The sequence below is a fragment of the Daejeonella sp. JGW-45 genome (assembly GCF_029360805.1).
Taxonomy (GTDB): Bacteria; Bacteroidota; Bacteroidia; order Sphingobacteriales; family Sphingobacteriaceae; genus Daejeonella.
The window spans coordinates 733,681-849,023 of record NZ_JARKNC010000008.1; the positions used below are offsets into that span (position 1 = coordinate 733,681).

Below are 115,343 nucleotides of genomic sequence, written 5' to 3' on the forward strand. Positions count from 1 at the left end.
CAGCAAGTGAGTCTATCTTTTCATAAAAAACCTCATCACTTTCAATGCCACCTGCCATCACATCCATTCGAATCTCGTATTCAGGAACGGAGGTCGCCAGAAGGCTTTTACCATCAGAAGCATAAATATTCCCCCGGGCAGCCTCAACATTGGCAAAGCGGGTAGACAGACTATCGGCCATCGCGGTCCATTTAGCCCCCTCAACGTATTGAACATGAAAAAGCTTAAACAGAACTGCAATAGCTAAAAGCACAATAAGCCCGAAGGCTATATAGACTCTTAGAAGTATGTCAGTCCTGATGTTCATTGTTGTATATTAATGTTACTTGTTAATGGTCGCTTTCTGACTGTACTCTTTTTATTTTATGGTTCCTTATTCAAACTCTCCTTCCGTAATCACTATTTTTTTGGGAGGCTCAACCGGCTCTTTTAACCCAAGGGTATCGACCTCTTTTGCAACTTCCGTCTGAGTACTCTTCATCATAAGGTCGGCCTTTAGCGTTTTGTAATCCCAACTCAGTTCCTTAACCTCCTTCCCCAGTTTGTCTATATCACGAATATTATTCTCGGCAAAATGGCGGTTACCTATATAAATCATTCCCAAAAAGGCGATGAATATGATAAACGGCAGCATACCAGTCGCAGCTTCCTTGGAGATAACTCCTTCAGTAAGCATTACCGTAAAGAAGTTGCGGGGAAGCTCAGCCTTCTCTTTTAGTTCAGGCTGCACTTCCCTTTCAACTTCACCCTCAGTTGTGTCGTTTTTAAATTGGTTACTCATATATCTCAAGCCCTAACAGCTTAAACCTTTACAGCAATTCTAAGCTTTGCACTCCGTGCCCGGTTATTCTCTTTGACTTCTGCGTCTGAAGCGACTATTGCTTTGCGGGTCAGGCTTTCCAATGGCTTAATTGGATTACCGAAAAAATCTTTCTCCAACTCGCCATGAAACTTCCCTTTCGCAATAAAATTCTTGACCAGCCTATCTTCAAGAGAATGATAAGACATCACTACTAAGCGGCCCTGGGTTTTTAAAAGATCGACAGATTGCTCAAGAAATTCCTTTAAAGCTTCCAGCTCCTGGTTGACCTCTATGCGAAGTGCCTGAAACACCTGTGCGAGATATTTATTCTCTTTTCCTTTTGGAATAAGCGATCCAATGGCCGTTTTTAAATCGGCGACTGTCTGAATAGCTTTATTCAAACGAAAGGTAACCAGGTTTCGCGCTAATGATTTCGCGTTCTTTATCTCACCGTAGATCCCGAAAATTCTATGTAATTGCTCTTCAGTATAATTATTTACCACATCCTTAGCTGTAAAGGAGCCTGCCCGATCCATTCTCATGTCCAGATCTGCATCGAAACGAATAGAGAACCCCCGTTCTGGCTGATCAAACTGGTGCGACGAAACACCAAGATCAGCCAGAATGCCATCTGCAGAAATGGCGCCCTGCAAACGGCAATTGTTTTTCAAATAGCGGAAGTTCTGATCAATAAAGGTTAATCGATCATCATTGGGTAAATTCTTCTGGGCATCAGCATCCTGATCAAAGGCAAGCAGCCTTCCATTCGGACCAAGGTGCCTTAATATTTCCCGGGAATGACCGCCGCCGCCGAAAGTAACGTCGACATACACCCCGTCTGGTTTTATGTTTAATCCTTTAATGCATTCCTGCAACATTACCGGTTGGTGATAATCAGTCATTCAGCCCCCTTCCTGCATTACCCATAACCTCTTCAGCGAGGTTCGCAAAATTTTCAGGCTCACTATCCATCTGCGCTTCGTAGGCATCCTTAGACCACACCTCGATTTTATTGAGCTGGCACGACAAAACAACTTCGGCTGTAATGCCCGCATATTCCATCAAGGCCTTCGGAAATAATATACGATTGGCTGAATCAAGAGTAAGTTCTGTAGCACCCCGCGTGAAATAGCGAACAAAATCTCTGCTCTTTTTCTCGTACAGGTTTAATTTACTCAGCTCTCCTGTTATCTGATCCCACTCCTTCTTTGTATAAATAACGAGATGTTTCTCGAAGCCCCTATTGACCACAAGCCCTTCACGCTCAGCTTCAGGAAGCTGCTTCTTCAGGCTGGATGGTATCATCATCCTGCCCTTAGCATCAAGTTTACAATCAAATTCTCCTAAAAAATGGGACATTACTTTACTCTACTCATTATTTCAAGAGTAAAAGTAAATAACTTACCACTTTTTACCACTATCTCCCACAAAAAAAGTTTTCCACAGTTTTGGAGCTTATTATCGTTCTATAATCTCCTTGAAAAAGGAATAATCATAGCGATAAAAACTCATAAAAACGGCAGGCTAGCTCAACGGATTCTCCTAGTTATAGGGTCTAATGAAAAGTACTACTGCGATTGACAAGCATATAAAAACACTATTTAGTCTGATCGGATCGTTTGAAAAATCCACCCAGGAAACAATAATGCTTGAGATAGTCCGGGGCTCAAAGGCTTAAAAGCCACTTCAGAATCATTTCTGCTGTTTTATGAGACTTTCAAGAGCTTGCAGATGCTTTCTAAAAGCATCCCGGCCTTGTTTTGTCGCAGAATATTGGGTATTGGGCTTCCGACCGATAAAAGACTTGGACACATTGATATACTCCTCTTTTTCAAGAGCCTTAAGATGCGATGCCAGATTCCCATCGGTAACTTTTAACAGATCTTTCAGTGCATTAAAATCATAGGAATCATTCACCGACAGAACGCTCATAACCTGAAGCCTTATCCTGTTTTCAAATGCCTTGTCGAATTGCTCCAGAGAAATTTTCACTGATCGTATTTAAAATGCATAATGCTACCATAGAGGATATTGAGAAGACCGAATCCTATCGCCCAGATTACCAAGCCGTAAACCGGGAGAGCCAAGGCAATCAAACCTAAAAGGATCTCGAAAATACCCAGCCATCTGACATCACTGAATGTATAGTGGCTGCCTGAAACCAGAGCCAAACCATAAAAAATAAGACAGGCAGATGCTATTAAAGAGTAGTTTCCTTTCGCCAGCATAATAAGGATAAATAAACCGCCGGTAATAAGGGGAACCGCAATAGAAGAAAGTAATCTTCTGCTCACCGGGTTCCAGACGTTTTCATTTTTCGCCCGTGCATTCTTCATAGTAAACCAGCAAGCAGTAAAAATAGAAAAGGAAAGCACAGCCAATGCAATTATGAATAGCTGCCAGAATAGAAACGGCTCGGTGGAATATGAAATGCCGGCCTCCCCTGCTGAGAATTTACTTATCAGCCAATAGCCAACTGCTGCTCCTATCAATGCATATATACCAGCCAATATACCCGATAGGCCGCTCAATGAAATAAACTTTGAAGATCGCTCCATCAGGTCCCTGATCGAACTCAATTCTGCATAAACATCCTTTTCTTTCATAAAAAAGCACTTTGAGATTCAAAGGAAGAGATAATTATCACCATATGCAAGAATATAACCTATTTTTTGAAATTCTCCGCTATCTTTATTTTGCATAAGTTTCAATCTTAATAAAAAGATTCTGGCATGGCATTCTATGATCTGAATAAAGATGCACGGACAACAGTCCTTGAAACGATAAACAGTGCTTTAAAAGCTGATATCCAGAGTGTCAACCGCTACGACCTCCTGAAATATTTTGGTGACCCTGATACCTATATTAGAAAATCAGCCTATCAATCGACGGGCAGGATCTATTTTTCAGAAAAGCACCTGCAAAATAAAATCATTCAATTGTTTGACGAACTGATCTCTCATGAGGATCACAGCATACGGCAGACGACAGTTAATGCGGCGGGGGAAATTGGTAAAGTGGATTTTGAAATAGTCAGGATTTTTTTTGATACAGGCCTTTTAGATCCCCATCATACCGTTAGAAACGCAGTTATTGGCTCCGTCAAGAAGATGGGTGAAGTGAATCCGAAGCCGGTATTGGCATGGGCACAAGAATATCTGCATCACCCTGATAAAGAAATCCGTCGTGAGATATGCCACGGAATTGAACTACGCGGGAGAAAATATCCGGAAGACGTACTTCCATTGCTGAAAGAGTTAGAAAACGACCAAACTACCCGGGTGAGCAATACGCTCATACATGTATTAGGACAAATCGCTTATAAAAAGGGTTGTCTTAAAACCGTTGTAGAACACCTGGGAACCTGGACAAATAAGAAACTTGTTGCATCGGCCCTGGAAGAGATAATCGATGTCCATCATCGTTATAAAAATTTCGCAGCGTTGACCCAGGATGAAGCCAGAAAGTTCATATCAGATAATTATGCATCAGCTGATTGACTCAGCTGATGCATAGTTCTAGGAATTTATCGCTTTAACTCCCGGAAGCTCTTTCCCCTCCATATATTCAAGTAATGCGCCGCCACCAGTTGAAACATAGCTTACAGCATCGTTAAAGCCAAACTTCGCGACTGCAGCTGCTGAGTCTCCCCCGCCAATTAAGGAAAACGCCCCTTTTCTGGTAGCTTCGACTACCGCTTCGGCAACAGATTTCGTACCCTCCTGGAATTTCTCCATTTCAAAAACGCCCATTGGCCCATTCCATAGAATTGTTTTGGATTCCTTAATAATCTTAACAAAGTTCTTTATCGACTCAGCCCCAATGTCAAGCCCCATCCAGCCATCTTTAATATTATCGTTCTTTGCCGTCCCGGTTTTTGCATCTTCAGAAAACGCATCTGCAATAATGGAATCTACAGGCAGCAGAAGGTTCACTTTTTTCTTTTTTGCCTTTGCAATAAGCTCTATTGCCAGATCGAGTTTATCGTCCTCGACCAATGAACTTCCTATTTTCCCTCCCTGTGCTTTTGCAAAAGTGTATGCCATTCCTCCCCCGATGATCAAATTGTTTACTTTATTTAGCAACTGATCAATCAGCTCAATTTTATCGGATACTTTTGCCCCACCCATGATGGCTGTAAACGGCTTCTGAGCATGGTTGAGAATCTTTTCAGCATTAGCCAGCTCTCCTGCCATCAGATAGCCGAAATATTTTGCCTCTGGAAAGAACTTTGCAATGATAGCTGTTGAGGCGTGTGCGCGGTGCGCTGTTCCGAATGCATCATTGACGTAAACATCCCCAAGTGCTGCAAGTTTTTTTGCAAAGGCCTCGTCTCCTTTTTCTTCTTCCCTGTAAAATCTGAGATTTTCGAGAAGCAATACGTCGCCTGGTTCAAGCTCCTTAGCAAGTTTAACGGCATCTTCACCGATACAGTCACCGGCAAACTTTACATCTCTATTAAGTACAAGCGACAAATATTTCACCAGGTGACTTAACGAGTATTTATTTACCGGCCCATCTTTAGGTCGTCCGAGGTGCGACATCAAGATAACGGAACCGCCATCCCTTATTATCTTTTCAAGAGTAGGCAGCGCGCCCGTTATCCGGTTATCATCAGTAATGTTAAAATGTTCATCCAATGGCACGTTAAAATCAACACGTATCAGTGCCTTCTTGCCGGAAAAATTTAAATAATCGATAGTCTTCATAATACGTTTTGATGTGCTCGTTATTAATTAATCTTAAGATACATTACCCGGTGAGGTCCGATTTTGGGAAGCTCGAATTCATCAGATATAAATTCAAATCCCAAACCCAGATAAAATCGAAATGCAATTTTTCTGGCGTTACACCAGAGATAATCAGCTTTTTGCCCCCTTAGGTAAACAATAGAAAAGTTCAAAAGTTGGTTTCCAATTCCTTTTCTCTGGAAATCGGGATGAGTTACCATTCCGCGCAGTTGAAATCCAAGGCCGGGGAAACCTTCCCGTTGTTGCCGATGGAAGGTAGCGACGCAAACCAAGCGCTCATCAGTAAAATAACCAACGTGAAAGGAGCCCTCCGTATCGTCTCCTTCGAACCGGCAAAGTTCGCGATCGAGCCCTTCTCTCAGCTCTGAGCTACGAAGGTCTAATGTCTGCCCGGCGCTTATAAATTTTATCATATAGTCCTGGTTACCTTTTCAGATCAGCGATTTTAGCAATCAGGTCTGCCAAACGGCTGGAATATCCTGACTCATTATCATACCAGCCAACAACCTTTACGAGATCCCCTACTACGGAAGTGAGCTCAGAATCAAATATGCAAGAGTGCGGGTTGTCTAAAATATCGACCGAAACTATCGGATCCGAGGTATATTCAAGGATATTTTTAAGAAAGCCCTGTGAGGCACTTTTAAAAGCTTCATTTATAGCTTCGGCGGTGGGTGTTTCCTTCAAAATGCATGTAAAGTCTGTTAAAGACCCGTTAAGAACAGGCACGCGAATACCAGCTCCTCCCAATTTCCCTTCCAGATGCGGGAATATATTGGTGATAGCTTTTGCAGCTCCGGTGCTTGTAGGAATTATAGAAGCGGATGCTGCTCTGGCCCTTCTCAAGTCCTTATGTGGTGCATCGTGCAGATTTTGGTCGCCAGTCATAGAATGAACCGTAGTAATATACCCGTTCACAACACCCCAGTTATCATCCAGCACCTTTACCATTGCAGCTACATTATTTGTTGTACAGGATGCGTTTGACAAAATACTCGAAGTTAAGTCTACTGAAACATCGTTCACGCCAAGCACAACCGTTGGCAGATCTTTGTCGGCCGAAGGAGCAGAAATAATTACTTGCCCAGCTCCTGCTGTCAAATGAGCACTCGCTTTCCCGGTGTCGGTAAACTTCCCGGTAGATTCAATAACAAGATCGACCCCCAACTCTTTCCAGGGGAGTTTCAAGGGGTCTTTTTCTGCGAATACTCTGACAAATTTACCGTTGATTACGAGCCCGTCTTTTTCTGCTGTAACGATCCCTTTAAATTGCCGGTGGACTGAATCGTATTTAAACAAATGGGCAAGGGTGGGCGTGTCCGTAAGATCATTTATGGCGACAACTTCAATATCATCTTTTTCAAGTATTGCGCGCAGAGTTATTCTGCCAATACGCCCGAAACCATTTATTGCGACTTTCATATTTACATAACGAGAGCGCAAAGTTATTACATTGCCTGATAAAGATTAAGTAAAAATGCTTTGAGCTAAAACAAACTTGCTATTTATTAGTTGGCTTTAGAACATCTGCATACAATTCATAATATTTCTTTAAGTTTATCCCACGTCCGAAGCCCTTTGTAAAATATGCTGAAAAACAGAGATGATTTTAATTGTTGATGACACCGCCGAGAATTTATATTCTCTAAAGAAAATACTTGAACTTAATGGCTTTGCAGTTGATACCGCACTATCGGGAGAAGAGGCTCTTAAAAAGATCCTTAAACGCTCTTACTTCCTGATCATACTTGATGTTCAGATGCCAGGTATGGATGGTTTTGAAGTAGCTGAAACCATTTCCGGATACAGTAAAACGAAACATATTCCTATAATATTCCTTTCTGCGGTAAACACAGATAAAAAGTTCATTACTAAAGGTTATGCCTCAGGAGGACTGGATTATGTAACTAAACCATTCGACCCTGATATTTTGTTGCTTAAGGTCAAAACCTTCTACAGGCTTTATCAGCAAACACAGGAACTAACCAAGATCCAGGCTGAATTACTAAAGGAGATCGAGTCGCGCAAAGAGGCAGAGAATAAAAAGGACGAGTTTATCAGTATTGCGAGCCATGAATTGAAAACACCCCTTACCAGCGTGATAGGCTATGTACAATTATTACAGCGCTCGCTTAAAAAATACGAAGACGTTTCAGTTGATAAATATCTGCAACGGACCAACCTCCAGCTGGGCAAACTTCAAAACCTGATTGGTGACCTGCTGGATATTTCCAAAATAGAAAACGGTAAAATTGAATTCAACAAAAAAGTTTTTGATTTTAATACCATGTTAAATAGTGCGGTTGATACCGTACAGCAAACACACGAGTGCAACATCATTCATGAAAAATCTGTTGAGGCTGAGGTGTATGGTGACGAAATGCGTATCGAACAGGTTATTATTAATTACCTCACCAATGCCATCAAGTATTCGCCCGACTGTAAAGAGGTTCATATAGAATCGTCTATAACGTCTGATAATGAGATCTACCTTAAGGTCAGGGATTTCGGGATAGGAATTCCTAAAGAAGTGCAATCTCAGCTGTTTGACAAATTCTACCGGGTTGAAGGATCGGCAACACGCTTTCAAGGCCTTGGTATAGGGCTTTACATCAGTTCAGAAATCATTAAACGTCATGAGGGTACATGCGGAGTATTCAGTACGCCTGGGAAAGGATCTGAGTTCTGGTTTAAGATCCCGCTGACACATTCGCAAGATTAGTAATTCAGAGAAAATTTACACAGCTTTATGAGATCTACTTTTAAACGCAATATTCAGATAGGCTTTGGCTTATCGCTCCTTGTGCTCATTATTAGTTCAGCGGCATCATATATAAGTATTAATGCCCTGCTCAACAGTTCCAGGCTTGTAAACCACACTAATCAGGTAATCCAGGAATTAGAGGAAATGATGTATATCATGAAGGATGCGGAGACTGCCCAGCGCGGGTATCTACTTAGCGACCTGGAAGAATTCCTCGAACCTTATAACGGTGTTCAGCAAAGGGCATACGAAACTATCATACGCCTGAGACAACTGACCGCAGACAATCCACTTCAACAAAGAAATGCTGACCGGCTGGATACAATAATCAGGAAACGGATTAGCTATATGCAGAGGCTGGTTGATTTGAAAAAAGCCGGGAAGCAGATCGAAATAGGCTTTCTAAAGGAAGGCAAAGCTTCGATGGACGAATTACGTATGGTTGCAAATGTGATCAAAGCCCATGAAGTAGACCTCTTGAACGAACGCACGTTGAGCATGAACAGGTTTGCTTCGTATACGCCAGTCCTTATCCTGATTGCCGCTGCATTATCCCTGATCATAACTATCTTCTTCTACCTCAAGGTTTCAACTGATTTTGCCGAAAAGACGAAACTTCAACAGGAACTGGAAGCCAAGGATATTGAGATCCGTAAACGGATCGCTGCGATTCAGAACATTGCTGGAAAAATATCTGCCGGAGAATACAATATCCGTATTAACGATGAGGAAAAAGATGATCTGGGAAGCCTGTCCTGGGCATTAAATAAAATGGCCGAATCCCTGGACCTGTCGTTTAGCCAGTTACACCATAAGGAATGGCTGCAGACAGGCATCGCAAAATTGAATGAGATCATGGTCGGAGAAAAAAGCACCGATAAGCTCACTGTAGATATCATTCAATTCGTTGCTGAATTTACAAACAGCCAGGTTGCTGCATTTTACCTGCTTAATGATGAGCGGTTAACGCTGTCGGGAAGCTTTGCACTGGATAATATTTCGAAACGACAATACATACAACTCGGTGAAGGAATCGTGGGACAAAGTGCCCAAAGCGGAACGCCTATAGTTCTCAATGAGATATCAACAGATAACTTCATGATAAGCTTTGCTTCGGGCGATATCAAACCAAAGGGTATCGCAGCTATTCCTGTTTATCACGAATACAGGCTGATAGGAGTAATAGAATTAGGATCACTTACAGAGATCTCCGCCGATGCCCTGGAGTACATGACTGCGATAGTTAACAGCGTGGGAATCGCGATATATACATCACAGATCCGTAAGCAGCAACAGGAGCTCCTGGAAGAAACTCAGGCCCAGGCTGAAGAATTACAAACGCAGCACGGCGAACTTGAAAATCTGAATGCGGAGCTTGAAACCCAAACTCAGAAGATACAAGCCTCAGAGGAGGAGCTCAAAGTACAGCAGGAGGAGTTGCTGCAAAGTAACCAGGAACTCGAAGAAAGAAGCAGGCTGCTTGAGGAGAAGAACCAGATCATTGTTGAGCGGAACCTTGATATTCAGCAGAAAGCCGAACAGCTTGAGCTTAGTACAAAATACAAATCGGAGTTTCTGGCTAATATGTCACATGAACTCCGCACCCCGCTTAACTCTATCCTGCTTCTTTCGAGACTCATGTCAGAAAACGAAGCGCTTGATAAGGAACAGGTGGAATATGCTGAAGTTATTCAAAGCGCCGGACAAGGTTTACTGAGCCTGATCGATGAGATCTTAGACCTGTCGAAGATTGAATCCGGGAAAATGGATCTTGAATTCCGTTCGGTAACAATAAAAGAGATAAATAATGACCTCCGGCCGCTATTCGAACCGCTTGCTAAAGAAAAAGGACTTGATCTTAAAATGATCGTTGAGCCTTCCGCGCCTGAACTTCTGGTAACTGACAAGCTGAGGCTCGAACAGATCCTTAAGAACTTGCTTTCTAATGCACTTAAATTCACCAGCAAGGGTTCCATAAAGCTGACTATATCCCAGCCGGAAACTTCAAGCCTGGTTCAGTTCAGCGTGAAGGACACCGGGATCGGGATACCGAAAGAAAAACAGCAGCAAGTCTTTGAAGCATTCCAGCAGGCAGACGGGTCGACACGCCGGAAATTTGGCGGAACTGGCCTTGGCTTGTCTATAAGCCGGGAACTTGCCAAACTGCTGGGAGGCGAGATCAAACTATCCAGCAAGCCAGGTGAGGGAAGTGAATTTATTTTACAGATCCCCGCATCAAAAACCAGCTTCAGTGCGATCAAGCCTGCAGAGTTCCTGGCCGTTCCCGACGAACCCGCTGTTGAAAGCCCGGAAAGATTCCGGGCAGCAGTGATTCCAACCGAAATCGATGACGATAGAGGCTTCGTCGTTGAAGGCGATAAAGTGATCCTTATTATTGAGGATGATACGATATTTGCAAAAGCACTCCTGGACTATACCAGGAAACAGAACTATAAAGGCATAGTGGCGGTGCGAGGCGACCAGGGCCTGGAAATGGCTGTTCTGTATAAGCCAATAGCTATACTTCTTGATATTCAGCTTCCTGTAAAAGATGGCTGGGAAGTAATGGAGGAGTTAAAATCCAACCCTGCAACACGGCATATACCGGTACACATTATGTCGTCTATGGAGGTTAAGCGGGAAAGCCTGATGAAGGGCGCAGTTGACTTCATCAATAAGCCGATTGCCCTCAATGATATGAACCATATCTTCAAAAAGCTGGAAGATGCCTTAAGCAAGCATCCCAAGAAGGTGATGATCATCGAGGAAAATCCAAAACATGCAAAAGCATTAGGCTACTTCTTAAGCAACTTTAATATAAATTCTGAAATAAGCGGTACGGTGAGCGACGGGATAAACCTCCTGCATAAGAAAGAAGTAGACTGCGTGATCCTGGATATGGGCATTCCGGATCAGAACGCGTATGAAACATTAGAACGGGTTAAATCGAGTCCCGGCCTTGAAAACCTCCCTATCATTATTTTCACGGGTAAGAATCTTTCAAAGGGAGAAGAAAATAAGATTCGCCAATATGCCGATTCGATAGTAGTGAAGACGGCGCATTCCTACCAGAGGATCCTGGATGAAATAGGTTTGTTCCTGCACCTGGTAGAGGATAATACCAAGATTAAAGATCCGGCCAGGACCAAGGCATTAGGAGGTATGGACCAGGTGTTAAATGGAAAAACTGTGCTCATTGCCGACGACGATGTGAGGAATATATTTTCGCTTACCAAAGCGCTGGAGAAACATAATATGCAGGTTGTATCTGCTATTGATGGCAAGGAGGCTCTGAAAATCCTCGAAGAAAATCCGCACATCGATATCGTATTGATGGACATGATGATGCCCGAAATGGATGGATATGAGTCTACCAGCCGTATCAGAAAGAACCCGAAGTACAAACATCTGCCTATACTCGCTGTTACTGCAAAAGCGATGATGGGCGACCGGGAGAAATGCATTAAAGCGGGAGCCTCTGATTATATCTCAAAACCCGTTGATGTGGATCAGCTGATCTCGCTGCTAAGGGTATGGCTTTATGAGAATTAGATAAATGTGTCGTATTAATATATCCGTTTAAGATGAATACCAGGAAAAAGGTTCTGATCATAGATGACGACAGCAGGAATATTTTCGCTTTATCAGCAGTATTACGGGCGAGAGGCTTTAAATGCGTATCAGCCCCAGGAGCTGCCGAGGGGATCAGTTTACTAAGTGATGACCCAGAGATTGGCATCGTACTCATGGATATGATGATGCCTGACATGGACGGTTACGAGGCTATTGATAAGATCCGCAGTAATATAGAGACAGCAGGGATACCTATCATCGCCGTTACTGCGCAGGCAATGGTGGGCGACCGCGAAAAGGCTCTTAGCGCAGGGGCGGATAATTATGCGTCTAAACCTATTGACGTCGACCTGCTAACCAATATATTAAATGAACATCTAACCTAAACTTCAGTGCAGGAGAGTATAGTTAACGACAGCGAGGTTGAGATCCTGCTAAATGATTTGCTGGAAGTTTATGGCTACGACTTTACCAATTATTCAAGAGCGTCGATAAAAAGGAGGATCAACAGACTCTTTAGCCTGGATAAATTTCCAAGCTTCGCAGAGTTCAGGTATCAGCTAAAAAGCGACAGCAATTACCTTAAACGCTTTGTGGAGCAGATCACTGTGAACGTCACCGAGATGTTCCGCGATCCGGTTTTCTATAAAGCTCTGCGTGAGCAGGTATTTCCGCACCTGGGCACCTACCCCTTCATCCGTATATGGCTTGCGGGTTGTTCCACCGGCGAAGAGGCTTATTCCATTGCTATTGTGCTTAAAGAGCTTAATCTTTTTCACAAGTCTTTAATATATGCTACCGACATAAATCCTGATGTCCTGGAAAAAGCCGGTAAAGGAATGTTTCCCTTGAGCCAGATGAAGCAATATTCCGAAAATTATATTCTTTCAGGCGGTAAGAACGACTTCTCAGGCTATTACTCTGCAAATTATAATCTCGCTAAGTTTGATGAAAGCTTAAAATCCAAGATGATCTTTTCAACGCACAACCTGGTATCTGATCATTCATTCAATGAATTCCAACTGATCTTATGCAGGAACGTACTGATCTATTTCGATAAGGATCTCCAGGCGAAAGTATTCAACTTGTTTAACCAAAGCCTTGAAAACCTTGGGTTCCTGGGGTTAGGAAGCAAAGAAACCCTTCGCTTTTCCTCCATCGCAGGGAATTTCAAACAGCTAAACCCGGAAAAAATATGGCGCAAAATCCAGTAAGGCCGGGTTTGGAGCTGCTGATCATCGGAGGGTCAGCCGGTGCCCTGGAAGTAATTCTTAATGCACTCCCACAACTTACCTACGAATTGCCATTTGCTATTATAATAGTACTGCATCGTAAGCAAAGTGCTGACACGACGCTGATCGACCTGCTTTCCGCCAAAACAAGCAGACCCGTTGTTGAAGCAAATGACAAGGACGCCATACTGCCGGGGAATATTTATATAGCTCCGGCCGATTATCACCTGCTTATTGAAAACGATCACACACTTTCCCTCGATTATTCAGAAAAGGTAAACTTTTCAAGGCCCTGCATCGATATTACATTTCAGACTGCAGCTGAAGTATATCGTGAAAAGCTCGCCTGCCTTCTTCTTTCAGGCGCCAGTGCAGACGGCGTAGAAGGTCTGGAGCTGGTGAAAGCCACTAAAGGGCTCACCGCGGTGCAAGATCCCGCCACGGCGGAAGTTGCATATATGCCGCAGAAGGCGCTTGAAAAAATGGAAGTTGATGTAATTGTAGAAAGCAGCAAGGTCATTGATTTTATTAGACAGCTTGGAGGAACCACCTCCGTCTAAGTTCAACCGAAACATTGTTTCTGGTTAGATGTTTATTGATCATGAACAATCAAAGTGAAAAGCCAGAACATTTAAAACCACAGGATTCTAAACAGAAAAAAGTGAAGAGTCCTGAAGACGACAACGAGTCGGTGGTAAAACCGGAAGACCGGACCTACCGGAAAGATGACGCAGAGTTTGTGAACCCTGCAAAACAGAGGGAAAACAGCGAACAGCCTGTACACCCCGTTAAGGATAAACCAAAAGACTAATGTAGGATCTCTAATTCCTCATGTTCATTGCTTCCTTAGCTTTTTGTTTCGCTGGGCTTTCAGGAAGCTTAGCAAGACTTTCTCGTCATGATTCAGCCCCTTTTCACCTGTAAAGTCGGCAGATCGTGACAGCTTTTTCAGATAAGGCTGCAGCGTACCACTTTCATATTCTTCAAGCAATGCCGGGAAGATATATGATTTCTTACAGATGGCGCGCGTATTACCTAGCTTCGCTGCAACCTGATCGATAGCCGTCAGGATAATCTTCTTCTTTAAGGTTTGATTGTCGGGATAGTCAAATTCAGCGAGGTGCTTCAGGGTATGCATGGTTCCGGCCCATGTACGGAAGTCTTTGGCAGTAAAATCACAGCAGCTTATTTCCTTAATGTAATTATTCACCTTACCTGAGTCGATCGATCTTCTCTCGCCATCAGGAGTATAGTACTGGAACAATTCCTGTCCGGGGATGTCACGGCATTTCTTGACCAGCCTGGCCAGGCTTTTATCTGAGATATCAATCTCATGTTGAACCCCTTTCTTGCCTTTGAAACTTAGTTTCAACGAATTGCCGTTGATCTTTACATGCTTATCTCTTAAGGTAGTAAGGCCATAAGAGCCATATAGTTGTTTATAGGATTCATTACCGACACGGATAAGCGTCTTTTGCATCATATTCAGGGATATGGCGAGCACCTTCCGTTCATCAAGTTCCCGCCGCCGCAGGTCCTTTTGTATGTTCTTCCGGAATTCAGGAAGCTTGCTCCCAAACTCCAGTAAGCGGAAATATTTCGTCTCATTCCGATGCTTAGCCCAATCATTGTGATATTTATATTGTTTGCGGCCAGCGATGTCCGTACCGGTTGCCTGAAGGTGTGCATTCTTCTTTTCAGCGATCCAGACGTCGGTCCACGCCGGAGGTAGAACGAGTTTTTTTATCCTGTCAAGGATTTTTTCATCACTGATTTTATTACCCTTTCTGTCTAAATAAATGAAGTTCTTGCCAGATTTTTTCCTGGTGATCCCCGGGTTTGAATCACTGCTGTAAACCAATCCCGTCTCTTCTAACGTTTCCTGCTCTGATGTCATGATGGTAAAAGAGAGAAACGGAAGAAATGTTTGAATTGGCTTTCTCCCCCATTAAAGAATTGTGTCTTACGATAGGATCAGGCGGAGGAAGAATCCGAATCGTTAATAACCTTCCAAAGGAGGTCTTTTAACTCAAGCAATCCCTTTTGTGCTACTGATGAAACAAACAAGGAAGGAATGTCAGGCAGGTCGGCTTTCATTTCTGTGACCAGTTCATCATCCAGCATATCCGATTTACTTATAGCCAAAACGCGCGGTTTATGAATAAGCTCGGGATTATATTGCTCCAGTTCATTCAGCAGTATTGCATACTCCTCTTTAATACTACGGCTTGTATCTGCCGGAACAAGGAACAGAAGTACGGAATTACGCTCAATATGTCTCAGGAAACGGATACCAAGTCCTTTGCCTTTAGACGCGTCTTCGATGATGCCCGGTATATCGGCCATTACAAAGGATTTATTATTTCTATAAGAAACGATGCCCAGATTGGGCGCAAGTGTAGTAAATGCGTAATCTGCAATTTCCGGCTTTGCCGCAGATACAACGGATAGCAGTGTTGATTTACCGGCATTCGGGAAGCCAACAAGGCCGACATCTGCCAGGATCTTCAATTCCAGCACCATCCATTCCTCTTTACCCGGCTCGCCGGGCTGAGAGTATCTGGGAGTTTGTTTGGTTGATGTCTTAAAGTGCCAGTTACCAAGACCACCGCGGCCGCCGGCTGTGAGTATCTTCGTTTCGCCGTCTTTGGTGATCTCAAAAAGGATTTCTCCGGTTTCCGCATTCCGTGCTATCGTACCAAGCGGCACTTCCAGGATTTCATCTTCACCGGTACGGCCAGACCGTTGTCCGCTCGAGCCTGGCAAGCCGCTCTCGGCAATGATGTGCTTGCGATACTTAAGGTGCAGTAATGTCCAGAGCTGACTGTTTCCTTTGAGGATGATATGACCGCCTCTTCCCCCGTCGCCACCATCGGGACCGCCCTTTGATGTAAGAATATCTCTATGCAGGTGAGATGAGCCTGCTCCGCCGTGGCCTGAGCGGCAGCAGATCTTTACGTAATCGACGAAGTTTGAGCTTTGAGACATGTCTGCGTATAGTTTTATATCCTCTATGTAAGCCGCTGCTCTCTCTTTGAAAGCATTAACAGGTTCCATCCTGCAAGTGTTGTGCCTGTATCTGCACTCAACCTGTATCTGGACTATACTTGAGCTATGGTATACTGATAGTATGACCAGTCTCATCCTACGTTTATCCTACGCTTAAGGAGGTGCTGTAGGTTCAGTAAAACGTGCGGAGTCTTGATGCGCTAAGCACCAGGATATTTCTAGTATAATTTACGAAAGATTATCGACAACAGTGCAAATTGATGCGAAAATTTCATCAACCGTGCCGATGCCATTAATACTGGTAAACTTATTCTGGTCCTTATAATAGTTTGCTACCGGGGCAGTCTTAGAGTTATATTCAACGATGCGCTTACGGATCACTTCCGGATTAGCGTCATCCGGCCTTCCTGAATCCTTACCCCTGTTTAAAAGGCGCTTTTCCAGTTCTTCGTCGTTAACTTCAAGTGCGATCATTCCTGAGATTGTCGCCGACTTGCTTTTCAGCAGGTCGTCCAACGCTTCGGCCTGAGCTACTGTACGTGGAAAACCGTCGAAGATGAAGCCATTAGCCTCCTTATTTGAATCAAGCTTATTGCTGATCATACCGATGACAACTTCGTCAGGTACCAATATACCCTGGTCCATTAATTTCTTAGCTTCAAGACCCAATTCGGTGCCCTGGCTTATCTCGCCTCTTAGGATATCTCCGGTGGATAAATGAACCAGGTTGTATTTTTTGATTATTTTTTCGGATTGAGTTCCTTTACCAGCGCCCGGAGGGCCAAACAAGACTAAGTTCAGCATTCGAATGTTCTAAATTTTATTCCTCCTGGTATCACCAGTGTGGAATGGGTGATAAGAATAGGTTTATTTAAAATTTTAAAAGCCTTTCCGTGTGATGGACGAAAAGGCTTTTTAATGTGCACCTGAAGGGAGTCGAACCCCTAACCTCCTGATCCGTAGTCAGGTGCTCTATCCAATTAAGCTACAGGTGCCTTTTTTAACGGACTGCAAAAATATGCTTTCTTTTCAAACTAACATAAGTTTTTTGAAAATAGTGCCTATTTCTGTTTATCGGCCAGGCAAAAAGAGATTAAACGCTTTGCTGATCATTACGATGAGGCCCTCTGCTTCAGTTGTTTGTCCAGGATCCTCATCCCCTCTTCAAACGACCTCGGCTGATAACCAAGATCTTTAATAGTCTTGTCTAAGATAAAACCGGTTCTCTTTGGCCTTCTTGCCCGTTGATTTAAACTGGCGGAGGAAATGGGCCTGATCAACGATTTATCCAGCTGGTAAAAATCTGCAACGCGCTCCACAAGTTCAATTATACTCATCAGATCTTTGCCCGACGCGTTGTAAACGCCCTCAGCTTCTTTTTTAGCGGCCAGCATACAGCACATCGCAAGATCCTCGGCAAGGGTAGGCATACGCCACTGGTCGTTTACCACATTTATAGGCTCGCCTCTTTCAAGTGCTCCCCTCGCCCATAACACGATATTGCTCCTGCTCATGTCACTTACGATACCGTACACGATAATTGTCCGGAGGATAGCCCATCTGCACGAAGATGCCTTAAGGAGGCTTTCAGCTTCAAGCTTCGTCGTACCATAATAGCTCAACGGGTTGGGTTCCGCATCCTCCGTATATGGACCATCTTCGCCGTCAAAAATAAAATCTGTCGAGATGTGAATCAGATGAACGTCGTGTTTATCACATGCTGCCACCAGGTTTTTCACAGCTTCAACGTTCAGCGCATGGCAGAGTTCTTGTTCAATCTCACAGGTATCGACGTTGGTCATTGCAGCGGTATTGATAATAGTATCAGGCCGGTATTTTTCGATCAGTTCATTTAAGCGGTTGGCGTCCCTTATGTCGAACTCCTCGTAGATGTACCCCGCCGGTACGGGATGCCTGTTAGCGCCTACGGACGTGGCGATAAGTTCAATTTCCGGATCCGGGAGGATAATGTCCGTCAGTTTTTGGCCGAGTAAGCCATTGCTACCGGTCACTAGTATTTTTTTCATCGGGAAGTATTTAATCCTAAAAACAGGCAGATTAAAAATACTGCATGCTTTTAATCCCCAAAGAAAAGGATTTTTTAGTTATACGTTTTACGTTATAAGTTTCTAAACATTGCATTATCGATAAACTTAGAAATTACACTTCACGTGTGACTTCTTTACCAGCTGTTTCTTATGCGTCAACACGTGAACATACAACTTATAACGTAAAACGTACAACTCACTATTATGCCTTGCTGTTATTATTACGGGTGATAGCTACGATAATAACAATAAAGACAGCAATCCCAACAACCCACACCCATGGCTGCCCATACCAGACAGCATCGCCGCCGGCATCGACATCTACCTCTACTTTATCGGGAACTGACTGGGCAAAGGATTTGACAGATAATGCAAAAGCGCTTAAGATAGCGACAAGCGACATCAGGGTTTTTCCTAAAATAGAAAGCGGCTTTAATTGATTGATTGTTTTCATGATGTTTTTGTTTAGTTTTCGATACTAATCACTACAATTAACTGCGCCTTTGGTTTTGAATGAGCCGGAGATATGAACCGAAGCATGAGGCAAGGCACCCGGCTGAAGGCTGAACGGATCACAAGGCTTACTTTTCAAATAATCGGGTTTAATTAGAAACCGGCTTTATCATCAAGATTAGTGCGCTTGCAAGGTATGTGTTGTCTTTGAAGTAATCAGTGCTGCGCTCTGTGACCCGGAATTTGTTATCAGTAATCAGTGCTGTGCTCTGTGACCAGTAATCAGTCTGTCCATTAGTCACTACTGATTACTGATCACTGATTACTGATCACCGAATACCGGTTACTGATTACTGATTACCCAACACCGATCCCCCCAACATGGTAACATTGATCGAAAACATTTTGGGCAAGATCGGACGAAAGAGCGCCAAACCCGGTTTCTACACGTCCAAATCCCCGCTCCTGACATCCTAAAAATCCCTCCTCAAATTATTGCATAAAATTTCTCAATTAAGTATTTGATTTACGGGGATAAAGAGTATTTTTGCAGACCAAAAAACACCCTTTAAAACGGGTGTAAATTGTTGATTAAATAAAGTTTTACAAAAATTATATGCCAAACTCTGGAAAAATAGCACAGATCATCGGACCTGTAGTCGACGTTAGCTTCACTGACAATGCACACTTACCTAAAATTTATGATGCTCTTGAGATCGTAAAAGCCAACGGTCAGAAGATCGTTCTTGAAGTTCAGCAACATCTTGGAGAGGATCGCGTTAGGGCGATTGCAATGGATTCAACTGATGGACTTGTTCGTGGAATGGATGTGATCGACACAGGTGCTGCTATTAAAATGCCGGTTGGCGACAAAATAAAAGGACGTTTATTTAACGTGGTTGGTGAAGCTATCGATGGTATCGATACAATTGACAAACAAGATGGGTATCCTATCCACAATACTCCTCCTAAGTTTGATGAATTATCTACCGAAACCGAGGTGCTTTTCACTGGTATCAAAGTAATCGACTTACTAGAGCCTTATGCAAAAGGCGGTAAGATCGGATTATTCGGTGGTGCAGGTGTTGGTAAAACGGTTCTTATCATGGAGCTGGTGAACAATATCGCGAAAGCATATTCCGGTCTATCAGTATTTGCCGGCGTGGGTGAGCGTACACGTGAAGGAAATGACCTTCTTCGTGAGTTCATCGAGTCTGGTGTAATTAACTATGGAGATGCGTTCAAGCACTCTATGGAAGAAGGTGGCTGGGACCTTGCATCAGTGGATAAAGAAGCATTAAAAGATTCTAAAGCTACACTGGTATTCGGACAAATGAACGAGCCTCCGGGTGCACGTGCACGTGTGGCCTTGTCAGGGTTAACTGTAGCTGAATATTTCCGTGATGGTGATGGCGAAGGACAAGGAAAAGATATCCTTTTCTTCGTAGACAATATCTTCCGTTTCACTCAGGCAGGCTCTGAGGTATCCGCTCTTCTTGGACGTATGCCTTCAGCAGTAGGTTACCAGCCAACGCTTGCAACTGAAATGGGATTGATGCAGGAGCGTATCACATCTACTAAACGCGGATCAATCACATCAGTACAGGCAGTTTACGTTCCTGCGGATGACTTGACTGACCCGGCACCGGCTACAACCTTTGCCCACCTGGATGCAACAACGGTACTTTCTCGTAAGATTGCTGAGCTTGGAATATACCCTGCAGTGGATCCACTGGATTCTACTTCAAGGATCCTGAATGCTGCAACTCTTGGCGATGAGCACTACAGTACTGCGCAGCGTGTTAAAGAAATCTTACAGCGTTACAAAGAATTACAGGATATAATCGCCATCTTAGGTATGGACGAATTGTCTGAAGAGGATAAATTAGTAGTTGGACGTGCGCGCCGTGTTCAGCGTTTCCTTTCACAACCGTTCTTTGTGGCTGAGCAATTCACAGGATTAAAAGGAGTATTGGTTGACATTAAAGACACGATCAAAGGCTTCAACATGATCATGGACGGCGAAGTAGACGAGTACCCTGAAGCAGCTTTCAACCTTGTTGGAACAATCGAGGACGCTGTTGAAAAAGGCAAGAAGTTATTAGCTGAAGCGAACGCATAAATAGGTATCAGGTATCAGGTATCAGCTGCTGATACCTGATACCTGATACCTGATACCTGAAACCTCATACCTTATATATGAAACTAGAAATACTAACCCCCGATAAAAAAGTCTTCGAAGGCGAAGTGAGATCTGTAACCGTACCTGGTACTATGGGATCTTTCGAGGTACTTAAGGATCATGCTCCTATAGTTTCGACCCTGGAAGATGGAAAAGTTATCATTCGTACAGGTAGTACTGACGAGACCATCTTGATTAAAGGCGGAGTAATAGAGGTACTTGATAATAACATAATGGTATTAGCCGAAGGAGCTCAAAACTCCTAAGAACTCAACCTTAAAAAAAGCCCTCCCGATCTTATGATCCGGAGGGCTTTTTTATGCTCTGAACTTACAGTTATTTTGCTCCATGAAGCTATTTCAGGCAGAATATCGTTTATATGCTATGCAAGCATAGTTTTTTGAACTGAGAACCCAAAACGGTTTTGGTATACGTACCAAAATTAAAGTTAAAATTATACTTATATTCAAGTATTTAATTTTGGCAATAAGTGGTTGTCGAAATTATATTCGGAATAAAAAAATATCAATTAAAGCTTGTTATAAATAAAGCAAGGTTTTAAATTGAGATATTAATAAAAACGAACAATATAAACGTTTGCGCGATGAACAGTTTAATAAAAAATCCGGCTCAAATCAGGCTTAATTCATTTGAACTATTCGTCATTTATATTCTCTCACTTGTCATTCTCATTCCAACTATAAAGGCGTAAGATTCAGAAGATTTACTTAAAACAATCGGACGCCTTCTCACCCAGAGAGGCTTTTTTTTTAAAAGGCCGGATATGAGAGACCAATAATCAGCGATACACAGAGATAAAAAATATAATGGAACTTAACAAATACAGTAAGACAGTAACACAAGACTCGACGCAGCCGGCTTCCCAGGCTATGCTGCACGGCATCGGATTGACAAAAGCGGATCTGGCGAAAGCTCAGGTGGGTATTGTAAGTATGGGCTATGATGGCAATACCTGCAACATGCACCTTAATGATCTGGCACAGATTGTCAAAAAAGGCGTGTGGAACAATGATCTTGTTGGTTTGATGTTTCATACTATAGGAATAAGTGATGGGATCACAAATGGTACCGAGGGAATGCGTTTCTCTTTGGTGTCCCGTGATCTGATCGCTGACTCCATTGAAACAGTATGCGGCGGCCACTATTACGACGGGCTGATCGCCTTACCTGGCTGCGATAAGAATATGCCCGGTGCTGTCATGGCAATGGGTAGATTAAACCGTCCGGCTATTATGGTTTACGGCGGAAGTATCCACTCGGGAAATTACAAAGGACAATCACTAAATATCGTGTCAGCATTTGAAGCCCTGGGCCAGAAGATTGCCGGCAACCTGGCTGAAGAAGATTTCCAGGGAATTATTGAGCATGCTTGTCCGGGAGCGGGTGCCTGTGGCGGTATGTATACTGCCAATACCATGGCATCAGCTATTGAAGCAATGGGAATGAGCTTGCCTTACAGTTCTTCTTACCCGGCTCTCAGCAAGGAGAAACAGGACGAATGCCTGGAAGCCGGCAAATACATCCGGATCCTGCTTGAAAAGGATATCAAACCGAGAGATATCATGACAACTAAAGCGTTCCACAATGCTATAGTAACAGTAATGGTATTAGGCGGTTCAACAAATGCTGTGCTTCACCTTATTGCCATGGCGAAGTCGGTAGGGGTAAAACTGGAGCTTGCCGATTTCCAGAAAATAAGTGACGAAACTTCGGTTATTGCTGATCTAAAGCCAAGCGGAAAATACATGATGGAAGACGTTCACAACATTGGGGGCCTGCCTGCCGTATTAAAATACCTGTTAAACAAAGGGCTTATACACGGCGATTGCCTTACAGTAACAGGGAAAACATTAGCCGAAAACGTAGCAGATGCTGTAGACCTGAATTTTGAAACGCAGGATGTTATCGTACCATACGAAAAGCCTGTTAAACAAACAGGTCATCTGCAAATGCTCTACGGAAATCTTGCGCCCCAGGGATCTGTTGCTAAGATCAGCGGTAAAGAAGGTGAGAAATTTACAGGTCCGGCCCGCGTATTTGATGGTGAGTTTGAACTGATAGCCGGAATAAACAGCGGCAAGGTGAAAGCAGGAGATGTGGTGGTAATTCGGTATGTGGGGCCTAAAGGCGGCCCTGGCATGTCAGAAATGCTTAAACCAACATCGGCAATATTTGGTGCCGGTCTGGGATCTTCTGTAGCATTAATTACGGACGGCCGTTTTTCGGGCGGAACCCACGGGTTTGTAGTCGGACACATTACACCCGAAGCATTTGAAGGCGGTAACATTGGCTTGGTTAAAGACAATGATATCATAGAGCTTGACGCGACGAAAAATTCGATCAACCTGATGATCCCGGATGAAGAAATGCAAGCCCGGCGACAAGCCTGGAAACAACCGGAGCCGCCGGTGAAGAACGGAGTATTATATAAATATTTCAAACAAGTAAAGAACGCAAGCGAAGGCTGCGTTACAGACGAAGCATAAATGGATGAAGGGACGAACCAGCTCATCAGGTCAGCCCCGGAAATGAAAAAAGAATTTATTATGGAAATTGCGCAACAGGAAATACCCAACTCAGCCGAAACGAAAACCGTTGAAGTTTCGGGCTCTGTAGCCTTGTTAGAAGCTTTGATCGCAGAAGGCACCGAAGTTATTTTCGGATACCCGGGCGGAGCGATCATGCCTATATATGATGCTTTATACGATTATAAAGAAAAGCTTAACCACATCCTTGTAAGGCACGAGCAGGGTGGGATTCATGCCGGACAGGGTTTTGCCCGTACATCCGGTAAAGTAGGTATTGTATTTGCGACCAGCGGCCCTGGTGCAACTAATCTTATTACCGGTCTGGCCGATGCCATGATAGACAGCACGCCGCTTGTTTGTATAACCGGACAGGTATTTGCCCACCTGCTTGGTACAGACGCCTTCCAGGAAACAGACGTAATAAACATCACTACCCCTGTAACCAAATGGAACTACCAGGTAACTGATGCTACAGAAATTCCGGAGGTGATCAGCAAAGCCTTCTATATCGCAAGAAGCGGAAGACCCGGACCAGTGCTTATTGATATAACCAAGAATGCGCAGATCCAGAAGTTCGACTTTGCAGGTTATAAACCGTGTGATCATATCCGCAGCTACAGACCGAAACCGATCATTCGCAAGGAATATATTCAGAAAGCAGCCGACCTGATCAATTCAGCAAAGAAGCCATTTGTTCTTTGGGGCCAGGGTGTAATACTTGGAGAGGCGGAAAAAGAGTTTAAAGCTTTCGTAGAAAAAAGCGGAATACCGTCTGCCTGGACAATTCTTGGAGCAGGTGCTATTCCGACAGATCACCCGCTGAATGTTGGAATGCTGGGAATGCACGGTAACTATGGACCGAATGTACTCACCAACGAGTGTGATGTACTGATTGCTATCGGGATGCGTTTCGACGATCGCGTTACCGGAAGGCTTGATAGGTATGCTAAGCAGGCTAAAGTGGTTCATCTGGATATCGACCCTTCTGAGATCGACAAAAACGTTCAGACGACCGTACCTGTGTGGGGAGATTGCAAGGAAACGCTGCCAGCCTTAACGGAACTTATCCAGGAAAGAACATTCCCGGAATGGATAGCGAAATTCAAGGAATATACAGAAAAAGAAGTTGAAGCTGTTATTAATGCGGAGCTGCACCCCGGATCAGGAGAACTTACCATGGGAGAGGCTATTCATCAGCTGAACGAGCTTACAAAAGGTGATGCTGTAATAGTGACCGATGTGGGCCAGCATCAGATGGTAGCCTGCAGGTATGCGAAACTTAATAAGACTAGGAGCAATGTAACCAGCGGTGGTCTCGGAACAATGGGTTTTGCGCTGCCGGCAGCTATCGGCGCTAAGTTTGGCGCCCCGGAAAGGGATGTTGTTGCAGTGATCGGCGACGGTGGCTTCCAGATGACCCTGCAGGAGCTGGGAACTATTATGCAGAGCGGGATTGACGTAAAGATCCTTATCCTTAACAACCGTTTCCTCGGAATGGTACGCCAATGGCAGGAACTGTTTAATGAAAATCGCTATTCCTTCGTGGACATGACAAGCCCTGATTTTGTGGCCCTTGCCGCAGCTTACGGTATTGCTGGGAAAAGCGTATCAGAACGGTCAGACCTCAATGCTTCACTGGAAGAAATGATGAACCATAAGGGGTCGTTCCTGCTTGAAGTTATGGTTACTAAAGAAAATAACGTGTTTCCAATGGTACCTCAGGGATGCAGTGTGGCAGAAATCAGGTTGAAATAATTCCTGCAGTTTAAAACGAGATCAATATGAGCAATCAGAATCATACAGAAAAGCCGGCAGGTAAACAGGAATTTAACATTACTGTATACACGGAAAACCAGATTGGCCTTCTTAACCGAATAGCCATCATCTTTACCAGGAGGAAAATCAACATTGACAGCCTGAACACCTCTCCTTCAGAAATTGAAAGTATACATCGCTTCAATATCGTGGTGAACGAGACCGAGGATGTGGTCAGAAAACTATCCCGTCAGATCGAGAAGCAGGTCGAGGTACTCAAGGTGTACTACAATACTAACGAAGATGTGATCTGGCAGGAACTTGCCCTTTATAAGGTCCCTACCGATATCATCGCTGAAAAGGCAAGCGTAGAACGTTTACTTCGCGAAAATGGCGCACGTGCTGTGGTGATCCGCAAGGACTATACGGTATTTGAAACTACCGGCCACCGCGAAGAAACAGACGCCCTTATTAAGATCCTTCAGCCCTTCGGCCTGATCGAATTCGTAAGAAGCGCGCGTGTAGCGATCATCAAACATAGTGATGGCTTTAACAGAAAGCTCCGTGAATTTGAACGGCTGGAACCGGGAGAGGAAGTTTCAGAAAATGAATACCTGAACAATGGCCAGAGGATCTTTACGATGTAGGCCTTCAATAGCATATTAAAACAAAATCATAAATAAAGAAACACAACAAAAGTAAAAAAAGAAGAATATGGCAACTATCAATTTCGGTGGAGTTAATGAAGAAGTAGTAACCCGCGAAGAATTTCCGTTAGACAAAGCTCGTGAAATTTTAAAGGATGAAACTGTAGCAATTATTGGTTATGGTGTTCAAGGGCCGGGTCAGGCATTAAATCTGCGTGATAATGGCATCAACGTGATCATTGGTCAGCGTAAAGATTCCAAAACCTGGGATAAAGCAATCGCTGACGGATGGGTACCAGGCGAAACTCTTTTCGAGATCGAAGAAGCTGCTGACAAAGGAACAATCATCCAGTATCTTTTATCTGATGCTGGTCAGATCGCTCTTTGGCCAACAATTAAAAAATATCTGACTCCGGGAAAAGCTCTTTATTTCTCTCACGGCTTTGGTATTACTTACAAAGAGCAAACTGGCATCATTCCTCCGGCTGATGTAGATGTGATTCTTGTTGCTCCTAAAGGATCAGGAACTTCATTACGCCGCTTGTTCTTAGCAGGAAAGGGTTTGAACTCGTCTTTCGCTGTCCACCAGGATGCTACAGGAAAAGGCAGGACCCGTGCTATTGCATTAGGTATAGGTGTTGGTTCAGGTTACTTGTTCGAGACTGATTTCCGTAAAGAAGTATTCTCTGACCTTACAGGCGAGCGTGGTACTTTAATGGGCGCTATCGCTGGTATTTTCGAAGCACAATACAATACGCTTCGTTCCAATGGCCACTCTCCTTCTGAAGCGTTCAACGAAACAGTAGAAGAGCTTACTCAAAGCTTAATGCCATTGGTTGCTGAGAATGGAATGGACTGGATGTATGCTAATTGCTCAACTACAGCACAACGTGGTGCATTAGACTGGAAGGGTAAATTCCGCGATGCAACGCAGCCTGTATTTGATGAGTTATACAAAAGCGTAGCATCAGGTAAAGAAGCTGAACGTACAATTAAATTAAATAGCGAACCGGATTACCGTGTTAAGCTTGAAGCAGAACTTAAAACAGTTCGTGATAGTGAAATATGGCAAGCGGGACAAGCTGTGAGAAGCTTGAGACCTGAAAACCAACCGGAAAAATAAGAAGTTGTAAGTGGTACGTTTTACGTTTTACGTCTAACGTACCACTTTAGACTAAACGTAAAACGTATAACTTAAAACGTACAACTTAACAATGGCGCAAACACTCTTTGATAAGATCTGGGACGAACATGTTGTAAGCAGAAACTCCGGCTTTCCGGATATCTTATACATTGATGCTCATTTTATCAATAAGGAAAGCAGCCCGGTAGCTTTTGAAGCATTACGTAAGCGTAATATACCGGTTTTCAGAGTGAAGCAAACCATTGTAGTACCCGAGCCCGAATATACCGCGCATATCCCGTTAAGTGATCTGGCACGCTTCCAGGTTGATCTGCTAAACCGGAATTGTATTGATTTCGGGATCGATATGCCGCAGTCAACACCAGGATATAATGGCGGACTGGTTGCCTATCCGGGACAAACTGTAGTGTGCGATGCTAACAACATTGAGAACCTGGGCGCTTTTGGGGTCCTGGCAATTAGTATCAACGAGTCTCAGGTAGAACAGGTGCTTGCAACACAATGTCTTTTACGCCAAAAGCCTAAAAGGATGAAGATTGAAGTAAACGGCAGACTGGGAAAGGGATTAAGCGTAAAAGACATTAATCACTACCTGATCTCTGAGATATCTGCGCAGGGAGCCAGGGGGTACTTTGTAGAGTTTGCAGGCGACACTATTTTGAACCTTGATATGGGTGGACGGATATCAGTTTGCAACATGAGCAGGGAGATCGGTGCCGTTGGCGGAATTATAGCTCCGGATGAATTAACGTTCGACTATTTAAAAGAACTGGGTTTCACGACCGACGGTAGTTTGATAGAATATCCTGAGTCCTGGAAAAACCTGTTCTCCGACGAAGCCTCTGTATTTGACGAGGTATTGGAGTTTGATGCCGAGGATATCACACCCGGGAACTATGGTATAGGGATCTCCAAACTTATTCCTGGTCAAAGACCCGAAACTGATCTTCCGGTATCCTACGAAACTGCCGGTATCCTCGAAGGGTATAATGATACCGATTATATTTTAAGCCAAGGGGAATCTGTTGAAGAATTCGAACTATCCCTTGCTTGTAAGACATTTAATGGAGAAATCCATTACAAATAGGTTATGGCTGGTTAAGCTAAACCTTAAAATAAAATAAATATGTTACACGATCCGAACCGAATTTACATTTTTGACACTACTCTCCGCGATGGTGAGCAGGTCCCGGGGTGCCAGTTATCTACCGTAGAAAAGATAGAGATTGGAAAGGCCCTGGAAAGCCTGGGTGTTGATGTTATTGAAGCCGGTTTCCCAATTTCAAGTCCGGGCGACTTCCAAAGTGTGGTGGAGCTGTCGAAAGCTGTTCGTGAGCCAACCATTTGTGCTTTGACGCGTGCGAACAAGGGCGACATCGACAGCGCAGCAGCTGCATTGAAGTTCGCCAAACATCCCCGCATCCATACCGGCATCGGTTCTTCGGATATGCATATCAAGTATAAATTTAACAGCACGCGGGAAGCAATACTCGAACGGGCTGTGGAGGCTGTAAAATATGCGAAGAGCTTTGTAGAAGATATTGAGTTCTACGCAGAAGATGCTGGTCGCGCTGATAATGAATACCTTGCAAAAATGGTCGAGGCGGTCATTGCTGCCGGCGCAACGGTTGTAAACATCCCCGATACCAACGGGTATTGCCTTCCGGAGCAGTACGGTGCAAAGATCCGATTCCTGAAAGAAAATGTAAAAAATATCGATCAGGCCATCATATCTGTGCATTGCCATAATGACCTCGGGCTTGCAACAGCAAACAGCATTGCAGGAATAGAAAATGGGGCACGCCAGGTCGAATGTACTATAAACGGAATAGGCGAACGTGCAGGAAATACATCTCTTGAAGAGATCGTCATGATCCTGAAAACTCACAAGACGCTTAACTTTCATCATAAGGTTAACAGTAAACACTTGTACGAACTGAGTGGTATGGTCAGCCGGATGATGCGCATGCCTGTTCAGCCGAATAAAGCCATTGTTGGGAAAAATGCATTTGCACATAGTTCCGGTATCCACCAGGACGGAGTGTTAAAGCACCGTGAAACCTACGAGATCATCAATCCTGAGGATGTTGGTATTGATCAGTCTGAGATCATATTAACTGCGCGTAGTGGGCGTCATGCGTTAAAGCATCACCTGGAACGGCTGGGTTATAGCGTCGACCGTATTGACCTGGATCAGGTATACGAACGGTTCCTGACCCTTGCAGATGGCAAAAAAGAGATCAAGGATGATGATATCCTTTTTCTCATGGGCAATGAGACCCAGCAGAACTACAAAAACGGGTTGGCTATTAATTCACTCCAGGTAGTCACCGGCGACCAGTCATCGCCCGAAGCCACCATTGATCTAAACTATAAAGGTAAAGATCACAAAGCAACAGCTACCGGAAACGGTCCGGTTGATGCTACGATCAAAGCCATCGAAAAGATCATTGGCCGGAATTTTAATATTAAAGAGTTCAATATTCATGCTATCCATAGCGGAAGTGATGATGTCAGCAAAGTTGATATGCGTGTCACGGATGAGGGAAAATCATATATGGGATATGGATTCAGCACTGATATAGTGAGAGCATCTGCTAATGCGTATTTGGATGCGCTGAATAAGTTTGTGTAGAGAAGCGAGAAATGGGCTTCCGACAGACGAGATAGAAAGAAATATAAAAATTAAAGATTGGCATTAGCCACGTATAACGTAAAACGTCTGCCTGACGGCAGGCAGGTAAAACTAAAACAAAATGAGCAAGACATTATTTGACAAAGTGTGGGACACTCACGTGGTTCGTAAGATAGAAGGGGGCCCGGACGTGTTATTTATTGATCGCCACCTGATCCACGAAGTAACAAGCCCCGTAGCGTTTTTAGGATTAAAGAGCAGGGGCATCCGGGTTTTGTATCCTGAACGTACCTTCGCAACGGCGGATCATAATACACCGACATGGAATCAGCACTTACCTGTTGCTGATCCGCTTTCTGCTAATCAGCTTAAAGCATTGGAGTCAAATTCAAACGAATATGGAATAAGCCATTGGGGACTTGGTCACCAGAAAAATGGCATCGTTCACGTGGTAGGTCCGGAATATGGAATTACACAGCCTGGCGCCACCATCGTTTGCGGCGATTCGCATACTTCAACTCATGGGGCATTTGGCGCTATAGCTTTCGGTATCGGCACCTCTGAAGTTGAGATGGTGCTTTCTACTCAATGTATTATGCAGCCAAAACCTCAGAAGATGAGGATAAGTATCAATGGTAAGCTGGGGAAAGGCGTGACGCCAAAAGACGTTGCCCTGTTCATCATATCAAAGCTTACTACATCTGGTGCCACAGGTTATTTTGTAGAATATGCCGGCGAAGTGTTCGAAAACATGACAATGGAAGGCCGGATGACCGTATGTAACCTGAGTATAGAAATGGGTGCACGCGGAGGTATGATCGCTCCGGATGAAACTACTATTAACTATGTAAAAGACCGTGAATTTAGTCCGAAAGGCGAAGCCTGGGATAAAGCGCTTGCCTATTACAAAACTCTTAAGACAGACCCTGATGCCGTCTTTGATAAGGAATACAATTACAACGCATCAGAGATTGAGCCGATGATCACCTACGGTACCAATCCGGGTATGGGAATCGGGATCTCAAAAGACATTCCTGACGCAGAAGACGTAGAGGGAGGTGTAGCAACTTACGAGAAATCGCTGAACTATATGGGTTTCCATGAAGGCGATTCTATGATAGGCAAAAAAGTTGATTACGTATTTATTGGCAGCTGTACAAACGGCCGCATAGAAGATTTCCGCGCATTTGCGTCCATCGTGAAGGGAAAGAAAAAAGCCGATCATGTAACTGCATGGCTGGTTCCCGGATCACATATCGTGGAGGCGCAGATCAAGGAAGAAGGATTGCTCGATATCTTTAACGAGGCGGGATTTGTTTTACGTCAGCCAGGATGCTCCGCATGCCTTGCTATGAATGATGATAAGATCCCGGCAGGAAAATATGCGGTGAGTACCTCAAACAGGAATTTCGAGGGCAGGCAAGGCCCGGGTTCCAGAACCATGCTTGCAAGTCCGCTGGTAGCAGCAGCAGCAGCAGTAACTGGTGTAGTTACCGACCCGAGAGACCTTATAGAAGAATTAGTTTAATCTGACGGCTCGTTCCGTCTAACGATATAGAAATGGCATACGATAAATTCACAGTATTAAGAAGCACAGCTGTCCCTCTGGCAATAGAGAATGTTGACACTGACCAGCTTATACCAGCACGTTTTTTGAAAGCGACCGAACGCGTTGGGTTTGGAGACAACCTGTTCCGCGACTGGAGATACAATCCGGATAACACCCCGAAAAAAGAGTTCGTTCTGAACAACCCGATGTACAGCGGAAAGATCTTGGTTGGAGGAAAGAACTTTGGCTCCGGTTCTTCGCGCGAGCACGCTGCGTGGGCGGTATATGATTACGGGTTCAGGTGCGTGGTGTCCAGCTTTTTTGCAGATATTTTCAAGAATAACTGCCTGAACATCGGTGTTCTTCCCGTCCAGGTTAGCCCTGAATTTGCTGATAAGATCTTCCGCGCAATAGAGGCTGATCCGAAGACTGAGATCGAGGTAAACCTCCCTGAGCAGACCATTTCATTGCTTGCAACCGGTGAGAGTGAAAGGTTCGATATAAGCGCTTATAAAAAAGATAATATGATAAACGGTTTCGACGATATCGATTATCTGCAGAACATCAAGGGCGAGATCCAGGAATTTGCAGCAAACCTGCCTTTATAATAAAACGAAAACATTTTAACGCGAAAAAGTGAAAAGGAAAATAGAAATAATGGACACGACTCTCCGGGATGGGGAACAAACATCCGGAGTTTCGTTTTCTATTTCGGAAAAGCTCACCATAACTCAGTTATTACTGGAAGAGCTTAAGGTAGACCGGGTTGAGGTTGCTTCAGCGCGCGTTTCAGATGGTGAATTTGCATCCGTTAAGGCGATAATGGATTGGGCTAATGCAAATGGCTATACAGATAACATAGAAGTATTGTCATTTGTCGACCATGGGGTATCTATCGAATGGATGAATAAAGCAGGTGTTAAGGTTCAGAATCTCCTAACCAAAGGGTCGATGAACCATTTGACTCACCAGCTAAAGAAAACCCCAGAGCAGCATTTTTCAGAGATCGCAAGTGTGATAGCAATGGCAAAATCACACGGCATATCCACAAATGTCTACATGGAGGACTGGAGTAATGGAATGAGGAATTCGCCGGATTATGTTTATCAGTATATTGATTTCATTTCTACACAACCGGTGGACCGGGTTATGCTTCCGGACACGCTGGGGGTACTTACACCGGCCGAAACGTTTAGCTTTATCGATGCTATCAGAAAAAAGTATCCCAAGCTGCACTTTGATTTCCACGCCCATAACGACTATGATCTGGGAAATGCCAATATAATGGAGGCCATCAAAGCCGGAATAAACGGCCTGCACCTTACCGTGAACGGCATGGGCGAACGCGCGGGGAATGCTTCCATGTCGAGCGCTGTAGCAGTGATCAACGATTTCATCCCGGAAGTCGAGACCGCGATCAAAGAATCTTATATCTATACTGTAAGCAAACTGGTTGAAACATTCTCAGGTGTCCGCATTCCGGCTAATAAACCGATCGTTGGCGAAAATGTCTTCACTCAAACAGCGGGGATTCATGCCGACGGGGATAATAAAAACAACCTGTACTTCAATGATCTTCTGCCCGAGCGATTTGGAAGAACACGGACGTATGCCCTGGGCAAAACGTCAGGCAAGGCTAATATTGAGAAAAATCTTCAGGAACTCGGCCTGAAATTGAGTGATGAGGATCTAAAAAAAGTAACTCAAAGGGTAATCGAGCTTGGCGATAGGAAAGAAACGGTTACAAAAGAAGACCTTCCGTATATTATTTCTGATGTTCTGGACAGTAACACCTATGCTGATAAGGTCATAGTTGAATCATATGTGCTGACACATTCAAAAGGCCTCCGCCCTTCAGCAACAATATCCGTTCGTATTAACGGTGAATTATTTGAAGAAAATGCGCAGGGCGACGGACAGTTTGATGCCTTTATGAAAGCGTTGACTAAAGTATATACTAAAAAAGAACTTTGTCTTCCTAAACTGATCGATTATGCCGTACGTATCGCACCGGGAAGTAACTCCGATGCTTTGTGCGAAACGATCATTACCTGGGAAACACCCTCAAAGAAATTTATAACACGCGGTCTGGATTCTGATCAAACAGTTTGTGCGATCAAGTCAACGCAGAAAATGTTGAATATTATTTAGGTAATCATACCCCGGGGGTAGCTGCCCCGCACGTGCCGGACTGACTATCAAAAACTAAAACTTATAACGTAAAACGTACAAATAAAACTATGAAGTTAAAGATCGCCCTATTGGCAGGAGATGGCATTGGTCCGGAAGTAATTGACCAGGCTGTAAAAGTATCAGACGCAATTGCTGCGAAATTTGGACATGAAATTACCTGGACACCAGCAATAACAGGTGCATGTGCTATTGATGAAGTAGGCGAGCCTTACCCGGATGCTACACACGAGATCTGCCTGGCGGCCGATGCAATCCTTTTTGGAGCAATCGGTCACCCGAAGTATGATAATGACCCGAAAGCACCTGTTCGACCGGAGCAAGGCCTGTTACTGATGAGAAAAAAACTTGGCTTGTTTGCGAATGTCCGGCCTACGTTTACCTTCCCCTCCCTTATCGATAATTCACCCTTAAAACGGGAACGTATTGAAGGAACTGACCTGATCATTCTTAGAGAGTTAACTGGCGGTATTTATTTTGGTGAAAGAGGAAGGAAAGACAACGGAAATACTGCCTTTGATACCTGTACATACACCCGTGAGGAAATTGTCCGCCTGGCAAAGCTCGGCTTTGAAATGGCAATGACCCGCAGCAAGAAATTATGTTGCGTGGATAAAGCAAATGTGCTTGAAAGCTCCCGCCTGTGGAGAGAAACTGTTCAGGGCATGGAAAAAGACTATCCTGAGGTAACGGTAAGCTACGAGTTCGTGGATGCGGTAGCTATGCGCCTGGTACAATGGCCGAGTTCTTACGATGTCATGATCACAGAAAACCTCTTTGGTGATATCCTGACAGACGAGGCATCGGTAATCTCGGGATCAATGGGATTGATGCCATCGGCCTCGATCGGCCTGCACACGAGCTTATTTGAGCCTATACACGGATCTTATCCTCAAGCTGCGGGAAAAGATATTGCAAATCCTTTGGCAACGGTGCTGTCAGCAGCGATGATGTTTGAAGACGCATTCGGATTAAAGGCGGAGGCGGAGCTGATAAGAGATGTTGTAAATAAGAGCCTTGCTGAAGGAATTGTAACTGAAGATCTTGCCGGGGATAAAAAGGCGTACAAGACTAGTGAGGTTGGAGATTGGCTAGCGAGTAAGATTGTCTGAATTAGGATAGCAGGATGGTAGGATTATAGGATTACGTTCTATATTTCTGCCATTTTTTTGCTTTAGGATTGCATATCTATCTTCTATCATTTTTTTTATTATCAGGATGGCTAAGATTATAGACCCGTTTGAATTCCAAGCTTTTAGCTCCAAAGTTGATTAACAACCCGACCGGCAAATTATAGGCTTGACAATAATTCATAGCTTGGTTCAGATGTATATCTTCTAATTTGGATAGCGCTTTCAATTCAAGCATGATAATATTCTCAACAAAAAAATCAACGCGCCGTGTTCCGATTTCTGTGTTATCATAAAAAATACCCATCTCCATTTCACGGTGAAATTCTAAACCTCGTTTCTTCATTTCAAGAGCCAAAGCCCTTTGATAAATGACCTCTTGGAAACCCGCTCCAAGAATACTGTGCACTGTCATAGCACTACCGATAATCTGATGCGTCAACTCCTCATGAATCATGATCAAGTATATTGATTATACCCGGAAATCTAAATCAATAACCGTTATCTCAACGATTCCAACAATTAATCCTCACATCATACCATCCAACTAATCCTAGTCCAGACAAAATAGCCTAATCAAACTCCAAATACCTCTTAATACTAACCTGCACTCCCTGCCCCTTCCTGTAAGCGCCGGGCTTTGTATTCATCGCATGAATCCTAATCCCTTTATGCACGAGCAACAAATCCTCATAAAATCCGCGGAAGAAAATTTCTTCGATCTCGTACCTTCTGCTGCTCCAACTGCTTTTTAATTCGACCCACTCCGGGTAAATCATTACATTTTCACCTTTTGATCTGATACCCATTACTTTTGCTTCGCCGGCAGGCAATACAAATGCATTCCCGAGCAGGCGGGCAGTATATGTATGCGCAGGATTTTCATAAATAGCCGCAGGTTGCCCTGATTCAATTAAAAGCCCCCCTTTTAGTATAAACATCTTATCGGCCAGGGTAAGACCGTCAACGGGATCGTGCGAAACCATGATCACAGTTATGCCCAATTCTGTATTCAGCCGTTTGAGATCGGCCCGCAACTGGATTTTCAGCAGAGCATCCAGCTGACTGAAAGGTTCATCCAGCAATAAAACATCCGGCTCGGTTATAACCGCCCTGGCAAGTGCAACCCGTTGCTGTTCCCCGCCGCTCAATTCTACAATCCGTTTATCCGCCAGACTCTGTATCCCCAGCAATTCCATCATCTCTGAAGACCTCTGCTTTTTCTCCCGGACATTTTCATTGGAGAGCATACTCTCAATATTCTCGTAAACCTTAGCGTACAAATTCAGATCAAAATCCTGGCTGAGCATTTTCATTGCATCATGGCCAGGGATGAGCTTTTCATGGGGACCGGGAATATGCTCACCTTTAAAAATCAAATCGCCGCTGCTTGGGGCCAGGCTACCATAGATCAGTTTCAGGAGTGTGCTTTTCCCGCTGCCGCTCTCTCCCACAATCGCAACAAAGCTGCCCTTATCTATGGTAAGATTGATTCCATTCACGCCAGCGTCGGACTCCTGTGAATAGAGCTTACTGACGTCTTTCAAGGTGATTATCGTTTCAGACATAGGCCAAAGATAAATAAAAAGCCCGCCACGGCTTAAGCTGTAGCGGGCTTTTTAACTGCTTGCCTGAATTAGAATCCAAACATCAACCCAAAGGACAGATTTTTGAAATCAGCAGGGCCCTGTCCCTCTGCGAAGACATCATTCCCATAATACTTGACGTAAACCCCTGTGCCCCCATACCCAATCCTGGCAAATGCGCCGTATCTGAACGGATTAAAGTTATAATCATCTTTAAATTTATCCTTACCATTCTCAGAGCTTACCTGCTTTACCTTGCCGTTCAGCAAAAAACCAATTTCAGGGCCGAAAACAAAGTTCAGTTTATCACCTTTCCTGTCGTCTTTGGTACGCAGCTGGAAAGAAAGCGGTATCCTCAAATACTGGCTCGAAAATCGGTTCTTTTTAAAGTCTATTGGTTCAGTTACGTAAGTGAGTGTAGGCTGGTCCTTCTGAAATGTAATATTCTGCTTAAGCCGCATATGGTTCCAGTCGAGCCCGGCACCTGTATAGATCTTAAAGTAACTATTGAAACGGTAGCCCATCTGAAAAAACTCGAAACCGAAGTTGCTGCTCTTCCAGGTTTCCCGCTCCAGGTAAGAATTGGCAGGCGAAAGGGTGAAGCTGCCATTGTCCTGGTAAGTGCTCAGCCCGATATCGAAGCGCGCAGCAACAAACTGGAATGAAAACCCTGACGATGGTTTAATATCCTTTTTGGCGAGCGTATCTTTCCCGCTTGTTCCAATCCTAATGGTAATATTTTTCTTATTATCCTTTTTCAGGGTGTCTGCTGTGATAATAAGGACCGTGTCCTTTTTGGTGTTCTGCGCAAAACCCGGCGCTGTTAAAAATATAATGAGAGCGCTAATTACTAATCTTTTCATTTTTCTGATTTTATAGTCTTTGTCCTTATTCGTTTGCCGCACTGCGCTTGCAATGACAGCGTTGCAGTTCTTGTTTCTTGTATTATCTCGAGTTTCGTTTCTCGCTTTCAGTATCTCACTTCTTTATCTATTCCTACTCTTCAACCTTATCAATCCAAGGTTTATTCCTGACACTTCCGACCCTTCGCTACCGTCCTTAAATTCAATGATCTTATCTTCCCGGGGGTCAACTTTAGAGATCACTAAATTTATAATCCCGCCTATCCCTCTAACCCGCTTCGCTGGTGCCGCTGTATGTTCTGGTACGAGATCATTCTCCGAAACCTCAGTGCTTGCTATCATATCCGGCTGCGTAACGTCAAGCTGCGACTGGTCTCCGGTATATCTCGGCACCCTAACATTCTTGTCAGATTGAGGCGCGTCTGCTGTACTTTTTCGGGAATTATTCAGGGCCGTAAGTTCCTGCTTCGGGGCCTCTTCCATTACCTTCTCCGGTAGCGTTACCTCTTCAGGAGCAGCTGATTTATCCTGCTGTGAGGTTGCTAATTTTGAAAAATCAAATCCTTTGATTATTGTCTGCTCCGGTTCAATCAGTGGAGCTTCGGGCGCCACCACATCTACGCTATTTCCCCCTGCTTCCTGCGTTAACTGCTTCGGCATTCCCTGAAGCTTTATCACTTCCTCCGGCTTGCCGAACCACAATCCGGCGCCAACAACAACCAGAATACTTGCCGCCGCCATCCAGAACAACGGAAGCGGCCTTTTGGCTTTCTCCTTCCGGTCCATTTTTGCAGCGATCTTTCCCCAAACGCTTTCTGAAGGCTGAAAATCAGCTTCTTCAAAATGCCTCTGAAATAGTTTGTCCAGTTCCTTATCCGATATTGGATGCATAATTCAAGCCCTCCATTTTTAATATTTTTTCCTTTAAGATTGACCTGGCACGTGATAACTGCGATTTGGAAGCACCTTCACTGATCCCTAGTTCCTTCGCAATTTCCTTGTGAGAAAATCCCTCTATCACATACATATTAAACACCAGCCTGTAGCCATTAGACAGCTGCTGAACAAGCTTCATCAGGTCCTTTAATTCAAGTCCGCTCATATCAAAGGTACTTTGCGGCTGGTCATGAACTTCGTCGATATCTATAATATTGAGAGTACGAAGGTTTTTACGGTAACTCTCGATAGCTGAATTAACCATAATCCGCCTTATCCAACCCTCGAAAGAACCCTCGCCACGGAACTCCGCTACCTTCTGGAATACCTTAATAAAACCCAACTGCAAAATATCTTCGGCTTCATAAGTGTCTTTAGCATAGCGCATACAAACTCCCATCATTTTTGGAGCAAGCATCTTGTACAGGTGTTCCTGGGCTTTCCTATCGCCTTTCTTACACCCTTCCAATAAACTATCAATAGTAAATCTATGGTCCAAATTCATATGCTTTAAAGGTAAGATGTTCGGAGGTAGGATTTAGTTGCATTGCGGGAGAAAAAAAGTTGGGAGAAATCCCATAACAAGCCCTGCACCCAATAATTTCTAAAACATTAACCCTCTCCCAAAACTTATATATAAATTTATAATAACCCTTTTTGATCACTATTACACATGGCTTTTGTAGATTACTACCAGGTGCTTGGAATAACTAAATCTGCCACCGATAAAGATATCAAAGCAGCCTACCGGAAAATGGCCCGAAAATATCATCCTGATGTGAATCCCGATAATAAGGACGCACAAAAGAAATTTCAGGAGATCAATGAGGCAAATGAAGTTCTGAGCGATCCTGAGAAAAGAAAAAAATACGACCAGTATGGTAAGGACTGGAAACATGCCGACCAGTTTCAGGAAGGACAACAGTCGCAGCGGCGACAGCAGCAGCAATCCTGGGGACAACAAGATTTTGGCGGCGGTTTTGGCGGGGAAGATTATTCAGATTTTTTCAGTTCTATGTTCGGAAGAGGTAAACAAAGACAGGCTAATTTTAAAGGGCAGGATTTTAATGCCGAGCTAAGGCTCAGCCTGAGGGATGTCTACACTTCCCAAAAGCAAACTCTAACCGTCAATGGGAAAAATATTCGCCTAACCATCCCGGCAGGTATTGAAAATGGCCAAACTATAAAAATAAAAGGGCATGGTGGGGCTGGGATGAACGGGGGGCCTGCCGGCGACCTCTACATCAAGTTTGCCATTGCTAACGATCCCGAATTTAAACGCGTGGGCAACGATCTGTTTAAAACCGTGGAGATCGATCTGCAAACCGCAGTATTAGGAAATGAAATAACTGTCGACACGCTTAACGGGAAAGTAAAACTTAAAGTAAATCCGGAAACTCAGAATGGTACCAGAGTGAAACTCAAAGGAAAGGGTTTCCCCATTTATAAAAAAGAAGCACAATTTGGCGACTTGTACATAACCTATTCCGTGAAAATACCAACCGGACTGACTGATAAACAGAAAGGTTTATTCAGGCAAGTTTTTGAAACAGATAAGTGAAATTATGACAAGAAAGAACCTGATATCAACAGACGAATTCTGTGTTCATCATAATATAGAATTCTCATTCATCCGCAACCTTTGCGATTTTGGTTTACTGCAGACCGTGATGGTTGATAAAACAGAGTTTATCGCTGAATCGCAGCTGGAAAAACTCGAACGTATGCTCCGCCTTCACCGGGATCTCGACATCAATGTGGAAGGCATTGATGCCATCGATCATTTGCTTGAGAGAATGCGCGACCTCCAGGCTGAGATAATCAGTCTTAAAAACAAGCTTCGGCTTTACGAGGACGAATGATCGGGAATTTCCTTATATTCATACAAATCCTGTGACTATGAATCTTATCGCCAAGATACTGGTTGCCTTCGTAGCTATCGAACACCTCTACATCCTTTGGCTTGAAATGTTCGCATGGACAACAGCAGGCCGCCGGACTTTCAAGTCGATGTCGGCAGACATGTTTGAAAAGACAAAATCTCTTGCAGCAAACCAGGGACTATATAATGGCTTCCTATCAGCAGGCCTGACCTGGTCCCTTATAATTACTGATAAAGTATGGTCTGAAAACGTCGCAATATTTTTCCTTGGCTGCGTGATCGTCGCCGGCCTGTATGGCGCGGCAACGGTTCAAAGATCTATTCTGTTGGTGCAGGCATTACCCGCAGCACTTGCACTCGCTGCTCTTCTTATTTTTTAATCTTGCGGAGCCTGAACTCCTGCTTATACATAAGAAAAGATGAATTAGAGAATTCAATTTTCTTCTTGCCCGGCCTGTTCAGATCAATCATTGGCTCGAACCTGAAATCCAGGTAGAGGTTGGGGATCAGTCTCTTTTGATATGAATACCGGAACATCAAAAGCTGCCGGTTCCTGATTGTCAGACCCGGATAGTTTATGTGCTGTGAAACCGACTGGTATATCGGCATCCCGCTTGACGATATGTATCCATCAGCATTCCAGTAAGTACCGATCAGAGATCCCAATTTTGTGTCAACTCCGCTATTCAAAAACCAGCCCTTTCCCGAATCGAAAGCCTGAACCGATGTGAAGGAAAAGTCAGTGAAGCTTGTGAAGTAATTCTCAGATCTGAAAGCATTAATAAAGCCATTCAGGGGCAGCTTCAGCTTAAATCCAATAGCGGTATTAACCAGTGTCTGCAGCGGCACAGTGGTTACGTCAATTTGTCCGCCCTGATGAAACGCGGTTAACTGCAGCGGTACCGATAGGTTTAATTTAGCACCTTTAATAAGCGATATTTCCGCCGATGCGCCGCCCAGGATCTGTTCCTGGTCGAGAGACGGTTTATAGATCATCCTCTTCCAGTTTATGAACGCGTCAAAAAAGAAAGACTTGTTATCAATAATGAACTGGGTACCGTACTCGACCGGCTCAGTTATCTTCTTTTCAAAATCATAAAGAGGCTCGATCATCCGGTGATGAATACTTCCTTCAAGAACCCCGTTTATAAGCGTTGTATTATGCTTCTGATATTTAACTGAAAATAAGGGAAATGTCCTGTAAATGCCGCGACCGCCAAAATCCTTCCTCAAATGTACACCGGCTGAAATAGTAAGGCGCGGGTGCGCATAATAGAGAAGTTGAGGCTCCAATTGTGCTCCGAATAAGGTATAACCATCCTGGATCTTGTTAAAATACTCATAATTACGCATATAGTTAAAATTATGAACACTGAGGTAAAGCTCACCGGTTTTCAGGCTGTCAGGACGAATACGGTACTCGAGGCTATCGTTTACTATTTGAGCCCGTAAGGGGGCTAGTGAACAAATTAAAAGTACCAGAAAACAGATCTTCTTCATTAGGCTAGTTCCAAACGTCGTCCAACTGATTGCTCTAAAAAAACGCAAGGGCAAAGATAGGTTTCTCTGTCAATAGAGGTGTAAAAAGTATTGCGATTATCGTTAAGATACAAGGGTGTGCTGCAACGGCGTCGCGTAAAGGGACAATGGAGTCGTTAATTGGACAACCTACCCCCTCATCCTGTAATACTTATAGATCTTCACTGCCGACATAATAATCACACTAAACAGCACTAATCCCACCAGCCCATAGATCCAGTCGATCGCGCTTTTCAGGATCACAGTAAAGACAATGGCTACCAAAAAAATAGTCGCCAGCTCATTCCAGATCCGAAGCTGAGTTGAAGTCCATTTGAAGATGCCCTGTTTGAGTTGTTTAATAATATTCTGACAAATAAAATGATAGATAAGCAGTCCAAATACAAAGGTAAGCTTAACATGCATCCATGGCATCGAAAGAAGGCCGGGATTAATATATACCATCCCCGCACCTGCTAAAACAGCAAGAACCATTGCCGGCGTCGTGATAATATACCACAGCTTATGCTGCATTATCCCGAACTGCCGCTGAAGAATTACCTTTTCCTGCTCCGGGCGGTCATTGGCTTCCACATGATATACAAAAAGCCGGACAATATAGAAAAGGCCCGCCATCCAGCTGACGACGAAGATTATGTGGAGAGCTTTTAAGTAGAGGTAAGTCATTGGCTGTGAGCTACGGGATATGGCTGTGAGCTTATTCCCCGGTAACAATTATAATTACTAACCTATTAAAAATCATTATGCATCATTTATAGCGGGGAGCTATGGGCTGTGAGCTATATTCCCGGTAATAAATCATTATGCATCACCTATTATGGGCTTTGCAAGGAGCTCCTTGCTCATTGCTGATAGCTGATAGCTGATAGCCCAAAGCTCATATCCCATAACTCTTAACAACCTCCACCGCATATTTCACATTATCAAACGGAATATCTGGCATAATGCCATGACCCAGGTTAAAAATGAAGCCATCTTCTCCGCGCATCCGTTCAAACAGGCGATGGATCCGTTCTTTAATTACCTTCTTATCGGCATAGAGAATATGGGGGTCCAGGTTGCCCTGGATGGCCATACCCGCAGGCAGCATCTTTTTGATATTAAGCAGGTCGGCATTCCAGTCAACTGATACCACATCCGGCTTTGCTTCTGCCATTAGCGGCGCAAATACGGAACTTCCTTTGCAAAAAGATATTACAGGAATGTCCTTACGGTTCAGCTTCGAGATGATCTCTTTATTATAATTATGTGAAAACTCGATATAATCATCCCACGACAGCGCAAGTGCCCAGCTGTCAAATAACTGCAACGCATTTACACCCGCTGCTATCTGGAGGTTCAGGTAGTCTATAGTGACTTTGGCGATCTTGGCTAAGAGTTGATGTGCCAGTTCAGGATGGTTATGGATCAGCAGTTTGGTTAACTTGAAATCCTTTGACGACCCTCCCTCGACCAGATAGCTCATCACTGTAAAAGGGGCTCCCGCAAAACCGATCAGTGGAATACTGCCGTTAAGCCTTTGCTGGATCACTTTAATAGCATCAGCCACGTATTGCAGCCTGTCGTCGACATCCGTCAGCAGAGCATCAATATCAGCCTGGTTCCGGACAGGGTTAGCAAACCTAGGTCCGACACCCTGGGTAAAACTTAATTCGCCGCCCATTGCTTCACCGGTTACCAGGATGTCCGAGAACAGGATCGCTGCATCTATTCCCAGAAGATCTACAGGCAGCATGGTCACATCAGCCGCTATTTCGGGCGTTTTACACATCTCCAGGAAGGAGTATTTATTTTTTATTTCCCAGTACTCCGGCATAAAACGGCCCGCTTGCCTCATCATCCAAACCGGTGGGCGTTCTGTACTTTTCGAAAATGCCGCACGTAAAAAAAGACTGTCCTGTATATTATTCTGACCCACTATGCTTTGTTAATTTCTGATTCAATTTTTTCTATAATACTCTTTACCCTGGAGGTGATCTTGTAAGATTTCGCGCGCTCTACATACGCCGCTGCACGTTCATGATCCTTCTTACGCAAGTTTAAGTTTGCCAGGTGAACGAGTACGATCGCTTTATCATTCTGGTTTCTCAGGGGGAACTTACTGGCTATCTGAAAATGCTTCTCCGCCTCCTCGTAGTTATGACGGTGCAGCTCAACATTTCCATAAATAAACTCGTAAAAACCACGGCGATGCTTACCCAGCCTGTCGGGGTCTTCGATCTCCTTCAACAGTTCCTCGGCGCCATCGTAGTTTTTTGCGTGAAACTCACGGGCAGCCATAACAACAGTGCCTTCACGAAAATAGCCCCATATCAGGAGTGCAATACCAATAGCAATAACGGCTGTGATCTCATAAACCTGCTGACTGATCGTCCAACCCAGCAAAAAAACCGCAACTCCAATAACCCATAAGCGGGCCTTTCTCGTAAACATTTCTAATGGGTATCTGTAAATTTATATCCAACGCCACGGATAGAGTGAAAATATGTTGGATTTTTCTGGTCCGGCTCAAAATACTTTCTGAACGTAAGGATGAAATTATCAATGGTACGCGTTGACGGGTACACATCATAATTCCATACCGTTTCAAGGATCTGCTCACGTGATACGGCCTCGTTACGGCGTTCTATCAACAGCTTCAACAGCATGGTTTCTTTTTTGGTCAGAGGCGTAACCGTTCCATCGTCATCCTTCAACTCAAAAGAATTAAAATAGATCGTCTTGTCGCCGATCTTATACGAATTCAGCTCCTTAAGATCATCCCCTTTCATGCTCCGCCTTACCAGGATACCAACCCTGAGAATCAGTTCCTCCAGGTTAAATGGCTTCACCAGGTAATCATCAGCGCCCTTCTTCAAACCCGTTACCCGGTCTTCACTGGTGTTCTTGGCCGTCAGGAACATAATAGGCACTTCAGAGTTTTCAAGACGTATCGTTTCGGCAACCTGGAAACCGTCGATCTCCGGCAACATTACATCCAGGATAACCAGGTTAAAACGCTCCTCTTTAAAGACCTTAAGGGCTTTTTTACCGTCGGTCGCCGTAGACACTTTGTAGCCTTCAAGTTCGAGGTTCAGTTTGATCGCCTCGAGAAGATGATCTTCGTCTTCTACCAGCAGAATTCTTTGTTTAGTTAGCATTGGCATTAAATATGACTTCGAAAACCGTTCCCGAAGGGTGATTATTTTTAACTTTTATAGTTGCATGGTGCTTATCAAGCACTTGCTTTACAATAAATAAACCTAGACCTGTCCCCTTTGTTTTCCGCGTATCCTCGCTGCCCACTCGGTAAAACTTATCGAAAATACGTGTTTTTTCCTGATCGTTTATTCCAATTCCTGAATCAGAAGTAATAAAGTGAATATTACTGTTATTCCTGTAAAGCTTTACATGTACTTCAGCGCAGGGCGGCGAATATTTAACCGCATTTTCAATAAGATTCGTAACCATTGAGGTTAGCGCAAACTTGTCGCCTTTAATAATGATCCCCTCTTCGATCTTGGGCATGATGATCTGCGAGCTACAGGTGTGTACCTGGAGCCGGTCTGCCACCGTTGAAACCAGTTCCGAAAAGTTAAATTGCTCTTTCGGGAATGAATATGAGTTGCTTTCAATCTGGCTTGCAATAAGCATATTTTCTACCAGGTCGTCAAGGCGTTCAATATCCTTCAGCGAATTGGTGATGAAAGATTTCTGTTTGTCGCGCTCGAGGTCCCGTTTTAATATCGTCTGCAGGTAAAGCTTAATAGACGCCAGGGGAGATTTCAGCTCATGCGTAACGGATAAAAGGAAGTTCTTTTGCTGCTGATGCAGCTTCCGCTCTTTAGTCAGCGCTTTATGCATATAATACGCTCCCACCAGGACGATAAAAAGAAAAACTGCCGCCTCTCCCACCACCATGCCCTTACTATTCGGTTTGGCTTCCAGTAACAATGCCCCCCACCAGATTAACTGGAGTGTCATGTAAATTACCAGACAGTAGAATATCAAGAGCGGTCTTCTCATATCAATCGGTTCTTGCTCCCCTGAAAACAAAATCGAGGCTCTCAAAGATTGCCCGTTTGGCTTTTTCAAGCTCAATTTTTGAATGGGCCGATGAAACGAACCCTACTTCATAACCCGATGGACCAAGATAAACTCCCCTGTTAAGCAACTCACGGTGAAAGAGTTTAAATTTATCCATACTAGCCGCATCGATCTCGTCGGCCGAGCTTATTGTTTCCCTTTCAGTAAATGCAAACCAGAATATGGAAGCGATCGAGAACACTTTAAACTTATAGTTTCTTGCCGTGGCAAAACGCTGGATCGATTCAGTAAACTCAAGTGTTTTATTATTCAGGTCCTTATAGAAGCTTGATTTTGATAGTTCAGTCAGCTGCGCAATGCCGGCAGCCATAGCAACCGGATTACCGGAAAGAGTACCCGCCTGGTAAACAGGACCATCCGGAGAAATCATTTCCATGATCTCAGCGCTCGATCCGTACATTCCCACCGGCAGGCCACCGCCTATAATTTTGCCGTAAGTAATAATGTCCGGTTTAACCTCGTAAAAAGCGGCCGCGCCTTCGAAGCCTACCCTGAAACCTGAAATAACCTCATCGAAGATTAGCAGGGATTTATTTTTTGAGCATATCGACCGCAGAAATTCCAGGAATTCCTTGGTTTGAAGAAGCAGGCCATTATTAGCCGGAACAGGCTCAATAATAACCGCAGCAATTTGTTCGCCGAATTGCTCAAAAGCCGCCTTTACGGCCTCCTGGTTATTTAAAGGAACAACGATCGTTTCATCCGCAAAAGCTTTTGGAATACCTGCAGACGATGTTTCGCCGAAGGTCACCAATCCGGACCCGGCCTTAACCAGGAGTGAATCAGAATGCCCGTGGTAACAGCCCTCAAACTTGATGATCTTATCGCGCCTGGTATAACCTCTCGCCAGCCTGATAGCCGACATAACTGCTTCAGTTCCTGAACTGGTAAACCTGAGCTTCTGGATATATTTATTATTCTTTAGGATGAGCTCCGCCAGTTGGTTCTCAAGAGCTGTCGGGGCACCGAAACTCATTCCATTCTGCATCACTTCAACCACCTTCTCACGTACGCCGGCGTGGTTATGTCCCAATATCAGCGGACCCCATGAGGCGCAGAAGTCAATAAACATATTTCCATCCGCATCCCAAACAAAACAACCATCGCCTTTTTGAATAAAGAGCGGTGTTCCATGTACCGATTTAAATGCCCGTACCGGGGAATTGACCCCGCCCGGGAAATAACCTTTAGACTTCTCATACAGTTCAGCCGATTTCTCTCTCGAAATATCTGCCTTCCCCGTATAGTTTACCGGCACTTCTTCTTCTGATCCCGAAAATATTTTTTTTAATGACCCTAACATTGAGTTGTACGTTATAAGTTGTAGGTTATACGTTGCATATCGTCTAAACCTACGATATTCTATTTATTCTAATTTGCTTCCCCACCCGTTTTGTGGAAGTCTTTGTTCTTTGCTCTTTATTCTTTATTCTTTGCTCCTCTTGGTTCCTGACTCCCGGCTCTTGGCTCCCGGCTCACGGTCACATCCACCCCTTCTCCAATATCTCCCTCGCATGATACGTGATAATAATATTCGCACCAGCCCTGCTAAAGGCATACATATTTTCCATGATCACCTTTTGTTCATCGATCCATCCTTTCTGCGCGGCAGCTTTAACCATAGAGTACTCTCCTGATACATTATAACATGCTACAGGAAGGTCTGTATTTTCTTTCAGACGGTGAATTATATCCAAATATGCGAGCGCAGGTTTAACCATCAGGATATCGGCGCCTTCTTCTTCATCCAGGAGCGCCTCGCGCATCGTTTCATTTGCATTCCTGAAATCCATCTGATAAGCCTTCCTGTCGCCCTTACCAGGAGCCGAATCTGCAGCTTCGCGGAAAGGCCCATAATAGGCCGAAGCAAATTTAACGCTATAGCTCATGATGGATGTATTTTCCAGGTCATTCTGATCCAGCATGTTACGGATGCCCAGGATGCGGCCGTCCATCATATCTGAAGGTGCCACCATATCGGCCCCAGCCTGCGCATGTGTCAGAGCCATTTTTGCCAGCACATCCACGGTTTTATCATTCTGAACATAGTCGTCATGAATAATGCCACAATGTCCGTGCGTGGTATATGCACAGGTACAAACATCTGTTACGATGAACAGGTCATTTCCGAAAGCTGATTTAAGCTCTCTCACTGCATTTGCTACCACCGAATTCCGGTCGTATGCTGAACTCGCATCTTCCGTTTTCTGTTCGCCCACCCCGAAAAGCAACACTTTGTTGATCCCAAGCTTCAGGGATTTCTCTACATCCTTTACCAGGGCATCTGACGTAAAATGGCTGATCCCAGGCATCGCATCTATCCCATTTACCGTATCCTTCCCGGGAATTACAAAATAGGGATAAATGAACATATCCTTTGAAAGCCTCGTTTCGGCAACCATCTCACGCACTATAGGCGATTTTCGTAATCTTCTTGGACGTATTAACATGTCTTAATTGCTTCTTCTCGGCTTATAATCTAAAGCAAAAACAGCCTCCGACAGGCCTATTTCATCAGGTGAATAAGGCAGGGTATATTTAACACCCATCTCATCGAACTTCTTGCCGGTAGATTTCCCTATACAGATAACCTGCTGGTCAGGCTCAAGCAGGTTATTTACGAAGTATGACTCCACATTCGACGGACTGGTAAAGATCAGCACATCGGCGAACGACTGCGCAACATCCTCTTCCGGTACTGTTTCATACACAGTGAGTTCAACGATTTTGGTGTCTGCCGACAATGCTTTCTGAATGGTTCTCAATGAACCTTTGGCGCTTGGAAACAACACATTCGAGCCATTTGCTATTTTGGCAAATTCCTTAGCTATATCTTTGGTATCAATTCCCTCTTCCTCGCCGTTGAAATCGGCCTTTTTCCCCAGGTAACGCAGAGCGTCTTCCGAGCCTCTCCCCAACACTCCAAATTTCGCCTTTTTAGGAAGCTGGGGATTCAGTCTGAAGAAATATTCGATCGCATTCTTACTGCTGAAAAATACCCAGTCTATATTTCGCAAAATATAAGAATCCAGTATATTTATTGACGGATAAGTCCTTATCAGGGAACGTCCTTCTATCTTAATGTCGTGTTTCTCCAGGGCATTCCTAAGATAACTGCCCTCAGAAAGCTCCCTTGTTATAAATACATGCTTCGGGAATAGGCGCTCATGGTCGAACTTCGAAACAATTTTCTCAGCAAGGCCTGCTGTAGTCCTGGATTGCAGGAATAAGCGGTCGGGGAACTCATCGCCCTCATTGGCTTTTGCAGTCCAAACCTGGAACATGTTTCCATCCTTCCGGCAATAACAGCCCAGGGGCATGTGGCAACCGCCATCGAACAGGTTAAGCACCTTGCGCTCGACAGCTATTTCTTCGGCAACATCCTTTTGATTCAAAGGCTGAAGTTTGTCAAAAAGCTCTTTATCATTTTCGCGGATCTGGATTGCAAGCACCCCCTGTGCGGGTGCCGGAATAAACTCCATTGGTTCCAGCTCCTCTACGTAAAATTCACTGAGATCTACTCCCAGCCGCTGGACACCAGCTTTGGCGAGCATAATTGCATCATAATCCTCATCCCTCAACTTCTGTATCCTTGTAAGCACATTCCCCCTAAGCTCCTCAACCTCCAGGTCAGGGCGTAAAGCCAGTAACTGGGATCTTCTCCTGTTGGAGGATGTACCAACCATACCTCCAAACTTCACAGATAATTTATGCTGAATATCAACGCAATCTTTCAGGATTACCAATAATTCAGCGGGGTCTTCACGATGAGAGACAGCTGCAATTGTCAATCCTGTGGGATTAACCGTCGGAAGGTCCTTATGTGAATGAACTGCCAGGTCTATTGTTCCACTCAGTAATTCATCCTCGAGTTCCTTTGTGAAAAAACCTTTACCTTCCAGTTTATCAAAGCTCAGATTTAATAATTTGTCGCCCTGGGTCTTGATAATCTTCAATTCAGATCCCAGGCCTATTTTTGCTAGTTCGTCTTTCACAAAATTAGCTTGCCATAATGCAAGCTCGCTACCTCGTGTTCCTATTATGATGTTAGAATTTCCGGTTTTTCCGGGCAAAATATCAGACATGGCTATTATTGTTGTTCGGCTTTGTTCGAAGGGTAAAATTAACCAAAATGATTTGGATCAATCCGGTATCAGCTATTATTTATCAGGATATCCTTTGCCATTACCATGGGGACGCTAATGTACTTCTTCTCCATATAGTCCATCACCTTGGCCAATATCTCCCGCGAATTTTCATCCATGCTTTCTATATCGTCAGCAAAGACACGGGTAAGGGCAGTGTTTTTAATTTCCTTGATTTTTTCAGGAACATCCCGCATAGCTATTTCGACTCGCCGCTGCTTAAGAACAGGTTTAAACTCCTCAATGTTTTGATCAATGATACGTTCAGCGAAAATAAGCTCTTCGTAACGCTCCTGAAGGTTGCTGTTTGCTATTTCCTGCAGGTTATGAACCTCGATAAAGGTCAGCAGGTTTTTTTCCTGAACCGTACAACAGGTGTCATTGGGAACTGCTAAATCTACAACGACCTTTCTCGAGGTATCTCCATTTAGCAGGGACTGGTAGACCTCATTGGTAATGATGGGCTCTGTAGCGCTCGTACAGGTGATGATCACATCAAAACCTTCTTTATAGTTTTTAAGCTCTTCTAAGCTAAAGGCCTTCCCACCAAGTTCTTCGGCAAGAACTTCAGCATTTGCAAGGGTACGGTTGAAGATCGCAAAATTCGAGTATTTATGTTTCTGCAGGTATTTGGAAAGGTTTTTATTGGTTTCACCGGCACCAATGATCAAAACGCGCGCATTCGTACACATTTTCAGCTCGCGAAGTTTGCGGTAAGCCAATGAAACAACTGAAATAGGTTTGCGGGCAATCCCGGTGTGAGTATAAACTTCTTTGGCGGTTTTTACAACGCGGTTCATAACCAGGCGAAGGTAATCGCCTGTGAATCCAGCTGCGCGGCAGGTTTCGTAAGCCTTACGGATCTGTGCGAGGATCTCCTTTTCACCAACTACCAGGCTTTCCAGGGAACAGGAAATTCGCAAAAGATGGTTCAGAGCTTCAATGTCCTCATAAACCGAAACCTGATTAACAAAATTATCTACCTGCTCTTGTGGGATACAAAGATTAAGCGTCTGGATAAAATCTTTTACAAAATCATTTGTCAGGCTCTGTTCAGCCGTAAAAACAAATTCAACGCGGTTACACGTACCGATGTAAAATATCTCAGGAATATCAAAATGCTGCTTTACCCTCTCAAGGCTGCTTTCCAGCGTCTCGTTACAGATCACAAATTTCCCAAGATCTTTGAGATCTATGTGCTTGTGAGTAAAGGCAATAACTTTTAAAAATTTCAAATCCAGGTATCCTAAGTAAAAAACCGGCACAAATGTAATCAATAAGGCATTTTGCATGTGTCACCTGTTTGTAAACACGGGTGTTTAGACTGATTATAAATAGGTGCGGGTACGCTATACGTCTTCCGGGCAACGCACTAATGAGGGGCTTTAGGTGACGCCAGCTTTAACACACATTTAGTCAAACATAGAACGTACCACGTATAACGTACCCCGTTTTTAAGAAGACAGAACAATCTTCTTAAGATAAATATCCATTAAAATCATCCCCGCTCCTGTCATGATTGATACATCTGCCATATTAAATATTCCGGTTTGAAATAAGCCAAAATTCAGGTGAAGGAAGTCTGTTACGGATCCGAAACGGAAGCGGTCATAGAGGTTGCCTGCACCTCCCCCGATCACGAAACAAATCCCGGTTATCAAAAGCGTCGACATAGTGCTTTTTTTCATCAACAGGTATAAGCCCCAAAGCAAAACCGACAAGGGTAAGATATTCAGAATCAAAATTTTAACTAAAGCAGGCATAGTGCTTCCCAGGCTAAGAAACGCACCCCTATTTTCAACTTTAGTCAGGGTAAGAAAATTATCTACAACGCTGATCGTTTCATAGTAATCGATCTTATTCCTCGCTATATTTTTTGTGACCTGATCGCAGCCGATATTGAGGAGGATTGCGACGAGGATAAGACTATTCCGGATTAAGAGTTTAATTTTCATATTGGAGCTATGACTATGGGCTTCGGGCAATGAGTTGCGGGCTCCTGAGCAAACTTACAACCAAAAACTTATAACTTACAACTCAAAACGTATTACACACAAAAACGTTATTACAGTATGATCATAAATCAAACCTTTACAATCACAGGAGCAGAAGGTAAACCGATACTGCTAGATCTCACCTACAAAACAGGGAATGAACGCGCGCCAATGGTCGTTTTTGTGCATGGTTTCAAAGGATTCAAGGACTGGGGAAGCCATAATATGGTAGCGGAGTATTTCGCAGCTCATGGTTTACGCTACCTGAAATTTAACTTTTCGCATAACGGCACCACCCCGGAAAATCCAACGGAATTTGGAGACCTGGGTGCTTTTGGAGATAATACATTTTCAAAGGAATTCGAAGATCTCGACAAAGTGCTCACGTTTGCGAAGAGCGGTACTCAATTTCCCGCGCCGGTGTCGCTTAGCCTTATCGGGCATAGCCGCGGCGGCGGAACGGCCATAGTCCAGGCAGCCCGCGACCAACGCATCGACAAACTGATCACCTGGGCGTCAATTGCAAGATTTAACAGCCTCTGGAATCCTGAAGATGAAGACGAATGGCGTAAAAAGGGTGTGATCTACAACTTCAACACCCGCACGAAGCAATACACACCCCTAAAGATAGACCTGCTGCACGACCTTGAAAGACATGCGAGATCCTACGATATCCTGGCTGCCGCTGAAAAAATAAATATACCCTGGCTCATCATCCATGGCGATGAGGATATTAACGTAAACCTTGACCAGGCAAAAGAACTGGAAAAACGCTCAAAAGGTGCGGAACTTTTTGTGGTTACCCACGCTAATCATGTATTCGGATCTGAACATCCATACACCAAAGATGATCTGCCGCTGGAATTGCAATTGGTTTGCGAAAAGAGTATTGAGTTTATCAATGGTGGCGGGGCGGTATAGGTTCTTCCCCGACTAAACGGGGGACGAGTCTCAGATCAACTCTTGTTCCACCCAATTTCCGTCCTCCTTAATGATTCCAATCAGTTCATCCAGTGCATTTTCCGTGTTCACATTTTTCTTGACTACTTCCTTGCCGCGGTATAACGTAATCTTGCCTGGCCCGGTACCCACGTAGCCGTAATCAGCATCTGCCATTTCTCCCGGTCCGTTCACTATGCATCCCATAATGCCTATCTTCAAACCCTTGAGATGATCTGTGCGGCTGCGTATCATCTGAGTAGTGATCTGCAGGTCAAAGAGCGTCCTGCCGCAGCTCGGGCAGGAGATATACTCTGTCTTAGATATCCTTGAGCGCGTAGCTTGTAATATCCCGAAAGACGTGGTGAGTATTGTTTTCACCGGTATTCCCGGGGCATCCAGCCAGATACCATCGCCAAAACCATCGAGCATTAATCCGCCGATATCTGTTGCCGCGTAAAGCTGGAATTTATCAACTTCGGAAACCAAGTCATCTGTCAGTAAGCCATAAGATCTTTTTATGATCACCGGGACCTCTATTCCCATCTCAAGGAAGCTAAAAAATGCTCCCCTCTGATCCTGCAAACCGCAAACTTCATCGGTCGTCAACACAAAAACCAGGGTATTATCCAGGGGTACTTTATCGAAAAGCTCTGTACCTATGTCTGACTTAGAGATCGAAACCAGGTTCAATGAAAGGTCTTTCTCGCCGGCCTCCACATATTCCGGCAAAGTGAACAGCGGGTGGCAATTACTTTTATCCGCCAGCTTCTTCCAGGTGGCATAATTGTAAAGCTGCTTCAGATTGCCCGGAAAACTGAATGAAGGAAGCTCATCAGCCAGGTATACGAAATCTGTCGACTGTTCCCCCATGTTATACTTATCCAATACAGGAGAATATATATAACCTACATCGCTTAATATAGCCGGGTCTTTCAGGTTTTTATCAGACAGGTCTATAATCACGCGGGGTACCTGGTGGCCGCCGATGAATGTGTTGAGTTCTGTGGTTATACGCTTTTGGTATTCATACGGAGAGTGGGAATGACGACTATCAGTTGGCTGTTGTAGGGTTGCCAGGCTGGAGGGGCCAGGCTCAGGATTGGTAACTGACAATTGTCGAAGCTTATACCGCTCTGCCAACGCTAACGCCACAGGTGCTTCGGCCTCCGGTTCTTCTGTTAAAGAAACCCGGATGGTGTCACCAAGGCCGTCTTCGAGCAAAGCCCCTATCCCAACTGCAGATTTGATCCGGCCGTCCTCGCCGTCGCCGGCTTCAGTTACACCCAGATGCAGTGGATAGTTCATACCCTCCCTGACCATGGTTTCAACAAGTAAGCGATAGGCCTGGACCATCACCTGCGGGTTACTCGATTTCATGGAGATCACCAGGTTATAATAGTTCAGATCCTCGCACATACGCATGAACTCCATGGCCGACTCAACCATGCCCTGCGGCGTATCGCCATAATGACTCATGATCCTGTCGGACAAGGAACCGTGATTCGTACCGATGCGCATCGCAGTACCGTACTCCTTGCAAACTTTAACCAGGGGAGTAAACTTCTGGTAGATCCTGTCCAGCTCAGCCTGATATTCAGACTGTGTATATTCAAAATTCTCAAACTTCTTTTTGTCGGCGTAGTTACCCGGATTGATCCTCACCTTTTCTACGATCCGTGCCGCTTCCTCTGCCGCATTGGGCGTAAAATGTATGTCTGCGATAAGTGGAACGCTGTAGCCGCGCCGCACCAGCTCCTTCTTTATAAAACCCAGGTTCTTAGCCTCCTTGATACTCGGCGCAGTAATACGAACATATTCACAACCCGCCTCAACCATCCTGATCGACTGCTCAACCGTTCCAATCGTATCCATCGTATCCGTAGTGGTCATACTTTGGATACGGATGGGATTAGTACCACCCATGGCAATCTCCCCGATCTTCACCTCGCGGGTAAGGAAACGGGAGTAGGTAGACTGGGAGTTACAGTAGATACCGGGAAGAGATGTTATAATTGGATTGTTCATTAATTATAATGCAATTCTGCAAAAATAGGGAGAAATAGTTGAAAGTGAAGAGTTGGGAAGTGGAAACCCGATAGCTATCGGGTGGAAAGTGGAAAGTGGAAAGTTGCAGGGCCGCGGAGTTCAGTGCTGAGGGCGCAGAGTTAAAGGGGTACTCACACCTCATACAAAACTCCCCGTTTTTGTAACAATTATCCCATACAACACTCTTTCCGTTCCTTCCGGCTTTCGTCATTTCACTTGAAAGCCCTTTATGATATATATTCGGCCATGGATATTATGGTAGAAGAGTTTATAAAGAAAGTTGAAGCGCGCGATGCACACGAACCGGAGTTTTTACAATCTGTTTTTGAGGTAGCAGAATCGATAATCCCTTACACTGAAAAGCATACTAAATATAAGACCCACAAGATCCTTGAACGGATGGCCGAGCCTGAACGGGTCATTATGTTCAGGGTACCCTGGATAAATGACCGGGGGGAGGTTGAAGTGAACCGGGGTTTCAGGGTTCAAATGAATAGCGCCATCGGCCCATACAAAGGAGGACTGCGGTTTCACCCGTCGGTTAATTTAAGCATATTGAAGTTCCTGGCTTTTGAGCAGATGTTTAAAAACAGCCTCACTGGTTTGCCGATGGGTGGTGGTAAGGGAGGTTCAGATTTCGATCCGAAAGGCAAATCTGATGCCGAGGTGATGAAATTCTGCCAGAGCTTCATGCTCGAGCTATACCGGCATGTTGGTGCTGATATTGATGTCCCGGCGGGGGATATCGGTGTCGGAGCACGTGAGATCGGTTACCTGTTTGGGCAATATAAGCGCATAAGTGGTGAATTCACGGGCGTATTGACTGGCAAGGGCCACGAGTGGGGCGGCAGCCTGATCCGTCCCGAGGCCACTGGATATGGCGTCGTGTACTTTGTACAGGAAATGCTAAAGATGCGCAGCGACTCGATCGTGGGCAAGAATATAATCATATCGGGATCCGGTAACGTATCCCAGTACACAGCCGAAAAATGTATAGAGCTCGGCGCCAAGGTACTTACCCTTTCTGATTCGCATGGGTTTATCTATGATCCGGCAGGTATCGACAAAGAAAAACTGGCCTGGATCATGGAACTTAAAAACGTACGCCGCGGCCGGATCAGGGAGTATGCCGATAAGTTCGGATGCGAGTTTTTTGAAGGAGAGAAACCATGGGGCATTAAATGCGACATCGCCTTTCCTAATGCCACCCAGAATGAAATTGACGTTCATGATGCGTCGACGCTGGTAAAAAATGGATGCATGTGCGTGGCCGAAGGGGCTAATATGCCGTCCACATCCGAGGCTATCCATGTCTTCGAAGCAGCGCAGATCCTGTTCGCACCGGGCAAGGCCGCAAATGCGGGTGGCGTAGCAGTTTCCGGACTGGAAATGTCGCAGAATTCTTTGCGTTACTCCTGGAGTCGTGAAAAGATAAATACCCGCCTGGAAACCATTATGCAGCAGATCCACCATTCATGTGTAAAATATGGACGGGTTGACGATGAATATATTAACTATGCTGCCGGTGCCAACATTGCGGGTTTCGTCAAGGTTGCTGATGCGATGATCGCGCAGGGAATAGTGTAAAAGGATCGGAGGTCCGAGGTCGGATGGATTTCCGGCAACGGATTTCCGGCGCTTCACTCTGATTTACCTTGAAGTGGCGACCTCCGTGCTCTCTGCGTTATATATCACCAGGTACGTGGGCGTCCCGCTTCTTTACAATCGCCTTACCATCAAAATTTTTTCCCTGATCCAATATTGGCTACCTTTAGAATTTGCATCGAATTGCATTCCTAAATAGGTACGTCATGAGAAAACTGTTTATTATTCTGTCTGTCAGCCTTCTTACTATCATCTTGTTAGTCAGCCTTGCATGGTCGCCTGCTTTGTGGGCTCTGATAGTTGTAGGGCCGCTGATATTGCTTGGCGTTTATGATATCGTACAGGAGAAGCACAGCATTTCACGGAACTTTCCGGTTTTGGGAAGAGTCCGCTTTGTGATGGAGACGCTGCGCCCAGGGATCCAGCAATACTTTGTTGAAAGCAATACCGATGGCCGGCCTTTCAGCCGCATCAACCGCTCCCTGATCTATCAGCGGGCGAAAGCAGTGGACGATACGGTTCCTTTCGGCACCCAATTGAATGTCTATGAAAGCGGCTATTCCTGGCTTAACCATAGCATTGCTGCTATTCATCCTCAGGATCTGAACCAGGATCCGCGGGTACTGGTAGGCGGACCCGACTGCAAGCAGCCATATTCGGCAAGTATTTTCAATATTTCGGCAATGAGCTTCGGCTCGCTCAGCGAAAATGCCGTCCTGGCGCTGAACGGGGGAGCTAAGATGGGTAATTTTGCTCACAACACCGGTGAGGGCGGGTTAAGCGATCATCACCTGAAGCCGGGCGGGGATATTATCTGGCAGATCGGTACAGGATACTTCGGCTGCCGCCATACCGACGGAACATTTAACGACGAGGCGTTCAAGCAGCGTGCACACCTGCCGCAGGTCAAGATGATCGAGATCAAAATTTCACAGGGTGCCAAGCCGGGCCACGGTGGTATGCTGCCGGCAAGAAAGGTAACCCCCGAAGTTGCCCGTATCCGCCTGGTTGAAGAAGGTAAGGACGTAATCTCGCCGCCGGCACACAGCGAATTCTCTACGCCCCTGGAAATGGTGTATTTTATTAAAAAGCTTCGCGATCTCTCTGAAGGTAAACCTATCGGTTTTAAACTTTGCGTGGGTAATAAAAGTGAGTTTTTGGCAATATGTAAGGCGATGCACGAAACGGGGATCTATGCCGATTTCATTACCGTTGACGGCGCTGAAGGCGGCACTGGTGCGGCACCGCTGGAATTCTCCAATTCGGTCGGCATGCCTTTACGGGACGGTCTCGCTTTTGTTTACGATGCCCTGAACGGTTTCGGGCTCAAGAAGCATATCCGGATCATTTCATCAGGTAAGGTAGCTACCGGCTTCGACCTCGTTAAGAACTTTGCGCTCGGTGCAGATATGTGTAACTCGGCCCGTGGAATGATGTTTGCGCTTGGGTGTATCCAGGCACTGGAATGTAATGCAAATACCTGCCCTACAGGCGTGGCCACCCAGAATCCCGCACTCAGCAAGGGGCTCGTAGTCTCCGACAAGAAAGTGCGGGTATATAACTATCATAAGGAATCGGTGTTCAGCGCTATCCAGCTGATGGGAGCCGCGGGTCTTTGCCACCCGGAGGAGATCCAGCGGACCTTTGTTTACCGCCGCGTAGGACCTAATAAAATCGAGACCCTGGCAGACACTTATCCTGAAATTCCGGAAGGCAGCCTGATCAACACACCTTATCCTTCGAGATACGAGCTGGATATGGCACTCGCCAGCTCCGCTACGTTTAAACCAATGTTCGAGAATGTATCGAAAGTACATCCGCAGGATGCCAGCGGGGTTATTGATGAAGGGAAGATGAGAGCCGGGTAAATTTATTTGCACATCTCATTTATAATCTTTTACTTTGAATTACAAAGTACTTTAATTACTTTTAAAACATGGCTTCATCTCTCTGCTTAAAAAATGCAAATGAATTGGATCAGGTTATTTCATAATAGAAAGGACAGATATATTTTTTTGTATCTATACTTTGAAAGTCAAAGTACTTTACTTAAATACATGTTCATCAATTATAAACTCTAAAACAAAAATCATGGTACACGCACAAAATCCAAAAACACATGGCAACCCGCCAGTTTCATTAATCAAACCAGTATTCATCGGGGCAGGTATCGGCCTGATCTTAATTTCATTCTTTGTATTCGGCGTAGAGGGCAGGGCCGAATGGGGAAATCTTTGGAGGATCCGCCCTTTGATCATCACTCCCCTTGCCGGTGCTACGGGCGGCGCCTTTTATTACTTTATGGATCAATTGCGCTACCGTAACGGCGTAAACCCGACCATCGCATTGATTATCAGTATCCTGGTGTTTATCGTCGGCCTGTGGATGGGAATTGTCCTGGGGCTCAATGGAACAATGTGGAATTAAGTATATTGAATATCAGAATAGGAACCGCTAAGCTCAAGACATGAAAATGAAAGAGGAAATAACAGGTAACATGAAAGACCCGGCAGCTCTCGAAAGGATGTACCGGGCCAACAAGGCACATTTTAAAAGGGAATTCATTGCCCTCTATCCCACCCTGAAAGGAAACTCGCTTGCAGACTTCTGGAACGAGAGGCTGAACTATGAAAGTGACGAGATCAGCTGGGGCACGGGTCGAGAATTTATCTTTGTGATCATCGCTGCCCTTGTGGCTGGTATCATTGCGAAGCTGCCGGCTATTTTAGCACTTGATGAAGAATTTTTCTATCCCCGGAATATCGGTTTCATCGTGTTCCCGATCCTCACGATTTATTTTGCCTGGAAAAACAAGCTTTCGGCTGGCAAGCTAGGCCTTATTGCCGTTGCCAGCCTAGCCGGGCTGATCTTTATCAATTCCCTTCCGCTGCCGGAAACGGATACACTAATCCTTTCCTGCATTCATTTGGCCCTGTTTCTATGGGCAATACTGGGCTTTGCCTTTGTAGGCGATATCGGTAATAATGAAACCAGGCGGCTTGCTTATTTGAAATATAATGGCGACCTGGTAGTGATATGCGCGCTGCTGGGAATAGCTGGTCTGCTGACCAGCGGAATCACCGTGGGACTTTTCTCGCTGATCGGACTTAATATTGAAAAGTTCTATTTCCAGAATATCGCTGTTTTTGGGCTTGCCGCCATCCCTGTTGTCGGAACCTATCTTACGCAGACCAATCCGAACCTGGTAGGCAAAGTATCGCCGGTGATTGCTAAAATATTCAGTCCCCTGGTCCTGGTCATGCTGGTAATTTACCTGATTGCGATGGGCTATTCGGGCAAAGACCCTTATAACGACAGGGAATTTCTGATGATCTTCAATGCCCTGTTAATCGGGGTTATGGCACTCATCTTCTTTTCGGTGGCCGAAACATCCAAAAAAGGAAAAAGCCGTTGGGAGATCTGGGTACTGTTCTTCCTGTCTGTTATAACCATCGTAGTGAACTGCATTGCCCTCTCAGCTATTTTATTCCGGATTGCCGAGATGGGATTCACACCTAACAGGACCGCCGTGCTCGGAGCGAATCTCTTAATTCTAATCAACCTGATCCTGGTAAGTTCACGGCTTTTCTGGGTCGTTGCAAAGGGAGCCAGCCTTAACGGCGTAAGCAGGACAATGGCCCTTTACCTGCCTGTTTATGTGGTGTGGACGATTATTGTGACGTTTGTATTCCCGCTGATTTTTGGGTTTAGTTAAAGATTTTATGCTCAAGGCCGAAGGATCAACAATATCCTACCCAAATGTAATTCTCGCGGGAAGAACGCGTTGGCCTGGCCTGATTTCTTAGTTGTTTCATATATTTATCAAAATCCCTTTTCCAATGAACCTAAAGCTTATACCCCTGCTGGCACTTACCGCACTGGCTTCCTGCGCTGCTCCAAAGACTGCAAGTAAAGCATCGCATAAGCATAAGATCGTTGCTACTAACCATTCAGAGATTCCCGCCGGTGAAAATACTATTGCCGTTATCAATGTCAACCTCATTGATGGGAACGGGGGTAAGCCGGTTACTGACGCTGCAGTGCTCATCAAGTCCGGCCGTATCGAGGCTGTGGGCGCGATGGGATCGTTTAAGATCCCGGATGACGCACAAATTGTACAAGGGAAAGGGATGTCATTACTTCCCGGCTTGATTGATTCACATTTTCACCTGGACAGGGTGAAAGACCTGCCGGCTCTTTTTCTAAAAAATGGCGTGACTTCATTACGCGATCCCGGAGCATGGATCGAAGCCTACGCTGAGGAGCGGAAATCCGGCAAACCTATGCCGCGCTTATTTTTAACAGGGCCTCACCTGGACGGCTTTCCACCTGCTTATCCTTATGATGCCTTTGTTGTAAGGGACGAAGCCGAGGCTATCAAACAAGTAAACGACGCGGCGGATGAAGGTGCTACGGCGATTAAAGTATACTTCCGGCTCGCTCCTTCCATGATTAAGACAATCACTGAGGCTGCTCATAAGCGGGGCCTCCCTGTAACAGCGCATCTCGAAAGCACGGAAGCAACGCAGGCAGTTGACGCAGGACTGGATGGCATTGAACATATCACCACCTTTGGCCTCACACTCACACCGAAACGGGAAGCTGAAAAATACAGGCAGGGTATGCTGGCCGACAATAATTTCCGCCGACAGGGTCGCTATGAGACTTGGGAAAAGCTGGACATTAACGGCCCGAAAGCCGACAGTTTGGCTAGCTTTCTGGTGAAGAAAGGCACCTTTGTCACCCCTACATTAGGCGCCTTCGAGTACCAGGCAGGTACGGGCCCGGTCGATAAAACCAAGCTCGCCGGGTTTAACTCGATGAAAGCCCTGACTGCCAAACTGAACAAAGCCGGGGTACGGCTTGCACTTGGATCCCACTCCATAATTGCCTATGCCGAAAAAGGATGGGCTTTCCAGCGCGAGATGGAGATCTGGGTAGAAAGCGGCATTAGTCCCTCTGATGTAATCATGGCAGCTACGATGGAGAACGCCCGCTTCTTCCGTATAGACGACCAGCTGGGCAGTATTGAAAAAGGCAAACTTGCCGACCTGGTTCTTGTGAAAGGAAATCCCCTCGAGGATATTAAGTCAATGAGGAATGTGGAGAGGGTAATGGTTAATGGCCGGTGGATACAGCGTTAGCTTTTACCTTCCCCCGGCTAAGTCAATAAATGTTCCGGTGCAATAGGAGGCTTCGTCGGAAAGCAGCCATACTATCGCTTCGGCAACCTCTTCCGGCTGGCCTCCCCTTTTCATCGGAATAAGATCTTTGATCCGATCGACGCGGCCGGGTTCGCCGCCGCTGGCATGGATGTCTGTATAAATAAAGGCAGGCCGGACAGCATTTACACGAATACCTTCGCATGCGAGCTCGCGCGACAACCCGCGGGTCAGAGAGTCGACAGCACCTTTAGCAGCTGCATAGTCTACGTATTCACCGGGCGACCCTGACAGCGAAGCAATAGATCCCACATTTACGATCGAACCTCCTGCGCCTCCGTGTTTCGCAGATAAGCGCCGAATGGCTTCTTTTGAACAATGAAAACAGCTCATGACATTGCTTTTCAGGATGCGCTCCCAGCGGTCCGTTTTCATATCTTCAAAACGCATTTGAGTTTCCAAGATACCGGCGTTATTTACCAGACCCCATAAAGGTGACATAGAGGAATCAACAGTACGGAACATATTTGCCACCTCCGACTCAGAAGAAACGTCCGCTTGCAACGCAATGGCTTTGCCGCCATTTCTGATAATGTGATCGACCACTTTAAGTGCTGCCTTTTCATTGCTCAGGAAATTGACACACACTTCGTAGCCTTTTCTAGCTGCCAGGATAGCCGTGGCTGCTCCTATGCCGCGGCTCCCACCGGTGATGATAACGGATCTGTTCATAATACTAAAATACGGAACGAAGTGGAGATATCACCGTCGGGTTGGCTTTTAGCGGTCGTAGGAAGGACAGAAGAGCAATCAAATAAAAAACTAAAAAATTAGTTGTAAAACTAAATTATTAGTTATAACTTGGTGTTATCGATTCGAATCAGATATAACAGAACGTTTATTTTAAGAACATCACAATGGAGATAAAAGAATTAACAAAAGCAGAAGAACAGATCATGCAGGTATTGTGGGAGTTGGAAAAAGCATTTGTCAAAGATATTGTAGACCTGCTGCCCGATCCCAAGCCAGCTTATAACACGGTGTCTACAATCATCCGCATACTGGAAACCAAGGGTTTTGTTGACCATGAGGCATTTGGTAAGAGCCATCGCTACTTTCCGGTTATAAGCATTGAAGAATACAGAAGTTTCGCAACTGAAAAATTGCTAAGCGGCTATTTTGATAATTCGGTGGAGAACATATTCTCATTCTTTGTAAAAGAGAAAAAACTCGACCTGAAAGAAGCAGATGAGATCCTTAAACTGATTGAAAAACTTAAAACGAAGTGATATGAACGGCTTAAACTATCTTCTCCAGACCAACCTGTACTTGCTGCTTTTTATGGGCTTTTATGTACTGGTATTGAAGAATGAAACATTCTTTAAACAAAACCGTCTTTTCCTGAACACGAGCGTACTCCTGTCGTTCCTGATCCCCTTTATCAATTCAAACTGGTTCCGCGACCTCATCGTCACGCAAAAAGTCCGCGAGGCTGCTATCATGCCTTCGCAGATGCTCTACGAAACAGCTATTGTTAGCGATGCAGGAGCGTCTTCACTAAGCATAGCGGACGCGATCTTCTGGATCTATGGTGCAGGCCTGGTATTTCTGCTTATCCGCCTTCTGGTACGGTTCGCGTTCCTCAGATCAAATCTGAGGGTTGAAAAAGGAAAGGCATTTTCTTTCTTCAATACCCTGGTGGTGGACAAAGATATGCCCGGCGTAGACTTTATTATTCACCATGAAAGAGTACATATGCGCCAGTGGCATTCGGCGGACATTATTTTTATCGAACTTGCTGCTATCGTTAACTGGTTTAACCCGGTGATGTACCTCTATAAAAAGGAGATCCGCCACATCCACGAATTTATTGCTGATGAAGAAGCGGCGACATTAATGCAGAGTAAATCTGATTATGCTGCCTTGTTGTTCAGCAATATTCTTGGAGTCGATCCTCTTCATCTAAGTAATAACTTTTTCAATAAATCATTATTAAAACGACGAATTCTTATGTTACACAAAAACAGATCACGCAGCAACGGCCTTTGGAAGTACGGCTTTTCTGCACCCCTATTCATGTTAATGCTGATTGTTTCGGCAGCAACGGCCAGTTCTGAAAGCAATGCCCTGAGTATTGATGCGGATCGCAGCTTGCGCCCGATCGAGAACATCGGCTCCCTGACTTTTCCAGGGATGATTAATAAAACTGGTGCCGGCTATGTTAACGAACACAACCGAGCGCTTGAATCAAACAAACTGAAACCGGCCGACCAAAACGATCTTCAAAAGCAGATCGCCGCATCGACCAAATACCCTGCGGCCGCAATAGAAGATGAGGAAGCATCGCCAGCACAGGATAAGCTGCCTGAATTCCCGGGAGGTATAAAGGCCTGGGGAGAATATCTGATCAAAACACTGAAATATCCTGCAGAAGCAAAAAAAAATAACGTTCAGGGCAGAGTGATCGTCAGTTTCACCGTTGACAAAGACGGCAGCATCCAGGATGTAAAGGTTCTCAGGGGTATTGGCAGCGGAGCAGATGAGGAAGCAATCCGTGTAGTTGCGCAGAGCCCGAAATGGATTCCCGGAACGATAAACGGCGAGCCTGCCCGGGTAAGCTATACCATGCCCATCAATTTCGGACTTGGTTCTGGTCAGAGTCCAAACACAGCAAAGTCTGGAACAACAACAGATATCAAGGATTTCAGCACGGTGGAAGTATTACCGGAATTCGCCGGCGGCATGGCCGGATGGGGCAAATATATGCAGGCTAATCTCAAATATCCTGAAGAAGCAAAGAAAGCAAGGGTAACGGGCAGGGTGATCATGCAATTTGTTGTTGAAAAGGACGGTAGCTTATCCGAAATCAAAGTGCTCAGGGGTATTGGTAGCGGGGCTGACGAAGAAGCGACGCGAGTACTAGCCAACAGTCCGAGATGGAAACCAGGCATACAAGAAGGCAGGCCGGTCCGGGTAATGTACACCATGCCGGTATTTTTTAACCTGGCTCCCGAGCCGGATAAAAATTAGCAGGTTAGAGAAGTAAGGCCAGGGAAGCATTCAATGTTCTTCTCTGGCCTTTTTAAGTTGTACGTTTTACGTTATAAGTTGTACGTCTGGGCGGAGAGTATGACGACAATCCTTAGACCTCAGACGTCAGATCTCATACTTCTGACCTCATAAGTCTTACCCCCATACCTACTCCTCCGTTTTCAACTCGAACCAAAACGTCGCGCCCTTTCCTTCTTCACTTTCAACGGCTATTTTACTGTCGTGATATTTAAGGATTTCGGAGACAAGGTAAAGCCCGATCCCAAAACCCGATACGGTTTTCATTTTCTCGCTTTCGACACGGTAAAAACGTTCGAATAACCTTTTCTGGTCAGACTTGCTAATTCCGACTCCCTCATCTGAAACGTAAACCTTTACCAAATCGCCATGTTTTTCGCAGCCAATTATAATTGTACTGCCTTTGTGAGAATATTTAATCGCATTGCTGATCAGGTTGATCAGCACCTGGCTAATTTTATCTTTGTCAGCGTTAACAACAATATCTTCGCAATTCTTTAACTCAATGATATGCCCGGCGGCAAGAAACTGAGCATCCGACGCCAGGTCTTCCAACAAAGGATACAATGTAAAGGCTTCTTTATTAAGCCGGATCTTACCTTCTTCCAGCCTGGCCAGACTTAAAAAATCATTGATCAGGTAGGTCATTTTGTTGGTTTGTGCTTCTGCACGCGTCAGAGCATTTACAGAAAAGTCCAGTCCTTCCTTTTTTGCTTTGGCAAGAAGAACCTGTATATACGATTTCACAGAGGTCAGGGGAGTTTTAAGTTCATGACTTACGATAGCTATGAAATCATTTTTCCGCTCCTCCTCCTGCTTTTTACTGGTTATATCACGGGCAATCTTTGAAAAGCCTATAATATTTCCTTTGGAATCCTTTACCGGCGAAATGGTCAGAGAAAGATCAATGATCTTTTTGTCCTTGGTGATCCTTTTAGTTTCAAAATGTTCCACACGCTCTCCCCTTCTGAGCCGGGCCAGTATCAGGGGCTCCTCATCCTGCCGGTCCTCAGGGATCAGCATCAATATCGACTTCCCTATAACTTCTGACTCCGTGTAACCAAATAACCGCTGCGCTGAAGCATTCCAGCTGGTGATTATCCCCTCAAGCGATTTACTTATAATTGCATCGTCAGACGATTCGATTATTGCAGCTAATTTCGCTCCTTTCTCTTCCGCCTGCTTAATATCCGTGATATCCATCGACATCACCAAAGCAGCGTATATCTCGTCCTTTTCATCCCTTAATGGCATCAGGTGAACAACGAAATCCAGACCTTCGAACGATTTAGTTTCGACCGAGAACTTCTCGCCGGCAAGGGCCCTCTCAAATAAGGGTTTAGCGACCTCATATCTTCCCGGCGGCAAAACTTCTGACGGGTGCTTCCCCTCGTAACTACTTTCGGTGTAACCCAGTCGCTCCATTATATCCCCTTCCACTGTAATAAAGCGGTGATTTCTGTCAATAATGAGGATCAGGGTCTTTGGAATATTGAGAACGATAGTTTTAAAAAGATTTTCACTTTTGCTGATCTGTTCAGCAGCCAATTCCATCGCCATACGTAAGCGGGTCTCATTTTCTTCCAGGTCTTTGATTAACAAAGTCCTATTATCTTGTTCTTGCGATAAAAGAGTGACGTCTTTCGTCAGGCAACGAATATGCATGAACTTCCCTTCCCTGCGGTAAACGTTAGAGTGGATGAGAACACTTTTTACAGATCCATCTTTTGCTTTGAGCTTTGCCGGGTAACTTTCGAGTGTTTCATTGGCTGTCGAGCGCGACAAAATATCGTTGAATGCCTTCGCGTCGACATGAAAGTCAGCTATTGACCGGCCGATGTATTCTTCTTTTTTATATCCCAGCAGGTTCAGTTCGGCCTGATTGACCCAGATTATTTCACCATTGTGGTTTACCCAATGGATTGGCATAGCAGCATTTTCTACAAAATCACTAAGCTCGTCAACACGCTGACTGAGTTGCTCCTCACGTTGCTTTGCCCGCAAAAGTTCCTTCTCCAATTGTTCAACAGTTCGCATAGGCAAATTTAAAGAGAGTTAAATAACAATTCTTAATCCGTATTTCGAAATCACAAGAGCCTGTCCTTGATAACTAATGTGCCGGCAATCTTATCATGAATACCTTGCTGGCGTTTATCAAAAAAGCCATAGGCGTATCCCAGGCCCAGTGTGGCTACGCAGATGAGCTTTGACAAATTCCTTACCGCTGATCTTCCTATTGTAATAGGAAGCCCGGCTTCATCAGTTACTTTCAGTCCCATAAGCACCTTTCCATAAGTTCCCTGTTTCTTCGAGGCTTCGGCCACGATGCTGTAGATCATTTTGGCAATTGGGATAATACCCAATCCGCTCAGAGCCGCTATGATCCTCGCTTCCTTTTCATTTATAAATAGCACCGTCACCGTAGCAATTACACAGTAAATTGCGAATACCAGGAAGTAATCTACTATTATAGCCAGCAAACGGACATCCAGGGATGCGAAGTACTGGGGCCTCCTGACCTGGGTCTTCATGCCCAGGAGCTCGCAAAGCTCCGGTATTTCGTGGGCCTCCTTATAGTCGTCCATCCCGGCGGTTTTCACAAAGGTGCCCGGCTTAATCCTTAGCTCCTTCAGCTGATCCATTGTATAGGGTCCTTCAGGTTTTCCTTTTACGACAACTATATATCCTTCCATTGGCTTATAGCAAAGCGGAAGCTTCCGTACTTTCCGGAAGCTTCCGCTTAATGCTTAACAAATATATTTAATACTTTCTTACTTCGAATGAAGACAGGCCACCTTTGAGACTGATATTTACTTTATTAGCAGCGGTTTCATAATTACCGGTTTGGTAGGAACCGTCAGATTGCTTGGTAAAGCCGTTAAAATCCTTAGATGATAAGCCGCTGTCTACCACTATGCGGCAGCCGGAAGCTTCCGGAACTTCTATTTCAACACTTGCCACGCCTGTTTGTACAGACACGTCGGTAAGCGGCAGCCGTGATCCTATTTTTGCCTGGAACGAGGCCGCGCCGCCTTCAAAATTCAAACTGCGTACCTGGAAATGCTCAAGATCGAAATTAGCTTCACCTGCGCCCATCTCCACTGTAATATCCCAAACAGGATTACGGTTAAGGCGCAGTCGCGTTTCGTTGGATTCCAAATCATCCATCTTAAACCCGCGCCCCTTTTTATCTCTTTTCCGAAACTCCAGCACCTCTACTGAATCCAGGGTTGTTTTTTCCAAAGTATAGCCGCCATAAGGCTCCTTCACATCAGCCTGGAATAAGCTGACAGTACTATCCGTAAGCGTGTAAACCGTTGCCCCCCCCTTTACCGTCAATGAAGCTGATTTCGCACCGGTATATGGTTCAGTGAATGAATTTACGGCATTCCAATCCGCGCTTTTATTCCGCTTTTTATTATCAAACTTAAAGTGGACCCAGCCGTTGTCTTCCCTTGGTATTGAACCCTGATATCCTATAAATGCAAGCACAATTAAGGTAACTGAGCCAGCTAATATCGGCGCGCTCGTTTTATTGGCAAAACGGCTCAGCAGCATATTGACACCGATGAGGATGAAAATAATAGGCCAGAATCGCCATACTGATCCCCAGTAAAAGTTTATTACATCAAAGTTGTCGAGCATAAAGACAGTTCCAACGAAGATGAAGATCAGGCCCCAGATAATTTTTTCGGTTTTCATAATTTAATGTTTCTTGTTTATATGTGAGAACATTAGAAAGCACCCTGACAGGGGCTGCCATTATTCTAAACTTCCTTGTTAGTGTTTTCGTCAGCAATAATAGTGGTTTCTTCTGTAGCCGCAGCAGTGCCGGGTTGAGCCGCAGCTTTAGCTTCCTGTTCAGCACGCTGTTTTTCCTTCCATTCCTCTTTCCAGGATCGTTTATTAGCATTCGCAATCATCATTATCCCAGGGATAATGAACACCAAAGGCCAGAGTTTGTGGAATTCGAACCAATATGGCACGAAGTGAAATTCGTCGAGCAGAAAAAAGGCCCCAAATATGACGAATAAAAGCCCGATCATTACTCCGCCATTGCCAGACTTCTTTTTCTTTGGATAAGGAATTCCGGTAAAGGTTGGATCATTTACCGGGCCGCCAGGATTTGCTGCATTATCGTAAACTTTGTAATCTGCATTGAACTGGCTATAATTGGGGTTAAAAGGTTTCGCCGGTACAGCGATCCATAATACGATATAAGCCAATACCCCAGAGAAGCCAGCCAGGACAGCCAGTACAAATGCAATGCGTATCCATGTTACGTCAACATCGAAGTATTCTGCAAGTCCGGCACAGACCCCAGCTATCGTTTTCTCCTGCTCATTCCGTTGTAGTTTCTTTTCCATTTTTTTAAGCGTTTAAATTGTTTTCTTTTTTAGTTTAGGTTTAGGTCAACAGGATGGTTATTCCTTTGTTAACAGATCAAAACTACTTCAAGAACTGCATCTGCTAAATAGCAAATAGGCAGGGTATACCAAGTACTCGGTAAACGGCGGTTAAATGTCGGCGAAAAAGAATCAAGAGCCAGGAATCAAGATTTCTGCACAGCGTAACTTTGTCATCAGTCACCGAAAATGAAGTATTACCTTCCCTTCCACTTTCCACTTTCCACTTTCCACTTTCAACTTTCAACTTTCAACTTTCAACTAAATCTCACCTAAATAAAGGCCGGATCACCACCTCGTCCATATTCGCACCGGCACTTAGCTGAATACTTGCCATAACTGCTCTGGCCACGTCTTCAGGATGTACAAACCGTTCTGGCGGAAGCGTAGTACCCGACCAGGAATCTGTTAGCGTGGCCCCCGGAAGAACTGCTGTCACACGTATTCCCGATGGCATCAGCTCATCCCGTAGTATACGGGTTAAACTCAAGAGGGCTGCCTTGGTTATACTGTAAGATGCAGAACTGGTTAACAGCTTTACACTGGCAATGGAGCAGATATTGATGATATGCCCGCTTTTACGGCTGATCATTTCCCTGGCAAAGAATTTAGACAGATAATGCGGTGCATGAACATTGACCTGCATTTGCTTTTCAAGCGCATCGCCCGCTTCTTCCATCAATCCAGAAGGAAGGAAAAGCCCCGCATTATTAACGAGAATATCCACAGTACCCAGACTTTCCAGGGCAAAACGGGCAAACGCCTCCACATCTGCCCTGTTAACAACATCCGCAGCCAGACCATAAAATTTCAATGCCGGGTACAAAGCAGAGAGCTCTGTGACAAAATTTCTAACATCGTCGGGATTTCTCGCACACAAAGCGACATTATAATTGTTAGCAGCAAGACGCAGTGCCAAAGCTCTGCCTATTCCCTTAGTTGCACCGGTTACAATAGCATTCATGTGCTAAAAATAGCAAAATCAACGATGGAGACATTTTAAAATTAAGGATATTTGCAAGTGGAAAGCAATTTAACCCCCTGGCATCCGAAGGGATGATAATTTTGTATTATTATTGTACATTCTTTTAATTCAAACAGATCCAGATGATATTTCATCCCCTAGGTAAATATATATTGTTGTTAAAAGCTGCGTTCCGCAGGCCCGAAAAATGGAATATATACCGGAAGGAGATTTTTCATGAAATGAATGCAATAGGTGTCGGCTCTTTAGGCATCGTAGCAATTATTTCTATCTTCCTTGGTGCGGTAACTACAGTCCAGACAGCCTTCCAATTAGTCAGCGATTTTATTCCGAAATCTGTTATAGGTCTTATTGTCCGCGATTCGACTATTCTTGAATTAAGCCCCACCATTTCAGCGATCGTCCTCGCCGGAAAGGTAGGCTCGAGCGTAGCCTCGCAGATTGGCACGATGCGGGTTACCGAGCAAATAGATGCTCTTGAGATCATGGGAATTAATTCACCGGGATACCTTATCCTGCCTAAGATAATTGCTGCGGTAACGACGATACCCTTACTGGTTATTATTTCTATCGGACTAAGTATCTTCGGGGGGTACCTTGCTGGCACTGCCTCCGGTGCGGTTACCGCTCAGGATTTCATTACCGGCATTACAACAGATTTTATTCCCTTTACCTTTACTGTTTCGATGGTTAAGGCTGTGATATTCGCATTTATCATAACAACAGTTTCTGCTTACCAGGGCTTTTATACCAGCGGCGGGGCGCTCGAAGTAGGCCAGTCAAGTACAAAAGCGGTCGTGATAAGCTGTATTGCTATTCTTTTTTCTGATTACGTTATTGCCCAGTTGTTACTATGATAGAGGTTAAAAATATCCATAAGACATTCGGAGAAAATCACGTATTAAGAGGGATATCCGCCGACTTCAAAGAAGGCATGTGTAACCTGATCATAGGCGGATCAGGATCAGGAAAAACTACTCTTCTGAAGTGTATGGTAGGCCTTCATGAACCGGACGAGGGCTCCGTTATTTATGATGATCGCGACTTCACACGTATGAACTTCGAGACCCGCATTGAGATCCGTACCGAAATAGGTATGCTTTTTCAGGGTTCCGCATTATTCGATTCGATGAACGTGGAAGAGAATATCATGTTCCCTTTAAATATGTTTACCGACAAGCCCCGGAAAGAAAAGCTGGAGCGCGTTAACTTCTGCCTCGAACGAGTTAACCTCGCCGGGAAAAACAAGCTGTTCCCGGCCGAGCTATCCGGCGGGATGAAGAAACGTGTGGGAATAGCACGTGCCATTGCAATGAACCCGAAATACCTGTTCGTAGATGAACCAAATTCAGGACTTGACCCTAAAACTTCGATAGTTATTGATGACCTGATCCAGGAATTAACAGAAGAATATAAAACAACCACCATCGTGGTAACACACGATATGAACTCCGTGATGGGCATCGGAGAAAACATCATATTCCTCCACGAAGGACAAAAATGGTGGGAAGGATCTAACAAGGAAATCTCGAATACCGATAATCAGGAATTAAATGATTTCGTATTTGCCAGCAAATTTATGAGGGCACTTCAAAAAAATAAATAACAAGTCGTCCGACGAGTAACCAGGAACAATGATCCAACTTCTAACCCCCTCCCTTTTTAAAGATTACGAACTTATCGATTGCGGCGATTTCGAAAAACTTGAGCGCTTCGGTAATATCGTCCTGATACGTCCGGAGCCTCAGGCGGTTTGGTCCAAGGGCCTTTCTGAAAGCGAATGGACCAAACAACACCACATCCGGTTTAAAGGCAGGTCGGCAACATCAGGCGAATGGATCAAAAAGGATAAGAAAACACCAGATCGCTGGCATATAAAATATCAGAAAGAGGATCTCACCCTCCAGTTCAGGCTGGCACTTACCTCTTTCAAACACTTGGGTATTTTTCCCGAACAGGCAGTCAACTGGGACTATATTATTAAGTGCATCAAAGCCTTCAAAAATAAACAGCCGAAGGTGTTAAACCTGTTCGCGTATACAGGCGGCGCCTCCCTGGCGGCTCGGGCTGCGGGAGCTGAAACCACGCATGTTGATTCTATCAAGCAGGTTGTTAGCTGGGCAAATGAAAACCAGGCGCTGTCCGGGCTTGACAACATCCGGTGGACTGTTGAAGACGCTCTAAAATTTGTAAAAAGAGAGGTTAAACGAGGTAAAAAGTATAATGGCATCATTCTGGATCCTCCCGCCTATGGGCATGGACCGAATGGGGAAAAATGGAAGCTTGAAGATAATATCCAGGAGATGATGCAGGATGTTGTCTCCTTGCTTGATGAAGAAGAGCACTTTCTGATACTGAACACTTACTCACTCGGATTTTCATCCGTAATCGTAGACAACCTGATCAGGTCTTCATTCCCGGCGGTTAAAAACCTGGAAACAGGAGAGCTTTACCTACAGGCTACCTCGGGACCTAAATTACCCCTGGGAGTTTTTGGAAAATTCTTTAAAACATCATTATGAATACCTTAACTTGTACCACAGGGCAAAATCCGGCAAATTATTCTCCGAATATTACGGAGATTGAAAGGTTGAAGGAACAAAGACAATAAAACATGTATGAGATGGTTCTATAAGAAACCGGAATCGAAGAAAAACTAATATGAATATTAAACACACCACCCTAATTATCGGACTTGCAATCAGTACAGCATTTACGGGATGCTCAGAATCAGGGATAAAGGCTTCGGAAACAACGAAGCCAAAAGATTCTACAAAAACAGATGAACCGGTAAGCGAGCTGAAAGCCACATCAAGTGAGTACCCACCTATCGATACTGCGCTCTATAATGAAAAGATCAGGCAGCTTGCAAATGGTGATACGACCGGCAGGTGGCCGGTAAAGAACCAACCCTATCCGCTGCCTGGCGCCATATTGCCGTTTAAACGCGTGGTAACCTATTATGGAAACCTGTATTCGAAAAAGATGGGCGCCCTGGGTGAATATGCGCCTAAGGAGATGCTTCGGATGTTGTACGCCGAGGTGGCTAAATGGGAAAAGATCGATCCTTCCACGCCTGTTCAGCCTGCACTTCATTATATAGCGGTCGTAGCCGCCGGCGATCCCGGTAAAGACGGTAAATACCGCAACCGTATGCCCGACAAACAGATCGACTCGGTATTCGCAATCGCTGCAATGAAGAAGGATATGATTGTATTCCTTGATATCCAGGTTGCTTTGAGCACGATAAGGGAAGAACTGCCAAGGCTGGAAAAATACCTGAAGAGGCCAAATGTACATTTGGGTATAGACCCCGAGTTTTCAATGAAAGGCGGTGTACTGCCAGGGAGAAAGATCGGAACTTATGATGCTTCGGAAATCAATTATGTGTCTGATTATCTTGCTAAACTGGTACGCGACAACAACCTCCCGCCAAAAATATTCGTTATTCACAGGTTTACCGGGAAGATGGTAACAAATTCACAAAATATAAAGCTCCGGCCTGAAGTTCAGGTAGTGATGCACATGGATGGCTGGGGCGAACCAGACCTTAAGTTAGGAACCCACCGCCATTTTATCTTTAGGGAGCCAGTACAGTTCACAGGGTTTAAAATCTTTTATAAGAACGATCTTAAAAAAGCGCCGAACCGTTTAATGACACCAGCTGAGCTGATGAAGTTAAAACCTCAACCAAGTTATGTTCAGTATCAGTAGTCGTCAGGTGGGAGGTGAGGTGAAAACTGAAAACTGAAAACTGAAAGCTGAAAACTGAATGGTGAATGGGGAGGAGTGAAATAGGACGGGTGCCGGTGGATCGTAATAGTGGCCGACCCGGCTTACCATTTTCAACTTACAACTCGCTGGGCAAATCAAATGTCGTTCGCGACGTAAAACGTATAACGTACAACATATAACTTAAAAAAAACATGGAACAAGCAACATTCGGAGGCGGATGCTTTTGGTGTACAGAAGCAGTTTTTCAGAACTTAAAGGGGGTAACGAAGGTCGTTTCGGGTTACATGGGCGGCCATACCGACAATCCCACTTACAAAGATATCTGCACGGGTGAAACCGGCCATGCTGAGATCATACAAATTGAATATAACGAGAGCGAGATCAGGTTTGAAGATCTTCTACTGATATTCTTCAAAACACATGACCCAACAACACTAAACCGCCAGGGCAATGATATAGGAACTCAATACCGCTCGGTTATTTTCTATGAAAACCAGGAACAGAAAGCCGCGGCAGAAAATATGATCGACAAACTTGAAAAGGAAATGGTTTTCGACAAGCCGATAGTTACAGAGATCACTCCGATCTCAAAATTTTACTCGGCCGAAGATTATCATCAGAATTACTTCAACATCAATCCCAATCAAAGCTATTGTGCGGCCGTGATCCAGCCTAAACTAGTGAAGTTTACAAGGGAGTTTGGGGATAGATTAAAATAACTGAAAGATGAAAACTGAAACTGAATAGCGTGGCGCCTAGCTACAAACCATACTTTCAACTTTCAGTTTTCAGCTTTCACCTAAAACAGTCCCAGCTGTCCCTTATCATCAATATCCAGGTCGTCCGGGTTGGTGATCTCAAAATCGATCTTCTTAGCTGGTTTAGTTTCCTCCGGCGTCTGCTGCTTTTCCGTCGGCTGCGGTGGTTCCGGCACCTCTACGTCCTCCGGAGCTTCGGCCCCGTCAATCACCGGACCTTCTCCTTCGGCAGGGTTTTCGGTACCAGGTTCTGCATCCTCCATATCTATAGCCATTGAAGATACCGGAGTAGCGGTACGCACGCCCGGCTCTGGCTCATCTTCTTCACCGCGAGCAACCGGGTCCGTAATAACCACCTCATCTATGTCAAGTTCTGACGGAGCGACCAGTTCTATCGATTTCACCTCGTGCGATGATAAACGGTTGCCCAATGCTTTCATTCCCTTAACCTCGATCGCATCGGCCAGGTCTATCTCAAGAATTTCAGATATCTTGGTTTTACCCTTCAACACCTCGATTGTTACTGCAGGCTTTTGAAGCCCGGTAAGCAGTACCAACTTAGAACCGTTTTCCTCACTGATCACGCTGGTTTTCTTTCCTATGGACGAGCTTTCAAACACGAAGCGTTTTAAATAATGCGAGCCTGATTTTCCTTCCAGGTAGACTAGCGTGAATATCTTCTCAGGATTATACTTTTCGATCAAAAGCAGATGATCGTCAAAATGGTTACTCAGGTCGAAGCTGCTCAGTTCATAAACACCATTCCTGTCTACCGTCAGTATGCGGTCGTCGCCGTCAAACTCGCCGAGGTATTTTCCGCGCGAATCTACATTCAGCCTTTTAAGGATCTCATCATACCAGATTTTTCTTCCTGACAGAGTGGAAATCCCCTTACTCTTAAGTACTATTTTCTTAACAGGATATTTTGTTACGATATTACCCATCGAGCTCCGGCCCTTAATCACCTGCTCGGCAAAATCCACATCAAACTGCAGCTTTTTAAGCTTGGAGTGCGGCTTCAGCTGGACATTCACAATTTCAGCTTCGCCATTTGGATTGGCCGTAAAATATAAGGTCTTCGAACCCTTGCCGCCCTTGGTCAGGTCATATTCTTTCTCGCGCGTAACTCCCAATACCGAGAAACGTTTAATGTATGAGGTACCGCTCTCCCCATCCCGGTAGATCATGTTATACACCGTGCGCTCATCGTTTTTCTTAAAAACCTGCGCATGAAGTATACCCTTGCCTACAAATGTCTTCTCAGCAACCTTAGAAACATTGAACTTGCCATCCTCACGGAATACGATGATCTCATCCAGATCCGAGCAGTCGCACACGAACTCATCTTTCCGCAGACCCGTCCCCACGAATCCATCTTCACGGTTCATGTAAAGTTTCACGTTCGCCAAAGCAACTTTTGATGCTTCCACCTTATCGAACTGCCTGATCTCAGTTTTCCGTTCACGCCCCGCACCATATTTTTGTTTCAGCTTTTCAAACCAGGCGATGGCATAGTCAGTCAGGTGTTTGAGATGCTTGTTAACCTCCTTAATATCATTTTCCAGGGACTTCAGCTGCTCGTCCGATTTCTTCAGGTCGAACCGCGTGATACTGCTCATTGGCTTATCGATCAGCTTCTTATAATCTTCAGGAAGTATCGTCCGGTAAAACTGAGGGAAGAAAGGCTCAAATAATTTATTAAGGACTTCTACAACGACTTCGAAATTACCGGAACTTTCATAGTCCGGGTTCTTATACATACCCTCCTGAATAAATATCTTAAGCAGGGAGCTGAAAAATATCTTCTCCTTAAGGTCAGCAAGCCTGATCTCAAGTTCCTGCTTAAGCAGGTTCTTCGTATGATGGGTGCTTTCGATAAGTATATCGTTCACACTCATAAAGTAAGGCTTATCAGCCTTTATAATACAAGTGTTTGGCGATATGGAAACCTCACAATCCGTAAATGCATAGAGTGCATCAATGGTAACGTCAGGGGAAATACCCGGCGCAAGATGGATGATGATCTCGACATCTTTGGCGGTATTGTCTTCAATCTTTTTGATCTTGATCTTACCCTTGTCATTCGCCGAAATAACGCTGTCTATTAATCCGCCTGTGGTGGTACTATAAGGAATTTCCGTAATAGCCAGGGTCTTCTTATCGCGCTCAACGATCTTGGCGCGGACACGAACCTTCCCGCCACGCATACCCTCATTGTAATTGCTGAAATCAGCCATCCCTCCCGTCTGGAAATCAGGAAGCAGGTCTGGGCGCTTACCTTTCAGGACTTCGATGGAGCCCTCAATGAGCTCCACAAAGTTGTGGGGCATAACCTTGGTGGCCAGGCCCACAGCAATACCATCAGCTCCTTCAGCCAGGAGCAATGGAAATTTCACCGGAAGCGTAACAGGTTCCTTGTTACGGCCATCATAACTTGACTGCCATTCAGTTGTATCCGGGTTAAAAACCACTTCCAAGGCAAATTTGGAAAGACGGGCTTCGATGTACCTTGGTGCAGCTGCCGAATCCCCGGTAACCGGGTCGCCCCAGTTTCCCTGGGTGTCAATAAGTAAATTCCGCTGCCCGATCTGCACCATCGCATCGCCGATAGAACGGTCGCCATGCGGATGATACTTCATAGTATTTCCAATAACATTTGCCGCTTTGTTGAAGCGGCCATCGTCCATTTCTTTTAGCGAATGAAGAATACGTCGCTGCACAGGCTTCAACCCATCGTGTATATGGGGCACAGCCCGGTCCAGGATCACATACGATGCGTAATCCAAAAACCAATTCTCATACAAACCCGAAAGGGAGATAGCATTATGAACAGCTTCGTCACCTGCAGGTGCAGTATCAGCACCTGTATTTTCTATTTCTTCACTCATATTCTATTAGGATGGTAAATATAAGCGATAGCAGCATAATGTATTCAGGAAGTTTTAAACAGGAGGTGGAATTGGATGAATGACAAATTATTTTAATCCGGAAGCAACCTTTTCTTCATTAACTTCGTGTATAAGGAAACAGCTGTCAAAATTGAATAATTCGCTGGATCATTTGCCCGATAAATTAAGGGAGGACTGTATCCGTGGCGATGCGGGTAGTCAAAAGAAATTGTATTACGGTTTCTATAGCTTCGCTATGGCTATTTGCCTGCGATATGCACGCGACCGCGATGAGGCGGAGAACATACTCAACGATGGCTTTTTTAAGGTACTGACCAACCTGAACCGTTATGACAGCTCCAAGCCATTCCTTCCCTGGCTTGGACGTGTGATGACCAATACAGCTATCGACCACTACAGAAGCCAGCTACGCCATCCGGAAACGGATGATATTACGGAAATGGATATATATGGCGAAAACCCTGTAATCGACAGCAAACTAAATTATGATGATCTGATCAAACTGGTTCAGAAATTACCACCCGGTTATCGTACAGTTTTTAACCTGTATGCTATCGACGGGCTTACACACGAAGAAATCGCTGAAAAGCTTGGCATATCATCCGGAACTTCAAAGTCGAATCTATTTAAAGCACGGCAGAAGTTAATTAGCATGTTAGACGAGCAGAAAAAATTAACAGAGGGTGTAGTAAGAACCCTTAATAACGATAATGAACAACACGAATCAAAACCATACCGACATTTTTTTCAGGCAGGGGCTTAGCTCACCTCCGGAATTCAAGCCATCTGAACAAAATTGGCGGGCTATGGAACGGCTTCTTAAACCAAAAGCTAAAAAACGGTCCATCGGTTGGATCTATGCCGCGGCAGGGATCGCTGCAGCATTGCTGGTATCTCTTGTATTCTGGCTGGAACGCCAAAAACCACTTGCCACTGAGCAAAAATTAGTAACTAAGGATAAGGACAATATTATACCGCCGGCGACGCAGTCTGTCGCAGCATCAACAGAAGGCATCATAACGAAAAAGCATATAAGCCCAAGCAGCAATATCAGTGCATTCGAGAGTTCGTCTGTCGCCGCGAACACCTATCCGGTTGTAGAAAGCAATGCAGGAGGCCGGCAGCCGGCCACAAGGCCGCGAGATCTGCTGGCCGCTCAGTCTGTATCTATCAGGCAAAGCCTGACTACCGGAACAAGGGCCATCATTGTGGTGCCAGCAAACACTTTAAGTATTCCGGGGGACGGCGAAAACAGTGAGTCCAGGGATTTGATTAAAGATACCGATACGCGATCAGGCAATATTGCCGGCAGATGGGCAATCAGTCTGGCCGCATCACCAGACCTCAATTCGGTAGCGGGTGTCGACAAAGGCGCATTTGGCATGAGCGTGGGTGCGGGCGTGAGTTACAGGCTGGGCAAAGCCATCAGTGTAGGAACGGGCGTCTATTATTCCAGGAAATTTTATTCGGCCGATAAAACCTCGTACAGAGTTAAAGAAAAACCATTCGCTACCTGGACAAGCCGTTCGAACAGTATTGACGCAGATTGCGAGGTTATAGATGTCCCGGTAAATTTAAGCATGAAGCTGATCAGCAAAAAACAGAACAATGTGTATGCAACAGCCGGCTTATCTTCCTATATCATGCTTTCCGAAAAGTATAATTTTAAGTATAACAAATCTCCAGCATATCCTACAGGAAGCAGGGAGTACACCGTCCACAACCAGAATAAGCATGTATTGAGCGTGGTGAACCTTGGAATTGCTATTGAGAAGCCTGTTAATGAACAAGTAAGCCTGGTTGTTCAACCCTACGCAAAATTACCACTCACCGGAATCGGGCAGGGTGAAACTAATCTGAAATCGTTTGGGCTTGCGTTGAAGCTTAATTATTCATTGAAAAGAAAGTAAGTTATTCCTTCCTTACAAACATAATCTCCACTCTCCGGTTTGCCTGACGGCCGCTGTCTGTGCTGTTAGTCGCGGCAGGCTCGGTGAAAGATTTGGCCTGGGCAGGCAGATCGCGCTTACCCAGGATCTGGTTAACGGCATCAATGACCGACTGATTCCTTCTCCGGGAAAGAGCGACATTGTAAGCCATGCTGCCTATACTATCGGTATGCCCGGTAATGCGGAAGTTGTAATAAGCACTTAGCTTCCGGAAACGCTCCATAGCCTCTTTCAATTTTACCATCTCCGTGGCGGAAATATCCGACTTATCGAAATCAAAATAGATCACCGTGTTTTCAAGCACCGGGACACTTACACTTTTTGCGGGGGTCGGGGTGACTTCCGCTTTGGGCAGGGGGCTGGGCCTCGCGTCTACCGGGGTAGCCGCAACCGGCTGACTGACATCAACAGGCTGCTGTATGTTGGTTTTATAGGCATCAGGTATAATATCTTCCAGCTTCTTTCCCTGAAGGATCAGATTAGGATCAATCACCTTGCTCAGATCGGGATAATCTTTAAAATCAGGTTGAGTTACATCCTTTTTTGCAGTCAGGCTTCGGTCTTCGATAAACACGCCCGAATCGTAAATATTATCTGAAACATCGGCTAACACGATCTTTAAATGATATTTCTTATAAGGAGTAACATACATTTGGGCTACCAGCTTTTTGGTAATACCATCATAACGAAGGTTACGGTACAGGTTCGCGTCCAGGGTTTTCAGAAGTTCAGGATCGGGCGCTATCACTACACGGTCGGCATTACCGGCATAATCAGGATCTCCAAAAACAGATGCGATCCCCCTAAGAATCCGTCCCGGTAAAGTACCCCTGTAGGTAGATTTAACTGGATCCTGTCTTTTTATCACAACCTGCTTGTACAGGTTATTGTCAATAAAGTGATCCTGGTTGGATTTAAAATTGATCGTATTGATACTGACCGGAACATTCGTACCCGGTACCAGGGCTATATTTTTTGAAGTGGTTTCATCAGAAACTATGAACGCAAAAATATCATTATAGGGAGAATCGACATATTCAGGATATTCGTCGGAGCCGAACTGATAATTGAACTGGATACTGTTATCCATCGGCACGAAGTCGAATTCGATGCTGCACACATCAAATAATTTTTCTGTGATCATTTTAGCCAGGTCGGCGTCGGCAGCAGGAACACTGACATCACTAAATGTCGAGCTTTGATTGTGCGAATTATTATAACCTGCTACGTTGAAGGAGTTTCCCGAGGAGAGGATCAGCCCTTTGGGTACCTTTAAGACGTTGGCGGAACTGGTAAAAGACAAGATAGAAAGCGGATACCCTTTATGGGTAATATTGCCGATAACCACACCCTGTCCGCTGAAGTTTTTTTTGATCCAATCATCAACATTTATCGATGATAACCTGATCTGAGCATTAGATATGCTGCTGCAGGCCAATATTAACAAAATCAGGTAACCGGCTTTCTTCATATTGATATCAACTACCCTACTTAATATACAATTTACGATTATTTCTTAAGTCTTGTTTCCGCAAATGCAAAAGGAAGCAAACTTTTAATCCCGGCAGTCTTAATTACAGCCCCGTTCCTGCAATAAAACAAAACCTCGATCGGGTGAGATTGTCTTTTCTCATACTCGGCCATCACCTGCAGGCAGGCCCCGCAGGACGTTACAGGCTCCATGATCTTAAAATTATCTGTGTGAGCCGTGATAGCCATCGATAAGATCTTGTCGTCAGGATATGTAGAACCTATTGTGAACAAGGCAACCCTCTCCGCACATAGGCCGGAAGGATAGGCTACGTTCTCCTGGTTGCTGCCATAAACGATCTTCCCGCTTTCCAGCCTTACGGCAGCTCCAACCCTGAATTCAGAATAAGGTGAGTGAGAATTGGCCATTGCCTTTACAGCTTCCTGGCAGAGGTCTTTGTCAGAAGGATCAAGCTCATCTATGGACGAATATTCTTCGTATGATATGGTAAGATTATTACGCATCACAAAATATTAAACCCGCACGGATTCGCCCGCAGGGTTTACAATATAAGAATATTGACAGATATTACTGCGCTTCCGCCAGAACTTCTTCCGGTTCGCTTAGCTCAGGGACAGGCTCATCGCCAATAAAGTCTACTTCAACACGCAGGTTCTGTATAATATGCTGCTGCCGGTCTGGTGTATTTTTACCCATATAATACTCCAGCAGGTTCTTGATTGGCTGTTCCTTGGACAGGATCACCGGGTCGAGCCGGATATCCTCACCGATGAAAAGTGCAAACTCCTCAGGTGAGATCTCACCAAGGCCCTTGAACCGGGTGATCTCAGGTTTATTTCCCAATTTCTGTATTGCACGCTGGCGCTCTTCATCGCTGTAGCAATAAATGGTTTCTTTCTTATTACGCACCCTGAATAAAGGTGTTTGTAAGATCGAAACATGACCTGCCTTAACCAGATCCGGGAAAAACTGGAGGAAGAATGTCATGAGCAACAGGCGAATATGCATACCGTCGACATCCGCATCTGTGGCTATCACAATGTTATTATAACGAAGATTATCCAGTCCGTCCTCGATATTCAGGGCGTGCTGTAAAAGGTTAAACTCCTCATTTTCATAAACCACCTTCTTGGTGAGGCCGTAACAGTTCAGGGGCTTTCCCTTGAGACTGAATACAGCCTGTGTCAATACATCCCGGGATTTGGTTATCGAACCTGAGGCCGAATCACCCTCGGTGATAAACAGCGTGGTATCCTGCTTACGCTCATGAGTATCCTCAAAATGTATCTTACAATCCCGCAATTTCTTATTGTGCAGTGAGGCTTTCTTAGCCCGCTCATTGGCCAGCTTTTTAATCCCCGCTATATCCTTACGCTCACGTTCAGACTGCAGTATTCGCTTTAAAAGGGCGTCTGCGTCGGCAGGATGCTTATGCAGGTAGTCATCAAGGGCCTTTTTGATAAAATCGTTAATAAACGTCCTTACACTTGGCCCGTCGGCAGCTATATTTTGCGAACCGAGTTTAGTCTTCGTCTGCGATTCAAAAACAGGCTCCTGGACACGGATTGATATAGCTGCTACAATAGACGCCCTGATATCAGACGCATCGAATTCCTTTTTATAGAACTCCCTGATAGTTTTCACCACAGCTTCGCGAAAAGCCGCCTGGTGCGTTCCTCCCTGCGTGGTATGCTGACCATTAACAAAGGAATAGTATTCCTCGCCATATTGCTGGCCATGGGTCATTGCCACTTCGATATCCTCGCCCTTGAGATGAATGATCGGATACCGGAGTGTTTCTACGTCGGTATTTCTTGTCAGGAGATCGTACAGCCCCCGCTCAGAAAAATACTTGGTACCGTTGAAATTAATGGTAAGGCCTGAATTCAGAAAAACATAATTCCAGATCATGCTTTCTACAAACTCAGGAATATAATGGTAATGGCGGAAGATGGTATCATCTGCATAAAAAACCACCGCAGTCCCGTTACGCTGCGTTGTCTCTGTTTCCGCCGCATCGTTCACCAATACCCCTTGTTCGAATTCGGCCTTTTTTGTACGCCCGTCACGATAAGACTGGACAGAGAAACTGGACGACAATGCATTTACAGCTTTGGTACCCACGCCGTTCAATCCTACAGATTTCTGAAAGGCCTTGGAGTCATATTTCCCTCCTGTATTGATCTTGGAAACACAATCAATCACTTTCCCGAGAGGAATACCGCGGCCATAATCGCGGATAGAAACCCGTTTGTCGGATACCGTTACCTCTATGGTGCGGCCAGAACCCATGACAAACTCATCAATAGAGTTATCAAGTATCTCTTTCAGCAAGACATAAATACCGTCGTCGTAAGCGGAGCCGTCACCGAGCTTGCCGATGTACATTCCCGGACGCAGACGGATATGTTCTTTCCAGTCGAGCGACCGGATACTATCATCACTATAATCTATTTCAGCCATTTATTAAGAGGATATTTTAACCCATACAAATTTAAAATTTTGAGCGGGGTATTGGGAAGGGAGATTTCAACATATGAACATCTTTCCGCTTCGTTTTTTTGCCATAAGGGGAAAAAGGCAAAAACTTCTTATTGTCTACTGTACTATACACAGATATTTATCAAAATGCACAGGAATACCCTTAGACCGGAACGGTTCATCAGTATAAAAACAATCCTAGCGATCCAATAAGGCTGGGGCATAAGCTTCGTCATGGCATAAACGTCTTTTTGGAACGAGAATCGTATTAGGTATCACAGGGAAAACAATTATGAATAAGCCGGGAAAAGAAAAAAAGAAACAAACCGGTTCAAAAGAACCAGAACTGGAACCGGAGAAGGACTGGGAAAACCCCGGGAACCCGGAAGCTCCTACCGACCCGCGGGATGTAGAAAAGCTTCAGCGGCAACTGGAAGAAGCCCAACGAAGAAAAGAAAATTTAAGCGAAGACAAAACCTGATTATAAGATAAACCTAAAAACCAACGACTATGAAAAGGAATACTAAAATAACGGCAATGACCCTTGTAGAGCAATTTGACCAACAACTACGCGAAGCATTAATGTCTGACCTTAAAGCAATCCATAACGCCAGAATTAACCTGATCAAACACATTACATTTAATAACCATGGCCGCGACAGGCTAATGACAGCATAAAATTATCTAATCAAGCTATATACCTTTCTAAACTGAAAAAGTCGCTTCTTAACTGAGGCGACTTTTTTTTGCAGAACAAAGACCTCAAAGCTGTCATTGCGAGCGCAGCGCGGCAAAAGAATCAATGCTCAGGAAATTATGACCTTCCACCAACCGTAATGTTCTGCCTTTTCCACTTTCAGTTTTCAGTTTTCAGTTTCAGTTTTCAGTTTTCAGTTGTCCACTTTCAACTAATCTAAACCTTCCTCAACTTAATAATCCTTAAAGTATGCATTAGCTTAATAATGGGATAGGACGGGTCGAACTCGAACCATTTATTTGCAAAATTTACACTGTTCGGGCTCTTATGATGGTTGTTCTGAAACAACTCGCCCATCATTAAGAAATCGAGGGGAAGAGTATTTTTACTATGATCGTCGTTATCGTGGTTTGAATAGCCGTATTTATGGCCGCACCAATTAACGATAGCACCGTGGATAGGTCCCATCAAAAAGTGAATGGGAAGCAGTAAAAACATCCACCAGTACTCAGCGAAGTAAATATAAAATGCTACATATAGCAATGCAAAGACGATGCGGGTAACCCACAGGTCGCCGATACGGTCGATCAGCGGCCATGTTGGATACCTGTCAATAAATGCAGGCTCCGGCTGAACCTTGAACTTAACATATTCCAGGTAAATATTCTTTGTTTTGATCATCAGACCCCAAACATCTTTGATAAAATGCGGGGAATGCGGATCTTTCTCTGTATCGCTGTATGCGTGATGCATCCGGTGCATGATCGCATAGGCGCGCGGGTTGAGAAAAGACGAACCTTGTGTAAGGAAGGTCAGCATATAGAAGATCTTCTCCCAGAAGGGGTTCATCTTAAACATCTTATGGGATGCATATCTGTGGAGGAAGAAGGTTTGAAAGAATAAAGAAAAGAACCAGTGACAGAGAAAAAAAATAAGAACAGGCATGGATAAAGTTAGGTGTACAATAAAGGGGCAAAACTAAGAAAATTATAGTTCTTAAAGATATAAACGCAGAAATGATTGCTTTAGCGCCCGAAGTCGTCCTGAACCCTTATAATATCCAACTCATCGGAAGGGTTTGATGGTTCGGTATGCTGCCAGATCTCTGCTATAATACCCCATTCCTTTAAACCCACTGCCCGGTGGCGTTCTCCTTTTTGAAGCACGATACGGTCGCCGGGGCCATACTCTTTCAGGCCGCCTTCTGTATCATCCGGGCTAGTTATTACCCCGACTGTTCCCTTGATAACCTGCCAGATCTCCGCACGGCGATTATGATATTGCCAGGATAACCTCTGCCCCGGTGTAACGATCAAAACCTTCGGGCTAAGTTTTCCCGAGATCTTCAGGTCATCTACCTTAATTCCGTTAAAATAGGTATCGGCAAATTTCTGCGCCTGCCCCTCGTCGAGCACAAAAAAACCACCCCATGGCCTGGTCTGGTCTTCTGTTAAGATATTAAATCCCTGGTCTTCAAGGGTAGAACGGGTCTCCGAAAATATATTACTTTTTTGTTGGTCTGCAGTCATAGTCTTTGCAATTATACGTTTTAGAACATATAAGTGCAATTAGAGTTTGAACTTTAGAAGTATATGCAGTATTAATTGGTGATGCCCAAAGATATTTTCCAAAACCCGGGCTCCTTAATCTCAATATCAGCGTATTGGTCTGACATATTCACTCTTATGCGGCAAGGGAATACCACATCAAGCAGCTGCATGCTCATACCTCTTGCAGTTTTAGCAAGCTCCCGCGTCTGGTTATAATTCCCGCTGATCACATTGACGGAACTTATCGCCGCTGTCGCCAATGATTTATCCGTAGATGCGAGGTTTGCACCACCGGACGCGTTCGTGGCGTCTATCTGTATGACATTTTCCACGCCTTTCAAATCCTTACGTATGTCAACCCTGTTGACTTTGCTGGACCTGTCGTGAACCATATAAGGCTTCTCAACCTTAATCTTTTCTTTTTTCTCAGGCTTTTCGGCTTTATCCTGCGCTGCAACAGACAAACAGGAAAAGGTAATCAGGGCAATAAAAAAAAGCTTGATTGATTTCATGGTTCAGGTTTAAGTATACCTAATTTAAATAAAACATATTGATGTCCCCTACAGTAGGTATTTCATTTTTCTCCGAAATGGTTTCAATAAATTAAAGGGCTCCCGGCAATTGTGGCTGGAAGCCGTGTAATTCCATTTTATACAAATGAAATCCTTTATCCCAATAGTCTTCAACAACTTCAGTGGTCCTGAAGCCTTGCTTCTCATAAAACCTGTATACGAGTTGTGAAGTCCGGACAGTTATGCTTTTTACACCAATAATTTTCTGTATTTCCCTGATCCTGAATTTCAGCAAGGCGCTTCCTAATGATCTGCGCTGAAAGCCAGGGTGTATAATATCCCAGCTTATCACCCCCCTGGTCTTGTCGTCAGAGAAATTAAGGCCTCCGCTGCCTACAACTTTGCCTGACATTTCTATAACATAATAGGATTCGATTTCGCTCTCTAAATAATATTCAAGATCGTCTTGCTCTTTTGGTGAAAAGTATGCCGGTGTGTTCAGTCTGAATAAATTCAATACTCTGTCCTTATCTGAACTTGAATATGCCCTGATCAAGGGATCCTGATTTTCTTGTATAAAAGTCAATGGTTCAATTTACAACTGGTTATTGCAATGACTTAATTTCAGTTAATATGATCTTTATGTCCGTATCGCCAACGTTCTCCACATAGTGTTTAGCGCCATGGCCGGCCCAGGATGAGGTGCCTGTTTTAACTTCCGAGACCTTCGGTTCGCCGTTTTCGGTATACACCTTGACCTTCCCGCCTGAAACCACATAAGATGATCTTGGCGGATGAGTATGCCAAACATCCTTTTCACCTGGCTTTACAGAATACTCTACAACCCGTACATGTTCATTTTCTGTCAGCACCCTGGCTTGATTCGGAGAAGTTTGCACCATATCAATGTTAAGAATGCCGCTTTGCTTCTCCGCTGAGACAGATGTGTTTTTTGACTTGTTGTCCTGACTTGAATTTGAAGCATTCTTGATACCCTGGTTACATGCGTATATCGTTGTTGTTCCCAACGCCATTAAGAGAATAAGTTTTTTCATCTTTTTATAATTTCTATGGTAAAAAGGCAGAGAATTTACTCCCTGCCTTATTGCGGTTGAGAAACCTTATTTAGCATTCCAAAGAGCACCTGCAATACCGTTCAGGTCCCATACTACCCGTCCTGCGCGGACGGTCAGTTCTGCTTCAAATTTCTTATTTCCCTTATAGGTTACCCCGCGGGCATCCTGGAAACCAAAATTACCTTCCCGCACTGTGAACACAGCGATATCGGCTTCAGAACCCACACTCAGGCTGCCCAGGTCCGGACGTTTGATCACTGTCGCCGGATTCCAGGTAGACCGGAGAATTATATCCTGAACAGATAAGCCCAGGGCCAGGAACTTCGACATCACATTAGCCATGTCTTTCATCCCAGCGTTGCGGCTGGCACGATAAAGATCTGTGCTGATGGTATTTGGAAGAAAACCCTGCTTGACAGAGTTATGAGCAACATGCCATTGGAAGGCGCCCGCACCGTGTCCGACATCGAAGATACGTCCGCTCTTCTGCGCTTCAAAAATAAAGGGCTTCACCTTATTATTCTCATCGACTACCGATTCACGGGCAGGCATGGAATAGGCATAGGTATGCGTAAAGATATCTCCCGGGCGAAGATGCTTCATAAACAGCTCTTCGATAGATAAGCGCGGTGTACTGCTTCCAAAATCAACGATAACAGGCTTATCAGTAAGCTTTCCGGCTTCAACAGCGCGATCGACGGGCGTAAAATCATGCCCCTGGTAATGGTGAGCTTTAATCCCAACGATCAGGTTCGGATGCTCCTTCATCACGAATGCCGTTGCCGTAGGGTTCATATCGGAAACATCCTGAGCATGTACCGTTCCAAGCATAGAATTTCCAACGATACTTAAAAATGCCAGCACACGGGTCTGAGAGTTATCGATGGTTTGCTTTTTAAAGATGTGGAAGTTACGCCAGCCGGAGGATCCCGCATCCACGACCGTAGTCACCCCGGAACGGAAGGTAAAATCATCAGGAACAACGCTGCCCCATCCGTTGGTGATCCCAAACCCGGTATAACCCGGATCCTCTGTTCCGGCGAATACATGCGTATGCATATCGATAATACCAGGGGTAACATACATGCCGCTTGCGTCGACAACCTTCTTTGCATTTGCTGCCGGTATGCTGGCCGCTACCTGGACAATCTTTCCATTAGCTACCGCTACGTCCATTTTGCCGTCGATCTTATTCTTGGGATCGATCACATGGCCGCCCTTTAGCAGCAGGTCAATTTCCTGAGCCTGCAGGGCGCCTGAAAAGAACAAAGAAGAGCATAATGCTATGGCAGAAATTCTTTTTAATAGATATAATTTCATGAAATTAATTTTAGTTCCCTTAAAGATAAAAGGTATGTGCAGGTTTCCCGCACATACCTTTAATTTATTTTGAATATCACCTCCTGATTACCAGTCTTTATTTTGAACCAGTTGTGGGTTGACGTCGATTTCCAGCTGCGGAAGAGGCAGGAACTTGTGTTTAGGCAGGTAGCCTAAGCTCTTAAGTTCTGTTTCTGCCCGTCCCCACCGCCTGAGGTCTGAGAAACGGTGGTTCTCGAATGCTAGTTCCCAAAGGCGTTCTCTTACAATCGCCTCAAACAATGTCTCTTTGGAACCCGTAGTCGCCGCCGTGAGCACAGGTACATTTACAGACGGACGCTGGCGAACCAGGTTAACCGCATCGCGGGCTGCGTCAAGTTTTCCATTCTCGTTCGCTGCTTCAGCATACATCAGCAATACGTCGGCATAACGGATCACGGGATAGTTCGTTCCGCCGCCCTGAACAAAAAGAATTGGCAACATACCTTTGCGGATATTATAACCGGTAGGCGACCAGATAGACTTATACGTATCCAGGTTTAAATTACCAGTAGTAAGCGACGGAGCAAACACATCACCATTCCTGAAGATAGAATACTTCAGGCGCGGATCATTTGCCGGGAAGGCATCAACCATACGCTGGGTAGCGGCATGGCTTCCCGTACCACCGTTCACGCCGGGCAGATGGCTCTGGTTGCGGGTATTTACACCTGAGCCGCCGATATCGGCAAACTGAACCTCGAAGATCGACTCTTTGTTATTCTCGAAATTACGGTTCCACACCTGGTCGAACACATCCATCAGGCCATATTGCTTGCTGTCGATCACCGTTTTGAAAGCCTTTTCCGCCTCCGGGTAGTTTTTCACAGACAGGTAGGTCTTACCAAGCAAGGCATTAGCTGCACCGCTGGTGGCTCTTCCCAGGTCTGCCGGCCCGTATGACGGCGGCAATGCCGGAATAGCTTCCTTCAGATCCTTAATTACGAATGCAAAAACATCAGCCTGCGGGCTCTTAGCGATCAGCGCTTCATCAGGACTTTTTAATGGCGCGCTGATGATGATCACATCTCCCCACATATCGGCCAGGGTCCAGTAATAGAACGCTCTCAGGAATTTCGCTTCCGCGATATAGCGTGCTTTTAAGTTTGCATCCATCTCCACGGCTGGCACCTCGGCAATTACCTTGTTCGCACGTCTTACGCCTGCATAAAGATCGGCGTAGGTATTGAGCATGTAGGTATCTGAAGCATCGTACGAAAAGTTGTTCAATGCTAAAGGCGAAGTATTGGACAGCAAGGTCTCGCCGGATGGTACACCCAGGAACTTAGGCAGATAATCAGCATACAAAGCTGAAGATTGCAATTGCTGATAAACCGCATTAAGGCTGGTTTTAGCCCGGTCTGCAGAATTAATAAAACCGTCTTCCGGTAAACGGTCAGGTGGTGTCTTTTCCAGAAAGTCCTTGTCGCATGAGGAAGATAGAATGGTGATCAGCACGACACTAAATATTTTGAGATATTTCATCTTAGTAATGTTTTGAGTTAAAGAATACAGATGGTTCAGCATGACTTAAAAATTAGCCTGTATACCAAACTGGAATACTTTTGGAATCGGATAATTTCCGGTATCCACTCCGATCGACAATGGGTTTAAGTCGTTGTTTCCGTAACCTGAGCCACCCAATCCATCCGGGCTATAATTGATATAGTCTGTAATGGTGAACAAGTTCTGGGTATTGACGTATGCTCTCAGGCGTTTCACACCCACGGAGCTCAGTGTGTTCGCCGGCAATACATAACCGATCTGAAGGTTCTGCAACCTCAGGTAACTTGCATCTTCAAGGTAGCGGGTAGAAGGACGCGAGTTCTGGTTAGCACCGCCACGAATAGCACGTGGCATGGTGTTGGAAGTACCCGGACCAGACCAGCGGTTCACTACCGTAGCCATTTGTCCGTGCTCACCGTTCATGCTCTCCAGATAAGCGCGCTGTGAATTATACAATTGCTTCCCGGCAACGCCCTGGAAACTGAAGGTCAGATCGAAGGCTTTATAGTTCATGTTACCACTGAATCCATAGTTAAAATCAGGGAACGGGCTTCCGATCACCGTACGGTCATTGGCATCGATCAAACCATTACCATCGATATCACGGAATTTCACATCACCCGGGGCAGCACCTGTCTGACGCGCATGAGCATCAATCTCTGCCTGCGTCTGGAAGATACCATCCATGATATAGCCGTAGAAGCTAGACATAGGCTGGCCCACGGCAGTGCGGGTAAACGTACCGAACTGGTAAACGTTTTCAACCATACTTACGATCGCATCTCCCTTACCGAGTGATAGCACTTTGTTCTTAACGGTAGACAAGTTAGCAGAAAGGCCAAAGTTTACTTTTCCTACCGACTGACGGTAACCCAAAAGGAACTCAAAGCCTGAGTTTCTAAGGGCCGCCGCGTTCTCAAACGCACCCTGGTCACGGCCTATTCCCGATACCACTGAGATCGGCGTACGCAGCAGGATCCCGTGAGTGTCTTTCACCCAGTAGTCAGCAGAGAAGGTCAGCGCGCTGTTGAACATAGCCAGGTCTAAACCGAAGTTGGTTTGCTCTGTAGCTTCCCAACGTAAGGACGGGTTGCCCAGGCTCAGAACAGCAGAAGCCGGAGCGATCTGGTCTGCACCAAAGAAGTAACGCAGCGAAGTAGTAACCGTAGAGATATTATTATAATTACCAAATTCCTGGTTACCCAAACGGCCCCAGCTTCCTCTCAGCTTTAATGCAGTAACAGCTGGCAGTGCTTTCATGAATTCCTCACGCTCTATATTCCAGCCCGCGGCAAAAGAAGGGAAATTACCGTAACGGTTATCAGAACCGAAGCGCGAAGAACCATCGCGGCGGATAGTGGCCGTGAACAGGTACTTGTCGGCGATAGTCAGGTTGGCCCGGCCCAGGAATGAACGCAGTGCCCACTCTGATTCGTTTCCACCCAGCGTAAAGGTTCCCGTCATGGCATCAAATACCTGCAGGTCATTGCTCGGCGCGTCACGACGGCTTCCCGACATGTTGCTGTAGAGTGCATTCTGCTGGGTATAACCTCCCAATAAGGATAAGGCAAACTTTTCCTTAAACACCTTATCGTAGGTCAGGGTATTCTCAAGCAAGTACTCATTCCCGTCATTTTTATACTGATTCAGGGTCTGGGTATTATTGGACCTGTTATCCATCTGGAAAACACCCACATACAGCTTATTGCTGTTCAATGTAGTATTCAAACCTGCATTCAGACGGTATTTCAATCCCGGCAGGAAGGTATACTCGGCGAACACGTTACCTAACAGGTTATTACGATACGTATAGTTACGACGCAGGTCGCGGCGGGCCACAATATTCTCGCGGTTATTTACGCCGGTTTCGGCAGTATTAGGACCGCCATATCCGCCCAGGTTTTGAGGCTTGTACAGTTTCATCGTAGGCGATGATCCCAGGAGGTAGGCAAAATCAAGGTTATTTGCCTGTCCCAGGTTCAGGCCCTGCGAACGGCTCATTACGATCGACTCACCGATCTTTAACTTCTTCTGCTTGCCAACAGTGAAATCACTGTTCACCCGGGCAGAGTATCTCTTCAGGTGACTGAAAACCATAACACCTTCCTGGTCAAAGTATCCGCCGGAAACGTAGAACTTAGCGTTCTCGCCGCCGCCTGCCAGCGTCAGGGTATGATCCTGCATAGGTGCGGTCTGGAAAGCCTCCTTCTGCCAATCGGTATTGGTAGCCAATACGCTAGGATTGCTGAATGCTGCCTGGGCCGGGAAACCTCCTGCCCTGTCAGCTTCATTCACCACATCAGCTAATTGCTGAGAGTTAGCCATCGGAATGAAATTATTGAAGTTCTGAACGCCATAGTAAGCGTTATAGCTTAAGCGGGTTTCGCCTGACTGGCCTTTTTTAGTGGTGATCAATACTACGCCGTTGGCAGCCCGTGAACCGTAGATCGCCGACGCCGATGCATCCTTAAGAATGTTAAGCGACTCGATATCATTAGGATTTATTGCGTTAATATTGTCGCCCGGCATAGGCACCCCATCAACTACATACAGTGGGCCTGAGTTTCCAAAAGTTCCCTGGCCGCGGATACGGATCTGCACAGCACCTCCCGGCTCGCCGGAAGTATTGGTAATGTCAGCGCCCGCTACACGACCCTGAAGCGCCTGGTTGACGTTAGATACGGCCTGGCCTTCAATATCTTTAGCAGTAACAGAAGTAACGGCACCGGTCAGGTCGCTCTTCTTTTGCGTACCGTAACCGATCACGACAACTTCCTGTAAGGATTCGGGGTTGGCCTGTAAAACCACGTCCAGCGAAGTACGTCCGTTAACGGCAAGTTCCTGAGTGGTATAGCCTACATAGGTAAATACCAGGGTAGTTGCACCCTCGGGCATATTGATCGTAAACCGGCCATCAACATCAGTACTTACACCAACAGTAGAGTTCTTCACTTTCACGCTCACCCCGATCAGTGCCTCACCGGTAGCGTCCGTAACCCGCCCGCGGATCTCGGCCAGCACAGCCTTTTCCTCGACAGCCTGCCTGTTAAGGCCTGCCAGGTTTGAAGAGGCCACAGGTTCTGTCCTTGCCTTAACAATGATGGTCTTATTACTGATGGTGTAGGTCAGCGATTGATTGTCAAACGATTTATCAAGCACTTCACCAAGTGGGGCGCGCGTAACGTTAATAGTAACCGGTCGGGCACGATCTATCACCGGAGTGATGTACACCAGGTCATATCCGGTCTGCGATCCAATTTCTTTCAGTACGGTTTCCAGTTTAGCGTTACTAAACTTCAAACTTACCGTCTGGGAAAATGTCTTAGCGCTACTCACCTGGAGGAGCGCTGTGATCAATAAAACAAAAACCAGTTTTATCATCAACAAGAGTTTAATTATGTAGTCAGAGGGCCTACATAAAGTCAATGAACTTAATTTCATATATTTGTTTGTTTGGGTTATTTCATCTAAAATGTTCTCAACAATGTTTTGCAGGGTAGCCCAACTTAAGCCGGGGGCGTTGCAACCGCTCCTGGCTTCTTTTTCAGGGATACCTTATGCGCTTCGGGTCAATATTACGGCATAACGGTAACCCTCCTTCCTTCGACCTTAAATTTCACAACGTTTGTTAACTGAAGCACGGCAAGCACTTCTGCGAGGTCTTTCGAGCGGGAAATATTACCCCCGAACCCTACCGATGGGACATTGCCGGCATATACCACCTCCACATCATACCAGCGTGATATTTTCCGCATCACACTGTGTATATCCTCATTTTTGAACATGAAATACCCGTCTTTCCAGGAGGTCACCTCATCCGTGTCTACAGGTACAGTTTTGATTGTCGTGCTGGCGGCAGTGGATTGAAACTGCTGGCCGGGGTTAAGCATCACCACCTTGTCCTGGTAATGCACTTTTACAGAACCCTCGATCAGGGTAGTTTTTACGGCTCCCTCCTCGGGGTATGAATTAATATTGAACTGTGTACCCAGTACCTCCACCACCTGGTCCTTACTCTTTACGCGGAAAGGCCGGCTTTTATTAGATGAAACATCAAAATAGGCTTCGCCAGTCAGCTCCACGTCCCGTGTATCGCCGGAGAACATGGCCGGGAAACGAAGCGCCGAAGAAGAATTAAGCCAGACGCGCGTTCCGTCAGGCAGGTTTACCTGGTATTTACCCCCCGCCGGCGTTTCCACCGTGTTATAAGCGATGCTGGTATTTTCTGTCTGGGACTTCTTAGCATCCGAGAATGAGTACATGATCTGCCCGTCGGAGGTTTTGTGAATATTCACACCCTCCTGGTGAGCCACCATGCCGTTCTCGGCGCTATCCAGGATGATCTGACTGCCGTCGGCAAGAGTAAGTATTGCCTTATCGTCACCCGGACTGATAACCACCTCTTCCGTCGCGGGAACGGGCTTTGATGCAGCCAATTCTTCCGTTTGCCGGTTGGTATATAAATAAAGTCCCGCGACCGAAAACATTAATAATGTCGCTGCCGCCGCATAGCGACGGTAAAGCGGCACCGGCCTGACGATTTCCGCTTCCAATGGCTGCGTAAAGCGTTCATCGCTCACAATACGCTGATAGAGCTCATCGCGTTCTGCATCGCCCAGCACGTGCCGGGCCTTCACTGCGTTTAATACATTATCTGCCGCCTCATCCAGCTGACCGCTTCCGTTGTCATCCAGGATCTCAGCCATTAAGACATCATATTCTTCACGGCTAATACTTCCGTTGAGTAAAAGACCTAATAATCGCTCTGTATTTTGTTGATCTTGCATCCAGGCTAGTTAATTATAAGGAATACACCGCAGCCCGGCGGCCGGACTAGCCGGAATGAAATTATTTATAAATATTTTTTGCTGATGCAGCTGCGAAGGATGCTACATGAAGACGAGCAGGAATAAAAAGAGAACTTTATGGACCTGGTAGCGGATAGTGCGAAGCGCGGAAACCAGGTGATTGCGCACCGTATTCCGGGAGATATTCAGATTGTTGGCAATCTCACCATAGCTTAAACCCTCCTGCCGGCTCATGCGGAACACGAGCTGCTGCTGGCGTGGCAGGGCCTGAAGTACTTTCTCTGTGAAACTCTCCAGGTCGTCCAATAGTACTGACTCCTCGGTTTCATTGCTAAAATGCCGTAGTTCTGCCCAATGTTTTTCCATCGCGGCTCGCGAGCGGGCGATACTTCGCAAGGTATTGAGCGTCCGGCGGCGGGCCATCACATAGAGTAAAGGCACCAGCGAGCACTCGGCATCCAGCTTTTCGCGATTAATCCAGAGGTCAAGAAAAACTTCCTGCACTACTTCTTCTGCCTGTTCCCTGTTTTTCAGGAAACTAAAGCTGTAATTATAGAGCTTGTTTGAATATGCTTCAAAGGCGGTACGGTAAGCATCCGCGTCACCCATATAGATGCGTGAAGCCAGGTCCGTTTCAGATATCACCGCTCTCGTTTGCATAGTAAGATTTACTGACATCAATGATGCAGTACTAAATCGTAAATATTATAATAATATTTAAATAACACTAAGTTTATAAGTAAAAGGCGTGGAAAAATTTACAAAGGAAGGGGTGAGGTATGAGCTGGGCAGACAAAATGGTACGTCCGGTGGAAAGTCCTGGTTCTTGGCTCCTGATTCTTGGGTGAACCGCTACAAATTATAGTTTCCAGGAGAAAATACTGACAACTTATATTCTGACACTTTTATTCCAAAGAGCTATAAAAGTTTTCCCATCATATCGGGACAGACCTCTTCTGGTGCCAAACCAAAACATACCTGATTTGTCTTCTAAAATAAACCAAACTGCGTTATGGCTCAGACCATCTTTCTTTGAAAAGTGTTTAAAGGATGTCCCATTGTAAACCCATACGCCTCCTTCGGTTTCTCGGTCTGATGCGTCGCTGGCTTCAGTCCCAAACCACATATTCCCTGACTTATCCTGTGTTATTGAGTACACAGTAGAGGAATCAAACCTGCCGTCCTGTGTCATGCTGGTAAAGGTTTTCCCCTGCCCATCCGGCAGGCGGGCATCAAAACGACATACGATGTTTTTCCCGCCAGCCCAAATAGTTCCGTCTTTATCAATAAATAGTGCACGGAACCATGTTACATCATTAGGCGTGTAATTAATGATAGATTTGCCATCATAACGACAAATGCCTTCATCTTTGGTAGTAATCCAAATATTGCCCTGTTTGTCTTCGAGCATACTTTGTACGACTCTAAGAGCAAGTCCACTGCGATTAATCACACCTTGATCATCCAAGAACCGTGTAAAGGCTTTTCCCTGCCCATCCGGCAGGCGGGCATTGTACCAGTAAACACCATTTCTTGTGGCAAACCAAAGCTTTCCACTTTTATCTTCTAATATACTGGTTACAAAATTATCCGGTATTGGGATGTCCGTAAAGGTTTTTCCATCGTAATGAGATACACCGGAGTCGGTTCCGAACCAAAGATCTCCCTCCTTATCTTCCATTATAGAAAGAACCATATCACTGATCAGTCCATCCCGGGTTGTGAAGTTTGTGAATGATTGACCCTGTCCGTCACCCAAGCGGGTATTGTAACGATAAACGCCTTTACCCGTGCTAACGAACCAGATATTCCCCTTTTTGTCTTCCAGACCAATAGAAACATTGCCGACTGGTACTGAACTTTGTGGCTTAATTATCTTTGATTGAATTGCCGAAACAGTTGGATTTTCTCTTAGCAAGTTTGATTCCCTTTGCCAGTTGCCGGAAGTAAAAAAGAAAGACATCCATAGAAGCGAGAGAAAAGTTAGTTTGGTTATGAGCGTCATATCATCAAGGCTATTTTGTTTGTCTCTTGTAGCAGTAAGTTGTATTAAGTCTAATAAAATCAGGCAACACAAGTATATCCCGCAGCTTGACACAGTTTTGTCATCCTTGATTAAATATCTTGTTTTGCATTAAGATCTCCTAACTCATACGAAGATATTAAATAGCAGAGGCTAAGCCACCTTTTGAGAAAGGCCAGTTAAGGTGTCTGAATAGTAATTTATATATTAGAGAATCAAAACAAAATATGAACGATCTTGATCAAATCAAAAAATTAGAAGAAGAACTTCGGCTTGCAATGTTAGGTAGCGACGTACTTAAGCTGGATTCACTTATCTCCGACAATTTAATTTTTACAGATCATTCCGGAAGTATTTATACAAAGGAGATGGATCTTCACAACCATCAGTCAGGGAATCTTAAAATTGATGCTCTCTACCCGCAAGATCAGAAGATCGATTTATATTATAGCACTGCAATAGTATCTGTCCTAATGCGTATTAATGGCAGCTTTACAGGAGAAGAATTCAATGTGAATAACAGATACACAAGGGTTTGGGTCAAACAAGATGGTATGTGGAAGATCGTCGCAGCTCACTCGAGTGTCGTGACGTATTCTGAGTAGATCAACAAACATTCACCACTCATTCAGCCTATCCCTCGTTAAGCAATTGGAGGGATAGGCGCACTGTTCTGGACGGTGCGTCACTAAAAAGGGGCTTTGAAGCCCCTAAGTTTAATTCTGTGGAGAATATCGGATTCGAACCGATCACCTCTTCACTGCCAGCGAAGCGCTCTAGCCAAATGAGCTAATCCCCCGTGTATAAGAACACAAATATCGTGATTCCGAAGATCATTCGCAAAAAAATCTGTCTAGATCGATGGATCAGATTTGAAAAGAGGAATTTTGCTTCCGGATATGAAAAAACGTATTTTCAATCATCTAATTAGAACTATGAAAAGAATTTCTACTCTTTTAGCGTTGCTTATATGGGCCAGCGCTACTATTGCGCAAAGCATTAAATACGAAAAGTCCTTTGAAGCAGCGCAGGCCAAAGCCCGGGAGCAGAATAAACTGCTGTGCCTGTTGATAACTACCAAACCGGCTGTGGGGGTTTCGCAAGTGCTCACCGGACTTGACGACCCTGCCATAGTGAAAATTTTCACTGAGAATTTCGTTGGATACAAGGTCGATCGTTCGGATTCGGCATCACGGCCGCTTATTAGAGCCAATCAATTAACCGGGTTCCCCGCTTTCGCGTTCTTCGACTCCAAAGGCGGACTCCTTTTTAAACAGATTGGCAATTTGCCGGCACCGCTGCTTACCGATATGTTTAACCGGGCGCTTGCCGAGAAAGGTAAAGAGTCAATTATTGATCTCGATGAAAAATACAAAACCGGTGATCGTAGCAATGCGTTCCTGAAAAACTACATCAACAGACGCATGAACGCAGGGATTGATAAAAACGCTGAACTAATTGAGGAGTATGTTAAGACCCTCACCATCAATGACCTCGAAAAATACGGTGAAGTTCTCTTTGTCCTCAAGGCTGGCCCGTTTATCGACGGTCGCGCATACGGCCTGATAAACACCAACCGTAAGCTAGTCGACAGTATATTCAAACGTGAGATCTATGATGTTAGGGCTGCAATTAATCGCCGCATGATCGAAAATACCCTGGAGAGTGCTATAGCAGAAAAAAACATAACAAGGGCTTCGGCCGTTCGGCACTTTACAACAATGTTATCCTCAAAAACTAATCCTGTTGCTGCTTGGGCAGCCGGTGATCGCCAGATGCTTCGCTATTACTCAGGGATAAAAGATACTGCTCAATACCTGGCAATGGCTGTGAGGCACTACGATCAGCATTACATGCGGTTAAGCGCCGACTCCATCCGAAAATTGACAGACAGGGCGCAGGAGGTAGCGCGAAGCAGGGCAAATGAACTGGCCGAGCTGAACAGACCCACAGGGGCCGCCGTTAGATCGGTAAGTTACACCTATGCCAACAATTTGTTTGCGGCGGAATTGAATAATGGCGCTTACTCTGTTTACACAACCAAAACCACAAATCCAAAGTACCTGATGCCAGCATTGCAGTGGGTAAAACGATCGATCGAACTGCGTCCGACACCGGAAAGTTATGATACTCTCGCTCACCTCCATTACCGGCTCGGACATTTCGCCGAAGCGGAAGCAAGTCAATTAAAAGCCGTCGAACTGGGCAAGGCAGCGAAAGGGAATATTACTATTCTTGAAGCATCGCTTAAGAAAATGAAATCCCGTACATTATAACAATTCTATTTCCGGTAGCTCAATCAAAATGCAGTTCGATATATTTGCTAAAAAACATTCGATATGAAAAGAACATTTCTATTATTACTGATCACCGGGCTGATCAGCGCCACTGCATGCGCACAGCGCCCGAGCCCTGCGGCCAAAGTTTCTGAAACCACTAACAGCGGAGTAAAGATCACTATCGACTACAGTCAGCCCGGCATTAAGGGAAGAACTATTGGCAAAGAGATCGCTCCATGGGGTAAGGTATGGCGTACCGGCGCTAATGAAGCGACAACCTTCGAAGTCAGCAAAAATGTAACCGTGGGCGGAAAAGCGCTGCCGAAAGGGAAATACAGCCTGTATTCTATCCCCGGACAAAAAGAATGGGTTATTATCCTGAATAAAACCTGGAACCAGTCGGGCACAGAATACGATCAGAAGGCAGATGCCCTGAGATTTACCGTAAAAACCCTCAAGTCACCAGCATTCTCTGAAAGAATGACCTTCAAGATCGCTAAAACCGGCGTGGTTTCCCTGATCTGGGGCGATTACCAGGTTAATTTTACCGTGAAATAATTCAGATCCCTCACTTCGCGCGGGGATCTCAAACTGAAAACTGAAAGTTGAAAACTGAAAACTGAAAATGAACTAGACGCTGTGCAGGATCGCTAGTGCTTAATTAACTGTTTTCCACTTCAGTTTTCAGTTTTCAGCTTTCCATTTTCCACTTTCAACTTTCAACCCGATAGCTATCGGGTCTCCACTCTCACCCTACCTCACCAACGTCACATACCCCGATCTCAAATACTTTTTAAATTCTAGTATCCCCTCAAGAACCCAGTAATATACCCCAACGGGCACGTTTGATGTATCGCGGAAACCTGTCCAATAATTATTTATATCCGTGGTGATATATACAACGTCGCCCCAGCGGTTAAATATCTTGAAATGCTTTACCTGGACAGCGCTGTTAATGAGTACGGTTAACTGGTCATTCACGCCGTCACCATTCGGACTGAACATATTTGGTATCACGTAATCCGGGATAATGATATCCACCAATATAGGCGTTATCGAAACGCAATTGCTGGCAGTCATGCTTTTTATGTAATAGGTCCCCTTTCTCCCTACCCGGGTGGGGTCGGGTATCCGCCTGGTAGTATCCCTGTCCGCCCAGTATGAGTACCTCATATTTTCATTATGTAAGAACGCCGTCGTAATGTCGACCGTTACCGGGTGTACAGCCTGTAAAACCCTGGTTTGCACAATCGGCGGGACCGGTATAATAAGAACCCTCACGGGCCTGATCTCAACGCAGCCTGATGAACTCCGCCCCCGGATATAATAGGTACCCGTTACCGTGACCCGCCGCGGGTTAAGCAGGGGCCGCGTCGCCAATGGATCGGTCCAGTACGTATAGGTCAGGTCGGAGCTGTTGCCCACCTTCAGGGAAATATCAGTAATGTCCACGCTTATACAGTCGGGCGGCGGATCAATAATATTCATAGACATGCCGCCTATGGTGGTGTAGAGTGTTTGCTGGCAACCCAGACCCGGGTATGGCATCAGCTCGATGGCGATCCGGGTGCCCACGGGCGGAACGGGTGATATAACAACGCTGTCGCCGCTTCCCAGGAACTCTGAGGTTTCAGCGTTATACCAGCGATATCCGTAAAAGCCGGGAAGAGTTCTCAGGGTCAGGCTTTGTATGCCCGGACAGGTGATATTTCCCGTTACGGGTATAGAGCAATTTTCATCGAAATCGATGTAGGCATACCCAAAATGCCCGCCGAGGCTGCAATCATTGGTTGTAAACTCCAGCCTGATAGTTCTCCCCAGATATTCAGATAAGTTCACCAGGACAGGGGACCAGTCTTTATACAGCACCGGGACAGGGCCCTGAGGAGGGTTATTCCCTCCACCACCGCCACCGCCGCCACCACCGCAAAGCCGTCTGCTTTCAAATGGAGAAACCGCGAAGCCCGGCAGGCCGCCTGAAGCAACAAATTCAAAAGAGCCGCAGGCGGTTGAATTGTTACTGGCTACATCGAAAACCCTGGCTGTAAACTTAGGCTGCTCATCATAATCATGTGTGGGGCTCTCGAAAACTACGGCATAGTTAAAAATTATCGAGTAATTCTCAACATTGGAGGGAACAGTGATGGTATAGCTGATCCGTTCAGCGCCCCGGCCATTACACTCATTTCCCAGCTGGACAACATAATCACTTCCGTTCGGCGAATTCGTAGAAAACTGACCGTAATAATCGGTCGCCGAAGCCGATCTTGGTATAAGCGTATGCGTACCGGCAACCGGACCCGAGGTGTTGAGGGATATAACTGCCGGGCGTGGGTTGTTTGCCGGCGCCATGGGACCGGTCTGCGAGATCTCTCCCATGGAACATATCCAGTTGAAAAAACTGCCGCTTTCAAAGCCAATGTTCCGCGGGCATTCTGTAACAACCTGTGCAGATCCGGCGAACCCAGAAATGCAGAAACAGGCCAATAACAGGAACCTATGAAACATACATTAAGTTATAGAAAAATCCCGGCAGAAATGATAACAAGTTAATTCTTAGTTTGTTGGCATGCCGGCGGTATAAGGATATACGAAGGAAGTTGGGGATTGGTTGTTAGGAAGTATGATTTTCCCGCTCGTAGTCGCGGGAGGGGCGAAAATACTACTGAAGGTACCCGAATATCAGTCGCGCCGCCCTCTCCGACGCGCCAGTATCTCCCATTCTAATCAGCAGTTCATCATAATTAATCAGCATACCCGTGCGGTACAACTGGTCATTCAGGAGCAAATCTAATTCCTTAGCGATCGCTACAGCGTTGCAATCCTCCTGGATAAGCTCTTTTACTACCGCGTCATTCATCACCAGATTAACGAGCGAAATAAACTTGATATTAACCAGCATACGGGCGATCGCGATGGACACAGGGTTACCTTTATAAACAACCACCTGGGGAACTTTAAGTATTGCCGTTTCAAGGGTTGCTGTACCGGAGGTTACCACTGCAGCGGCGGAATTTAAGAGCAGATTATAGGTGGCGTTGAATATCACCGGAATTTCACGCCCGCCTAGGTAAGGAAGGTAGTCGGCCTCGCTGAAGCTGGGAGCTCCGGCAATAACAAAATGATAACCAGGAAACTTGTCTGCTGCCCTTATCATCTCCGGCAATACGCGGTCGAGCTCCTGCTTCCTGCTTCCCGGAAGCAGCGCTATCAAAGGCCTCACATCCAGGTCGTGGTTAACCTTAAACTGATCGTCAGGCTGATTAACGCTGATTGCATCAAGCAGCGGGTTCCCGATGTAGTCTACATCCATACCCCATTTCTTGTAGAAATCAACCTCGAAGGGCAGGATACAGAACATGCGGTCGACGTACTTTTTAATTTTCAGTACCCGCTTCTGGTTCCAGGCCCAAACCTTCGGAGAGATATAGTAGAATACCCTTATACCCTCCTTTTTGGCGAACTCAGCGATCTTCATGTTAAAGCCGGGGAAATCGATCAGGATGATCACATCCGGCTTAAAGTCCAGGATATCCTGCTTGGCCTTCTTTATATTTTTGAATATGGTGTTCAGGTTCGCAACTACCTCAACGAAGCCCATGAAAGCCATTTCCGAGTAGTGCTTGGACAGGCTCCCGCCCTCAGCCTGCATCAGATCACCGCCAAAAAACCGGAATTGCGCATCAGCATCTTCCTGCTTCAACGCCTTCATTAAATTGGATCCATGAAGATCCCCGGATGCTTCACCGGCTATGAGGTAGTATTTCATTGGCTATGGGATTTGGGATATGGGATTTGGGCTGTGGGATTTGGGCTATGGGCTGTGGGATGGGAGCTATGGGACTTTGAATCAGGATTAATCGTTTGCTATGTTCGCTTGCAAAAAGCTCATTGCTCGTGGCTCATTGCTCATTGCTCATAGCTCATTGCTCATAGCCCGTAGCTCACTTCTCATAGCTCCGAGCTAAAATCCCAGGTATTCAGTATCGGAATCGCATGATGCGCAGTCATATCAAATTGCACCGGAACTACGGATACATAACCATTATCAAGGGCCCATACGTCAGTATCTTCGCCATGATCGTTATTCTGGAAGATCCCTGTCAGCCAATAGTATTTACGTCTATGCGGATCAAGGCGCTCGTCAAATTCTTCGGTCCACTTTGCATTTGCCTGCCTGCAGATCTTAAGGCCTTTGATCGCATCGCCCTTGGGGAAGTTGACATTTAACAGAGTGCCGAGTCCGAGGCCATTCTTCAATACCTGTTTTGTGATAAGCTCGACATACTTTTTACAGTGACTGAAGTCAGCGTCCAGCTCAAAATCATCCAGCGAAAAGCCTATGGATGGTATGCTTTCGATGGCGCCTTCCACTGCGGCCGACATGGTGCCGGAATATAAAATGTTTATAGAATTATTCAGGCCGTGATTAATACCCGACACACACAGGTCCGGTTTCTTACCTTTAAATATCTTATTGACAGCCAGCTTTACACAATCAACCGGCGTCCCCGAGCACTTATACATTTCAACCCCTTCATAAAGGTCTACGCCATCCAGCCGCAGGGGTTTAGCTATCGTAATAGCATGGCCGGTTGCTGACTGCGGTCCATCGGGTGCCACAACAACAACATTGCCCAGTGTTTGCATCACCTCTATCAGCGCTTTGATACCGGGTGCTGTGATCCCGTCGTCATTTACTACGAGTATTGTCGGTTTGGTTTTGCTTTTCATTGAGACGAAAATACGGATTAGATGTGGGAAACGAGAAACCACGATAACTCATTTCCCACATCCATATCCCACTTACAAGCTTCTCAGCCAGTCGATCACGCCTTCGCGCGTTTTTCCCGTCTTCTTTTGTAATCTGCCGTAGAGTTCGTCATCCTTTCCCTCTTCGTATTTCAGATCGTCGTCAGTTAAATCGCCATAAGCCTGTTTAACTTTTCCCTTCATTTCGTTCCATTTTCCTTTCAATTCTAACTTGTCCATGGTGTTTAAGTGTTGGTTATGATCAAATAACCCGGATAAGGAGGAAATGTTTTTTGGGAGAGTCAGGAGCAAAGAGTCAAGAACCAGGAGTCACTAGTATCCGGTTAAAAGATTTTACTTTTCGCCCCAAAGGCAGTCGGATGCTTATAGTAATCGATATTTCCGACAAATCGACCCCAAAGGTGGTCGCATGTGAAGTTTTTAAACACATACGACCGCCTCCGGGGTCGGAAAGGCTTGAATGATTTCTTCTATAAACATGAGACCCCGTCCGAACGGTGTTCATCCCCGTCCGTATCGGCACGGGCGGACGGGCGGGCACCTTCGGGGTCAAGCCTGCTTTGTATTTATAGGTGAGCCTGCCTTTAAAAAACGGCAAAAAACATCCCATGCAGGGCGCAAAACATATTTTCGCTGTAAGCGCGGATAGTCCGCTTTGTGGAAAGTCTTTATTCTTTGCTCTTTACTCCCTGCTCCTTTTACAGCGCTCCGTTCTTAATCTCCTCAACCACACTCGGGTCGAGCAGTGTCGAAACATCGCCCAGGTTGGAGGTTTCACCCTCTGCGACCTTCCTGAGGATACGGCGCATGATCTTTCCTGATCTTGTTTTAGGCAGGCCGGAAACGAACTGTATCTTATCCGGTTTAGCGATAGCACCTATGATACGCGCAACGGTCTGTAAGATATCCTTACGGGTAAGGTCCTGGTCGTGCGTTGAGGTTCCAAGAATGACGTAGGCGTAGATCCCTTGTCCCTTAATATCATGAGGGTACCCTACTACTGCGCTTTCGATAACATCAGCGTGCATATTAATGGCATTTTCAACCTCGGCTGTACCAATACGGTGACCGGACACGTTGATTACATCATCCACACGACCGGTAATGCGGTAATAACCATCCTCATCCCTTAAACAGCCGTCGCCGGTAAAGTACATATTAGGATATGTTGCAAAGTAAGTGGTGCGGCAGCGCTCATGATCGCCCCAGGTGGTACGGATAACGCCAGGCCATGGGAACCTGATACACAAGTTTCCGCTAACATCGTTTCCTGTAAGCTCATTGCCATGCTCATCAACCAGTACCGGCTGGATACCCGGCAGGGGCAATGTTGCATAGCCCGGCTTGGTGGTAGTTACACCTGCTATCGGCGAGATCATGATACCGCTGTTCTCGGTCTGCCACCAGGTGTCTACGATCGGGCAGTTGCCCTTGCCAATATTTTCATTATACCAGTGCCAGGCCTCCTCATTGATTGGCTCCCCTACTGATCCCAGTTTTTTAAGCGAACTAAGATCCTTTCCCTTTAGAGGCTCATCGCCAAAGCTCATTAAAGAACGGATGGCTGTAGGGGCAGTATATAGAATATTTACTTTGAATTTGTCGACAATATCCCAAAACCGTCCTGCGTCAGGGTAGGTAGGTACGCCCTCGAACATCAGTGAAGTAGCACCCTGTGAAAGCGGCCCGTAAACGATGTAAGAGTGACCGGTGATCCAGCCGATATCGGCAGTGCAGAAATGCACTTCGCCCGGCTCATACTGGAATACCGTTTTGAAAGTATACCCGGTGTAGACCATGTAACCGCCGCAGGTATGTACAACACCCTTTGGCTTGCCGGTTGACCCGGATGTATACAATATAAATAAAGGATCTTCAGCATCCATAGACTCAGCCTCGCAAACAGGGTTGCCCTGGGTCTCTACCTTTTTAATTTCATCTTCCCACCATACATCACGGCCCTTGATCATCGAAACCGGTGTGCGTGTGCGGGTAAGTACGATGATCTTCTCAACAGATTTACACTGAACAATAGCATCATCTATGATACTTTTCAATGGAATATCCTTTGCTCCCCTGAATCCGCCGTCGGCAGTGATAACCAGGCTGCATTCAGCGTCATTGATCCTGTCGGCGATAGACTGTGCAGAGAAACCGCCGAACACTACTGAGTGAATGGCGCCGATCCGCGCGCAGGCCAGAACAGCTATTGCAAGCTCCGGAACCATAGGCATATAGATACATATCCTGTCGCCTTTCTTCGCGCCGTTATTCTTTAACGCATTAGCAAACTGGCATACTTTGAAGTGAAGCTCTTTATAAGTGAATCTTCTGTAGTGTTCTTCTGTGTCGTTCGGCTCCCAGATCAGCGCTGTTTTATCACCGTCCTTTTCAAGGTGGCGGTCCAGGCAATTTTCGGTGATGTTTAACCGGGCGCCTTTAAACCATTGCACATTAGGTTCTGTAAAGTTCCACTCCAATACCTTATCCCATTTCTTTTTCCACAGAAAGGTATCAGCTATCCCAGCCCAGAAATTTTCAGGCTCGGCCACACTGTAGTCATACACACGTTTGTAATCGTCAAAAGAATTAATACGAAGATCCATTTTCATTTAAAATATAGTTTGCTTTAATCCCGCATCTATGGGATGAAGTCCCCCCGGATAATTATCCGGGGGGTCTATCGAGAGATCCCTGCCGCAGCTGGCCGGCCTTTGAGCCTGATTCTCACGACGGTTTTAAAGTTTGTGCGGTAAAAATAGTTTTCTAAAGTATAGGATACAAGGGCAAGGGCTAATATAGTGTATAACATTTGTGACGGGCCGGGAAATTGATTTCCTGTAGCGTGTACGTACACCAAAATAATTTAACGTCGCTTTTTAATTTGCAGTCGTTTTGCGTGACTTTATTGCTTGGGACTTTTGAGGAGGAGATTGTAAAACAATATAAAATAAAGATATACATAGCTGGGATAAGAAGAATGGAACTGGTGTAGAGAAAACGATGCTATTTTCTTTTGGAAAGCAGAGCCTGTGTTTCATTGAAACGATAGCCCTGCTCTGCGCAGTAGTTTGGCCATCCAATTTCTCTTTTAAATCGATTTGCGTATTGGCCAAAGCTACCTGCTGCGATCAGGTTTAACTCGGTGAGAGCATTGCTGCTATTAAAGCGAGTATCGGACCCGGTACGTTTGCAACCCTCCATAGCAGCACCATCCCTGCCATCTAAACCGTGACGAAGCGGCAGCTTTTTGCATCCTGAAATCTTCTTATTTAAAACACCTGCAAAGCAAAAACTACAGCGTAGCAACGGACTATCGTTAATCAATGCTTCTGCCCCTGCTTTCCAAAAAAAAACACGTCCTGGTAAATGCAACATTTTATGACAGATTCGCTGACTCCGAAGGAGTCAAATGTTTATGGAAAATTATTTAGTGCGTTTTTCCGACCCCTACGGGGTCGGTTACACACCTGATACCGAAAACTTTCATCTTCCGGCTTTCACTTTTCACCTTTCACCTTTCCCCTCCGCCCTATGCTTCGTCCGGCGCATCACCTCCCACTTTCAACTTTATCCAAAAAACGTTTGCGTATCTAATTTTTTCTCCCGATATTTGCAAACTCTTTAGAGAATTAGACTAATAATAAAAGATACACTTAGAGTCATGTCGAGAATTTGTGATTTAACCGGGAAAATGGCGATGAACGGTTTTAACGTTTCTAATTCGAACGTAAAAACCAAACGTAAGTTTTACCCTAACCTGCATGTAAAGAAATTTTACATCCCAGAAGAAGACAGATGGATCACGTTGAAAGTTTCTACTTCAGCGATCAAAACCATCAGTAAAAATGGCATCACTGCCGTAATTAATAAGTTCCTTAAGAAAGGTTATATATAAGTTGTACGCATTACGTTATACGTTGTACGTCTGGACGTAAAACATATAACGGAGAACTTACAACTCAAAAAACAATACAATGGCTAAGAAAGGTAATAGAGTTCAGGTGATTTTAGAATGTACCGAGCACAAAGAAAGTGGCATGGCTGGAATGTCTCGTTACGTTACAACAAAAAACAAGAAAAACACCACTGAGCGTTTAGAATTAAAGAAATTTAATCCTGTTCTGAGAAAGGTGACTGTTCACAAAGAAATTAAGTAAGTTATAAGTAATACGTTATACGTTTTAAGTCAGAACTCTTTCCGAGTACCTAAAGCCTAAAACCTATAGCCTATAACCACTCAAAAAGATAAAAAATGGCAAAGAAAGTAGTTGCAACCCTGAAGACCGGCGCTGGTAAAGAATATTCAAAAGTGATCACTATGACTAAGTCCCCAAAATCCGGTGCTTATTCATTTAAAGAACTTATCGTTCACAACGATCACGTGAAGGATGCTATCAACGCGTCTAAAAGCGGTCAATAATTAATAATGAACTTTTAGAGAAGCCGCCCACGTTTAATCGTTGGGGGGCTTTTTTGTTGGAGCCAGATAGTAATCGGTGATCAGTAATCGGTAATCGGTGCACGGCGTACACAACGCCGTTTTTAGTTTGTGGCGCTATGCGATACGCACCTGATCACTGATTACCGATCACTGATTACCGCTACAAACGAAATAGGAAAATAAAAACGTAAAAAGAATACCTCGGTACCTAATAAAAACTCCCATGGGATTATTCGATTTTTTCAAAAAGAAAGAAAACAATGTTGAGGAGCAGGCTGCTCTCGACAAGGGGCTGGAGAAATCCAGGGAAGGCCTGTTTTCAAAGATCACCAAAGCTGTTGCCGGGAAGTCGACAGTTGACGAGGATGTGCTGGATGAACTGGAAGAAACTCTTGTCACCTCTGACGTAGGTGTTCAAACCACCCTGAAGATCATTTCGAGGATCGAGGCAAGGGTTGCGCGCGATAAATATGTAAATACCTCCGAGCTCAATGAGATCCTGCGGGGAGAAATTCAGAACCTGCTTTCCGAAAATAACAGCAATGATTTCAGGAATTTTGAATATGGCGACCATAAGCCTTATGTGATCATGGTTGTCGGAGTGAACGGCGTTGGTAAGACCACCACGATAGGTAAGCTGGCCAATAAATTAAAACTTGCCGGCAATAAGGTAGTGCTTGGCGCTGCCGATACGTTCAGGGCAGCTGCGGTAGATCAGATCAAACTTTGGGCAGAGCGCGTGGGCGTGAGGATCGTTGCGCAGCCGATGGGCTCCGATCCTGCATCAGTAGCTTTCGATACTTTGCAGTCGGCCGTAGCAAATGGCGATGATGTGGCTATTATCGACACCGCCGGCCGTCTTCATAATAAAATTGCCCTGATGAACGAGCTGACCAAGATCAAACAGGTAATGCAGAAAGTGGTTCCGGGAGCGCCCCATGAAATATTACTGGTATTAGATGCTTCCACCGGCCAGAATGCAATAGAACAGTGCAAGCAGTTTACGCAGGCTACTGAAGTAAATGCCCTGGCGTTAACCAAACTTGACGGTACGGCAAAAGGCGGGGTGGTGATTGGGATCTCTGATCAGTTCAAGATCCCGGTGAAATATATTGGTGTTGGAGAAGGGATAGACCACCTTCAACTATTTAACAAGAAGGAGTTTGTCGACTCGCTTTTTAAGTAAGGGGAACGAAGATAATGAAAACGAAGATCAGCAATGCAGCGCCGGCGACCAAGCCGAGGGTGAATGTGATAACCCTCGGATGTTCGAAGAACATTCATGACTCAGAGGTCCTGATGGGACAGCTGCGGGGGAATCAGATGAATGTGATCCATGAAGCTGAGAAATTGAATAACGATGATATTGTAGTGATCAATACCTGCGGCTTCATAGACAATGCCAAGCAGGAATCGATTGATACGATACTGCAATACAGCCAGTTAAAGGACGAAGGTAAGGTGGGAAAAGTTATTGTTACGGGATGCCTTTCCGAGCGTTATAAACCTGAGCTGGAAGCGGAGATAACGAACGTTGATTCTTACTTCGGGACGAATGACCTGCAAAACCTGCTGGGTTCTATTGGGGCCGACTATAAGCATGAGCTGGTAGGCGAGCGTTTACTAACCACCCCCTCCCACTTTTCATATTTCAAAATTGCCGAGGGTTGCAACAGGCCGTGTTCTTTTTGTGCTATACCCTTAATGCGCGGCAAGCACGTTTCTAAACCCATCGACGAACTGGTTAAAGAAGCTAAATTCCTGGCAAGCAATGGAACCAAAGAATTAATTCTGATTGCCCAGGATCTTACTTATTATGGCCTGGACCTTTACAGCAAACGTAACCTGGCCGACCTGCTTCGCAACCTGTCTGACGTAAATGGCATCGAATGGATACGGCTGCAGTATGCTTACCCTTCCGGATTCCCAATGGATATCCTGGACGTAATGAACGAGCGCGAAAATATTTGTAATTATCTCGACATGCCTTTGCAGCACATCACTGACAGTATGCTGGGTTCCATGCGCCGGGGAATTAACAAGGAGAAAACCATTGATCTGGTCAATAAGATCAGGGATAAGGTTCCGGGCATCGCATTGCGTACCACGCTGATCTGCGGATATCCTGGTGAAACGGAACAGGATTTTCAGGAAATGAAAGACTGGGTAGAAGAAACGAGGTTCGAGCGGCTCGGATGCTTTACGTATTCGCATGAAGAAAAAACACACGCCCATCTGCTAAACGATGACGTTCCGGAAGAGGTTAAACAGGAGCGCGTTGATGCCATAATGGAAATTCAGCAGGGAATTTCTTATGAAAAGAACCAGCAAAAAGTCGGACAGACATATAAAGTCCTGATAGACAAAAAGGACGGTGACTTCTTTATAGGGCGCACGGAATTCGACTCTCCGGAGGTTGATAATGAGGTTCTGCTTGATGCGTCGACAGATTATGCCACGCCGGGCAGCTTTGTAAATGTACAGATTGACCGGGCTGAGGATTTTGATCTGTACGGACGGAGAGTGTAACATAGTCAAACGCCTATTTAGAGGGCGCAAAGGTTTTCGCAAAGGACGCGAAGTTAACACGACAACCAAGCTTTGCGCCTTCTGCGTGTACTTTGCGGTCTTTGCGTTTAAAATCGTATGCAAGACGCGAAATCTATAGTTAAATTGTCAAATAATCGATACTACTGATGGAATTCACCAAATTCAGCTAATTTCGTTTCTTAATGAAGGCAAATTATCTTGATTACAGCGAAACAAATAGTTTCTCACCGGCAATAATTCGCTACCTGGAAAACGATCCTGATCTTGAGCCTTTTTGTAGTTTCAGGGCAGACATAGACGGATTCAGGAAACTGATTGAAAAGAAAGCAGATAAAGCCGACCGCGAGCTTCTTGTCACTGTTCTTAAAGAACAATACGCAAGACTTAAACAAAACCCTAACGAGGCTGTCGTTAGGAACATCAACCTCCTTCAACAAAAAGAAACTTTCACTGTAACAACGGGCCACCAACTCAATCTTTTTACGGGCCCGCTATACTTCATTTTCAAGATTGTCACTGCCATAAACCTGGCCAGGGAATTAAAAGCCAGCTTCCCGGACAAGAATTTCGTCCCTGTTTATTGGATGGCTTCGGAGGATCATGATTTTGCTGAGATCAACCATACCTATATTTCGGGGAAAAAGATAATCTGGGAGACGGAGACTGCCGGGGCAACCGGCAGGATTGATATCAAAGGAATCCAGAAAACGCTCAGGGATTATACCGGAACCCTGGGAATATCTGAAAACGCTGCGGAACTTAGCAGCCTGATGAGCGCCGCCTACCTCGAAAATCCGAATCTCGGTGATGCCACGCGATCGGTGGTCAACACTCTTTTTGAGGAGTACGGCCTTATCATTCTGGACGCCGACGATGCCCGGCTAAAAAAGGAATTCTCGGCTGTGATGCGCGACGATATTATCGGTCGGCACAGCTTTAAAAATATCGCCGCCACCAGTAAACAGCTTGAGGGTCTCGAAATACCGGTACAGGTAAATCCCCGGGAGATCAATTTCTTTTACCTGGATAATGACCTCCGCGAACGCATTGTTTTTGAGAGCAATGGATACGAGGTGTTAAATACAAGTATCCGGTTTACAGAAGATGAACTTCGCCGCGAAATTGAGACTCATCCTGAAAGGTTTAGTCCCAACGTCGTCATGCGCCCGCTTTACCAGGAGATAATACTCCCGAATCTCGCCTATATAGGCGGTGGAGCTGAAATTGTTTACTGGCTGCAGCTGAAGCAAAATTTTGATTTCTATGGGATTGACTTCCCGGTTCTGCTGCTCCGGAATTCCGCGATCATCACTTCAGGCAACCTCAGTGGTAAACTTGCCAGGCTCGACCTCAGCCTCCCTGATATATTTGAGAACACTGAAAAGCTGCGTAAACAATGGGTTTCAGACCATTCTGGTCACACGCTCAATCTCAATGACGAACTCCAGGAATTGAACAACATCTTTGAGAAGATTAAGCTCAGGGCTCATAAAATAGATCCCACCCTGGGGCCAAGCTCAGAAGCCGTTAATGCCCGCTTGCAGAAAGCGGTGAAGAACCTTGAGGGGAAGCTGATGAAAGCCGAGAAGCGTAACTTTAGTGACGCGCTCGCCCAGATCGATTCACTGAAAGATAAGCTATTTCCACGGGGTGGCCTTCAGGAGCGGACGGAGAATTTCGGTCTCTTTTATGTTAAATATGGCCGGGCATTCATCGACATGCTTATTGAAAATTTTAAGCCTCTCGACAGGAAATTCACCATTTTAGAAGATTAACATTCATGGCTTACAAGGTTTTCGCTGAAGATCAGCTTCGCGGGTTCACGGTTTCAGTTTTCGAGAAGATGGGTTGTTCTCCCCAGCATGCAGCCCTTGCGGCAGATGTGCTTCTCAAATCGGATCTCCGCGGAATTGATTCTCACGGAGTTGCGCGCTTAAGCGGGTATGTGAGGCTATGGGAGAAAAAGAGAATAAATACCACGCCCAGCATCCGGGTGGTGCATGAAACTCCTACAACAGCCACAGTTGATGGCGACGCAGGGCTTGGGCTCGTTGTTGCGCCATTCGCTATGAAGGTTGCTATCGAGAAGGCAGAGAAGTATGGTTCCGGATGGGTGTCGGTAAAAAACTCTAACCACTTCGGTATAGCGGGCTATCATACCATGCTTGCCCTGGAAAAAGACATGATCGGCTTTGCCATGACCAATGCCAGTCCGCTTGTTGCGCCCACCTTTGCCAATGAACGGATGCTGGGGACCAACCCCATGTGCTACGCTTTCCCGGCGGGTAAGTATCCCCCGGTAATTGTTGACATGGCTACTTCAGCTGCCGCCAATGGCAAGCTCGAAATTGCGCAACGTTCGGGCAAGCCTGTTCCGGACGGGTGGATCCAGGATAAGGACGGGAATCCGTCTACTGATCCGCATGAGCTAAAAAAAGGAGGCTCGCTGTTAACGCTTGGGGGCGACCGTGATCATGGCAGCCACAAAGGCTTCGGACTGAGCGCTACGGTCGACATTCTTTCAGCCGTATTATCGGGCGCTAACTACGGTCCCTGGGTACCCCCATTTGTTGCCTTCCTCGAACCTTCCGCAAATCCTGTTGGCGAAGGCATCGGCCATTTCCTTGGCGCTATGAGGGTGGATGGCTTCAGACCGGTTGATGAGTTCAAATCTCACCTTGACAATTGGATCGAACGCTTTAAATCAGCAGTCCCTGTTTCAGAAGATCAGGGCGTTATCATCCCGGGGGAACCTGAGCTTTTAGCCGAACGGGAGAGGAAAGTGTCGGGGATTCCGATTATTGATGCAGTTTGCGGGGATTTGGATGAGCTTGCTGCGAGATTTGGTATCGGAGGTCTATAATGGGCTGTGATCTGTGAGCTATCAGCTGTGAGCTATCAGCTTCTAACCGCTCGGAAAGGATGTCGGAAATCCCTAGCTCATTGCTCACAGCTGATCGCTGATCGCTCCCCGTTAAAATAATGTTAAACCCATCTTCGTTTCTCTTTTAAAACATCATTTGCGTTATATTAGCACTATATCATACTTATCTGCTGCATGAGACTTTTACGCTTCCTTTTCATCACCGTTTTGGGCCTCTTTCAGGTTGGCTTGTCATATTCACAGGATACCATCAGCCTGAATACCATCGTTGAAAGAAACCAAAAATTGATCGATGAGTATCCAACAGAAAAAGTTTATCTGCATTTTGACAAACCGTATTATGCGGTGGGCGATACCATCTGGTTCAAAGCCTATCTTGCTTCGGGCCAGGACCAGCCTTCAGATCTCAGCAAGGTAGTTTATGTAGATCTGATCTCAGACAAAGATACCGTGGTCAGGGCTATGCGCCTGCCGGTGGTCAATACATCGGCTTACGGCAGCTTAACGCTCGACCCTCTGGTATATAAAGCCGGTAATTACCGTGTCAGGGCCTATACTTATTGGATGCTTAACAGTGACGAGGCTTCTTTTTTCTATAAAAATATTCAGATTGGTAACGCGATCAACAGGAAGGTAATTACCAATATTTCCATAAAGGGTGATGAAACAGGCGGAACGCCGAAAGTGAACGTTCAGATCTTATTTAAAGGCCCTGACGGGAGCCCGCTAAGGAACAGCCGCGTTTCCTGGCGACTGCTGTCTAACTTCGATGAAATCTCTAAAGGGCGGGAGAACACGGATGACCACGGCGTATTGACACTTTCCCTGACAGCCAACCAGAAGGCCGCATTCGATGCGGGCATGCTGGAAACTATACTCGAGACCGCTGATGCAAAACAGATCACATCGACGTTTCCCCTGAAAAACGCATTTTCGGATGCCGATATTCAGTTCTTCCCCGAGGGAGGCGATCTGGTGGAGAATGTCAGAAGCAAGGTTGCTTTTAAGGCAGTCGGACAAAAAGGAAACGGCCTGCGTGTTAAGGGCGAAATTGTTGATAATACCGGTAAGGTGATCACCCCGCTTGAATCTCAGCACCTTGGAATGGGGGTTGTCGCATTTTTGCCCGAACCAGGACATACTTATAAAGCGAATGTGACATTCTCAAACGGTGTAAAAAAGACAATTGCATTGCCTGCGGCAAAATCATCAGGTATCGCCTTATCGGTCACAAATACCGACCCAGCCGATATGGTGCTGCGTATCACAGCTAATCCCAATTACTTCTCGGCCAACCAAAACAAGAATTATTATATAGTTGCGCGGAGCAAGGGAGTAATCTGTTACGCTGCAAAGGCAACGCTGACAGCCCCCACGTTTACTGCTTCCATACCAAGGGATAAATTCCCGACCGGCATTGCCCAGGTTACTTTATTCACTTCGGCCGGGGAACCCCTGGTGGAGCGGCTGGCCTTCATTAATCACGGTAATACTCTTAGCCTGGCCGTGAACAGCGATAAAAAGACATACGGCTCAAGGCAGCCGGTAAAAATGAGCGTGACTGCGAAAACTAACAACCAGCCCATACAAGGTAATTTCTCCGTTTCCGTTGTTAATGAGACCAGGGTGCCTTTCAGTGAAGATTCCGAAACTACTATACTCAGCACTTTCTTGTTGTCGACAGAGCTTGCAGGCTATATCGAAGATCCAAACTATTACTTTAACCAGCCTAATGAGAAGAAGAAGTCTGATCTTGATGTTTTGATGCTGACCCAGGGTTACAGGAAATTTGACTATAAAAACATCATCGCCGGAAAGGCGCCTGCAATAAGCTTTCTTCCGGAACAGGGGATAGAATTTTCAGGCACACTAAGAAGCGCTAACGGTATGCCTGTTTCA

General features: G+C 45.3%; 108 protein-coding genes and 2 tRNA genes (2 of these 110 only partly in view). 50 read left to right on the forward strand and 60 right to left on the reverse strand.

The window, feature by feature from the left end:
• The 6 genes from P2W76_RS12825 to P2W76_RS12850 all read right to left on the reverse strand — a co-directional run.
• Positions 1-307, reverse strand: the 5' portion of a protein-coding gene (locus P2W76_RS12825; protein ID WP_276348228.1) for a penicillin-binding protein. 1,793 nt of this gene lie to the left of the window's left edge; the window shows 307 of its 2,100 coding nt (coding positions 1-307); its start codon is at positions 305-307; its stop codon lies beyond the left edge, outside the window.
• A gap of 66 nt (positions 308-373) precedes the next feature.
• A complete protein-coding gene (locus P2W76_RS12830) occupies positions 374-781 on the reverse strand; it encodes an FtsL-like putative cell division protein (RefSeq protein WP_276348229.1) in 408 nt (135 codons plus the stop codon).
• A gap of 20 nt (positions 782-801) precedes the next feature.
• Complete coding sequence (gene rsmH, locus P2W76_RS12835; RefSeq protein WP_276348230.1) at positions 802-1,704, reverse strand: 16S rRNA (cytosine(1402)-N(4))-methyltransferase RsmH; 903 nt, start codon at positions 1,702-1,704, stop codon at positions 802-804.
• On the reverse strand, positions 1,697-2,161 hold the full coding sequence (gene mraZ / locus P2W76_RS12840; RefSeq protein WP_276348231.1) for a division/cell wall cluster transcriptional repressor MraZ: 465 nt from the start codon (positions 2,159-2,161) through the stop codon (positions 1,697-1,699). Before mraZ ends, rsmH begins: the two co-directional genes overlap by 8 nt.
• Positions 2,162-2,494: 333 nt before the next feature.
• Positions 2,495-2,794 carry a transcriptional regulator gene (locus P2W76_RS12845; protein WP_276348232.1) on the reverse strand — a complete coding sequence of 100 codons (300 nt, stop codon included), beginning with the start codon at positions 2,792-2,794 and terminating at the stop codon, positions 2,495-2,497.
• Positions 2,791-3,408, reverse strand: a complete 618-nt coding sequence (locus P2W76_RS12850; RefSeq protein ID WP_276348233.1) for a hypothetical protein — start codon at positions 3,406-3,408, stop codon at positions 2,791-2,793. The genes P2W76_RS12845 and P2W76_RS12850 overlap by 4 nt, the downstream gene beginning before the upstream one ends.
• A gap of 126 nt (positions 3,409-3,534) precedes the next feature.
• Here P2W76_RS12850 and P2W76_RS12855 point away from each other — a divergent pair, with 126 nt between their 5' ends.
• Positions 3,535-4,302 (forward strand): HEAT repeat domain-containing protein, encoded by a 768-nt coding sequence (locus P2W76_RS12855; RefSeq protein ID WP_276348234.1) that lies wholly within the window; start codon positions 3,535-3,537, stop codon positions 4,300-4,302.
• A gap of 18 nt (positions 4,303-4,320) precedes the next feature.
• Here P2W76_RS12855 and P2W76_RS12860 read toward each other — a convergent pair whose 3' ends face one another.
• From P2W76_RS12860 to gap, 3 genes are read right to left on the reverse strand one after another with little or no spacing between them, the layout of a single operon-like run.
• On the reverse strand, positions 4,321-5,511 hold the full coding sequence (locus P2W76_RS12860; RefSeq protein ID WP_276348235.1) for a phosphoglycerate kinase: 1,191 nt from the start codon (positions 5,509-5,511) through the stop codon (positions 4,321-4,323).
• Between the two features lie 23 nt (positions 5,512-5,534).
• On the reverse strand, positions 5,535-5,966 hold the full coding sequence (locus P2W76_RS12865) for a GNAT family N-acetyltransferase (protein WP_276348236.1): 432 nt from the start codon (positions 5,964-5,966) through the stop codon (positions 5,535-5,537).
• Between the two features lie 10 nt (positions 5,967-5,976).
• The gene (gap, locus tag P2W76_RS12870) at positions 5,977-6,975 is read right to left on the reverse strand and encodes a type I glyceraldehyde-3-phosphate dehydrogenase (RefSeq protein WP_276348237.1); all 999 of its coding nucleotides are present in this window, start codon (positions 6,973-6,975) and stop codon (positions 5,977-5,979) included.
• A gap of 181 nt (positions 6,976-7,156) precedes the next feature.
• On the opposite strand from gap, the gene P2W76_RS12875 reads away from it, so the two are divergent.
• The 6 genes from P2W76_RS12875 to P2W76_RS12900 are packed head-to-tail and all read left to right on the forward strand — an operon-like array spanning position 7,157 to position 13,933.
• The gene (locus tag P2W76_RS12875; RefSeq protein ID WP_276348238.1) at positions 7,157-8,275 is read left to right on the forward strand and encodes a hybrid sensor histidine kinase/response regulator; all 1,119 of its coding nucleotides are present in this window, start codon (positions 7,157-7,159) and stop codon (positions 8,273-8,275) included.
• 27 nt (positions 8,276-8,302) lie between these two features.
• Positions 8,303-11,869 (forward strand): response regulator, encoded by a 3,567-nt coding sequence (locus P2W76_RS12880; RefSeq protein WP_276348239.1) that lies wholly within the window; start codon positions 8,303-8,305, stop codon positions 11,867-11,869.
• Between the two features lie 32 nt (positions 11,870-11,901).
• Positions 11,902-12,276 carry a response regulator gene (locus P2W76_RS12885; RefSeq protein WP_276348240.1) on the forward strand — a complete coding sequence of 125 codons (375 nt, stop codon included), beginning with the start codon at positions 11,902-11,904 and terminating at the stop codon, positions 12,274-12,276.
• 6 nt (positions 12,277-12,282) lie between these two features.
• Positions 12,283-13,104 (forward strand): protein-glutamate O-methyltransferase CheR, encoded by an 822-nt coding sequence (locus P2W76_RS12890; protein WP_276348241.1) that lies wholly within the window; start codon positions 12,283-12,285, stop codon positions 13,102-13,104.
• Positions 13,086-13,682 (forward strand): chemotaxis protein CheB, encoded by a 597-nt coding sequence (locus tag P2W76_RS12895; RefSeq protein ID WP_276348242.1) that lies wholly within the window; start codon positions 13,086-13,088, stop codon positions 13,680-13,682. Before P2W76_RS12890 ends, P2W76_RS12895 begins: the two co-directional genes overlap by 19 nt.
• Positions 13,683-13,723: 41 nt before the next feature.
• The gene (locus tag P2W76_RS12900; protein WP_276348243.1) at positions 13,724-13,933 is read left to right on the forward strand and encodes a hypothetical protein; all 210 of its coding nucleotides are present in this window, start codon (positions 13,724-13,726) and stop codon (positions 13,931-13,933) included.
• A gap of 24 nt (positions 13,934-13,957) precedes the next feature.
• Here the strand turns inward: P2W76_RS12900 and P2W76_RS12905 are convergent, their stop codons facing one another.
• The 6 genes from P2W76_RS12905 to P2W76_RS12930 form a co-directional block, all read right to left on the reverse strand.
• Positions 13,958-15,019 (reverse strand): DNA topoisomerase IB, encoded by a 1,062-nt coding sequence (locus P2W76_RS12905; protein WP_276348244.1) that lies wholly within the window; start codon positions 15,017-15,019, stop codon positions 13,958-13,960.
• Between the two features lie 77 nt (positions 15,020-15,096).
• The gene (gene obgE, locus P2W76_RS12910) at positions 15,097-16,110 is read right to left on the reverse strand and encodes a GTPase ObgE (protein ID WP_276348377.1); all 1,014 of its coding nucleotides are present in this window, start codon (positions 16,108-16,110) and stop codon (positions 15,097-15,099) included.
• Positions 16,111-16,359: 249 nt separating this feature from the next.
• A complete protein-coding gene (locus P2W76_RS12915) occupies positions 16,360-16,935 on the reverse strand; it encodes an adenylate kinase (RefSeq protein ID WP_276348245.1) in 576 nt (191 codons plus the stop codon).
• A 117-nt stretch (positions 16,936-17,052) separates the two neighbouring features.
• Positions 17,053-17,126 (reverse strand) — tRNA-Arg (locus P2W76_RS12920).
• Between the two features lie 117 nt (positions 17,127-17,243).
• Positions 17,244-18,158, reverse strand: a complete 915-nt coding sequence (locus P2W76_RS12925) for an SDR family oxidoreductase (protein WP_276348246.1) — start codon at positions 18,156-18,158, stop codon at positions 17,244-17,246.
• Positions 18,159-18,381: 223 nt separating this feature from the next.
• Positions 18,382-18,633 (reverse strand): hypothetical protein, encoded by a 252-nt coding sequence (locus tag P2W76_RS12930; RefSeq protein ID WP_276348247.1) that lies wholly within the window; start codon positions 18,631-18,633, stop codon positions 18,382-18,384.
• Between the two features lie 615 nt (positions 18,634-19,248).
• Here P2W76_RS12930 and atpD point away from each other — a divergent pair.
• From atpD to leuB, 12 genes are all read left to right on the forward strand, one after another.
• A complete protein-coding gene (gene atpD / locus P2W76_RS12935; RefSeq protein WP_276348248.1) occupies positions 19,249-20,754 on the forward strand; it encodes a F0F1 ATP synthase subunit beta in 1,506 nt (501 codons plus the stop codon).
• 77 nt (positions 20,755-20,831) lie between these two features.
• Complete coding sequence (gene atpC / locus P2W76_RS12940) at positions 20,832-21,080, forward strand: ATP synthase F1 subunit epsilon (protein ID WP_276348249.1); 249 nt, start codon at positions 20,832-20,834, stop codon at positions 21,078-21,080.
• Positions 21,081-21,641: 561 nt separating this feature from the next.
• The gene (gene ilvD, locus P2W76_RS12945; RefSeq protein ID WP_276348250.1) at positions 21,642-23,321 is read left to right on the forward strand and encodes a dihydroxy-acid dehydratase; all 1,680 of its coding nucleotides are present in this window, start codon (positions 21,642-21,644) and stop codon (positions 23,319-23,321) included.
• Between the two features lie 60 nt (positions 23,322-23,381).
• A complete protein-coding gene (ilvB, locus tag P2W76_RS12950; RefSeq protein ID WP_276348378.1) occupies positions 23,382-25,118 on the forward strand; it encodes a biosynthetic-type acetolactate synthase large subunit in 1,737 nt (578 codons plus the stop codon).
• Positions 25,119-25,144: 26 nt separating this feature from the next.
• Positions 25,145-25,765: an acetolactate synthase small subunit gene (gene ilvN, locus P2W76_RS12955; protein WP_276348251.1), complete on the forward strand. Its 621-nt coding sequence runs from the start codon at positions 25,145-25,147 to the stop codon at positions 25,763-25,765.
• A gap of 67 nt (positions 25,766-25,832) precedes the next feature.
• Complete coding sequence (ilvC, locus tag P2W76_RS12960; protein ID WP_276348252.1) at positions 25,833-26,888, forward strand: ketol-acid reductoisomerase; 1,056 nt, start codon at positions 25,833-25,835, stop codon at positions 26,886-26,888.
• A gap of 91 nt (positions 26,889-26,979) precedes the next feature.
• A complete protein-coding gene (locus P2W76_RS12965) occupies positions 26,980-27,996 on the forward strand; it encodes an aconitase family protein (protein WP_276348253.1) in 1,017 nt (338 codons plus the stop codon).
• Positions 27,997-28,035: 39 nt separating this feature from the next.
• Positions 28,036-29,544, forward strand: a complete 1,509-nt coding sequence (locus tag P2W76_RS12970) for a 2-isopropylmalate synthase (protein WP_276348254.1) — start codon at positions 28,036-28,038, stop codon at positions 29,542-29,544.
• 121 nt (positions 29,545-29,665) lie between these two features.
• The gene (gene leuC / locus P2W76_RS12975; RefSeq protein WP_276348255.1) at positions 29,666-31,072 is read left to right on the forward strand and encodes a 3-isopropylmalate dehydratase large subunit; all 1,407 of its coding nucleotides are present in this window, start codon (positions 29,666-29,668) and stop codon (positions 31,070-31,072) included.
• A 32-nt stretch (positions 31,073-31,104) separates the two neighbouring features.
• Positions 31,105-31,701, forward strand: a complete 597-nt coding sequence (gene leuD, locus P2W76_RS12980) for a 3-isopropylmalate dehydratase small subunit (RefSeq protein ID WP_276348256.1) — start codon at positions 31,105-31,107, stop codon at positions 31,699-31,701.
• A 49-nt stretch (positions 31,702-31,750) separates the two neighbouring features.
• Entirely contained in the window at positions 31,751-33,244 is a 1,494-nt protein-coding gene (locus P2W76_RS12985) for an alpha-isopropylmalate synthase regulatory domain-containing protein (protein ID WP_276348257.1), read from the forward strand.
• Positions 33,245-33,333: 89 nt separating this feature from the next.
• Positions 33,334-34,395: a 3-isopropylmalate dehydrogenase gene (gene leuB / locus P2W76_RS12990; RefSeq protein WP_276348258.1), complete on the forward strand. Its 1,062-nt coding sequence runs from the start codon at positions 33,334-33,336 to the stop codon at positions 34,393-34,395.
• Between the two features lie 76 nt (positions 34,396-34,471).
• Here the strand turns inward: leuB and P2W76_RS12995 are convergent, their stop codons facing one another.
• The 5 genes from P2W76_RS12995 to P2W76_RS13015 form a co-directional block, all read right to left on the reverse strand.
• The gene (locus tag P2W76_RS12995) at positions 34,472-34,870 is read right to left on the reverse strand and encodes a GxxExxY protein (RefSeq protein ID WP_276348259.1); all 399 of its coding nucleotides are present in this window, start codon (positions 34,868-34,870) and stop codon (positions 34,472-34,474) included.
• A 115-nt stretch (positions 34,871-34,985) separates the two neighbouring features.
• Positions 34,986-35,981: an ABC transporter ATP-binding protein gene (locus tag P2W76_RS13000; protein WP_276348260.1), complete on the reverse strand. Its 996-nt coding sequence runs from the start codon at positions 35,979-35,981 to the stop codon at positions 34,986-34,988.
• 68 nt (positions 35,982-36,049) lie between these two features.
• Positions 36,050-36,862, reverse strand: a complete 813-nt coding sequence (locus P2W76_RS13005) for an outer membrane beta-barrel protein (protein ID WP_276348261.1) — start codon at positions 36,860-36,862, stop codon at positions 36,050-36,052.
• Between the two features lie 123 nt (positions 36,863-36,985).
• Entirely contained in the window at positions 36,986-37,753 is a 768-nt protein-coding gene (locus P2W76_RS13010; protein WP_276348262.1) for a hypothetical protein, read from the reverse strand.
• Positions 37,734-38,303 carry an RNA polymerase sigma factor gene (locus P2W76_RS13015; protein ID WP_276348263.1) on the reverse strand — a complete coding sequence of 190 codons (570 nt, stop codon included), beginning with the start codon at positions 38,301-38,303 and terminating at the stop codon, positions 37,734-37,736. Before P2W76_RS13015 ends, P2W76_RS13010 begins: the two co-directional genes overlap by 20 nt.
• 168 nt (positions 38,304-38,471) lie before the next feature.
• Between P2W76_RS13015 and P2W76_RS13020 the strand changes: the two genes are divergently transcribed.
• From P2W76_RS13020 to P2W76_RS13030, 3 genes are read left to right on the forward strand one after another with little or no spacing between them, the layout of a single operon-like run.
• Positions 38,472-39,359 carry a J domain-containing protein gene (locus P2W76_RS13020; protein ID WP_276348264.1) on the forward strand — a complete coding sequence of 296 codons (888 nt, stop codon included), beginning with the start codon at positions 38,472-38,474 and terminating at the stop codon, positions 39,357-39,359.
• Between the two features lie 4 nt (positions 39,360-39,363).
• Positions 39,364-39,660 carry a chaperone modulator CbpM gene (locus tag P2W76_RS13025; protein ID WP_276348265.1) on the forward strand — a complete coding sequence of 99 codons (297 nt, stop codon included), beginning with the start codon at positions 39,364-39,366 and terminating at the stop codon, positions 39,658-39,660.
• Between the two features lie 37 nt (positions 39,661-39,697).
• Complete coding sequence (locus P2W76_RS13030) at positions 39,698-40,060, forward strand: DUF1304 domain-containing protein (protein ID WP_276348266.1); 363 nt, start codon at positions 39,698-39,700, stop codon at positions 40,058-40,060.
• Here P2W76_RS13030 and P2W76_RS13035 read toward each other — a convergent pair.
• The 11 genes from P2W76_RS13035 to lspA all read right to left on the reverse strand — a co-directional run bounded on the left by P2W76_RS13035 (position 40,050) and on the right by lspA (position 51,405).
• On the reverse strand, positions 40,050-41,180 hold the full coding sequence (locus P2W76_RS13035; protein WP_276348267.1) for a hypothetical protein: 1,131 nt from the start codon (positions 41,178-41,180) through the stop codon (positions 40,050-40,052). The two genes, P2W76_RS13030 and P2W76_RS13035, sit on opposite strands and share 11 nt — an antisense overlap.
• A gap of 168 nt (positions 41,181-41,348) precedes the next feature.
• The gene (gene hemJ, locus P2W76_RS13040; RefSeq protein WP_276348268.1) at positions 41,349-41,885 is read right to left on the reverse strand and encodes a protoporphyrinogen oxidase HemJ; all 537 of its coding nucleotides are present in this window, start codon (positions 41,883-41,885) and stop codon (positions 41,349-41,351) included.
• A 211-nt stretch (positions 41,886-42,096) separates the two neighbouring features.
• The gene (hemE, locus tag P2W76_RS13045; RefSeq protein WP_276348379.1) at positions 42,097-43,122 is read right to left on the reverse strand and encodes a uroporphyrinogen decarboxylase; all 1,026 of its coding nucleotides are present in this window, start codon (positions 43,120-43,122) and stop codon (positions 42,097-42,099) included.
• 14 nt (positions 43,123-43,136) lie between these two features.
• Entirely contained in the window at positions 43,137-43,652 is a 516-nt protein-coding gene (locus P2W76_RS13050) for a tetratricopeptide repeat protein (protein ID WP_276348269.1), read from the reverse strand.
• 2 nt (positions 43,653-43,654) lie between these two features.
• Positions 43,655-44,359, reverse strand: coding sequence for a response regulator transcription factor (locus P2W76_RS13055; protein WP_276348270.1), 705 nt, complete (start codon positions 44,357-44,359; stop codon positions 43,655-43,657).
• Positions 44,349-45,224 carry a HAMP domain-containing sensor histidine kinase gene (locus tag P2W76_RS13060; RefSeq protein ID WP_276348271.1) on the reverse strand — a complete coding sequence of 292 codons (876 nt, stop codon included), beginning with the start codon at positions 45,222-45,224 and terminating at the stop codon, positions 44,349-44,351. The genes P2W76_RS13055 and P2W76_RS13060 overlap by 11 nt, the downstream gene beginning before the upstream one ends.
• 1 nt (position 45,225) lies before the next feature.
• A complete protein-coding gene (hemL, locus tag P2W76_RS13065) occupies positions 45,226-46,608 on the reverse strand; it encodes a glutamate-1-semialdehyde 2,1-aminomutase (protein ID WP_276348272.1) in 1,383 nt (460 codons plus the stop codon).
• Between the two features lie 178 nt (positions 46,609-46,786).
• Positions 46,787-47,755 carry a porphobilinogen synthase gene (hemB, locus tag P2W76_RS13070; RefSeq protein WP_276348273.1) on the reverse strand — a complete coding sequence of 323 codons (969 nt, stop codon included), beginning with the start codon at positions 47,753-47,755 and terminating at the stop codon, positions 46,787-46,789.
• Positions 47,756-47,758: 3 nt separating this feature from the next.
• The gene (gene hemC / locus P2W76_RS13075; protein ID WP_276348274.1) at positions 47,759-49,390 is read right to left on the reverse strand and encodes a hydroxymethylbilane synthase; all 1,632 of its coding nucleotides are present in this window, start codon (positions 49,388-49,390) and stop codon (positions 47,759-47,761) included.
• Between the two features lie 68 nt (positions 49,391-49,458).
• A complete protein-coding gene (hemA, locus tag P2W76_RS13080; RefSeq protein ID WP_276348380.1) occupies positions 49,459-50,685 on the reverse strand; it encodes a glutamyl-tRNA reductase in 1,227 nt (408 codons plus the stop codon).
• Positions 50,686-50,904: 219 nt separating this feature from the next.
• Positions 50,905-51,405 carry a signal peptidase II gene (gene lspA, locus P2W76_RS13085; RefSeq protein WP_276348275.1) on the reverse strand — a complete coding sequence of 167 codons (501 nt, stop codon included), beginning with the start codon at positions 51,403-51,405 and terminating at the stop codon, positions 50,905-50,907.
• A gap of 117 nt (positions 51,406-51,522) precedes the next feature.
• Here lspA and P2W76_RS13090 point away from each other — a divergent pair, with 117 nt between their 5' ends.
• Positions 51,523-52,365, forward strand: coding sequence for an alpha/beta hydrolase (locus P2W76_RS13090; RefSeq protein WP_276348276.1), 843 nt, complete (start codon positions 51,523-51,525; stop codon positions 52,363-52,365).
• Positions 52,366-52,395: 30 nt separating this feature from the next.
• Here the strand turns inward: P2W76_RS13090 and ispG are convergent, their stop codons facing one another.
• Complete coding sequence (gene ispG, locus P2W76_RS13095; RefSeq protein WP_276348277.1) at positions 52,396-54,411, reverse strand: (E)-4-hydroxy-3-methylbut-2-enyl-diphosphate synthase; 2,016 nt, start codon at positions 54,409-54,411, stop codon at positions 52,396-52,398.
• Positions 54,412-54,678: 267 nt separating this feature from the next.
• On the opposite strand from ispG, the gene gdhA reads away from it, so the two are divergent.
• From gdhA to P2W76_RS13120, 5 genes are all read left to right on the forward strand, one after another.
• Positions 54,679-56,019, forward strand: coding sequence for an NADP-specific glutamate dehydrogenase (gene gdhA / locus P2W76_RS13100; protein ID WP_346429832.1), 1,341 nt, complete (start codon positions 54,679-54,681; stop codon positions 56,017-56,019).
• 224 nt (positions 56,020-56,243) lie between these two features.
• A complete protein-coding gene (locus tag P2W76_RS13105; RefSeq protein ID WP_276348278.1) occupies positions 56,244-57,905 on the forward strand; it encodes an FMN-binding glutamate synthase family protein in 1,662 nt (553 codons plus the stop codon).
• 223 nt (positions 57,906-58,128) lie between these two features.
• Positions 58,129-58,464, forward strand: a complete 336-nt coding sequence (locus P2W76_RS13110; protein ID WP_276348279.1) for a hypothetical protein — start codon at positions 58,129-58,131, stop codon at positions 58,462-58,464.
• Between the two features lie 46 nt (positions 58,465-58,510).
• Positions 58,511-59,752, forward strand: coding sequence for a hypothetical protein (locus tag P2W76_RS13115; RefSeq protein WP_276348280.1), 1,242 nt, complete (start codon positions 58,511-58,513; stop codon positions 59,750-59,752).
• Positions 59,753-59,876: 124 nt separating this feature from the next.
• Complete coding sequence (locus tag P2W76_RS13120) at positions 59,877-61,181, forward strand: amidohydrolase family protein (protein WP_276348281.1); 1,305 nt, start codon at positions 59,877-59,879, stop codon at positions 61,179-61,181.
• Between the two features lie 3 nt (positions 61,182-61,184).
• Here the strand turns inward: P2W76_RS13120 and P2W76_RS13125 are convergent, their stop codons facing one another.
• Positions 61,185-61,931, reverse strand: coding sequence for an SDR family oxidoreductase (locus tag P2W76_RS13125; protein WP_276348282.1), 747 nt, complete (start codon positions 61,929-61,931; stop codon positions 61,185-61,187).
• 185 nt (positions 61,932-62,116) lie between these two features.
• Here P2W76_RS13125 and P2W76_RS13130 point away from each other — a divergent pair, with 185 nt between their 5' ends.
• Complete coding sequence (locus tag P2W76_RS13130) at positions 62,117-62,488, forward strand: BlaI/MecI/CopY family transcriptional regulator (protein ID WP_276348283.1); 372 nt, start codon at positions 62,117-62,119, stop codon at positions 62,486-62,488.
• Position 62,489: 1 nt separating this feature from the next.
• Positions 62,490-64,229, forward strand: a complete 1,740-nt coding sequence (locus P2W76_RS13135; RefSeq protein ID WP_276348284.1) for a M56 family metallopeptidase — start codon at positions 62,490-62,492, stop codon at positions 64,227-64,229.
• A gap of 168 nt (positions 64,230-64,397) precedes the next feature.
• On the opposite strand, the gene P2W76_RS13140 is transcribed toward P2W76_RS13135, so the two are convergent.
• The 5 genes from P2W76_RS13140 to P2W76_RS13160 form a co-directional block, all read right to left on the reverse strand.
• The gene (locus tag P2W76_RS13140) at positions 64,398-66,305 is read right to left on the reverse strand and encodes a PAS domain S-box protein (protein WP_276348285.1); all 1,908 of its coding nucleotides are present in this window, start codon (positions 66,303-66,305) and stop codon (positions 64,398-64,400) included.
• A gap of 50 nt (positions 66,306-66,355) precedes the next feature.
• Positions 66,356-66,961, reverse strand: coding sequence for an RDD family protein (locus P2W76_RS13145; protein WP_276348286.1), 606 nt, complete (start codon positions 66,959-66,961; stop codon positions 66,356-66,358).
• 67 nt (positions 66,962-67,028) lie between these two features.
• A complete protein-coding gene (locus tag P2W76_RS13150; protein ID WP_276348287.1) occupies positions 67,029-67,970 on the reverse strand; it encodes a DUF5668 domain-containing protein in 942 nt (313 codons plus the stop codon).
• 65 nt (positions 67,971-68,035) lie between these two features.
• Entirely contained in the window at positions 68,036-68,635 is a 600-nt protein-coding gene (locus P2W76_RS13155; RefSeq protein WP_276348288.1) for a PspC domain-containing protein, read from the reverse strand.
• Between the two features lie 307 nt (positions 68,636-68,942).
• Positions 68,943-69,638, reverse strand: coding sequence for an SDR family oxidoreductase (locus tag P2W76_RS13160; RefSeq protein WP_276348289.1), 696 nt, complete (start codon positions 69,636-69,638; stop codon positions 68,943-68,945).
• Between the two features lie 143 nt (positions 69,639-69,781).
• Here P2W76_RS13160 and P2W76_RS13165 point away from each other — a divergent pair, with 143 nt between their 5' ends.
• From P2W76_RS13165 to msrA, 5 genes are all read left to right on the forward strand, one after another.
• On the forward strand, positions 69,782-70,516 hold the full coding sequence (locus tag P2W76_RS13165; protein WP_276348290.1) for an ABC transporter permease: 735 nt from the start codon (positions 69,782-69,784) through the stop codon (positions 70,514-70,516).
• Positions 70,513-71,265: an ATP-binding cassette domain-containing protein gene (locus P2W76_RS13170; RefSeq protein WP_276348291.1), complete on the forward strand. Its 753-nt coding sequence runs from the start codon at positions 70,513-70,515 to the stop codon at positions 71,263-71,265. The genes P2W76_RS13165 and P2W76_RS13170 overlap by 4 nt, the downstream gene beginning before the upstream one ends.
• Before the next feature lie 28 nt (positions 71,266-71,293).
• Positions 71,294-72,181: a class I SAM-dependent methyltransferase gene (locus P2W76_RS13175; RefSeq protein WP_276348292.1), complete on the forward strand. Its 888-nt coding sequence runs from the start codon at positions 71,294-71,296 to the stop codon at positions 72,179-72,181.
• Positions 72,182-72,320: 139 nt separating this feature from the next.
• Positions 72,321-73,373, forward strand: coding sequence for a hypothetical protein (locus tag P2W76_RS13180; RefSeq protein WP_276348293.1), 1,053 nt, complete (start codon positions 72,321-72,323; stop codon positions 73,371-73,373).
• 212 nt (positions 73,374-73,585) lie between these two features.
• A complete protein-coding gene (gene msrA / locus P2W76_RS13185) occupies positions 73,586-74,113 on the forward strand; it encodes a peptide-methionine (S)-S-oxide reductase MsrA (protein ID WP_276348294.1) in 528 nt (175 codons plus the stop codon).
• An 80-nt stretch (positions 74,114-74,193) separates the two neighbouring features.
• Here the strand turns inward: msrA and P2W76_RS13190 are convergent, their stop codons facing one another.
• The gene (locus P2W76_RS13190; protein WP_276348295.1) at positions 74,194-77,040 is read right to left on the reverse strand and encodes a DNA gyrase/topoisomerase IV subunit A; all 2,847 of its coding nucleotides are present in this window, start codon (positions 77,038-77,040) and stop codon (positions 74,194-74,196) included.
• 79 nt (positions 77,041-77,119) lie between these two features.
• Here P2W76_RS13190 and P2W76_RS13195 point away from each other — a divergent pair, with 79 nt between their 5' ends.
• Complete coding sequence (locus tag P2W76_RS13195) at positions 77,120-77,824, forward strand: sigma-70 family RNA polymerase sigma factor (protein ID WP_276348296.1); 705 nt, start codon at positions 77,120-77,122, stop codon at positions 77,822-77,824.
• Positions 77,772-78,971, forward strand: coding sequence for an outer membrane beta-barrel protein (locus P2W76_RS13200; RefSeq protein WP_276348297.1), 1,200 nt, complete (start codon positions 77,772-77,774; stop codon positions 78,969-78,971). Before P2W76_RS13195 ends, P2W76_RS13200 begins: the two co-directional genes overlap by 53 nt.
• Position 78,972: 1 nt before the next feature.
• Here the strand turns inward: P2W76_RS13200 and P2W76_RS13205 are convergent, their stop codons facing one another.
• The 3 genes from P2W76_RS13205 to P2W76_RS13215 all read right to left on the reverse strand — a co-directional run bounded on the left by P2W76_RS13205 (position 78,973) and on the right by P2W76_RS13215 (position 82,965).
• The gene (locus P2W76_RS13205; protein WP_276348298.1) at positions 78,973-80,481 is read right to left on the reverse strand and encodes an OmpA family protein; all 1,509 of its coding nucleotides are present in this window, start codon (positions 80,479-80,481) and stop codon (positions 78,973-78,975) included.
• A 38-nt stretch (positions 80,482-80,519) separates the two neighbouring features.
• Complete coding sequence (locus P2W76_RS13210) at positions 80,520-81,005, reverse strand: cytidine deaminase (protein ID WP_276348299.1); 486 nt, start codon at positions 81,003-81,005, stop codon at positions 80,520-80,522.
• Between the two features lie 64 nt (positions 81,006-81,069).
• Entirely contained in the window at positions 81,070-82,965 is a 1,896-nt protein-coding gene (locus tag P2W76_RS13215) for a DNA topoisomerase IV subunit B (protein WP_276348300.1), read from the reverse strand.
• Between the two features lie 310 nt (positions 82,966-83,275).
• Between P2W76_RS13215 and P2W76_RS13220 the strand changes: the two genes are divergently transcribed.
• Complete coding sequence (locus P2W76_RS13220) at positions 83,276-83,464, forward strand: hypothetical protein (protein WP_276348301.1); 189 nt, start codon at positions 83,276-83,278, stop codon at positions 83,462-83,464.
• Between the two features lie 29 nt (positions 83,465-83,493).
• Positions 83,494-83,661 carry a hypothetical protein gene (locus tag P2W76_RS13225; protein ID WP_276348302.1) on the forward strand — a complete coding sequence of 56 codons (168 nt, stop codon included), beginning with the start codon at positions 83,494-83,496 and terminating at the stop codon, positions 83,659-83,661.
• Positions 83,662-83,896: 235 nt separating this feature from the next.
• Here P2W76_RS13225 and P2W76_RS13230 read toward each other — a convergent pair whose 3' ends face one another.
• From P2W76_RS13230 to P2W76_RS13280, 11 genes are all read right to left on the reverse strand, one after another.
• Positions 83,897-84,625 (reverse strand): acyl-CoA desaturase, encoded by a 729-nt coding sequence (locus P2W76_RS13230; protein ID WP_276348303.1) that lies wholly within the window; start codon positions 84,623-84,625, stop codon positions 83,897-83,899.
• An 80-nt stretch (positions 84,626-84,705) separates the two neighbouring features.
• On the reverse strand, positions 84,706-85,209 hold the full coding sequence (locus P2W76_RS13235) for a phosphoheptose isomerase (RefSeq protein WP_276348304.1): 504 nt from the start codon (positions 85,207-85,209) through the stop codon (positions 84,706-84,708).
• Between the two features lie 71 nt (positions 85,210-85,280).
• Positions 85,281-85,742 (reverse strand): hypothetical protein, encoded by a 462-nt coding sequence (locus P2W76_RS13240; protein WP_276348305.1) that lies wholly within the window; start codon positions 85,740-85,742, stop codon positions 85,281-85,283.
• Positions 85,743-85,833: 91 nt separating this feature from the next.
• Entirely contained in the window at positions 85,834-86,328 is a 495-nt protein-coding gene (locus P2W76_RS13245) for a GNAT family N-acetyltransferase (protein WP_276348306.1), read from the reverse strand.
• 19 nt (positions 86,329-86,347) lie between these two features.
• Positions 86,348-86,797 carry a cupin domain-containing protein gene (locus tag P2W76_RS13250; protein ID WP_276348307.1) on the reverse strand — a complete coding sequence of 150 codons (450 nt, stop codon included), beginning with the start codon at positions 86,795-86,797 and terminating at the stop codon, positions 86,348-86,350.
• Positions 86,798-86,863: 66 nt separating this feature from the next.
• The gene (locus P2W76_RS13255; RefSeq protein ID WP_276348308.1) at positions 86,864-88,138 is read right to left on the reverse strand and encodes an amidohydrolase/deacetylase family metallohydrolase; all 1,275 of its coding nucleotides are present in this window, start codon (positions 88,136-88,138) and stop codon (positions 86,864-86,866) included.
• Between the two features lie 87 nt (positions 88,139-88,225).
• Positions 88,226-89,662 (reverse strand): RagB/SusD family nutrient uptake outer membrane protein, encoded by a 1,437-nt coding sequence (locus P2W76_RS13260; protein ID WP_276348309.1) that lies wholly within the window; start codon positions 89,660-89,662, stop codon positions 88,226-88,228.
• A 45-nt stretch (positions 89,663-89,707) separates the two neighbouring features.
• Positions 89,708-93,064, reverse strand: coding sequence for a TonB-dependent receptor (locus P2W76_RS13265; protein WP_276348310.1), 3,357 nt, complete (start codon positions 93,062-93,064; stop codon positions 89,708-89,710).
• 194 nt (positions 93,065-93,258) lie between these two features.
• Entirely contained in the window at positions 93,259-94,470 is a 1,212-nt protein-coding gene (locus P2W76_RS13270; protein WP_276348311.1) for a FecR family protein, read from the reverse strand.
• A 102-nt stretch (positions 94,471-94,572) separates the two neighbouring features.
• The gene (locus P2W76_RS13275; protein WP_276348312.1) at positions 94,573-95,151 is read right to left on the reverse strand and encodes an RNA polymerase sigma-70 factor; all 579 of its coding nucleotides are present in this window, start codon (positions 95,149-95,151) and stop codon (positions 94,573-94,575) included.
• 229 nt (positions 95,152-95,380) lie between these two features.
• Positions 95,381-96,496, reverse strand: a complete 1,116-nt coding sequence (locus P2W76_RS13280; RefSeq protein ID WP_276348313.1) for a two-component regulator propeller domain-containing protein — start codon at positions 96,494-96,496, stop codon at positions 95,381-95,383.
• A gap of 245 nt (positions 96,497-96,741) precedes the next feature.
• On the opposite strand from P2W76_RS13280, the gene P2W76_RS13285 reads away from it, so the two are divergent.
• The gene (locus tag P2W76_RS13285; RefSeq protein WP_276348314.1) at positions 96,742-97,119 is read left to right on the forward strand and encodes a nuclear transport factor 2 family protein; all 378 of its coding nucleotides are present in this window, start codon (positions 96,742-96,744) and stop codon (positions 97,117-97,119) included.
• A 120-nt stretch (positions 97,120-97,239) separates the two neighbouring features.
• On the opposite strand, the gene P2W76_RS13290 is transcribed toward P2W76_RS13285, so the two are convergent.
• Positions 97,240-97,313: transfer RNA gene (locus P2W76_RS13290), tRNA-Ala, on the reverse strand.
• 136 nt (positions 97,314-97,449) lie between these two features.
• Between P2W76_RS13290 and P2W76_RS13295 the strand changes: the two genes are divergently transcribed.
• Positions 97,450-98,790 (forward strand): hypothetical protein, encoded by a 1,341-nt coding sequence (locus tag P2W76_RS13295; protein ID WP_276348315.1) that lies wholly within the window; start codon positions 97,450-97,452, stop codon positions 98,788-98,790.
• A 63-nt stretch (positions 98,791-98,853) separates the two neighbouring features.
• Entirely contained in the window at positions 98,854-99,351 is a 498-nt protein-coding gene (locus P2W76_RS13300) for a DUF2911 domain-containing protein (protein WP_276348316.1), read from the forward strand.
• A 195-nt stretch (positions 99,352-99,546) separates the two neighbouring features.
• Here P2W76_RS13300 and P2W76_RS13305 read toward each other — a convergent pair whose 3' ends face one another.
• From P2W76_RS13305 to P2W76_RS13330, 6 genes are all read right to left on the reverse strand, one after another.
• On the reverse strand, positions 99,547-101,301 hold the full coding sequence (locus P2W76_RS13305) for a gliding motility-associated C-terminal domain-containing protein (RefSeq protein ID WP_276348317.1): 1,755 nt from the start codon (positions 101,299-101,301) through the stop codon (positions 99,547-99,549).
• A gap of 154 nt (positions 101,302-101,455) precedes the next feature.
• On the reverse strand, positions 101,456-102,562 hold the full coding sequence (gene lpxB / locus P2W76_RS13310; protein ID WP_276348318.1) for a lipid-A-disaccharide synthase: 1,107 nt from the start codon (positions 102,560-102,562) through the stop codon (positions 101,456-101,458).
• Between the two features lie 182 nt (positions 102,563-102,744).
• Positions 102,745-103,527, reverse strand: a complete 783-nt coding sequence (gene surE / locus P2W76_RS13315; protein ID WP_276348319.1) for a 5'/3'-nucleotidase SurE — start codon at positions 103,525-103,527, stop codon at positions 102,745-102,747.
• A 72-nt stretch (positions 103,528-103,599) separates the two neighbouring features.
• On the reverse strand, positions 103,600-103,785 hold the full coding sequence (locus P2W76_RS13320) for a CsbD family protein (RefSeq protein WP_276348320.1): 186 nt from the start codon (positions 103,783-103,785) through the stop codon (positions 103,600-103,602).
• 479 nt (positions 103,786-104,264) lie between these two features.
• Entirely contained in the window at positions 104,265-106,172 is a 1,908-nt protein-coding gene (acs, locus tag P2W76_RS13325) for an acetate--CoA ligase (RefSeq protein WP_276348321.1), read from the reverse strand.
• 400 nt (positions 106,173-106,572) lie between these two features.
• Positions 106,573-106,944: a hypothetical protein gene (locus P2W76_RS13330; RefSeq protein ID WP_276348322.1), complete on the reverse strand. Its 372-nt coding sequence runs from the start codon at positions 106,942-106,944 to the stop codon at positions 106,573-106,575.
• 286 nt (positions 106,945-107,230) lie between these two features.
• Here P2W76_RS13330 and rpmB point away from each other — a divergent pair, with 286 nt between their 5' ends.
• From rpmB to P2W76_RS13370, 8 genes are all read left to right on the forward strand, one after another.
• Positions 107,231-107,464, forward strand: a complete 234-nt coding sequence (rpmB, locus tag P2W76_RS13335; RefSeq protein ID WP_079703650.1) for a 50S ribosomal protein L28 — start codon at positions 107,231-107,233, stop codon at positions 107,462-107,464.
• A gap of 79 nt (positions 107,465-107,543) precedes the next feature.
• Complete coding sequence (gene rpmG / locus P2W76_RS13340; RefSeq protein WP_079703649.1) at positions 107,544-107,726, forward strand: 50S ribosomal protein L33; 183 nt, start codon at positions 107,544-107,546, stop codon at positions 107,724-107,726.
• A 95-nt stretch (positions 107,727-107,821) separates the two neighbouring features.
• Positions 107,822-107,989 carry a DUF4295 domain-containing protein gene (locus tag P2W76_RS13345; protein WP_276348323.1) on the forward strand — a complete coding sequence of 56 codons (168 nt, stop codon included), beginning with the start codon at positions 107,822-107,824 and terminating at the stop codon, positions 107,987-107,989.
• Between the two features lie 244 nt (positions 107,990-108,233).
• Entirely contained in the window at positions 108,234-109,196 is a 963-nt protein-coding gene (gene ftsY, locus P2W76_RS13350; protein WP_276348324.1) for a signal recognition particle-docking protein FtsY, read from the forward strand.
• A 14-nt stretch (positions 109,197-109,210) separates the two neighbouring features.
• Entirely contained in the window at positions 109,211-110,539 is a 1,329-nt protein-coding gene (gene rimO / locus P2W76_RS13355) for a 30S ribosomal protein S12 methylthiotransferase RimO (protein WP_276348325.1), read from the forward strand.
• A 203-nt stretch (positions 110,540-110,742) separates the two neighbouring features.
• Positions 110,743-112,335: a bacillithiol biosynthesis cysteine-adding enzyme BshC gene (gene bshC / locus P2W76_RS13360; protein ID WP_276348326.1), complete on the forward strand. Its 1,593-nt coding sequence runs from the start codon at positions 110,743-110,745 to the stop codon at positions 112,333-112,335.
• A 5-nt stretch (positions 112,336-112,340) separates the two neighbouring features.
• The gene (locus tag P2W76_RS13365; protein ID WP_276348327.1) at positions 112,341-113,423 is read left to right on the forward strand and encodes an Ldh family oxidoreductase; all 1,083 of its coding nucleotides are present in this window, start codon (positions 112,341-112,343) and stop codon (positions 113,421-113,423) included.
• A 195-nt stretch (positions 113,424-113,618) separates the two neighbouring features.
• Positions 113,619-115,343: the 5' portion of a carboxypeptidase regulatory-like domain-containing protein gene (locus P2W76_RS13370; RefSeq protein ID WP_276348328.1), read on the forward strand. Its footprint extends 993 nt past the window's final position; only the first 1,725 of its 2,718 coding nucleotides appear in the window; it begins with the start codon at positions 113,619-113,621; its stop codon lies beyond the right edge, outside the window.

Coding starts and splice junctions, on each gene's coding strand:
- P2W76_RS13015 (WP_276348263.1), bottom strand. CDS start 38,303: ATGAATTTGGACCATAGATTTACTATTGATAGTTTATTGGAAGGGTGT.
- hemC (WP_276348274.1), bottom strand. CDS start 49,390: ATGTCTGATATTTTGCCCGGAAAAACCGGAAATTCTAACATCATAATA.
- P2W76_RS13010 (WP_276348262.1), bottom strand. CDS start 37,753: ATGCATCCAATATCGGATAAGGAACTGGACAAACTATTTCAGAGGCAT.
- P2W76_RS13195 (WP_276348296.1), top strand. CDS start 77,120: ATGACAAATTATTTTAATCCGGAAGCAACCTTTTCTTCATTAACTTCG.
- hemB (WP_276348273.1), bottom strand. CDS start 47,755: ATGTTAATACGTCCAAGAAGATTACGAAAATCGCCTATAGTGCGTGAG.
- P2W76_RS13125 (WP_276348282.1), bottom strand. CDS start 61,931: ATGAACAGATCCGTTATCATCACCGGTGGGAGCCGCGGCATAGGAGCA.
- P2W76_RS13035 (WP_276348267.1), bottom strand. CDS start 41,180: ATGAAGAAGATCTGTTTTCTGGTACTTTTAATTTGTTCACTAGCCCCC.
- hemL (WP_276348272.1), bottom strand. CDS start 46,608: ATGTTAGGGTCATTAAAAAAAATATTTTCGGGATCAGAAGAAGAAGTG.
- P2W76_RS13345 (WP_276348323.1), top strand. CDS start 107,822: ATGGCAAAGAAAGTAGTTGCAACCCTGAAGACCGGCGCTGGTAAAGAA.
- P2W76_RS13230 (WP_276348303.1), bottom strand. CDS start 84,625: ATGCCTGTTCTTATTTTTTTTCTCTGTCACTGGTTCTTTTCTTTATTC.
- rimO (WP_276348325.1), top strand. CDS start 109,211: ATGAAAACGAAGATCAGCAATGCAGCGCCGGCGACCAAGCCGAGGGTG.
- P2W76_RS13295 (WP_276348315.1), top strand. CDS start 97,450: ATGAAAAGAATTTCTACTCTTTTAGCGTTGCTTATATGGGCCAGCGCT.
- P2W76_RS13285 (WP_276348314.1), top strand. CDS start 96,742: ATGAACGATCTTGATCAAATCAAAAAATTAGAAGAAGAACTTCGGCTT.
- ilvD (WP_276348250.1), top strand. CDS start 21,642: ATGGAACTTAACAAATACAGTAAGACAGTAACACAAGACTCGACGCAG.
- P2W76_RS12900 (WP_276348243.1), top strand. CDS start 13,724: ATGAACAATCAAAGTGAAAAGCCAGAACATTTAAAACCACAGGATTCT.
- P2W76_RS12985 (WP_276348257.1), top strand. CDS start 31,751: ATGGACACGACTCTCCGGGATGGGGAACAAACATCCGGAGTTTCGTTT.
- P2W76_RS12970 (WP_276348254.1), top strand. CDS start 28,036: ATGTTACACGATCCGAACCGAATTTACATTTTTGACACTACTCTCCGC.
- P2W76_RS12995 (WP_276348259.1), bottom strand. CDS start 34,870: ATGATTCATGAGGAGTTGACGCATCAGATTATCGGTAGTGCTATGACA.
- P2W76_RS12850 (WP_276348233.1), bottom strand. CDS start 3,408: ATGAAAGAAAAGGATGTTTATGCAGAATTGAGTTCGATCAGGGACCTG.
- P2W76_RS13140 (WP_276348285.1), bottom strand. CDS start 66,305: ATGCGAACTGTTGAACAATTGGAGAAGGAACTTTTGCGGGCAAAGCAA.
- obgE (WP_276348377.1), bottom strand. CDS start 16,110: ATGTCTCAAAGCTCAAACTTCGTCGATTACGTAAAGATCTGCTGCCGC.
- P2W76_RS12865 (WP_276348236.1), bottom strand. CDS start 5,966: ATGATAAAATTTATAAGCGCCGGGCAGACATTAGACCTTCGTAGCTCA.
- P2W76_RS13170 (WP_276348291.1), top strand. CDS start 70,513: ATGATAGAGGTTAAAAATATCCATAAGACATTCGGAGAAAATCACGTA.
- P2W76_RS13205 (WP_276348298.1), bottom strand. CDS start 80,481: ATGAAGAAAGCCGGTTACCTGATTTTGTTAATATTGGCCTGCAGCAGC.
- P2W76_RS12925 (WP_276348246.1), bottom strand. CDS start 18,158: ATGAAAAAAATACTAGTGACCGGTAGCAATGGCTTACTCGGCCAAAAA.
- atpC (WP_276348249.1), top strand. CDS start 20,832: ATGAAACTAGAAATACTAACCCCCGATAAAAAAGTCTTCGAAGGCGAA.
- ftsY (WP_276348324.1), top strand. CDS start 108,234: ATGGGATTATTCGATTTTTTCAAAAAGAAAGAAAACAATGTTGAGGAG.
- rpmB (WP_079703650.1), top strand. CDS start 107,231: ATGTCGAGAATTTGTGATTTAACCGGGAAAATGGCGATGAACGGTTTT.
- P2W76_RS13190 (WP_276348295.1), bottom strand. CDS start 77,040: ATGAGTGAAGAAATAGAAAATACAGGTGCTGATACTGCACCTGCAGGT.
- lspA (WP_276348275.1), bottom strand. CDS start 51,405: ATGAAAATTAAACTCTTAATCCGGAATAGTCTTATCCTCGTCGCAATC.
- P2W76_RS13330 (WP_276348322.1), bottom strand. CDS start 106,944: ATGTTGCATTTACCAGGACGTGTTTTTTTTTGGAAAGCAGGGGCAGAA.
- P2W76_RS13000 (WP_276348260.1), bottom strand. CDS start 35,981: ATGTCTGAAACGATAATCACCTTGAAAGACGTCAGTAAGCTCTATTCA.
- P2W76_RS13030 (WP_276348266.1), top strand. CDS start 39,698: ATGAATCTTATCGCCAAGATACTGGTTGCCTTCGTAGCTATCGAACAC.
- P2W76_RS13160 (WP_276348289.1), bottom strand. CDS start 69,638: ATGAATGCTATTGTAACCGGTGCAACTAAGGGAATAGGCAGAGCTTTG.
- P2W76_RS12895 (WP_276348242.1), top strand. CDS start 13,086: ATGGCGCAAAATCCAGTAAGGCCGGGTTTGGAGCTGCTGATCATCGGA.
- P2W76_RS13365 (WP_276348327.1), top strand. CDS start 112,341: ATGGCTTACAAGGTTTTCGCTGAAGATCAGCTTCGCGGGTTCACGGTT.
- P2W76_RS13050 (WP_276348269.1), bottom strand. CDS start 43,652: ATGTTTACGAGAAAGGCCCGCTTATGGGTTATTGGAGTTGCGGTTTTT.
- P2W76_RS13210 (WP_276348299.1), bottom strand. CDS start 81,005: ATGCGTAATAATCTTACCATATCATACGAAGAATATTCGTCCATAGAT.
- P2W76_RS13120 (WP_276348281.1), top strand. CDS start 59,877: ATGAACCTAAAGCTTATACCCCTGCTGGCACTTACCGCACTGGCTTCC.
- P2W76_RS13305 (WP_276348317.1), bottom strand. CDS start 101,301: ATGTTTCATAGGTTCCTGTTATTGGCCTGTTTCTGCATTTCTGGGTTC.
- P2W76_RS13110 (WP_276348279.1), top strand. CDS start 58,129: ATGGTACACGCACAAAATCCAAAAACACATGGCAACCCGCCAGTTTCA.
- P2W76_RS13220 (WP_276348301.1), top strand. CDS start 83,276: ATGAATAAGCCGGGAAAAGAAAAAAAGAAACAAACCGGTTCAAAAGAA.
- ilvN (WP_276348251.1), top strand. CDS start 25,145: ATGAGCAATCAGAATCATACAGAAAAGCCGGCAGGTAAACAGGAATTT.
- P2W76_RS12880 (WP_276348239.1), top strand. CDS start 8,303: ATGAGATCTACTTTTAAACGCAATATTCAGATAGGCTTTGGCTTATCG.
- P2W76_RS13005 (WP_276348261.1), bottom strand. CDS start 36,862: ATGAAAAGATTAGTAATTAGCGCTCTCATTATATTTTTAACAGCGCCG.
- P2W76_RS13200 (WP_276348297.1), top strand. CDS start 77,772: ATGAACAACACGAATCAAAACCATACCGACATTTTTTTCAGGCAGGGG.
- ispG (WP_276348277.1), bottom strand. CDS start 54,411: ATGAACAATCCAATTATAACATCTCTTCCCGGTATCTACTGTAACTCC.
- P2W76_RS13320 (WP_276348320.1), bottom strand. CDS start 103,785: ATGGACAAGTTAGAATTGAAAGGAAAATGGAACGAAATGAAGGGAAAA.
- P2W76_RS13130 (WP_276348283.1), top strand. CDS start 62,117: ATGGAGATAAAAGAATTAACAAAAGCAGAAGAACAGATCATGCAGGTA.
- P2W76_RS13255 (WP_276348308.1), bottom strand. CDS start 88,138: ATGAAATTATATCTATTAAAAAGAATTTCTGCCATAGCATTATGCTCT.
- P2W76_RS13025 (WP_276348265.1), top strand. CDS start 39,364: ATGACAAGAAAGAACCTGATATCAACAGACGAATTCTGTGTTCATCAT.
- P2W76_RS12875 (WP_276348238.1), top strand. CDS start 7,157: ATGATTTTAATTGTTGATGACACCGCCGAGAATTTATATTCTCTAAAG.
- rsmH (WP_276348230.1), bottom strand. CDS start 1,704: ATGACTGATTATCACCAACCGGTAATGTTGCAGGAATGCATTAAAGGA.
- P2W76_RS13060 (WP_276348271.1), bottom strand. CDS start 45,224: ATGAGAAGACCGCTCTTGATATTCTACTGTCTGGTAATTTACATGACA.
- P2W76_RS13240 (WP_276348305.1), bottom strand. CDS start 85,742: ATGAAATCAATCAAGCTTTTTTTTATTGCCCTGATTACCTTTTCCTGT.
- P2W76_RS13115 (WP_276348280.1), top strand. CDS start 58,511: ATGAAAGAGGAAATAACAGGTAACATGAAAGACCCGGCAGCTCTCGAA.
- hemJ (WP_276348268.1), bottom strand. CDS start 41,885: ATGACTTACCTCTACTTAAAAGCTCTCCACATAATCTTCGTCGTCAGC.
- P2W76_RS13280 (WP_276348313.1), bottom strand. CDS start 96,496: ATGACGCTCATAACCAAACTAACTTTTCTCTCGCTTCTATGGATGTCT.
- P2W76_RS12930 (WP_276348247.1), bottom strand. CDS start 18,633: ATGAAAACAATCAATCAATTAAAGCCGCTTTCTATTTTAGGAAAAACC.
- leuC (WP_276348255.1), top strand. CDS start 29,666: ATGAGCAAGACATTATTTGACAAAGTGTGGGACACTCACGTGGTTCGT.
- msrA (WP_276348294.1), top strand. CDS start 73,586: ATGGAACAAGCAACATTCGGAGGCGGATGCTTTTGGTGTACAGAAGCA.
- P2W76_RS13270 (WP_276348311.1), bottom strand. CDS start 94,470: ATGCAAGATCAACAAAATACAGAGCGATTATTAGGTCTTTTACTCAAC.
- P2W76_RS13275 (WP_276348312.1), bottom strand. CDS start 95,151: ATGCAAACGAGAGCGGTGATATCTGAAACGGACCTGGCTTCACGCATC.
- P2W76_RS12905 (WP_276348244.1), bottom strand. CDS start 15,019: ATGACATCAGAGCAGGAAACGTTAGAAGAGACGGGATTGGTTTACAGC.
- P2W76_RS13055 (WP_276348270.1), bottom strand. CDS start 44,359: ATGCTAACTAAACAAAGAATTCTGCTGGTAGAAGACGAAGATCATCTT.
- P2W76_RS13260 (WP_276348309.1), bottom strand. CDS start 89,662: ATGAAATATCTCAAAATATTTAGTGTCGTGCTGATCACCATTCTATCT.
- leuD (WP_276348256.1), top strand. CDS start 31,105: ATGGCATACGATAAATTCACAGTATTAAGAAGCACAGCTGTCCCTCTG.
- P2W76_RS13020 (WP_276348264.1), top strand. CDS start 38,472: ATGGCTTTTGTAGATTACTACCAGGTGCTTGGAATAACTAAATCTGCC.
- P2W76_RS12860 (WP_276348235.1), bottom strand. CDS start 5,511: ATGAAGACTATCGATTATTTAAATTTTTCCGGCAAGAAGGCACTGATA.
- rpmG (WP_079703649.1), top strand. CDS start 107,544: ATGGCTAAGAAAGGTAATAGAGTTCAGGTGATTTTAGAATGTACCGAG.
- P2W76_RS13155 (WP_276348288.1), bottom strand. CDS start 68,635: ATGGAAAAGAAACTACAACGGAATGAGCAGGAGAAAACGATAGCTGGG.
- P2W76_RS12830 (WP_276348229.1), bottom strand. CDS start 781: ATGAGTAACCAATTTAAAAACGACACAACTGAGGGTGAAGTTGAAAGG.
- P2W76_RS13175 (WP_276348292.1), top strand. CDS start 71,294: ATGATCCAACTTCTAACCCCCTCCCTTTTTAAAGATTACGAACTTATC.
- P2W76_RS13090 (WP_276348276.1), top strand. CDS start 51,523: ATGATCATAAATCAAACCTTTACAATCACAGGAGCAGAAGGTAAACCG.
- P2W76_RS12915 (WP_276348245.1), bottom strand. CDS start 16,935: ATGCTGAACTTAGTCTTGTTTGGCCCTCCGGGCGCTGGTAAAGGAACT.
- atpD (WP_276348248.1), top strand. CDS start 19,249: ATGCCAAACTCTGGAAAAATAGCACAGATCATCGGACCTGTAGTCGAC.
- ilvB (WP_276348378.1), top strand. CDS start 23,382: ATGGAAATTGCGCAACAGGAAATACCCAACTCAGCCGAAACGAAAACC.
- surE (WP_276348319.1), bottom strand. CDS start 103,527: ATGAAAAGCAAAACCAAACCGACAATACTCGTAGTAAATGACGACGGG.
- P2W76_RS12965 (WP_276348253.1), top strand. CDS start 26,980: ATGGCGCAAACACTCTTTGATAAGATCTGGGACGAACATGTTGTAAGC.
- P2W76_RS13215 (WP_276348300.1), bottom strand. CDS start 82,965: ATGGCTGAAATAGATTATAGTGATGATAGTATCCGGTCGCTCGACTGG.
- P2W76_RS13265 (WP_276348310.1), bottom strand. CDS start 93,064: ATGATAAAACTGGTTTTTGTTTTATTGATCACAGCGCTCCTCCAGGTG.
- ilvC (WP_276348252.1), top strand. CDS start 25,833: ATGGCAACTATCAATTTCGGTGGAGTTAATGAAGAAGTAGTAACCCGC.
- P2W76_RS12885 (WP_276348240.1), top strand. CDS start 11,902: ATGAATACCAGGAAAAAGGTTCTGATCATAGATGACGACAGCAGGAAT.
- bshC (WP_276348326.1), top strand. CDS start 110,743: ATGAAGGCAAATTATCTTGATTACAGCGAAACAAATAGTTTCTCACCG.
- P2W76_RS13150 (WP_276348287.1), bottom strand. CDS start 67,970: ATGAAAACCGAAAAAATTATCTGGGGCCTGATCTTCATCTTCGTTGGA.
- gdhA (WP_346429832.1), top strand. CDS start 54,679: ATGGATATTATGGTAGAAGAGTTTATAAAGAAAGTTGAAGCGCGCGAT.
- P2W76_RS13235 (WP_276348304.1), bottom strand. CDS start 85,209: ATGACTGCAGACCAACAAAAAAGTAATATATTTTCGGAGACCCGTTCT.
- lpxB (WP_276348318.1), bottom strand. CDS start 102,562: ATGAAATACTACCTCATAGCCGGTGAAGCATCCGGGGATCTTCATGGA.
- acs (WP_276348321.1), bottom strand. CDS start 106,172: ATGGATCTTCGTATTAATTCTTTTGACGATTACAAACGTGTGTATGAC.
- P2W76_RS13250 (WP_276348307.1), bottom strand. CDS start 86,797: ATGAAAAAACTTATTCTCTTAATGGCGTTGGGAACAACAACGATATAC.
- P2W76_RS13180 (WP_276348293.1), top strand. CDS start 72,321: ATGAATATTAAACACACCACCCTAATTATCGGACTTGCAATCAGTACA.
- P2W76_RS13145 (WP_276348286.1), bottom strand. CDS start 66,961: ATGGAAGGATATATAGTTGTCGTAAAAGGAAAACCTGAAGGACCCTAT.
- P2W76_RS13165 (WP_276348290.1), top strand. CDS start 69,782: ATGATATTTCATCCCCTAGGTAAATATATATTGTTGTTAAAAGCTGCG.
- P2W76_RS13300 (WP_276348316.1), top strand. CDS start 98,854: ATGAAAAGAACATTTCTATTATTACTGATCACCGGGCTGATCAGCGCC.
- mraZ (WP_276348231.1), bottom strand. CDS start 2,161: ATGTCCCATTTTTTAGGAGAATTTGATTGTAAACTTGATGCTAAGGGC.
- leuB (WP_276348258.1), top strand. CDS start 33,334: ATGAAGTTAAAGATCGCCCTATTGGCAGGAGATGGCATTGGTCCGGAA.
- P2W76_RS13105 (WP_276348278.1), top strand. CDS start 56,244: ATGAGAAAACTGTTTATTATTCTGTCTGTCAGCCTTCTTACTATCATC.
- P2W76_RS12855 (WP_276348234.1), top strand. CDS start 3,535: ATGGCATTCTATGATCTGAATAAAGATGCACGGACAACAGTCCTTGAA.
- P2W76_RS13225 (WP_276348302.1), top strand. CDS start 83,494: ATGAAAAGGAATACTAAAATAACGGCAATGACCCTTGTAGAGCAATTT.
- P2W76_RS13135 (WP_276348284.1), top strand. CDS start 62,490: ATGAACGGCTTAAACTATCTTCTCCAGACCAACCTGTACTTGCTGCTT.
- gap (WP_276348237.1), bottom strand. CDS start 6,975: ATGAAAGTCGCAATAAATGGTTTCGGGCGTATTGGCAGAATAACTCTG.